The sequence below is a fragment of the Fibrobacter sp. UWR3 genome (assembly GCF_900143055.1).
Classification (GTDB): Bacteria; Fibrobacterota; Fibrobacteria; order Fibrobacterales; family Fibrobacteraceae; genus Fibrobacter.
This window is the reverse complement of the sequence record NZ_FRCW01000001.1, coordinates 229037-344379: the sequence shown is the minus strand read 5'-3', so window position 1 is coordinate 344379 and position 115343 is coordinate 229037. Positions and strand designations below refer to the sequence as shown.

The 115343-nt window shown below is 55.9% G+C and carries 94 protein-coding genes and 1 tRNA gene (2 of these 95 running past the window's edge); 17 read left to right on the top strand and 78 right to left on the bottom strand.

The genetic code is table 11. From position 1 onward, the window contains the following. From mreD to BUA44_RS01540, 20 genes are all read right to left on the bottom strand, one after another. Nucleotides 1-418 carry the 5' portion of a rod shape-determining protein MreD gene (mreD, locus tag BUA44_RS01635; protein ID WP_072807809.1) on the bottom strand. It extends 74 nt beyond the left edge of the window, so only the first 418 of its 492 coding nucleotides appear in the window; its start codon is at nt 416-418; its stop codon lies off the left edge, out of view. Beyond that, nucleotides 408-1238, bottom strand: a complete 831-nt coding sequence (gene mreC / locus BUA44_RS01630; protein ID WP_072807808.1) for a rod shape-determining protein MreC — start codon at nt 1236-1238, stop codon at nt 408-410. Before mreC ends, mreD begins: the two co-directional genes overlap by 11 nt. An 18-nt stretch (nt 1239-1256) precedes the next feature. Continuing rightward, nucleotides 1257-2279, bottom strand: a complete 1023-nt coding sequence (locus tag BUA44_RS01625) for a rod shape-determining protein (RefSeq protein WP_072807807.1) — start codon at nt 2277-2279, stop codon at nt 1257-1259. Between the two features lie 50 nt (nt 2280-2329). Next, nucleotides 2330-2710, bottom strand: a complete 381-nt coding sequence (locus tag BUA44_RS01620; protein ID WP_072808000.1) for a hypothetical protein — start codon at nt 2708-2710, stop codon at nt 2330-2332. 84 nt (nt 2711-2794) lie between these two features. Further along, complete coding sequence (locus tag BUA44_RS01615; RefSeq protein WP_072807806.1) at nt 2795-4087, bottom strand: hypothetical protein; 1293 nt, start codon at nt 4085-4087, stop codon at nt 2795-2797. A gap of 118 nt (nt 4088-4205) precedes the next feature. Beyond that, nucleotides 4206-5141 (bottom strand): AgmX/PglI C-terminal domain-containing protein, encoded by a 936-nt coding sequence (locus BUA44_RS01610; protein WP_072807805.1) that lies wholly within the window; start codon nt 5139-5141, stop codon nt 4206-4208. A gap of 3 nt (nt 5142-5144) precedes the next feature. Further along, nucleotides 5145-5693: a biopolymer transporter ExbD gene (locus BUA44_RS01605; protein ID WP_072807804.1), complete on the bottom strand. Its 549-nt coding sequence runs from the start codon at nt 5691-5693 to the stop codon at nt 5145-5147. Between the two features lie 2 nt (nt 5694-5695). Then, the gene (locus BUA44_RS01600) at nt 5696-6589 is read right to left on the bottom strand and encodes an ExbD/TolR family protein (RefSeq protein WP_072807803.1); all 894 of its coding nucleotides are present in this window, start codon (nt 6587-6589) and stop codon (nt 5696-5698) included. A gap of 39 nt (nt 6590-6628) precedes the next feature. Further along, a complete protein-coding gene (locus tag BUA44_RS01595) occupies nt 6629-7249 on the bottom strand; it encodes a MotA/TolQ/ExbB proton channel family protein (protein ID WP_072807802.1) in 621 nt (206 codons plus the stop codon). Between the two features lie 187 nt (nt 7250-7436). After that, nucleotides 7437-11282, bottom strand: a complete 3846-nt coding sequence (locus BUA44_RS01590) for a tetratricopeptide repeat protein (RefSeq protein WP_143151818.1) — start codon at nt 11280-11282, stop codon at nt 7437-7439. Nucleotides 11283-11327: 45 nt separating this feature from the next. Next, nucleotides 11328-13553, bottom strand: a complete 2226-nt coding sequence (locus BUA44_RS01585; protein WP_072807801.1) for a tetratricopeptide repeat protein — start codon at nt 13551-13553, stop codon at nt 11328-11330. Between the two features lie 11 nt (nt 13554-13564). After that, nucleotides 13565-15022 carry an OmpA family protein gene (locus BUA44_RS01580; protein WP_255370418.1) on the bottom strand — a complete coding sequence of 486 codons (1458 nt, stop codon included), beginning with the start codon at nt 15020-15022 and terminating at the stop codon, nt 13565-13567. 246 nt (nt 15023-15268) lie between these two features. Beyond that, nucleotides 15269-15469: a hypothetical protein gene (locus BUA44_RS01575; protein ID WP_072807799.1), complete on the bottom strand. Its 201-nt coding sequence runs from the start codon at nt 15467-15469 to the stop codon at nt 15269-15271. A gap of 126 nt (nt 15470-15595) precedes the next feature. Continuing rightward, nucleotides 15596-16411: a 1,4-dihydroxy-6-naphthoate synthase gene (locus BUA44_RS01570; RefSeq protein ID WP_072807798.1), complete on the bottom strand. Its 816-nt coding sequence runs from the start codon at nt 16409-16411 to the stop codon at nt 15596-15598. Nucleotides 16412-16519: 108 nt separating this feature from the next. Next, complete coding sequence (gene mqnB / locus BUA44_RS01565) at nt 16520-17167, bottom strand: futalosine hydrolase (RefSeq protein WP_072807797.1); 648 nt, start codon at nt 17165-17167, stop codon at nt 16520-16522. Nucleotides 17168-17177: 10 nt separating this feature from the next. Further along, nucleotides 17178-18134 (bottom strand): 1-phosphofructokinase family hexose kinase, encoded by a 957-nt coding sequence (locus BUA44_RS01560; RefSeq protein ID WP_072807796.1) that lies wholly within the window; start codon nt 18132-18134, stop codon nt 17178-17180. A 4-nt stretch (nt 18135-18138) separates the two neighbouring features. Next, nucleotides 18139-19356 carry a tyrosine--tRNA ligase gene (gene tyrS, locus BUA44_RS01555; protein ID WP_072807795.1) on the bottom strand — a complete coding sequence of 406 codons (1218 nt, stop codon included), beginning with the start codon at nt 19354-19356 and terminating at the stop codon, nt 18139-18141. 150 nt (nt 19357-19506) lie between these two features. Further along, the gene (locus BUA44_RS01550; protein WP_072807794.1) at nt 19507-21036 is read right to left on the bottom strand and encodes a sigma-54 interaction domain-containing protein; all 1530 of its coding nucleotides are present in this window, start codon (nt 21034-21036) and stop codon (nt 19507-19509) included. A gap of 50 nt (nt 21037-21086) precedes the next feature. After that, entirely contained in the window at nt 21087-21668 is a 582-nt protein-coding gene (locus BUA44_RS01545) for a hypothetical protein (protein WP_143151817.1), read from the bottom strand. A gap of 231 nt (nt 21669-21899) precedes the next feature. Continuing rightward, nucleotides 21900-22457 carry a phospholipase D family protein gene (locus BUA44_RS01540; protein WP_255370417.1) on the bottom strand — a complete coding sequence of 186 codons (558 nt, stop codon included), beginning with the start codon at nt 22455-22457 and terminating at the stop codon, nt 21900-21902. 293 nt (nt 22458-22750) lie between these two features. Here BUA44_RS01540 and BUA44_RS01530 point away from each other — a divergent pair, with 293 nt between their 5' ends. Then, nucleotides 22751-23935, top strand: coding sequence for a PDDEXK nuclease domain-containing protein (locus BUA44_RS01530; RefSeq protein WP_083579421.1), 1185 nt, complete (start codon nt 22751-22753; stop codon nt 23933-23935). A gap of 250 nt (nt 23936-24185) precedes the next feature. On the opposite strand, the gene BUA44_RS01525 is transcribed toward BUA44_RS01530, so the two are convergent. Together BUA44_RS01525 and rpsU are read right to left on the bottom strand one after the other, a co-directional pair. Then, nucleotides 24186-24656, bottom strand: coding sequence for a GatB/YqeY domain-containing protein (locus BUA44_RS01525; RefSeq protein ID WP_072807791.1), 471 nt, complete (start codon nt 24654-24656; stop codon nt 24186-24188). Between the two features lie 99 nt (nt 24657-24755). Continuing rightward, nucleotides 24756-24965 (bottom strand): 30S ribosomal protein S21, encoded by a 210-nt coding sequence (gene rpsU / locus BUA44_RS01520; RefSeq protein ID WP_014546541.1) that lies wholly within the window; start codon nt 24963-24965, stop codon nt 24756-24758. A 199-nt stretch (nt 24966-25164) separates the two neighbouring features. On the opposite strand from rpsU, the gene BUA44_RS15780 reads away from it, so the two are divergent. The 3 genes from BUA44_RS15780 (at nt 25165) to BUA44_RS01500 (ending at nt 27571) form a co-directional block, all read left to right on the top strand. Further along, on the top strand, nt 25165-26019 hold the full coding sequence (locus BUA44_RS15780; RefSeq protein ID WP_083579420.1) for an SPOR domain-containing protein: 855 nt from the start codon (nt 25165-25167) through the stop codon (nt 26017-26019). A gap of 77 nt (nt 26020-26096) precedes the next feature. Further along, on the top strand, nt 26097-27407 hold the full coding sequence (gene rimO / locus BUA44_RS01505; RefSeq protein ID WP_072807993.1) for a 30S ribosomal protein S12 methylthiotransferase RimO: 1311 nt from the start codon (nt 26097-26099) through the stop codon (nt 27405-27407). A gap of 92 nt (nt 27408-27499) precedes the next feature. Continuing rightward, a tRNA-Arg gene (locus BUA44_RS01500) sits at nt 27500-27571 on the top strand. Between the two features lie 57 nt (nt 27572-27628). On the opposite strand, the gene BUA44_RS01495 is transcribed toward BUA44_RS01500, so the two are convergent. From BUA44_RS01495 to BUA44_RS01485, 3 genes are all read right to left on the bottom strand, one after another. Next, the gene (locus BUA44_RS01495) at nt 27629-27946 is read right to left on the bottom strand and encodes an AzlD domain-containing protein (protein ID WP_072807790.1); all 318 of its coding nucleotides are present in this window, start codon (nt 27944-27946) and stop codon (nt 27629-27631) included. Next, nucleotides 27943-28749, bottom strand: coding sequence for an AzlC family ABC transporter permease (locus BUA44_RS01490; protein WP_083579419.1), 807 nt, complete (start codon nt 28747-28749; stop codon nt 27943-27945). The genes BUA44_RS01495 and BUA44_RS01490 overlap by 4 nt, the downstream gene beginning before the upstream one ends. Before the next feature lie 146 nt (nt 28750-28895). Continuing rightward, a complete protein-coding gene (locus BUA44_RS01485) occupies nt 28896-32006 on the bottom strand; it encodes a T9SS type A sorting domain-containing protein (RefSeq protein WP_072807789.1) in 3111 nt (1036 codons plus the stop codon). A 143-nt stretch (nt 32007-32149) separates the two neighbouring features. Between BUA44_RS01485 and BUA44_RS01480 the strand changes: the two genes are divergently transcribed. Beyond that, entirely contained in the window at nt 32150-33514 is a 1365-nt protein-coding gene (locus tag BUA44_RS01480) for a CotH kinase family protein (protein ID WP_072807788.1), read from the top strand. Nucleotides 33515-33583: 69 nt separating this feature from the next. Here the strand turns inward: BUA44_RS01480 and BUA44_RS01475 are convergent, their stop codons facing one another. After that, nucleotides 33584-34021, bottom strand: a complete 438-nt coding sequence (locus tag BUA44_RS01475) for a hypothetical protein (protein ID WP_072807991.1) — start codon at nt 34019-34021, stop codon at nt 33584-33586. Nucleotides 34022-34118: 97 nt separating this feature from the next. On the opposite strand from BUA44_RS01475, the gene mltG reads away from it, so the two are divergent. Next, complete coding sequence (gene mltG, locus BUA44_RS01470; protein ID WP_255370416.1) at nt 34119-35129, top strand: endolytic transglycosylase MltG; 1011 nt, start codon at nt 34119-34121, stop codon at nt 35127-35129. Between the two features lie 2 nt (nt 35130-35131). On the opposite strand, the gene BUA44_RS01465 is transcribed toward mltG, so the two are convergent. The 16 genes from BUA44_RS01465 to BUA44_RS01390 all read right to left on the bottom strand — a co-directional run bounded on the left by BUA44_RS01465 (nt 35132) and on the right by BUA44_RS01390 (nt 52458). Beyond that, nucleotides 35132-37504, bottom strand: a complete 2373-nt coding sequence (locus BUA44_RS01465) for a patatin-like phospholipase family protein (protein ID WP_083579418.1) — start codon at nt 37502-37504, stop codon at nt 35132-35134. Then, nucleotides 37476-38483 carry an ATPase, T2SS/T4P/T4SS family gene (locus tag BUA44_RS01460; protein ID WP_072807785.1) on the bottom strand — a complete coding sequence of 336 codons (1008 nt, stop codon included), beginning with the start codon at nt 38481-38483 and terminating at the stop codon, nt 37476-37478. The genes BUA44_RS01465 and BUA44_RS01460 overlap by 29 nt, the downstream gene beginning before the upstream one ends. Before the next feature lie 11 nt (nt 38484-38494). Then, entirely contained in the window at nt 38495-40105 is a 1611-nt protein-coding gene (locus BUA44_RS01455) for a type IV pilus twitching motility protein PilT (protein WP_178348720.1), read from the bottom strand. Then, entirely contained in the window at nt 40102-40905 is an 804-nt protein-coding gene (locus tag BUA44_RS01450; RefSeq protein WP_072807987.1) for an ABC transporter permease, read from the bottom strand. Before BUA44_RS01450 ends, BUA44_RS01455 begins: the two co-directional genes overlap by 4 nt. After that, entirely contained in the window at nt 40892-41815 is a 924-nt protein-coding gene (locus BUA44_RS01445; protein WP_255370415.1) for an ABC transporter ATP-binding protein, read from the bottom strand. The genes BUA44_RS01450 and BUA44_RS01445 overlap by 14 nt, the downstream gene beginning before the upstream one ends. A gap of 7 nt (nt 41816-41822) precedes the next feature. Continuing rightward, complete coding sequence (locus BUA44_RS01440; RefSeq protein ID WP_072807985.1) at nt 41823-42119, bottom strand: hypothetical protein; 297 nt, start codon at nt 42117-42119, stop codon at nt 41823-41825. Between the two features lie 142 nt (nt 42120-42261). Continuing rightward, nucleotides 42262-42684, bottom strand: a complete 423-nt coding sequence (gene rhuM, locus BUA44_RS01435; protein ID WP_255370424.1) for a RhuM family protein — start codon at nt 42682-42684, stop codon at nt 42262-42264. Nucleotides 42685-43263: 579 nt separating this feature from the next. Beyond that, the gene (locus tag BUA44_RS01430) at nt 43264-43992 is read right to left on the bottom strand and encodes a hypothetical protein (protein WP_072807782.1); all 729 of its coding nucleotides are present in this window, start codon (nt 43990-43992) and stop codon (nt 43264-43266) included. Between the two features lie 15 nt (nt 43993-44007). Continuing rightward, nucleotides 44008-44433, bottom strand: coding sequence for a hypothetical protein (locus BUA44_RS01425; protein WP_143151815.1), 426 nt, complete (start codon nt 44431-44433; stop codon nt 44008-44010). Between the two features lie 192 nt (nt 44434-44625). Beyond that, nucleotides 44626-45141, bottom strand: a complete 516-nt coding sequence (locus tag BUA44_RS15845; RefSeq protein WP_072807780.1) for a right-handed parallel beta-helix repeat-containing protein — start codon at nt 45139-45141, stop codon at nt 44626-44628. Between the two features lie 77 nt (nt 45142-45218). After that, nucleotides 45219-45584 carry a hypothetical protein gene (locus tag BUA44_RS01415; RefSeq protein WP_143151814.1) on the bottom strand — a complete coding sequence of 122 codons (366 nt, stop codon included), beginning with the start codon at nt 45582-45584 and terminating at the stop codon, nt 45219-45221. Nucleotides 45585-45589: 5 nt separating this feature from the next. Next, entirely contained in the window at nt 45590-46168 is a 579-nt protein-coding gene (locus tag BUA44_RS01410) for a hypothetical protein (RefSeq protein ID WP_072807778.1), read from the bottom strand. 165 nt (nt 46169-46333) lie between these two features. After that, nucleotides 46334-47089 carry a phosphoglycerol geranylgeranyltransferase gene (locus tag BUA44_RS01405; RefSeq protein WP_072807777.1) on the bottom strand — a complete coding sequence of 252 codons (756 nt, stop codon included), beginning with the start codon at nt 47087-47089 and terminating at the stop codon, nt 46334-46336. Between the two features lie 61 nt (nt 47090-47150). Beyond that, entirely contained in the window at nt 47151-49331 is a 2181-nt protein-coding gene (locus BUA44_RS01400; RefSeq protein ID WP_072807776.1) for a glycoside hydrolase family 9 protein, read from the bottom strand. Nucleotides 49332-49647: 316 nt separating this feature from the next. Beyond that, a complete protein-coding gene (locus BUA44_RS15840; protein ID WP_072807775.1) occupies nt 49648-51612 on the bottom strand; it encodes an FISUMP domain-containing protein in 1965 nt (654 codons plus the stop codon). A 9-nt stretch (nt 51613-51621) separates the two neighbouring features. Then, nucleotides 51622-52458, bottom strand: a complete 837-nt coding sequence (locus BUA44_RS01390; RefSeq protein ID WP_072807774.1) for a TIGR02147 family protein — start codon at nt 52456-52458, stop codon at nt 51622-51624. Nucleotides 52459-52667: 209 nt separating this feature from the next. Here BUA44_RS01390 and BUA44_RS01385 point away from each other — a divergent pair, with 209 nt between their 5' ends. After that, nucleotides 52668-53840: a GSCFA domain-containing protein gene (locus BUA44_RS01385; protein WP_072807773.1), complete on the top strand. Its 1173-nt coding sequence runs from the start codon at nt 52668-52670 to the stop codon at nt 53838-53840. A gap of 114 nt (nt 53841-53954) precedes the next feature. Next, complete coding sequence (locus BUA44_RS01380; RefSeq protein ID WP_072807772.1) at nt 53955-55349, top strand: endo-1,4-beta-xylanase; 1395 nt, start codon at nt 53955-53957, stop codon at nt 55347-55349. A 62-nt stretch (nt 55350-55411) separates the two neighbouring features. Here BUA44_RS01380 and rsmG read toward each other — a convergent pair whose 3' ends face one another. Further along, complete coding sequence (gene rsmG / locus BUA44_RS01375; protein ID WP_083579417.1) at nt 55412-56197, bottom strand: 16S rRNA (guanine(527)-N(7))-methyltransferase RsmG; 786 nt, start codon at nt 56195-56197, stop codon at nt 55412-55414. 86 nt (nt 56198-56283) lie between these two features. Between rsmG and BUA44_RS15515 the strand changes: the two genes are divergently transcribed. The 3 genes from BUA44_RS15515 to BUA44_RS01360 all read left to right on the top strand — a co-directional run bounded on the left by BUA44_RS15515 (nt 56284) and on the right by BUA44_RS01360 (nt 59071). Continuing rightward, the gene (locus BUA44_RS15515) at nt 56284-57786 is read left to right on the top strand and encodes a hypothetical protein (RefSeq protein WP_072807771.1); all 1503 of its coding nucleotides are present in this window, start codon (nt 56284-56286) and stop codon (nt 57784-57786) included. 228 nt (nt 57787-58014) lie between these two features. Beyond that, nucleotides 58015-58407 carry a hypothetical protein gene (locus BUA44_RS01365; protein WP_072807770.1) on the top strand — a complete coding sequence of 131 codons (393 nt, stop codon included), beginning with the start codon at nt 58015-58017 and terminating at the stop codon, nt 58405-58407. Nucleotides 58408-58411: 4 nt separating this feature from the next. After that, nucleotides 58412-59071, top strand: a complete 660-nt coding sequence (locus tag BUA44_RS01360; RefSeq protein WP_072807769.1) for an epoxyqueuosine reductase QueH — start codon at nt 58412-58414, stop codon at nt 59069-59071. A gap of 68 nt (nt 59072-59139) precedes the next feature. Here the strand turns inward: BUA44_RS01360 and BUA44_RS01355 are convergent, their stop codons facing one another. Together BUA44_RS01355 and BUA44_RS01350 are read right to left on the bottom strand one after the other, a co-directional pair. Continuing rightward, nucleotides 59140-60261, bottom strand: a complete 1122-nt coding sequence (locus BUA44_RS01355; RefSeq protein WP_143151813.1) for a hypothetical protein — start codon at nt 60259-60261, stop codon at nt 59140-59142. Further along, nucleotides 60245-61084, bottom strand: coding sequence for a TIGR02147 family protein (locus BUA44_RS01350; protein WP_072807767.1), 840 nt, complete (start codon nt 61082-61084; stop codon nt 60245-60247). Before BUA44_RS01350 ends, BUA44_RS01355 begins: the two co-directional genes overlap by 17 nt. 305 nt (nt 61085-61389) lie before the next feature. Here BUA44_RS01350 and BUA44_RS01345 point away from each other — a divergent pair, with 305 nt between their 5' ends. Both BUA44_RS01345 and BUA44_RS01340 read left to right on the top strand, forming a co-directional pair. Then, complete coding sequence (locus BUA44_RS01345) at nt 61390-62745, top strand: ATP-binding protein (protein ID WP_143151825.1); 1356 nt, start codon at nt 61390-61392, stop codon at nt 62743-62745. 93 nt (nt 62746-62838) lie between these two features. Further along, nucleotides 62839-65052 (top strand): YgiQ family radical SAM protein, encoded by a 2214-nt coding sequence (locus BUA44_RS01340; protein WP_083579416.1) that lies wholly within the window; start codon nt 62839-62841, stop codon nt 65050-65052. Nucleotide 65053: 1 nt separating this feature from the next. Here the strand turns inward: BUA44_RS01340 and BUA44_RS01335 are convergent, their stop codons facing one another. From BUA44_RS01335 to BUA44_RS01305, 7 genes are all read right to left on the bottom strand, one after another. After that, the gene (locus tag BUA44_RS01335) at nt 65054-66040 is read right to left on the bottom strand and encodes an expansin family protein (protein WP_072807765.1); all 987 of its coding nucleotides are present in this window, start codon (nt 66038-66040) and stop codon (nt 65054-65056) included. Between the two features lie 150 nt (nt 66041-66190). Continuing rightward, nucleotides 66191-66892 carry a hypothetical protein gene (locus BUA44_RS15510; protein ID WP_178348719.1) on the bottom strand — a complete coding sequence of 234 codons (702 nt, stop codon included), beginning with the start codon at nt 66890-66892 and terminating at the stop codon, nt 66191-66193. Continuing rightward, entirely contained in the window at nt 66892-67629 is a 738-nt protein-coding gene (locus BUA44_RS01325) for a tetratricopeptide repeat protein (protein ID WP_072807763.1), read from the bottom strand. Before BUA44_RS01325 ends, BUA44_RS15510 begins: the two co-directional genes overlap by 1 nt. A 109-nt stretch (nt 67630-67738) precedes the next feature. Next, nucleotides 67739-69520 carry a PA14 domain-containing protein gene (locus tag BUA44_RS01320; RefSeq protein ID WP_083579415.1) on the bottom strand — a complete coding sequence of 594 codons (1782 nt, stop codon included), beginning with the start codon at nt 69518-69520 and terminating at the stop codon, nt 67739-67741. A 15-nt stretch (nt 69521-69535) separates the two neighbouring features. Then, nucleotides 69536-71074 (bottom strand): ArnT family glycosyltransferase, encoded by a 1539-nt coding sequence (locus BUA44_RS01315; RefSeq protein WP_072807761.1) that lies wholly within the window; start codon nt 71072-71074, stop codon nt 69536-69538. 1 nt (nt 71075) lies between these two features. Beyond that, nucleotides 71076-72857: an NPCBM/NEW2 domain-containing protein gene (locus BUA44_RS01310; RefSeq protein WP_083579433.1), complete on the bottom strand. Its 1782-nt coding sequence runs from the start codon at nt 72855-72857 to the stop codon at nt 71076-71078. A 50-nt stretch (nt 72858-72907) separates the two neighbouring features. Then, the gene (locus tag BUA44_RS01305) at nt 72908-74146 is read right to left on the bottom strand and encodes a M18 family aminopeptidase (RefSeq protein WP_072807760.1); all 1239 of its coding nucleotides are present in this window, start codon (nt 74144-74146) and stop codon (nt 72908-72910) included. An 81-nt stretch (nt 74147-74227) separates the two neighbouring features. Here BUA44_RS01305 and BUA44_RS01300 point away from each other — a divergent pair, with 81 nt between their 5' ends. From BUA44_RS01300 to BUA44_RS01285, 3 genes are all read left to right on the top strand, one after another. Beyond that, complete coding sequence (locus BUA44_RS01300; protein WP_072807759.1) at nt 74228-75235, top strand: MlaD family protein; 1008 nt, start codon at nt 74228-74230, stop codon at nt 75233-75235. Then, the gene (locus tag BUA44_RS01295; protein ID WP_139258729.1) at nt 75229-75999 is read left to right on the top strand and encodes a hypothetical protein; all 771 of its coding nucleotides are present in this window, start codon (nt 75229-75231) and stop codon (nt 75997-75999) included. The genes BUA44_RS01300 and BUA44_RS01295 overlap by 7 nt, the downstream gene beginning before the upstream one ends. 371 nt (nt 76000-76370) lie before the next feature. Beyond that, nucleotides 76371-79214, top strand: a complete 2844-nt coding sequence (locus tag BUA44_RS01285) for a T9SS type A sorting domain-containing protein (RefSeq protein WP_072807756.1) — start codon at nt 76371-76373, stop codon at nt 79212-79214. A 3-nt stretch (nt 79215-79217) separates the two neighbouring features. Here BUA44_RS01285 and BUA44_RS01280 read toward each other — a convergent pair whose 3' ends face one another. The 11 genes from BUA44_RS01280 to BUA44_RS01230 all read right to left on the bottom strand — a co-directional run bounded on the left by BUA44_RS01280 (nt 79218) and on the right by BUA44_RS01230 (nt 91557). Next, nucleotides 79218-80093, bottom strand: a complete 876-nt coding sequence (locus BUA44_RS01280; protein WP_072807755.1) for a hypothetical protein — start codon at nt 80091-80093, stop codon at nt 79218-79220. Nucleotides 80094-80179: 86 nt separating this feature from the next. Further along, the gene (gene pyrF, locus BUA44_RS01275; RefSeq protein ID WP_072807754.1) at nt 80180-81076 is read right to left on the bottom strand and encodes an orotidine-5'-phosphate decarboxylase; all 897 of its coding nucleotides are present in this window, start codon (nt 81074-81076) and stop codon (nt 80180-80182) included. Beyond that, nucleotides 81076-82344, bottom strand: a complete 1269-nt coding sequence (locus tag BUA44_RS01270) for a TrmH family RNA methyltransferase (protein ID WP_072807753.1) — start codon at nt 82342-82344, stop codon at nt 81076-81078. Before BUA44_RS01270 ends, pyrF begins: the two co-directional genes overlap by 1 nt. Beyond that, nucleotides 82341-84209 carry a 1-deoxy-D-xylulose-5-phosphate synthase gene (gene dxs / locus BUA44_RS01265; RefSeq protein WP_072807752.1) on the bottom strand — a complete coding sequence of 623 codons (1869 nt, stop codon included), beginning with the start codon at nt 84207-84209 and terminating at the stop codon, nt 82341-82343. Before dxs ends, BUA44_RS01270 begins: the two co-directional genes overlap by 4 nt. Continuing rightward, the gene (locus BUA44_RS01260) at nt 84209-85096 is read right to left on the bottom strand and encodes a polyprenyl synthetase family protein (RefSeq protein WP_072807751.1); all 888 of its coding nucleotides are present in this window, start codon (nt 85094-85096) and stop codon (nt 84209-84211) included. Before BUA44_RS01260 ends, dxs begins: the two co-directional genes overlap by 1 nt. Nucleotides 85097-85176: 80 nt before the next feature. Next, nucleotides 85177-85923: a hypothetical protein gene (locus BUA44_RS01255; RefSeq protein ID WP_072807750.1), complete on the bottom strand. Its 747-nt coding sequence runs from the start codon at nt 85921-85923 to the stop codon at nt 85177-85179. A gap of 208 nt (nt 85924-86131) precedes the next feature. Beyond that, a complete protein-coding gene (locus BUA44_RS01250; protein ID WP_072807749.1) occupies nt 86132-87778 on the bottom strand; it encodes a carboxypeptidase-like regulatory domain-containing protein in 1647 nt (548 codons plus the stop codon). After that, nucleotides 87775-88611: a TIGR02147 family protein gene (locus BUA44_RS01245; protein WP_072807748.1), complete on the bottom strand. Its 837-nt coding sequence runs from the start codon at nt 88609-88611 to the stop codon at nt 87775-87777. Before BUA44_RS01245 ends, BUA44_RS01250 begins: the two co-directional genes overlap by 4 nt. A gap of 102 nt (nt 88612-88713) precedes the next feature. Next, nucleotides 88714-89091, bottom strand: a complete 378-nt coding sequence (locus BUA44_RS01240) for a hypothetical protein (protein ID WP_072807747.1) — start codon at nt 89089-89091, stop codon at nt 88714-88716. A gap of 3 nt (nt 89092-89094) precedes the next feature. Then, on the bottom strand, nt 89095-90426 hold the full coding sequence (locus BUA44_RS01235) for a GGDEF domain-containing protein (protein ID WP_072807746.1): 1332 nt from the start codon (nt 90424-90426) through the stop codon (nt 89095-89097). 66 nt (nt 90427-90492) lie between these two features. After that, entirely contained in the window at nt 90493-91557 is a 1065-nt protein-coding gene (locus BUA44_RS01230; protein ID WP_083579414.1) for an SGNH/GDSL hydrolase family protein, read from the bottom strand. A 131-nt stretch (nt 91558-91688) separates the two neighbouring features. On the opposite strand from BUA44_RS01230, the gene BUA44_RS01225 reads away from it, so the two are divergent. Then, the gene (locus BUA44_RS01225; RefSeq protein WP_072807744.1) at nt 91689-92234 is read left to right on the top strand and encodes a c-type cytochrome; all 546 of its coding nucleotides are present in this window, start codon (nt 91689-91691) and stop codon (nt 92232-92234) included. A gap of 26 nt (nt 92235-92260) precedes the next feature. On the opposite strand, the gene BUA44_RS01220 is transcribed toward BUA44_RS01225, so the two are convergent. The 15 genes from BUA44_RS01220 to BUA44_RS01145 all read right to left on the bottom strand — a co-directional run. Further along, nucleotides 92261-94144, bottom strand: a complete 1884-nt coding sequence (locus BUA44_RS01220) for a hypothetical protein (RefSeq protein ID WP_254794648.1) — start codon at nt 94142-94144, stop codon at nt 92261-92263. A gap of 70 nt (nt 94145-94214) precedes the next feature. Then, the gene (locus BUA44_RS01215; protein ID WP_255370414.1) at nt 94215-96935 is read right to left on the bottom strand and encodes a helicase C-terminal domain-containing protein; all 2721 of its coding nucleotides are present in this window, start codon (nt 96933-96935) and stop codon (nt 94215-94217) included. A gap of 15 nt (nt 96936-96950) precedes the next feature. Beyond that, complete coding sequence (locus tag BUA44_RS01210; RefSeq protein WP_072807743.1) at nt 96951-98735, bottom strand: Ig-like domain-containing domain; 1785 nt, start codon at nt 98733-98735, stop codon at nt 96951-96953. 11 nt (nt 98736-98746) lie between these two features. Then, on the bottom strand, nt 98747-100138 hold the full coding sequence (gene lepB, locus BUA44_RS01205; protein WP_072807742.1) for a signal peptidase I: 1392 nt from the start codon (nt 100136-100138) through the stop codon (nt 98747-98749). A 6-nt stretch (nt 100139-100144) separates the two neighbouring features. Then, entirely contained in the window at nt 100145-100915 is a 771-nt protein-coding gene (locus BUA44_RS01200; protein WP_072807741.1) for a LytR/AlgR family response regulator transcription factor, read from the bottom strand. Further along, nucleotides 100912-101358, bottom strand: a complete 447-nt coding sequence (locus BUA44_RS01195) for a copper resistance protein NlpE N-terminal domain-containing protein (RefSeq protein ID WP_072807740.1) — start codon at nt 101356-101358, stop codon at nt 100912-100914. The genes BUA44_RS01200 and BUA44_RS01195 overlap by 4 nt, the downstream gene beginning before the upstream one ends. A gap of 19 nt (nt 101359-101377) precedes the next feature. Next, entirely contained in the window at nt 101378-102289 is a 912-nt protein-coding gene (locus BUA44_RS01190) for a formylglycine-generating enzyme family protein (protein WP_072807739.1), read from the bottom strand. Then, nucleotides 102286-105741 carry a hypothetical protein gene (locus BUA44_RS01185; RefSeq protein ID WP_072807738.1) on the bottom strand — a complete coding sequence of 1152 codons (3456 nt, stop codon included), beginning with the start codon at nt 105739-105741 and terminating at the stop codon, nt 102286-102288. The genes BUA44_RS01190 and BUA44_RS01185 overlap by 4 nt, the downstream gene beginning before the upstream one ends. A 33-nt stretch (nt 105742-105774) precedes the next feature. Continuing rightward, nucleotides 105775-106596, bottom strand: a complete 822-nt coding sequence (locus BUA44_RS01180) for a hypothetical protein (RefSeq protein ID WP_143151811.1) — start codon at nt 106594-106596, stop codon at nt 105775-105777. A gap of 38 nt (nt 106597-106634) precedes the next feature. Continuing rightward, nucleotides 106635-108572, bottom strand: a complete 1938-nt coding sequence (locus tag BUA44_RS01175; RefSeq protein WP_072807736.1) for a tetratricopeptide repeat protein — start codon at nt 108570-108572, stop codon at nt 106635-106637. A gap of 3 nt (nt 108573-108575) precedes the next feature. Further along, the gene (locus tag BUA44_RS01170; protein ID WP_083579413.1) at nt 108576-109349 is read right to left on the bottom strand and encodes a PASTA domain-containing protein; all 774 of its coding nucleotides are present in this window, start codon (nt 109347-109349) and stop codon (nt 108576-108578) included. A 52-nt stretch (nt 109350-109401) separates the two neighbouring features. Beyond that, nucleotides 109402-110115, bottom strand: coding sequence for a Crp/Fnr family transcriptional regulator (locus BUA44_RS01165; RefSeq protein ID WP_254794645.1), 714 nt, complete (start codon nt 110113-110115; stop codon nt 109402-109404). A gap of 21 nt (nt 110116-110136) precedes the next feature. Further along, nucleotides 110137-111441 (bottom strand): adenylosuccinate synthase, encoded by a 1305-nt coding sequence (locus tag BUA44_RS01160; RefSeq protein ID WP_072807734.1) that lies wholly within the window; start codon nt 111439-111441, stop codon nt 110137-110139. A 222-nt stretch (nt 111442-111663) separates the two neighbouring features. Beyond that, the gene (locus BUA44_RS01150) at nt 111664-113442 is read right to left on the bottom strand and encodes an Ig-like domain-containing protein (RefSeq protein ID WP_072807732.1); all 1779 of its coding nucleotides are present in this window, start codon (nt 113440-113442) and stop codon (nt 111664-111666) included. A gap of 35 nt (nt 113443-113477) precedes the next feature. After that, nucleotides 113478-115343: the 3' portion of a hypothetical protein gene (locus BUA44_RS01145; RefSeq protein WP_072807731.1), read on the bottom strand. Its footprint extends 804 nt past the window's final position; the window shows 1866 of its 2670 coding nt (coding positions 805-2670); the start codon falls outside the window, past its right edge — the gene reads right to left on this strand; its stop codon occupies nt 113478-113480.

Here is a 115343-nt window from a genome sequence, read left to right as displayed (position 1 = left end):
CCGGCAATGTCTTCGAGAAGAACAGGTTCGTGACCACGTCCTTCTCAAGTCCGGTCAAGAAGAAATAGAGCATGTCGCAAAGGAGGAACCCGAAACCGAGCACGCCCACCTTCGCGGGCAGGTTCAGCGTAAGGAACCGCTCTTCAAGCTGGCCCACAAAGAACCCGAGCACCGTCATCGAAATCGTATTTGCGCCGAGCCATTCCACCGGGGCGTAAACGTCCTGCGTAAAGCCCGCAAGGAATCCCCACAGCGCACCGGCCGCAGGCCCGTGCTTTATCGCAATCGACACAATCAAAATAAGCACGAAGTCGGGCCCTGCTCCAAAAATGGAGAGCCAATCCGCAACCGTCGTCTGCAACACGAAGCAGATTACAAACAAAATAAGAACGCGAATCCATTTCCAGCTATTGTTCATCGAGCAACTCCTGGATAATCCATTCCGGTTCCTTTTCCATCACGAACACTTCCTCGAGCGCCGAGAACTCCTGGAACGGAGCCACATCCATCTGGCGCATCACATCGAGGTCAGACTTGCGAACCGCCTTCACCGTACCCACGGGAATCCCCTTCGGGAATATCCCGCCAAGCCCCGAAGTAATGAGCGTATCGCCCACTTCCACGCCCGCATGCGAAGGAATCATCGCCGTAAGCAGGTGGCCGTCAACCGATTCAAGGAACCCCACCACGCGCGATTTCTTCTCGAGTACAGACAACTTAAGGTTCGGGTCCACCAGCAACTGCACATGCGAATGCGTGCTTGTCGCCTTCGTAATCTTGCCCACGAGCCCGTTCATCGAGAACACGGGCATATCTTCCTTCACGCCCTGTATCGTACCGCGATTAATCACGAGCGTCGTAAGGAACCTGCCAGGGTTATGCCCCACCACGCGCGCTGTCACAATCGGGTAATCCCACTTGTCATCGAACCGGACCAACGTGTGCAGTCTTGTCAGTTCCTGCAAGCCCTCACTCGCATAGTACGTTTCCTGACGCAGGCGTGCATTTTCCTCTTTCAGGCGTTCGTTCTCTTCAACCACCGAATGGTATGCGCCCACCGAAGATACGACCATCTGTGCCGGATAGAACACCGTACCGAGCGCCGTAGAGATTATGTTCTCGCGCACCGTCTGCGGAGCCTGCCGCATCAAGAGACCAACAAGCAAGAAAAAGGCAAAAGCGACAACGCCATGCCTTTGAGTAAACAGTTCAACTATAAAGCGGAACGCCCTAAGCATCGAACAGTAGAATCCCCGTTAATTGGAAGATGCTACCAACACGGGGCGATACTTGTCGAGGTCCTCGAGAATGCGAGCGGCACCCTTGCAAACGCAGGTGAGCGCTTCGTCAATCACATTCACCGAGAGTCCCGTTTCCTTGCGGATACGTTCATCGAAACCGCGGAGCAGAGAGCCACCGCCAGTCATGATGATACCCTTGTCGTAAATGTCGGCAGAAAGTTCAGCGAGCGTAATGCTCAGAGCCTGCTTCACAGCCTCGATAATCGCAGTCACGGGTTCATTCAAGGCCTCGCGGATTTCCGTGCTCGAAATCGTCATCGTACGCGGCATGCCGGCAATAAAGTCGTGACCCTTGACCTCCATGGTCAGTTCTTCCTCGAGCGGGCTTGCAGAACCAATCTGGATCTTGATCTGTTCGGCAGTGCTTTCGCCCACGTGGAGGTTATACATCGTGCGGAGGTAACGAACAATGGCTTCATCCATCTCGTCGCCGCCCACGCGCACAGACGCGCTACAGACGGTGTGGTTCAAGGCAATCACCGCGATATCGGAAGTACCGCCGCCGATATCCACAATCATGTTACCCACAGGGTCTTCCACAGGGATGCCCATACCGACAGCGGCAGCCATCGGTTCGTGGACCAGGTGGACTTCCTTCGCACCAGCCTGCTTGGCGGCATCGATAACGGCGCGGGTTTCCACTTCGGTAATGCCGCTCGGCACGCCCACAACAACGCGGGGCCTGACAATCCACAGCGGGTACTTCTGCACGCGCTTAATGAAGGTCTGGAGGAGAGTTTCGACCAGTTCAAAATCCGCAATCACGCCATCGCGCATGGGGCGCACGGCACGCGTCTCGCCCGGAGTCCTGCCGAGCATCTTTTTCGCCTCGAAACCAATCGCCGACACGCGATTGTTCTTGCTGTCCACGGCAATCACCGTAGGTTCGTTAATGACAATGCCCTGGCCTGCCACGTGAACGAGAGTGTTCGCCGTACCCAGGTCGATACCGATATCACAGGAGAAGAGTCCGAACAAAATATGGTCCTTTGAAAAGGTGAATCCTTACAAGCGAAAATATAAAACTTTTATTTCTGCTTTTCCTTGCGGTCCAAGGAATCCTGCCCGAATTTGAGCGCCTTGTAATAGCGGTCCCACTGGCGCGCATGGGCGTCGTAGCGGTACTTGCGCTTCTCGTGCATGTTGATGTCCTGATAAATGAAGAAGTCCACCTCGGCATACGCCGAATAGATGGCGGCCGTATCGCCCGCAAACAGCCTGAAGTCCTTCACGCGGTAGTAGGGCGTATCAAGGATTCCGCTACGGTCACCCGATGCATGGATGGTCTGGGCCACAATAAACTTGAGGTCTTCCTGGACATACGCGTTTAATTTATTCTCAATACGTTCCGTCCTTTCAGAACAACCTAACAAGACAATCGCCGTAAGCAAAATAAGCAAGTATTTCATGGTTGAAAAAATAGTTATCATCGCAACAAAAAAAAGAAATGCCCTCCGGTTGGAGAGCATTCCTCAATAGCCAGTCCTTGCCTACTAGAAGGAGTAGGTAGCAGAGATTCTCGAGAAGATGCGGCCTTCACCCTGGAACGGGTTGCGGAACAGCAGGTCTTCGGCGACAGTCACGTCGATCTTCAGCTTTTCTTCGATGTTGATACCGAAGCCGAAGCCCACGTGGTCGTCGGCAGTGCCGTTAGCAAGCGGGTTCGTGCTGAAGAAGTTGCCGCTGTCGGTGCAGATGCCCGAACGGCCCTTGTTCTTTTCGTTCTGGTCGCAGTCGGTGTAGAGGATGGATTTCTGACCGCCGACGCGGATCACGAACCAGTCCCACCAGATGTTGCGTTCGATACCGAAGCTGATCATGCCGCCGATGTCGCGACGTTCATCCCAAGCCGGATCGTCGTTGTCGTAGGAATTGTAGACCCTCTCGCCAGTGGTGTAGTCAATGCTCCAGTCATGAGCCTCGAGCTTGTCCCAGATGAAGTCGAGACCCAACCAGAAGAAGCCGCGGTCGAGAGCGACGTTGATGCCGAGGCCGACCTGGGCACGCTTGTTGTCGATGCCCGGAGCTTCGATGAACTTAGCGGAAACCGCGGGTACCAGTTCGCCGTCGATTGCCTCGAGGGTGAAGAAGGCGCGGGACTTGGCAAGGAAGCTGAAGTCGCCATCATCGAAGAAGTTCTTGTGGTCAGGGCCGAACTGGATGCGAGCGAGAGCGAACATGAACTCGAAGTCGATGTTCGCACCGAACTGCATGTTCAAGCCTGCATCAGCCTGCACGATGGAAGCGTATGCATTGTCATCGACCTGGTAGATGCCACTCGGGGTCTCGTAGCCACCGTCCTGGTGTGCAATGTAGATGTGCAAGCCGAGAGCGTCGCCGTTAGAGAGCGTGAACCCGAGGAAGCCGTCGAAGTTAGTAACGGTTTCGGGAACGTTAGAGATGTCGCGGCCATTTTCAGCAATCACGCGGTTCGGCAGGTAGCGTGCGAGTTCCTCGTTGATGCGGCCGAAGAGACCACCGATGGAAAGACGCGGATCCGGATTGTTCTCGTCACCGAGGGAGAGCGAGAAGATACCGCCGAAGTTCGGGTGCATCGGGTCCTGGTTCGTACCCGTAGCGACATCCTGCGTGTAAGGTCCGAACTCACCAATCAAGTAGTTCGGGTAGAGATTGATGTTTGCAGGGTTGTCGAAAATACTCACATCATCCATGATGTAGGTCGTGTTCTTGCCCATGGATTCGACGCGAGCGAAGGTAGCGAAAGCAGAACCTACCCCGAGGATTCCAAAAGCAGCGCCAACGGCAATTGCTGATCTCAACTTCATTTGAGGACTCCTATTAAAAATTCTGTTATAAAGTTAGATTAAATTAAAGAAAAACGCAATAGAAAAATAAAAAAAGACCACGCTTTTTGAGCGTGGCCTTTTTTCAACAGGTTTTCCGTTATTCGGAGAAGGTGAACGGAATCGTAACGGTGGTGTTACCGGACTTAACCTTGCTGAACGTCCAGTTGGAGACGGCGCCCTTGATCTGAGCATCGAATTCGCCGTAACCAGTGGTGGAAGACACAATGGAAATGCTGATAACTTCGCCACCCGGAGCGATCGTGAACTTCAGGGTAACCTTACCCTGGAATCCCGGTTTCTTCTTCAGGAACTTGTTGTAGATGTGGCGCAGACCCGGGGTACGCTGACGGACGACCTTCATGATGTCCGCTGCGGAACGAGAGCCACCACCTGCACCCATGTCAATGTCACGGGCAGACGGGGTCTTGATGTTACCCTTGGCCTTGGTAGCAATACCGCCACCGCCACCGCCGAAGAGGCCTGCGAGGCCGTCGCCGATACCACCGGCACCGCCTTCAGCATAGCCTTCGTTGAAGCCACCGTCAGCCTTACCGCGACGGCCACCGAGAACGGTCTTACCCGTCGTCTGGAGGCCAGCCACGTCCTTAAGAACCTTATCGATGTCCTTGGTGAACTTCTGGTTCTTCATGAGGTCGTAGGCAGCAGCACTAGCAGTCTTGGTCTGAGCAGTGAGGAGCTTGAGCACGCCGCGAGTCTGCGGAGCGTTCGGCTGGCCCTTACCACGGGGCTTGCCACCACCACCCGCCTTCTTGCGGGGCTTCTTGGGCTCTTCCTTCTTCTTCTCTTCCTTCTTTTCTTCCTTCTTCTCGTCCATAGACATCTGGGCGGTCAGGTCGGGGCCTTCAGAAGAGTCGAAGATAACTTCATCGACGACCACTTCGTACATGGAGGCCCAGAAAGAAAGGGCAAGAGCGACAAGCACAGACGCACCAGCGATGGTGGCCATCTTCTTGTCGGATTCAGGCATAAGAGCCGCAACTAACGGATCTACAGGAGTATTTTTCTTAGCCATAGATTATTCCTCCCCTCCGTTCTTTTCGAGAACGGCAAAGGAAACGTTCGTATAGCCGCTCATCTTCTCGTAGCCAGTTTCGCCTTCGGAAGAGTTGCAGGACGGCACGCCAGCGATACCGCAGGTAGCCATCACCTTATACATGGCGTCGTAAGGGATGTTCTTGTCGATTTGGACAACAACGCTACCGGCTTCGTCGGCAGGCTGGCCCTGACGCAAGTGCTGGTCCACTTCGGCCTTACGTTTCCCGTAAAGGGTAGTAAGAACAGGCTGAACACAGAGATCTTCCTGAGCAAGCACGTCCGAAGTCGGCACGACTTTCTCATTGTCGACCACCACGTATTCCTTATCGATCACGACCGTCAGAGAAACTTCTGTCGGCTGGAGCTTGGACGTGGAGACCGGAAGGATCAGGTTTTCGGCCTGGGTCAAGAGCTGACCTTCAGCGTCCATGTTCTTGATCATGAACACCAGGATGATGGTCATCATGTCCATCATCGAGGTAATCGAGAACGGGACGTCGTCAGCGTATTTACGAGTTCTTCTAGCCATGATTAACCTCCCAACTTTGCAAGGTTGATCTTGCTGAAGCCCGCTTCCTTAGAACGGTCCATGAGCTGGATGATCTTGTCGAACTGCGTATCGTCGTTAGCCACGATGATGATGTTGTCGACGTCTTCCAGGTCGATGAACTGCGTATGGATTGCGATCAGATCCTTTGCGATGAGATCGTATGCGGAAAGCGGATGAATGAGGTTCTTCGCCGCAACGTCCGGTTTGAGCGTGCGAGCGGAGTTCGGGGTAAGGGTTGCGAGAGCCGTACCTGCAGCGGGCTTCTTGAGAGCCGGCGGCGGAGTCAGGCCCATAGCGCCTTCACCCGGGAGAGCGAGGAAGTTGTTGTTGCCGTCAACATAAGCACTGTCGGCAACAGGTTCTTCGGGAGTACCCCCGTTGGTGTAGAGCGCCCAGATCACGCGACCCGGATCCTCTTCAGATTCTTTCTGGATTGCCCAGAGTTCGATAGTTTCGATTTCGTAGAGATACTTCTCTTTATCCATCTCGCTACCGTCCTTGCACTTCGGACCATGTCCGGCTTCAACTGCGGCCTTGACATCTTCGACGGCATGGGTAATCAGCTTAGCATCGGACTTGCAGCGGAACGTCCACATTTCCTTGAAATAGACGTTCGGCTGGAAACCACCACGAGCACCAATCACGAGATATTCGTTGGTAATCGCGAGGCTCAAGTTCAATGCCTGCTCATCCGGCGGAGGTGTTTCATCGTTCGGGTTGATCATACTGCGCTCGGGCAGGTTCACCTGAACAATTGCCAGCTTGGAGAAAGCAGCCATGGAGAGAAGCATAGGAATCAGAATCGTGAACAAGCCCATCGCCGGCAACAGGTCCGGTTCTTCAGGCTTTGCTGGTTTCTTGACTTCTTTTGCCATTTTTTAAACTCCAGTTAAAGACTTAACTCTCAAACACAATTAGACGAGAGAGTTGATAATCTTGAGGCCCTTTTCTTCCATTTCCTGGATGAGGCGTTCGGAGTTCATGTTGAGGAAGCCCACAATGACCAGGAGAGGCACTGCGGAGAGAAGTCCTTCAAGCGTCGTACCCATAGCGATAGCGATACCGTCGGAAAGAGCCTTGGCACGTTCGGAAGCGGGTTTGTTAGCCACAGCGTCGAAGGTGTAGATCAGACCGTAAATCGTACCCATAAGTCCGAGCAACGTAGAGATGGAAGCCATCACGGAAATAAGGGAGATGTAACGAGTAAGACGCGGAGCTTCAGTCAGGAACACTGCATCGCAAGCAGCCTGCATGCCTTCGCGGCCACCGGCGCGGTTGGCAACGATAGCAGACATAATGCGAGCAACCGGGAGGTTGGTAGCGTTGGCGAGGCTAAGAGCCTGGTCATACTGCTGAGAGCTGATGAGCTTACCGAAATCAGCGAGGAACTTGGCACGGCCCTTGGAGCTCTTCACCAGGATGTAGATGATACGTTCGATGGAGATGCCGAGACCGATGATGAACACGGCCAGGATGATCCACATGAACTGCCAACCATCGGATTCAGGGCTGAAGGATTGAAGCATTTTAGACATTTTAGATTACTCCTTTCGAGTGTTGTTTTTGTGTTTGTTTTTGAAATCTTTGTTCATATTTATTTTTTTTTGGGCGTTTTTGGAGGGTCAACGGAGTAAAACTTTATTTACCGCGTCAGAAACCCGCCTAAAGCCCTAAAAATACGGGGAACCTATGAACAAGGTCCCCGTAAAATAGTTTTTACCGCTACTTCTTCTTGCCCTTCTTCTTACCAGCCTTCTTCTTGGCAGGTGCCGGAGCGGGGGCAGCCTCTTCAGCAGCAGCAGGTTCGTCCATGGACGGTTCCGGCTCGGCAGACGGGGCCGGAGCACTCATCAGCTGCTTCTTGAGTTCCTCAAGTTCGGCCTTCAACTTTTCGTTTTCAGCCTTGGCATCCTTGATGATTTCGCGGAAGGTATTGATCCTTTCTTCCGGAGTCATGACTTCGGACTTCGAAATCTGTTCGATACGGGCCTTCGTCTTGAAGTAGCTCGGGTCAGAGAACAGAGTCGACGGGTCAAACTTTTCGATCTTCGTGGCGAGAACTTCGTTCGTTTCGTCAAGAGCCTTCAACGTTTCGAACAACTTCGCAGTCCACTGGTTGTCGATACCGTAGTGGGCAGAGGCCTTGATACCGGTAGCGCACTGCGGAACGGCGAGTTCCTTTGCGGAGTTCGACTTGTTCATGAGCTCTTCACGATAGGCCTCGAGGTCTTCGTGAGCGGCTTCGATAGCGTCGGCCTTCACCATTTCTTCGTAGATGTATTCCTGAACGATGGCGGCGGAGTCCGGAAGCGGTGCGTTCGCGAATGCGTCAGCCACTTCGACGAACACGGCGCAGCCCTGGTAGAACATTTCGATGTAGCCTTCTTCAGCCTCGACCACGTCCTTGTTGTAGAAGCCCTGGTCGCGTGCAAGGTCGATGTTCTTCTGGAAGATCGGGCGAGCCTGTTCGTAGTAGCTCGGCAGCTGCTGCACGATGGTAATACGTTCGGCGAACTTCTCGTCTTCCTTCTTCGCGTTCATTTCCTGTTCGCGGATCTTGGCGGCCATGGTCACGAAGAGCATACCCATCTTGTTCGTGGCACGGAAGGTCCACTTTTCAGAAGCGTAGGCAGCAGACTTGGAGTAGTGACCCATAGCCTTCTGGAGTATTTCCACCAAGGTCTTGATGATCTTGGCCTTGTCCTTTTCCTTACCCTTCAGCACAATCGGGTCCATCTTGTGGAACTCGTGTTCACCCATGTAGAAGGCGGCTTCGGCCGGGACACCCGGGTCGGCGTTCTTGATCTGCAAACCGTACTTGTCGTAAGCTTCGAGAGTCTTGCGGTAGTCTTCGATAGCCTTGTCTTCTTCCTTCAGTTCCATGTAGGCACGGGCTGCACCGATGTAGGCGGCAATCAGCTTTTCCTTGTCTTCGGTGTACATCTTGATGAAGTTGTGGTATTCGGAGGCGGCAAGATCCCACTTCTTGGCGTTAGCGTAAGCCATCGGGATGGAGAACGCGGCGTCAAGAGCGTAGGTGCTCTTCGGGTAGTCGCGAACGAGGTCCTTGGAGCAACGGATTGCTTCGTCGGTCATCTTCGCTTCGTCGTAGCTCAAGCAGGCGCTGTACAGGAAGCTCGGGGTCTTCTCGTTCTTCGGGTAGCGCTTGTAGGCAAGTTCGTAGGTAACAGCAGCGTTCTTCTTATCCGGGATGGAGTCATACACGGCGGCAGCAAAGCCGATTGCCTGGAACGCCATGGAATCCTGCGGGAAGTTGTTCGTGATAAAGAGGAACGTGGTCGCAGCCATCTGCGGCTTGTTGTCCTTCTTGTATGCGGATGCGGCACGGAGCACGCCCTTGATAGTGAGCGGAGAGCTTGCGTACTGCTTCGGGAGAATCATGAAGGTTTCGGCAGCCTTGTTGTACTGGTTCGCGCTTTCGAACGCGGCAGCGGCTTCGAAGATAGCCTTGTCGGCAATCTCGACCTTCGGGTAACGCTTCACGAGAGAGAGGTAAGCATTGGCACCCTTCTCGTACTGGCCTTCCTTGACAGCCTTTTCAGCCATCTGGTAGAGCACGAACGCGATAGCCTTTTCGGTTTCCTTAGCCATCGAGTCGTTCTTGGTGGCCTTCACCTGCGTGTACTGCTTCAACAGCCATTCGAATTCGGCGAGAGCCTCATCGAGCTGGTTGGATTCGAGCAAGGACTTGGCAAGCATCTGGCTGATGAGCAAGATGTACTGGTGGTTCGGGTACTTCTGGCGGAGTTCGCGAAGAACCGTAACCGCAGTCTTGAACTTCTTGGCATTGTAGTGCACGAGGGCAGCGTTGTAGGCAAGTTCGGCAGCTTCCTTGTTCTGGCCAAACTTCTGCATGTACTTGTCCACCTGGGCGAAGTAAGCCTTCGTTTCGGGGAGGTCGTAAGCCTTGACCGTATCGCCGTTAGCCTTGCTCTTGAGAGCGGCTTCGCGAGCCTGGTCCATCATGAGCACGGCGTTGTAGGCAGCTTCTTCCTTCTTCAGGAGGGCAGCGGAACCGAGAGCGCGGCGGCCATAACGGGTGGTATCGGTATCGACAATCCAGTTGAACATCTTGGCGGCATTCGCATGCTGGCCCATTTCCTGGTAGGCGGCAGCGAGGTCGATATGCACGGTGTATTCATCCCAGGTCGGTTCATTCTTGTAACGGGTGAGGAACGCCTCGTAAGCCTTGATAGCTTCGGCATAGCGACGCTTACCGCCCTCGATATCACCTTCCTTGGTGATCTTCGCGGCCTGCTGGTGATGGTAGTGCGGAATTTCGAGCATAGCGCCGCGGATAGCCTTGTCAGCGTTCGCGACGGATTCCTTATACTTGGTGTTCTTCTTGCGCCAGGAGGAGTTCTTGTCGTAGCGCTTCACCACCACGTAACGGTAGTTCTGGGCTTCGTCGAACTTCTGCTGCACGAGCAAGATTTCGATCATGGCGATATCGGCGAGCGGAGCGTCGATGTAGTCCGGGTTGATCTGCATCAAGCGCTTGAAGGACTGGACAGCTTCTTCGTTACGGTCGTGGTCCTTGTTCTTCATACCGATGCGGTAGTACACGGAATCCTTGAACGGAACCTTCTTGTCCTTGAGGAAGGCTTCAGCTTCGGCGACACCACCACCTTCAAGGTCAGAGAAGGAGGCAGCCATGAAGTCCATAGCTTCGGCGCGGAGGTCGTTGGGGTATTTACCCTTGTCGGCACCGATGATATATTCGTAGTACTTGTAAGCAGCCGTTTCGTATTCGGCGATGTTGTAGTAGGATTCAGCCAAGTGGTACATGGCGAGAGCCGCTTCCTTACCGGTGAGGTTCTCAAAGCCGGTCACCTTCTTGTAGGCGGCGATAGCATCACGGAACTTGCGGTTCATGAAGTGGTATTCGGCGATACGGAGCCATGCCTTCGGCACGAGACCGTCGTTCGGGAAGTTCTTGACGAGACGATCGCGGAGCTTAAACGCCTTTTCGTCTTCGCCGCTAGCTTCCTGCACGGCAGCGGCCTGGTAGAGCACCACCGGAATCTTCGGAGCCTTCGGGTACTTGTCGATGTACTCGAGGAAGTAGCCGAGGGACTTCTGGTGGTCGGCCTTCGGGTACTGGCCGATGTTCGCACACTTGGCCGGCTTGTTATCGCGGTCGGCACACCAGGCGACATCTTCTTCGTACTGGCCCTGGATATCCAGGAACTGCTTTTCTTCGAGCATGAACTGGTAGTGACCCAGCTGCTGGAGAGCACCGGCACAGCGGTCGGACTTCTTGCCCTTACAGGTTTCGCCCTTGGCGAGCTTTTCCCACTGCTCGATGGCCTTCACCATGCCCTGTTCGTCGAGGCCGCCGGAACGGCATGCCTGTTCGGCCTGGTTCTTGATTACCTTATAGGAACTGGCGCACTGCTCATAACCAGATTTGCCCTTCCCGATGGACTTGCACTTGGCAAGCATTTTCTTTGCTTCGTTGGTCTTTTCCTTACAAGGATCCGATGCAGCGAAAGAAGTTCCGATAAAGGAGCAAACAATCGCAGCGACAAGAATGATTTTTTTCATCGTTCTCTATCCACCTATATAATCATAAAAAGGGGAGGCCCCGGATTACTCCAGGTCCTCCAATTCTTCGAGTTCCTGAGCCGCTTCGGAAGAAGTCGAGCCCTGGCCCATCTTGGTCTTCACAGTAGCGAGAGTGAAGCCCGCATCTTCGAGGATGCGCTTGCGGTTGGATTCAAAGCGGTCACTCTGGATGGCCCTCTGGGTGAACGCGGCGTAGTCTTCGATAGCCTGGTTGGCCTTGTCGAAGGTCGGGCGCAGAGCCTCACGCTTGCTTTCCACACGCGGGGTGGGCAGCTGGCGAGCGAGGTCAAGTGCCTGGACCTGCACGGAGTCGAATTCGCTCTGCATAGCGTCGTATGCCTGGCGGGCGCTATCGCGGGCAGCCACGGACACAGCCGGCTTCTCGGTCTTGGCTTCAGCCTGTTCGAGAGACTTGGCTGCATTCTGGTAGTCCTTCTTCATGAAGTAGCAGTAACCTTGGACGAGGTAGGCTTCGGACACGAGGAAGGATTCCGGAAGGTTAGAAATAATCCACTTGGCAGGCTTCATGGCTTCGTCCGGCTTGTTCACCTTGAGGAAGGACCATGCAATGCCGAGCATAGCTTCGTCGTACACCGGAGAACCGGGCTGCACCTGGCCATACATCTGGGCGGCGGCGGCAATGTCAGCCTTCTCGCCGGAGAAGTAGAGGTGGCCGAGCTTCACGCGGGCAGCGTCCTGGAGGTCCTGTTCGGACTGGTTGGAGTACTGCTGCTCGGTAATGTCGCGGAAGCAGTTTTCAGCTTCTTCGAACTTGCCGAGGCGGCTGTAGGCGATACCCATGGTGTAACGGGCATAGAAGTAGTTCGCGTTACCCGGAAGGATGGCGGCGAGCAGGTCGACAGATTCCTGGTAGAGGCCCTGTTCGAACTTGATCTGGCCGGCAACGTAGTCGGCGTCGGCCTTCACGTCGCTTTCACCGAACTTCTGGGCAATGTTCTGGTACTTGCTCATGGCTTCGGTGTACTTGCCTTCCTTATAGTCAATGTTCATCAACTGGAAGTGGTACTTGGCCTTCTGGTCGCTCTGCGGATAGCGCTTGATAGCGTCTTCGTACACGGACTTTGCAGCCTTGTGCATGCGGAGGTTTTCGAAAGACTTTGCCTTGTAGAACGCAGCCTGGTCGACAAGGTGGAATGCGGGGTACTTGGTCTGGACCTTACCGAAGGCGTAAGCAGCTTCGAGGAACTGACGGTTCAAGTACAGGCGCATAGCAGCACGGTAGTCGTTTTCAGGTTCGATCTTCAAGCGACGGTAACGTTCCTCACCGATTTTCTCTTCGCGGGTGTCACCGAAGCGAGAAGTAATCTTCACGGCCCAGATGAAACCACGGTTCTTCTTGGCGTAGAGGTCGTCATGAGACATTTCCAAATCCAACTGGAGGTAACGGAAGATGCTCACGTCCTTCACGTTCACCGTAGCACCAGCAACGAAGTAACCTTCCTTGGTGAAACGGCCACGCACGCCCAAGTGCGGGGAGAGGTAGTAGGTCAAGGTGAAGCTGGTCTCGAGGTTGAAGCCTTCGCCGCCTTCCTCGTCATCGTGCATGATGTCGATGAAGGATGCTTCGATCTTCGCTTCGAGGCTCCTGTTAAGACCGCGGTAGAACAAGGAGAAGTTCAGGTTCGCGGGAATCTTGTAGGCTTCGCTTTCGGTGAAGAGCACCACTGCCGGAGCGTCGTCGCTCGTGGCGATGGCCGGCTGCAGCACGTTCTGCAAGGCGACACCCACGAGGAGGTAGCCGAGCTTGGAAGAAGCGAGCGGGTTCCAGCTGATACCGATGTCAGAACCGAAGGTCACCTGCTTCACGTCGTCGAACTGGTTGATGTAGAGCACCGAGATGTCCACACCGAGAGAGATCAACTGGAAGAGGTTGTAGGCATAGCCGAACATGAACGCGTATTCACCGTAGGACTTGCCACCGTCGATAGAAGCGCCGTTCTCGAAGAACGAGAAGCCGAGCGTGTGCTTGTAGTCCATCGGGAAGGTCAAGCTCACGTATTCCTGGCTTGCTTCGCCGCTGATGGAGCTGAAGAACGCAGCGCTGAATTCCAACTGTTCCGTTTCAGCAATGCTTGCCGGGTTCACGTACATGGCGGTGTTGCCGCCGAATTCTGCGAACCAGTCGTTCTGCTGATACTTGTGCGGAGAGTAGGTAGCGTCAGCAAACAGGGAGCTGGCCGCCACTGTAAGTCCGAGGACCGATGTCTTGATGAAACTAGTATGCATCATCACCTACTCCTTTACTTGATATCCGTGCGAATGAACTCGATACGACGGTTCTGCGCACGCCCTTCGGGGGTTTTGTTAGAGGCAACCGGCTGAGAGTCGCCCTTACCGCTTGTAACAATGCGGGCTTCGTTAATACCGTTCTCGACAAGGAAGTTCTTCACTGCAGCGGCGCGGTCGGCGGAGAGCTGCTTGTTCTTTTCCTTGGAACCAACGTTGTCCGTATGACCCACAATTTCGAACGTCGCTTCCTGGAAGGTTTCCATGATGTCGACAACCTTCATGAGGGACACGTGAGAGTCCTGAGTGATGGTCGCCTTGCCGGATTCGAAGTTCACGCCTTCAAGCACGAACACCTTCTTCGGCGGCTGCGGGACTTCGTCCGGGCATCCGTCGTCGTCCTTGTAACCGTTCTGGGTTTCGGCCTGTTCGGGGCAGCGGTCAACACCCTGGCACACATGAGCAAAGTTCGCGAGCAAGCCCTTGGCTTCGACCCACGGGTCGCAGAGACCGTCGCGGTCGTTGTCGGCATCCGGGCAGCCATCGTCATCCTGGTAACCGTCGAAGTCTTCGGCTTCTTCGGGGCAGTTGTCGATGCCGGTGCAAACAGAAGCATACTTGTCGGAAACGCCTTCTTCGGAAACCCACGGATCGCAGAGGCCATCGGCATCGGTATCCGGGTTGCGGGTTTCTTCAGCCTGTTCTTCTTCCTTCACAACCTCGACAGTCGTAAGACCGATGTCGAGCTTGCCCTTACCGCGCTTGAGCATCGGCGAGGTGGACTGGCAGTAGAAGTTCGGCTTCGAGAGGGAGTGGTTCATGAACTTCGGATCGAGGGAAACGTTGGTGCGGTTCACCTTGATGAAGTGGTTGAACGGGTAGTAGTTCTTGTAGATGTTGTTGTACTCCACCTTCGTCTGGCCGGCGGCCGGGTCGGCGAACACACCGTAATAGTGGTTCTCCATGAAGATGTTGTTACGGGCGACCACGTTGGTCGGTCCCTTCAGGGCAAGGCCCGAGTAGCCGTTACGGAGCACGACGTTGTGCTCGATGAAGGCGTCGAGAGACTTGGCACCCCAAGCGAGGATGCCGGACCAGCGGTTGCCGTACACCACGTTGTTGCGGAGATGCGGGAGCGAGATGAACGCACCGATACCCGTAGCGTGGTTATCCATCACGTAGCAGTGGTGAATGTAGGGGGCAGCGTTTTCGCAGAGGATGCCTTCGAGACCGTTCCTCACAGTGAAGTGCGACATTTCTGCGCCCGAAGTACCCATGACGGTCGGACCATTGCGGCCGCCATCGATGATTGTTGTCAGCGGATCTTCGCCTTTCAGGATCACGCCCATCACGAGAGTGATGTTTTCGTTGTAGGTGCCGCGCGCTACCTTGATGGTATCGCCAGCATCGGCATTACCGAGAGCGTCACCGATTTTCTGGAATTCGCCAGGCACGTTGATGATTCTTGCCATGGCGGTTCCGGAAAGAAGCAAAGCCCCGGCCGTAATTAAGACCAGTTTCTTTAGGGTCATACTGCTACGTTTCTCCAATCATAGAACACATAAAATCGTTTGTTTTTTTGGTTTGCCGAATCGACAAATTCAAAACCCGAATGGGAATATACCTTCATAACGGGCTCTAGTCAAACGCTTTTTGAGAAATAACCCAAAAAAACGCTTAAAAAAAGCAAAAAGTGCCCGTTAGGCAGGCCTTGAACGTCAATTCTCAGGGGAAAGGTTGGACTTTTCCTCCTCCTTCTTCGCCCCCTGGATGGACACGCGAATCTCCTGGCAGGTCTTCTTGATATCCTGCAGAACCTTGCGCGCACGCGTTCCAGCGGACTTGTTGCCGCGTTCGAACTTTTCGTACTCACGTTTGAAGTTTTCAACTTCGAGATCGAGGTCGTTGACTAAACTCATAAGCGAACTCCCAAAAAAAGTGCTTTTTGGAAAATAAATAAAGTTTTTCGCAAAAATTCGCAGTTTTGTAAAAATAATTTTACGTTTACGGATTATTACACGATTTTTGTTGTTATCAACAGGTTATCAACAATCTGCGATACCCCAAAGGGACTCGAGAGCGCGCCGACCCGCCTCGCCCACGCTCTCGGAAAAGTCGTTCACGAACATTTTTATGTGCGATTCGATGACTTTTTCATCGGAAATTTGCGCTTTTTCACGAATAAACGGGGTCACGAGTTCCGACCTTTTCCGAGCCATCGAGAGGCTATCGCGAATCTCCTTCTCGATATTCCTGACAAGTTCGTACGAAAGCGAGCGGCGCGCGACTGCAATCCCGAGCGGAATCGGCGAGCCCGTTTCCTGTTCCCAGTAGGCGCCGAGGTCCTGCAACATGTGAAGCCCGTCACGTTTCCAGGTGAAGCGATGTTCGTGAATGGTTACACCCTGAACCGCAGACTTGATGAGCAGCGAGGAGTAGACCTCGTTGAAAAGCGCATAGCGCACCTGCGGCGCACACGCACCCGGGCGACCGGACTTTACGCCGAACTCGTGAGCAAACCAGAACCGGAAAAGGAGCGCGGCCGTCGTGTTCGCTCCAGGGAGTACAGTTTCTTTTGCAGGGTCGAAGGCGCCGGACACAGAAGAAAGCAGGAGCGGGCCGCAGCCATACCCGATGGCGCCGCCGCACCCGAGGCACACGTAGTTGTCACGAATTTTCGGGTAGACCTGCGCGCTCACTTTGGCCACGTCGAGCTTGCCCGCGATAATCATCTCGTTCAATGTCTGCACGTCGGCAAAATGCACGTCCCATTCAAAAGGGGAATTCTCGAGACCGGCGACAAGCGCCTCGTAGATGTAGGTGTCGTTAGGACAGGTGGAAATGCCGAGGGAAAGACGCATAACAAATGTGAGATGTGGGATGTGAGATGAGAGATGAGAGATGCTAAATGTGGGGTGTGTAATGTGAATTTCTTCATTTCACATTACACATTCCACATTCCACATTGTTTACAGATTGTCCAGCACCTCACTTTTGAGGGCCATGAGGGCTTCGGGAATCTTCCAGGTAGACGTATCGCGGTCGGTCGCGATGTTGCTTACCGCGCGGAACTGGTAGGCCGGAACGCCAAAGCGCCTGCACACGGCAAAGCATGCCGCGCCTTCCATACTCTCGACATCGGCCTTGAAGAGCCCGCCACGACGGAGCGCCAGGTACTTGGTACCGGTACAGCAGTTCACCGAGACGCCGGCAACAGAACGTATAGACGCAAGCGCAATCGTGAGGAATCGCGGGGATTCGCCCGCATATACGCCGTCTTCACCAGAAGCATCCTTCCAGGCGACAAAATGGCCTTCACGTGTCTGGATTCCCATATCGCCGACAACGTCGGTATCGACACGCACCACGTCGCAAATTTCTATCCCGCGGTTGGGATATGCCCCGCAGATGCCCACCTGGATTACGCGCTCGTAGCGGTTCTTCGCCAGGAGGTACGCGAGGTTCGCCGAAAAGTCGAGCATTCCCACCCCGCACACGGCGACATCGAAACGGTTGTCTATGGATTGCGGCGTAGTGGACGCCACCACAGCGGATATCTGCGGGAAAATCGTGTTGAATTCCTGCTTCGAGGCAAATACGACAAGCGTCCCGTTCATGCCGGCCTGCCTATTCCTGCTGTTCGAGGCTTTCGCGGATAGTTTCTTCCAGCTCGGCAACGCGCTCAAGCGAAAGCATCCAGGGCTTGTCGACTTCACAGCGGGCCACAGCGACGGCGGTCGACTTCACGAGGCATTCCTCGAATTCGAGGCCCATGCTATCGGCATAAAGCCAGCCGGCAAAGAACGAATCGCCCGCACCCACGCTGTTCTGCACCTCGACTGCGGGAGGCGTGACTATCGCGCTCTGAAACTTCTTTTCGACCAGACGGAACGCGCGTACCGGCGATTCCTCGTCGGTCACCACGAGGTTCTTGATGGGAAGGCGCTCGAGCACTGCGGTCGCGGTCATTTTCCAGAACTGCGGGCTCGACTTCACCTGCGGAATTCCCATGCGGTCGAGCAACTTGCTGTACTCGTGCATGTTGATCTTCAGCAGTTCCACGCCCTTCTCGAGCCAGGAGTCGATATTCTCGATGGCATCGACAAACACGCGCTTGCCCGTAAAGTCGAGGCCGTTTATGCATTCGACGTCGAAGTTACCCGGGAACGACCCGCAGAGGGCAACGCACTGCGCCGTGTTCCAGTATTCCCCAAGAGTCTGCGCGAAATCCTTGTTCTCGATATCGGTAAGTACCGGAGAAGGCTCGATAAGTTCCGTCGCTTCGCCCCCGCAGGCGATAGTCGTGCAGGTGCGTGTCGGTTCCTTAATCCATATCGGGGCCTGGCTTATGCCGCAACCGGAAATCTCGTCGAAAATGCGGGACCCGTGGTCGGACCCGAGGAAGTGCATCAGGAGGGGCTTTCCGCCCAGGTTCTGCAACACGCGGCTGCAGTTGATTCCCTTGCCCGAAGCGTATTCTTCGACGTTCGTTATGCGGTGCACCTCGCCCGGAGTGAATTTGTCCAAAAAGAACAAACGCTGCCAGGCGGGATTGAGACCGAGTATGAGGATTTCTTGCGGCATGGTACTAGAAATTCACCTTGTAGAACTTGCGTTTGCCCACCTGGACAACCAGCTGGTCACCGCCCTTGATTTCAAACGAGGCCTGCGGGTCAGCGAGCTTTTCGCCCGCAATCTTGACGCCGCCGTTCTGAATCATGCGGCGGGCTTCGCCCTTAGATGCAAAGGCCTTGATTTCCACAAGCAGATCCAGGGCACCATAGGTGCCGGCCGCCACGCTGCATTCGGCAGCATCGCTCGGGATGGCGTTTCCGCTGTGGATTTCGCGTTCCTTCGCGGCGGCGGCCTCGGCGGCTTCTGCGCCGTAGTACTGCGTCACGATATCGATGGCGAGGCGGTGCTTCGCATCGTTGGGGTTCATCTTGCCCGCAGCGATATCGGCCATCATCTGCTTGATTTCTGCAAGCGGGATGTTGGTGAGGAGTTCGAACCAGTTCTCGACGATGCTGTCGGCGAGGCTGTAAATCTTGTGGTACATCACGTCGGCGGGCTCGTTCAGGCCCACGTAGTTGCCGATGGACTTACTCATCTTGACCTTGCCGTCGGTACCGAGCAAAATCGGCATGAAGAGACCAATCTGCGGTTCCATGCCTTCGAAAATCTGCAAGTCACGACCGCGAAGCACGTTGAACTTCTGGTCGGTGCCGCCCAATTCCACGTCACTCTTGATGGCCACGGAATCGTAGCCCTGCATCATCGGGTACATGAACTCGTGCAGGCTAATCGGCGTATTGGCCGTGTAGCGGTTGTGGAAATCCTCGCGTTCGAGCATCTGGGCCACGGTGAACTGGCCCATGAGTTCGGTCACCTTGCTGAACGGGAGCTTGGAGAACCATTCGCCGTTGTAGTGGATTTCCACCTGGTCGCGGCGGACGACCTTGAAGAACTGTTCCTGGTATTCCTTCGCGTTCTCGAGCACCTGTTCGTGCGTGAGACGCGGGCGGGCCTTGTTGCGGCCGCTGGGGTCACCAATCTGGGCGGTGTAGTCACCCACAATGAGCACGACGGTATGGCCCAGGTCCTGGAACTGACGGAGCTTGCGCATCACGACCGTGTGGCCGAAGTGCACGTCCGGGGCCGTCGGGTCCACGCCCATCTTGATACGGAGCGGGACTCCGGTATCGTAGGACTTCTGGAGTTTCTTTTCGAGTTCTTCTTGCGGCACGACATCGATAACGCCGCGCATCAAAATATCAAGCTGTTCCTTAACGGGACGGAATTGCATAATTTTCTCAATAGTTAATGGTTAATGATTATTGGTTAGGGAAATTACAAGTCTAAACCACTAATCACTGAAAGCCCATGTAGAAGGAATGGATAATCATACGGGATAAATATAGAATTAGTCGGCTATCGAGAGTTGACTGCAGTCAGTTTATTTACCGAAACTGGCGAGGTCTATGCCAAGTTGGTTGATTTTATACGTTAAAATACGCGGAGTCGTGGAAAGACTGCGCGCAGCAGCGGCGACTTTTCCCTTGCTACTCTTGAGGGCATCGCAGATGATGTCCTTCTCGTAGGCCTCCACCATGAGTTTCAGGTTTCCGTTCACGGGAGTGCCGCTCGTTTCGGCGGTCTGCAGCGTGGTCGGGAAATGGTGCGGGTAGATGACGTCTTCGTCGGCAACGAGAACGGCACGCTCGATTCCATTTTCAAGTTCGCGCACGTTTCCGGGCCACGGGTAACTCATGAGCATGTTGATGGTGGTGCGGGCAAGGCGGCGCACGTTCTTGCCCACGATGCGGCAGTAATGTTCCACAAAGTGGTCCGCCAGGAGCACGATGTCTGTCTTGCGGTTCCTGAGCGGCGGCACGTAAATCGGGAAAATGTGCAGCTGGTAATAGAGGTCTTCACGGAAGGTTCCTTCTTCGACCATCTGCTGCAGGTTCTTGGTGGTGGCCGCAATCACGCGCACGTTCACCTTCTTGGGAATGCGGGCGCCAATACGTTCCACCTCGCCGTTCTGCAACAGACGCAGGAGTTTCACCTGAAGGTTCGGAGAAAGTTCGCCCACTTCGTCCAGGAACAGCGTGCCACCTTCGGCCTGTTCTACGCGGCCAGGGGTTTCCGCAAACACACCCACGAGGGCACCACGCACGCTGCCGAACAGTTCGCGGTCAAGTACTGATTCCGGCATGGAGGCGCAATGGACGCGGACGAACGGGCCCATGTTGCGGTCGGAACGGTAATGGATAGCCTCAGCCACGAGCCCCTTGCCCGTACCCACCTCGCCCACGATGAGCGCGGGTAGGGGGCTCTTTGAAACCTGGTCAATCTGCGCATACACGCGCTGCATCTCGCTCGAACGCCCGATGATGTTGTCGGGCTGGAAACGGTCCTTGAGTTCCAAGGTCAAGCGTTCGTTTTCGGCCTTCAGGAGTTCATTTTCCTCTCGAGCTTCGCGACGGAGCTTCACTGCCGCCGCAAGCATCTGCGCGATGATTTCCAGCAGGCGGAGTTTCTCGGGAAGTTCATCTTCTACCGGATTCTGCACGTCGGCACTGAAGGCGCCAATCACCTGGTGCTCCATAATCACGGGCACGCAGAGGAACGCCTTGTCCTCCGTCTTGCCGCGGCCCGTACGGTCCAGAAAGTCCGGATCCTTCGCAACCGAGGGAATGATAATCGGCTTGCCCGTTTCCACCACGCGGCCGGTAATGCCCTCGCCCACCTTGTAGCGGCCCTTGCGCGCCTGGCGGCTGCTCAAGCCTTCCGCAATTTCGATGGATATTTCGCCGGTGTGGCGGTTGTAAAGCGTAAGCGTCGCATGTTCCACGCCCATCATTGATTCCACCACTTCCAGAATCGGATGTGCAACACTCTCGAAATCGAGCGTCTGGTTCAGAATGGAACTGATCTTGTAGAGCAGTTCCAGTTCCTGGATTTTGGATTGCGAGGTGGACATATTCTAAATATACACAAAATAGCGAACAAGAAAATTTAACTCATCGACTCCTAAAACTCTTCTTCGCTACATTCAAGAATGCGATCAATGTCATCCTTAAGTCGCTCCATCAAACTATCAGCCGGCAACGGTGGTTCTAGCCCTGTTTTTTCTACCCTTCCCTGTATAACCAATCCCTTTGGTTTTCTGCAATCGGGCTTTGTAACCTCTCGCAAATTTTCCCATTCAGAACAGGCATATCCAGCATCCACAATCTTTCCATCCCTTTCCACAAAGACTGGCGTAAGAAACCGCATTGATTTCCATTTGTTATGAAGAATATTGGATCGAGAAAACAAGCTTCCGGTACCCCACAGGTTTTCGACTGTCGTTGAATCCGTCTTTCCTGAAATAGAATCCACCGCAACAATCACTTGCATATCCTCTATTCTTCTCTCTTCGAATGGATCTATATAGGATATGAGGAATTCTTGATAACCAGAATCCTGCATAAACTGAACTTTCCCAGCATAATCAATCGCATCTTTAATAGGATAAATTGTCTTTAAAGTGCCTTGACTATATTCAGGGACTTCCCGATAAACAAAATTGAATTTTCTCGGAACATTATTTTTGCTGTAGGAGATTTTCAACTCGTACAAATTTATGCAGGATTGCTTTTCCTCATGACCGCAGGAAACTAGAAAGCAACAAAAAACTATCAAAAAGCAGCTTAATTTCAAGAAAGACATTGTTGCTGATTAATATAAAAAATCCTTGGACAAAAAAAAAGAAATGCCCAGTTGTGCTACTACATTCAGCACGGGCACCGGAAAAGAAAATGTGGGTCTGAATCCTGCTCCTTCGAACCGAACATATAAAATTTACTTAATCCGGTCGCCGCAGAATTCCTGGCGACCACAATTTTTGCAGTGCGAGCCCATCCAGATCGTGTCAAACTGTTCAATGGCGGGCTGCACAAGTTCGGGGTCGTTGGTGAGGATTCCCGCCTCGAAGTTGCGGCGCAAGCTGCTCTTCATGCCGATGCCCGCACCCGTCAAGTTCGCGGAACCGATGTAGGCGGTTTCCAAGTCGAAAATCATCATCTTGAAATGCACCCGCGGGCACATGACGCGCTCAAGGTCGGTCGCCAAAATCTTGAAGCGGTCAAAGTCCTCGCGGAAGTTCGGGCCCGGCTCCTTCGCGTGAATGAGCCGCACGCCAACGCCACGCTTCAGGAGTGCGGCCAGTTGCCCGAGCAGCGGCATCGATTCGCCATCCTGCTTCACATAGACATCCTTGATGTCGGCGGTACCGATCCACAACGTCTCGCGAACCTTCGCAATCCGCGCAATGACCTCGGAGTAATGTTCCTCGTTCTGGATGTACTTGGTGAATGTGGGCACGGGAGTAAAGATAACCTTCCTCTTGTTTTTTGTCACGCGTTTTTATATATTCAATTCAGTAATAGCAGTCAATCCCGCTGACAGCGCATTCTTTCCGGGCGGGTAGTTCAACTATCTGCTTGACGCCGTCCTCCCTTTGCAGGCGCGACACGCCCCGCGATTTGAGGACAGGAACCCTATGGGGAGAACGGCCCCTGGCGATCAACGTAGAGCACCTCCACATTCCGTGGAATTTCCAATCTGTCATCAACAGGTTTGTGAACCGGTGTTCTGCGCTATACATGCATATCTCCTGTTTGCAAGCCACAAAATTTTCACAGGAGTACATCATGGCAAGCAACATCGATTTTAACGGTCTCTGCAATGCTATTGCGCAAATTGACGAGGCTTTCGAAGAAAACACCGCCAAGGCAATCAACAAGAATGTAACCGCACGCAACTGGCTTACCGGCTACTACATTGTGCATTACGAGCAGAACGGCAACGACAGGGCCAAATACGGAGAGAAGACGCTCCAGAGGCTGGCGGAGCGCCTGAACAAGAAGTCACTTTCTTACAGGAACCTGAAACTTTACCGTCAATTCTACTCGGAATTCAAGTGTTTGGCTCGCCCCGTTCTTGAATTTACAGCCACCGAATTCGGGGCAACCAGGCCATTGACGGCTGATTTAGGGGCAAAATTGGACGTTTTGCCACCGTCGGAATCAGATTTGGCAAGCAGTGATTGCCAAATTAGGCAAACACCGTTTGCCCAATCTGAAAAACTTGAAATTCCGCCTGAAAAACTCTTTAATCATCTCTCGTATTCGCACTTCTTGCTCATTATGGGCGTCGAAAATCCGTTGGGCAGGGTCTTTTACGAACTGGAATCTATGAAAGGCGTTTGGTCTTTCCGCGAACTCAAACGCCAAATTGACTCGAACTACTTCGAACGCACGGCCCTGAGCAAGGACCCTGCAAAGATGAGTGCAATCGTCCAGTCCCGCATTGCGCAATCAGGCCATCCGCTGAAACTCCAAGATGTCGTGAAGAGCCCGTACGTCTATGAATTCATCGGGCTCAAGAACAAGGACGTTGTCGAAGAATCCGACCTGGAAGACGCACTGATGAACCACCTTGAAGAATTCTTGCTGGAACTCGGCAACGGGTTTTGTTTCGAAACCCGGCAAAAGCGAATCCTTGTCGATGACGACTACTTCTTCTGCGATTTGGTCTTTTACCACAGGATTCTCAAGTGCCACGTATTGATCGACCTCAAGGCTAACAAAATCAAGTACGACGACATTGCACAGATGAACCTGTACCTTGCATACTACAGGAAAAACGTGATGGAAAAGGGCGACAATCCGCCTGTAGGCATTTTGATGTGCACCAAGGCAGGCAAGGAACTGGTGGAATATACGACTACGGGAATCGAAGAATCGCTTTTCGTGCAGAAATACAAATTGAAACTGCCTGCCGAAGACGAATTGACCAAGTGGCTCAAGAACGAAATCAGCGGGAAAAAGGGGTAAAAGAATTAACAAAAAATCCCCGCCTGCGCGGGGATGAAAAATTGCCGGTCGGGCCGGGCATGACAACGAGGGACTAGATCCTGCTCCTACGAACCTAACTCAACTAAGGCTACAAGTAGCCAAGTTTCGTATATCGACTTCGAGGCCACGCCTCTCCTCCACAAAGAGGATAACTCAACTTTAGAACTAAAGTTCTTAGTTTCGTATAGCTCAGGATGACGGTTTCTTTACCTACAATAGAGCCGAGCGGTTATTTAAGGGCTTCCTGAACCAGGGCGGATGCGCGCTTGGCGTCGAAGCGGCCCTTGACCTTCGGGGAGAGTTCCTTCATAATCTTGCCCATGTCCTTCGGGCTTGCAGCGCCGGTCGCCGCCTTGATTTCGGCGATGAGGGCCTTGACTTCGTCCTCGGTCATTTCGGCGGGCATGTACTTGCGGTAGAGCGCGATGCAGGATTCCTCGGCAGGGATCTTGTCCATGAAACCGCCCTTCTTGAGGATGTCGATGGCTTCCTGCTTCTGCTTCACGCTACGGGCGAGCACGTCGACGCACATCGCATCGGTGATTGTCTCCTCGATCTGGGCCGGAGTGGCACCAGCCTTCATGGCCTCGTTCTTGATGTCGGAATGGAGGGTGCGGAGCGTTCCGAGAGTCTCGGCGTCGTGCGCCTTCATGGCTGTCTTGATATCGTCTTTGATTTTTGCAAGAAGTTCGCTTGCCATAGTGAATCCTTTGCGGTCTCACCGCTTTTGTTATAAAACACGCAACGAGCCACCGATCATGGATCGGCGACTCACCTTTACGCAATATACTAATTGTTATTAGTAGAGACGCTTGCGGTTCTGGTCAGCAATCTCTTTGAGACGCTTGCGACGAGCCGCAGTTTCGATGCGCTTCTTTTCTTCGGAGGGCTTTTCGAAGCGCTGGCGCTTCTTGACATCGGAAATGATGCCGTTCTTTTCGCAAGACTTGGTGAAACGCTTGAGAGCGCGTTCGAAAGGTTCGTTGGACTTAACAATAACGCCGATCACGATTATCCTTTGGTTAAAAATTCAGTTTGAGAGCCCAAATATATTTAACTCTGCCGATTTCGTCAAGGGTGGGGGCACATCAGGCGTTTTTTGGACAAAAAATGGGCATTTTTTTAATTATAACTTGCGGAACATCAAAGACTTATATATATTTTTAGTGTTGCCTAACAGGCATGCCATTCATTTTCCGGAGTATTTAATGAAAAAGACATGGTCGTCTAGCTTATGCGTCGTATCCCTCGCAGGCGCCCTCCTTTGCGGATGTGGCGAAAAAGAGGAAATAGTCCCCGACATGCAGAAAAAGGAACCGGCACCCGCGGTCACCAAGACCGAAGCGGCTCCGGCACCCGCCGATGAACCGGAACTCGTGCCCATCCAGTCCCTTTCCCAGGGCAACGCCCAGAAGGACGAGAAGGCCGAACCCGCCAAGGAAGCCCCGGCAGTCACCGGCAACATCCAGCCCCAGGAAGATGGCCAGTTTGTTATCCAGGTGAGCATCCAGCCCTCTAAGAAGGGTGCCGACGCCATCGTGAAGAAACTTGCAGAACAGAAAATCGAGGCCTACGTCGCCGAGGTGGAAAACCCGGGCGAACTCGAGGGTACCTACTACCGCGTGCGTATCGGCTACTTCGCGACCTTCGCGAATGCCCAGGAATACGGCAAGCAGGTGCTTAGCGCACTGAACTTCCAGTGGTGGGTTGACAACAGCAGAAACGACGAGGTCGGCAACCCGGCCGGAGATTCCGACAACAGCGGCGAATCCAGTTCGTACTACGCTCCTCCGCAGGACAACCAGCCCGAACCGGCCCCGGCCCCTGAACCCGAACCGGCACCCGCGCCTGCTCCTGCTCCGGAACCTGAACCCGCGCCTGCACCGGAACCGGCACCTGCTCCTGCTCCCGAGCCTGAACCGGCACCCGCTCCCGCACCGGAACCTGCGCCTGCTCCGGAACCAGCACCCGCTCCGGCACAGGAACCTGCACCCGCACCCGCTCCTGCACCTGCGGCACCCCCTGCCCCGCCTGCAGAAGACTTCGTGGACGACTGGGAATAAGCGGTTCGCGCAATCTTTACGAAAAGAGCTCCTCCGGGGCTCTTTTTTTGCAGGACCTATTTTCTAAATTTGCAAACATGCCTACAAAGAAGCCCAAAGTATTTGTCGTCCATTTAGGATGTGCCAAGAACCAGGTCGACGCGGAAAACCTCGTCGGCGAGATGCTGCACGCGGGCTTTGCCACCTGCGACAGCGCTGTCAAGGCGGACTACATCCTAGTGAACACCTGCGGGTTCATCGAGGCCGCGAAGGAAGAATCCATCAACGCGATTCTCGCACAAATTAACGGCAAGAAGGCAAGGCAGAAACTGATTGTATCGGGCTGCCTCTCGGGCCGCTACGGCGAAGAGCTCGTGAAGGAACTGCCCGAGGTGGATTACTGGGTAGGCACGTACAAGCCGGGCGAACTCCTGAAGAAGATGGGAATTGTCGCCCCGCAAAGCTGCGATGCAGAGAACATGGAGCGCATGAACCTCGGCGGGTTCAAGCACCACGCCTACCTGAAAATTGCGGAAGGATGCAACCGGCGATGCGCCTACTGCGCAATCCCGCTCATCCGTGGCAAGCAGGTGTCGCGCAGCATCGAAGACATTGTCGAAGAAGCCAAGGAACTTGAAAAACAGGGCGTGCAGGAGATTACCCTCATCGCGCAAGACACGACATACTTCGGGCGCGAGAAGGGCAAGAAGGGCGGCACCTTGGCCGGCCTGCTCCGCGCGATTCTCGACAACACGAACATCCCGTGGATTCGCACGCTGTACTGGTACCCGATGTTCGTGGACGACGAACTGCTGGACCTGATGGCGAACGAACCGCGCCTCGTGAAGTACGTGGACATGCCTATCCAGCACGCCAGCGACAACGTACTCAAGAACATGAAGAGGAACTACCGCAAAAAGGAGCTCGTCGATATTTTGCATAAGATTCGCGAGCGCATTCCGGGAGTCACGCTCCGCACAACGGTGCTTGTCGGGTTCCCCGGCGAGACGCATGAAGATTTCGAGGAACTGATGGAACTGCTGGAAGACATCCAGTTCGACCACCTGGGCGGATTCGTGTTCAGCCCCGAAGAAGGCACGCCCGTGATGGAGATGAGCCTGCCCGCAGTAGACGAAAGCGAGGCCCGCGCAAGGCTCGACGCCGTGACCGACCTACAGGAAGAAATCGACGCGGAACACGCCGAATCGATGATTGGGAAAAAGGTTCGCATCATCATCGACCAGGTGGCGGAAGAAAGCGAATACCATTTTTACGGGCGCACCGAAGGCAACTCGATGGAGAACGACGACATCGTGAAGGTGCTCGAGGGCGACGCCGACGTGGGAGAATTCCACGACGCGCTGGTGGTAGACGCAGAACCGCACGAGCTGATTGTCAAATTGCTATAATGCAGAAACAAGCTGACGGCGGGTCATTTTTTACTATATTTCGCAGACCTAAATCGGATGGATTCCGCCACGCGCGGGATTACATTGGCCGGGCCCGTGTATCACAATGGATAGTGTCCCTCCCTCCGAAGGAGGTTATTCCGGTTCGATTCCGGACATGGGTATTAGAGCGCTCCGCACGGGGCGCTTTTTTTATTTGCAATTCGTTTGTCGTTTATAGTTTATAGCAAAAGCATGATGCCGTCAACACCGAGCACCGTAACGCAGGCGACAACGGCTACACCCACGAGGCCGCGCCCGAGGAGCGACGCGATGACTGCGGCAACGAGCGCGCACGCTCCCGAAAGCACGCTGTTCGTGGAATAGAAGATGGCAGGCACCGTCATCGCGGCGAGAACCGTGTAGGGAACGTACGCGAGGAAGGAACGCCAGAAGCGGCTCTTGATCTTGCCCTTCAAAAGGACGAAAGGCACCGCACGCAGCAGGTAGGTGACACCCGCCATCACGAGCAGGAAGAAGCAGTAATCCCTCAGGTTCATGTGCCCTCCTTACGTTGTCTGCATTCCCCCGCGGGTTGCGCGCCGGAAGTTTGCACACCAGCAGATTGCACGCTGGCTGGTTGCGCGCCGGCCTGGCCATCGGGCGTATCGTCTTCATTGTCCTTTACCGGGAAAAGCGCTGCACCGAGGAGCGAGGCGACCAGCGCACAGATGATAATCGCGAACCCGACAGTCACGCCACTGAGCGCAGGCACGTACCTGAACGCGCAACTGCAGGCAATTGCAATCAGGACGGCGATAAGCGTGGGTCGATGCGCCTTCATCTGCGGGACTACGATGGCGACAAACATGCCGTACAGCGCCACCCCGAGGGCGTTCGTCACTACCGCAGGGAGGATTTCACCGCAAACCGCCCCGCAGAGCGTACCCGAGGACCACCCGATGTAGGGAAGCACCATGAGACCCGCGAAATACCGTGCGGTCACTGGTTCCGCCTGGCTTACCGCAAGCGCGTAGATTTCGTCCGTAATGCCCGTTGCAAGCAGCAGGCGCTTGAACGTCCCGAAATTCGGCGCCACCTTCTGCGAGAGGGAAATCGCCATCAGGCTGTAACGCAGGTTTATAAAGAAAGTCGCAATCGCCATCTCGATAAAAGTGCCCGCGGCATCGGCCATAATCTGGAGACCCGCGAACTGACCCGCCGAGGTGAGGTTCGTCATCGAGATGAACGTGACCAGCGGCCAAGAAAGCAGCTTGGAGCCCGCGATGCCGAACGAGAACGACACCGCGAAGTACCCGAGGCCTATTGGAAGGCCGTCCTGGACGCCTTTAGAAAACTTCATGGCGACAAATATAGAAAAATTCTATAGGAAATCTATGCAAATATGCAAATTTACGCATTTTACAAGAACGAATCAAGGGAAGGCTTTGCCTTCCCTACTACGCGGATTATTCGCGCGGTCACCTATCGGTGCAAAAAATTCCTTGTTTACTTCACCACAATGCGGCGGACCAGCGTGTTGGAGCCCGCGCGGAGGCGAACCACCACGTTACCCTGGTGCAGGCTTTCGAGATTCACGGAGTCCTTCACATGAGCGATTGCCATGAGCGGGCGGCCCTGCATGTCGAACACTTCTACCGACACGTCATTTGTGCCCGAGACATGGAGCGTACGGCCCGCGACAACCATCGAAAGCGGGCTTGTTACGCGCGACATCGCGAGCGTCGGAGACTCGCTGGAAGAGGACTCCACAGCACTGCTACTGGACACACTTGTCGAGCTGGAACTCGGCGGCGGTGTGACGACGCTGGAGGAAGAAGGCGCGGAGCTTGAGCTGCTCGCCACGGAGGAACTGCTTTCAGGAGCGGTCACGACAAACGTAATCTCATACTTCTGCCCGTTAACCGTCACGGTTTCTACAGCCGTACCTACCGGGAAGCTCTCGTGCACGGAACCTTCAACGGTCACCACGTCCCCAGACTTCTTGAAATCAAAGAACCAAATATTCCATGTATCGCGATTGAATGTCTGCACGTTACTGAACGTGATGGTTTCAAACGTGCCGCCAGCGGCAACCGTCTGGTTCAAACTGCCTGTCACAACAACCTGGTTTGCATCGCTCGAGGAGGATTCGGCAGAACTAGAAGACGATTCTTCCGAACTGCTGGACGCAAGTTCCTCGCTGGAAGAACTCGGCGGCGGTGTGACGATGCTGGAGGATGAAGGCTCCAAGCTTGAACTGCTTGCTTCGGAAGAAGAGCTACTCTCTTCAGAAGAACTGCTTTCGACGCTAGACGACGACGGCGTTTCGCTCGAGGACGATTCAACAGAACTCGAGGATTCCTCGCTGCTGCTCGATTCAAGCGACGAACTAGAACTTTCCTCGCTACTACTAGATTCCTCACTAGAAGAAGATTCTTCGCTGCTAGAAGATGCGACAGAGCTGGAAGACCGCTCTACCACGGTAATCTTTCCTTCTGCATCAGCACTGCCGTCGGCACCAGTCACTGCAATCCTATAATCGTACACATAGGCGGTCAACGAATCTGCGACCGTACCCCAGATCGTGTAGGTCGTATTGCTCTTGCTGATCACGCCTGTCAACCCGGCGGGAAGGCCGGAAGCCTTCACCTCCGTCACATTTTGGATTTTAAATACAATCGGTTCGATATCGCTACCCGCAGTAACCTTCTGGTTAGCGTTCCCGCTCGTGAGCTCAAGTACAGGCAAGGCGGGCTTGTGCTTCACGGTAATCTTGCCCGTCGCAGTCGAATCGTTATCGATGCCCGTCATGGAAATCGTATACGTGTATTCATGGTCGGTCAGGGAATCGGCGACAATACCGGAAATCGTGTACGTTTTCTCATTTCCGTTCAACTCGCCTTTTAATCCTTTTGGAATCCCAGACAACTTAAAATTCCGCACATTCTTGTACGAATAAACTATAGGCTCAATTTCTTCACCCGCCGTTACGGTCCGGTCCGCATTCCCGCCAACAACCTCGTAAGCAATCATGGCAGGCTTGTGCTTTACCGTAATTTTCGCGCTTGCCGAAGCATTGTTGTCCAGGCCGGTCACATCCACCTTGACAGTCAATTCCTGGTCGCTCAAATTGTCATCAAGCAAACCGCGAACCGTTATCTCGTGAGTATTCCCGTCAACAGCATAGGTAAACCCGCTTGGCTTAGTTACACTATAGCTCTTTATATTCGCGTACTTGAACACAATCGGCTTGATGGAATCACCCGCGGTCACCGTCTGCGTAGCGTTGCTCGTAACCTCGACGGTCGTAACCACCGGCTTGTGTTTCACGTTGATTACTGGTTTTACAACGAAGTTCGTATCCGGTCCGGTCACGGTCAGCTGCATCACGAACGAACTATCCGGAGCGTTCTCCGGAATGCGTCCCGAAATCGTGTAGGTTTTCTTGTCCGAATTCTTCGTTCCACTCAGGCCCGACAAGACAGCCGCGCTGACTTTAGTCAGATTTTCATAGCGGTAGACAATCGGAGACATCTCGTCACCCGCAGTCACAGTCTGAGGCACGTTCCCGCTCGTGAGTTCAAACACCGTCCTCACCTTGGAACTGGAACTGCTCATGGAGCTCGAAGACATCGAGGAACTTGACTGCGTAGAACTGGAAGAACCCTGAACCGTTATTGAAATATTGTAGCGCTTCGCAAACTTATAGAGCGTGTCAGCCGGTTCCGGAATGGTAAGCCCAATGACCCCGTCCTGTACGCGGGCGCTCAAATTATTGATATTCAGCCATTCAATGTAATCGCCATTGCTTGCGCCACCCACACCGTAACCGTCGTCTGCAATAATCGGCTTCCCACCCATCGCGGACCAGGCGCCCGCCCAAGTGAGGTTATTGTTGTTGTCCCCGCGGATGCGTGCATTGTCGCCCTGGGTACGCCCGCCCGATGTAAACAGGTAGTCCACCTTGCTCTTGTCGAACTTGCTGTACCACACGCGTATGTAGTCGTTGAGCCACGGGGAAATATCTACCGCAATCTTCGCGTTCGGCAGCGCTGTCTTAATTGTAGAAACGATGCTGTTGAAGTAATAGCCCGCAAGGGAATCATCGGGAATACCGCCGCCCACCTGGCTAAAACGCGTATCGATGGAATCGCCCGTCCTGGAATACTGAATAAAGTCGGGTTCAATCAGCCAGATCGTCGGATTCGAAGTCCCGTAATCCTTCGCGATTCCCTCCGCGTAACTCTTGTAACGGGCGATAATATTCCCCCAACTCTTGCGAATGGTTTCTGCGCCGTTGGTGCAATGGTTCGGATTACCCATGTCGCAATCCGCATTCCCCTTGTCCTTGTCGTATTCGGCAATCACGTAGGCATATATTACCGGCGTCAGGTTCGCCTCCTTGCATACGCCCATCATGGCTCCTTCCCAATACTCGTTGTACTTTTCGTTATCGCCTAGCCAGATTGCGATATGCGAAAGCCCCTTGTTCGAAACATCACTTGCAGTGAGGTTGCCCGCCCACTGCCTTCCGTAGTTGAATTTACCGTTATCAAAGGCGGCAAAAGAGAGCGTTGAAAGCAACAGGGGGAGTATCAAGAAGAAAAACTTTTTCATATACCGTAAATCTATATTTTTCGGGACAATATTTCACGTGACAAAAACCGCGGAAAAGGCTTTGCCGGTTACATGGGTAAACGTTTCCGATTTTTTCCGAAAAAAAACGGTCCGAAAGAGCCTGAATTGTATATAATTAGTATATGCGCAAGGCGTTGCTTTCCATAATGGCCTCCCTATTCTGCTGGGCATGCTCCAACAGCGGCTCCGACAGGGAAATTTCCTCGCCGTGGGATGAGGAAACAACTGCACAGGATTCCACAGCAAGCGACACCGCCAACGCCATTGACGACACCCTCGACAAATCCATTGATTCTCTCTCGATCCTGATGGCGTACGAAAGGCTTTCCCCGACCAAGAACGACCGGACTTACTACCCCGATGCAGGAATCCCGAGGATGCTTATCGCAACACTCTCGCCGGAGAGACCCGATGACGACACAACCGACGTCCCTGCCTACGCCGTAATTACCGAGGGGGGCGCCGCCATTACAGACACCATGCCGCTCATGATCCGCATAAGGGGCAACACCTCGCTTGCCATGCCCAAGCGCAGTTTCAAGGTCACGTTCACAAACAAAGTAACACTCCTGGACATGCCCGAAAACAGGGACTGGGCACTCCTCGCGAACTACGGCGACAAGACCCTTGTCAAGAACTATACCGCATTCAAGCTTTCGGAGTGGCTGGGGATGGCCTACAGCCCGCGTTCCCGTTTCGTGGAACTTTTCTTGAACGGCAACTACCGCGGCGTGTACCAGCTATGCGAAACCATCAAGGTGGGCAAGAACCGCGTGAACATACCCGACAACCAGGATTCGTACCTGGTCGAAGTGGACCGCAAGTACCGAGACGACGAATTCGTAGTCATCAACGAGCGCGAAATGGCGTTCCGGATACACGCCCCGAAGGACCCGACCGAAGAAACGATGGACCGGCTCAGGCTCCACCTCGACAGCCTGGAAGGCTACCTCGAGTATATCCACCAGGACTACTCGCTCGCGCTCGACAGCACGCCCGACAACTGGTTCGATGTCGACGCCTTCATCAAGCACTACTGGGTACAGGAATTCACGAAGAACCCCGACGCCATCCCGCTCACAAGCGTGTTTTTCACATGGGTCGCGGGGAGCGTCATCCGCATGGGGCCGGTATGGGATTTCGACGCGGCGTTCGGCGCCACCGCCAAACTGCAAGGCACCGACGGCTGGTACATACGCGACTACTCCTGGTACAGGCGCATGCTCAAAATGCCCAACGTGAAGGAAGCATCAGAGCTCTTCTGGAAAAGGAATAGGGCCATATTCGAAGCCCTCCCCGATTCCATCGACGCCTTCGCGCAAGCCATCGCGAAGGCGGCAGAGAACAACTACCGCGGATGGCCCGACGTGCTCGGCAACGTGAACGAGTTCACCCACACCAAGGCCTACGGCTCATACGCCGAGACGGTCGAAGACCTGAAATCGTGGGTACGCGAACGCACCCGCTGGATAGACGATAATCTATAAGAGACTAGGGAGGGTAAAAAAATACCCCGCTCTAGGCGGGGCGTAAAACGGTTCGAAACGCGGCAACGATTAGTTTTCGTTGTTGTGCATTTCCATGGTTTCGCGGTCCATCGTGTGCTGCAGGTATTCCTTGAAGTCACGGTCGATGTTCACACCGTCAAAGTCCATGTCGTCGTTTTCCAACACGAACACGGCGCTCGGGTTATCGAGCCAGCCCACCACGTCCACGCCATCGAGTTTCATGGACTTGTCTCCGGCGAGAGCTGCAACGTATTCGACCTTGGACTTGGGCACCCAGCCCTGGCCGCAGCTACCCTTGACCAGAACATCGGTATCGCCGTCCTTGACGATGGTAAGTTCGTCATTGAACCCGGCAGTGCAGACTACGTTTCCACCACCCTTTTCCTTGGTGAGTTCAATATCACCGAGCTTGGATTTGACCTTATTAGGAGCAGCGAAGGCTGCAGCGACCATCAAACCAAGTGCCATTACGAAAAGCTTTTTCATATCGTTCCTCAAAAGCAAGGTAAAATATTCAACAATGCATAAGGAATATACCTTTTATTTTTGCAATTGGTCACAATTTCTTTTAAATTTTTACATCATGAAGAAGATTTTTGCCATTTTTTGCGTTTTTTTAGCCCTCGCCTGTGCCTTTTTCGCCTTCCAGATGAAAAATCGGCTGGCCGAGACCTCCAAAAACGGCGAAACCGTGCTCATAAACATACCCAAGGGGAGTTCCGCCGGGCACATTTTCGGCATCCTCCGCGAGAAGGGAATCTGGGACGACGAACTGGCCTACAAGGTCTGGTGCAAGCTTAACCCGCCCTCCCCGAAGGCCGGCTGGTTCGAGATACCCCCGCACCAGACCCTCGACGAAATTGCAGGCATCATCGGGAGCGGCAAGACCGCGGTACGCCGGGTGACCATACCCGAAGGTCGAGCCTCGTGGGAGATGCCCGCCTACATAAAGAAGGTATTCCCCGAACTTGACGAGAAGCGCTGGAACGACCTGGTCCAGGACCCGAAGTTCGCCCGCAGCCTCGGGGTCGACGCCAACTCGCTGGAAGGCTACCTGCTGCCCGACACCTACCCCTTCCCCATCGACGCGGACGAGGAGACGATACTCAAGCAGATGGTGGCAGCGAACCTGAAGGTGCGCGACCAGTTTATGCCCGACTCGGCAAGTTCCATGTGGAAGACGCTCGGCAGCTGGCACAAGGTGCTTACACTGGCAAGCGTAGTCGAGGAGGAAACGGGCATTCCCGATGAGCGCCCGCTTATCGCCGGAGTATTCCACAACCGACTGAGGATTGGCATGCCGCTCGGGGCAGACCCGACGGTGCGGTTCATCTTCAGGAACCTGACCGGGCCCATCTACAAGAGCCAGCTCAACAGCGACAGCCCGTACAACACCCGCAAGTTCAAGGGGCTCATGCCCGGGCCCATCTCGAACCCCGGGCGCAAGGCGATACAGGCGACACTACACCCCGACAAGACCGAGGCCCTTTACTTTGTTGCAAAGGATGACGGGAGCATGACCCACTTTTTCAGCAAGACGCTCTCCGAGCACAACAAGTACAAGGATGTGGCAGCAAGGAACCGCGGGGAATAAAGCTAGAACAGGTTGTAGTTGCCAATACGGAAGAACAGGTCGTAGTCGCCGAACTTCTTCAGGTCGCCGAAGGTATCGCTATCCACGATGCGCGACATACCCGCATAGATATTGATTGACTTGTACGAGAACCGCAACGCAGGTTCCAGTACAAAGCGGTCCTTGCCGAGGCTTGCCGTCGGGTTTTCCTCGAAGTCACGCACGTAGGCCGCATACACCCAGGCACCGAGACCCTTGTAATGGAACCCGGCATTCAGGCGCACAAGCCCGTAGTGGTGCGAAGCCAAGTCCGGGTTCAGCCATTCCGTGCTCCACGGGCTCGCAGCGATACGCGGGCGGATGCAGTTATCGAGTGCAGAAATCTCGAACGATTCCGGATACACGTAGCCATAGCCATCCTTGTGGTACTTGTTCATCGCGAACGCGGCGAAGGCACCGAGGGTCACAAACGGGCGGGGCGACGCAGAGTAGGCCGCATCGGCATAGAAGGTATAGAACGAGGGCACGTGCTCGTCGAACCCGAAATCATACCCAACAGAAGTGAGCCCGAGTTCGGCATGCGCGGCAAGACCACCTAGCGGGAACCAGGTCGCAGTATCGCCCATCTCGAACGAATAGCGAATTTTCTGCGATGCCGGGTAGTAGTTGTACGGTTCATCGCCGTATATCCTGCTTTCGAGTTCCACCTCCCTATCGGCAAACAGGAAGTTCGCAGAAACGGACTGGTGCGTGTCGAACCTGTAGTAGAGCGATGCGGATATGTCGCTTTTGTCTTCGGCATAGACGCGCCTGTATGCCAGCTGATTTTCGACAAACGACTCGAATGGGCGCATGCGGTTCCAGTCGTAGCGGACACTCAGCCCCCAGTCCTTGCTCCAGAGGCGCTCAATCCTGAGGCTCGGCGAAAAGCCGTAGGAACGCCCGCCGTAAAAGCCCGAAAGCGAAAGTTCTATCTGCATCTGGTCCACATAGTAGAACGAAAGTTCCGCGTATGCATTCGGGCCAACCGCATTCGACCCGAAGCCACCCACCGCCACGTCGAACGTGGGCAGAACCTTCGAGGCAACAAGCACGTCGCCATCGGAAAGCATATCGAACGAGACTGAATCGAACGAGGGGAAACGCGAAACTCCATAGGCAAAATTGCGGGGAGCGACAAGGCCCGTATCGGAAGCATTCCAGTACGACTTTACCGGGCCGTGCGTTTCGGGAGGAAGGCTATCGTAGACCGGCTTGAACTTGAACCACGGAACCGATGCGATACGGTTCGCCGCATAGTCCGCCTTGCGGCTCCCGAGGGCAGACATCTGCGTGAGCCTTGATTCCAGCGCAGAAAAACCTGCCTGAATCCAGCCGTTGTGCGAAGAATCCTGCAGGGAATGCGCGCGCACGATTACACCCGGCTGGGAACCGAGATTCCTGAGGGCCGCATCCCGGATAACGCGATGCCACGCAGGGCCACCCGATGTACCGCGAATCGGGTCGGCGACAGCGATAATCGCGACCTCGTTCGGGGAATCTTCCAGAGGGAGCGCCAGGTACGGGCAATATTCCCCGGACTTGTCGTTGCCCCTTACGGGAAGGCTCGCAAATATGCTTTCATAGGAATCGCCCGTAACGCCGTCGCACCCGAGGGTAGCGAAAGGTATGCGGAAGCCTTCCCGGTGACGGAGTACGGATTCCTGCAGGCGGAGGCGGGCCAGCGCGGATTCGATTGCGGAGGAATCCGGCGAGAGCGGCTTCAACTGCCGGTGAAGGCGGCCCGAAGAATCCAGCTGGATGGAGAAACGCTCGCGAAGGCTCGGCACGCCCGTCTCGGAAACAGGAATGCTCGGGCGCGACGCATTCTGGCGCGAGCCCTCCTGATACAGGCCGTTCTCAGGCGCATCGAAAATCGTGGCCATGTCGGGGTCGAGAAGTATCCGCTGGATGTTATCGGGAGATACACCCTTCGCCCAGAGCGCGCCCACCAACGCGCCCCACGATGTACCCACGACGGAATCGACCGGCACGGAGTACGCCTCTATCGCATAGAGCACGCCCAGGTGGAACCACGGGGAATTCTCGCCACCGCCCAGGTACAAAACCGACTTCGCATTTGCCGGGAGCGCAACCGAGGCAACCGCGGAATCGAGCGCGGAAGGAGTGAGCGGGAGTTCGGCGGGAACGGAATTTGCAGCCGTCGCGGAATCAGGAGATGCGACTGCCGCAGAATCGGAAGATACTGCGGGTGCGGCAGGTGCGGGCGTCGCGACGGGAACTTCCGCCGCAAGCGCGTCAATCTGCTGCGCGGGCAACAGCGAAAACGCCGCCAGGGTGGCAGCGCAGGCAAACGCAAGAGCGTGCCTAGCCGAGCATTGCCGGGTTAGAAACATACCTCTCCGCGTCTTCACGTGCTACATAGCCAGACTTCACAAGTTCCGCAAGGCAGTCGTCCATAAGGAGCATTCCCTCTGCAGGCGATGCCGCGATGATGGAAGGCAACTTGAAGAATTCGCCACTGCGGATAAGCGTCGCCACGTTCTGCGTATTGAGCATGACTTCCCACGAGGGGACGGCACCACTACCTTCGGCAGCACCCGGCAACAAGCGCTGCACCACCACGGCCTTCAGCTGGTCAGCAAGCATGGCACGGCACAGGTCACGTTCGGCATTCGGTACCGACGCAAGCAACGTATCGAGCACACCCGCAGAATTACCCGCAGTCACGCAGCACACCACAAGGGCCCCGGCCTCTGCGGCACGAAGCATCGCAATCACATTCTCGCCCGCAAAATCGCCCAGCCAGAACAGGTCACAACCGCTACGGAGAGCCTGCAAAATACGTTCGTTCACGGAACCCACGGAATCCTTGAGCACGAGGCTCTCGCCCGTCTTCACCGGGATTTCTTCGGATTCGTTCAGCAGGCTTACGCGAAGAACTTTAGAACAACATAACGTACTGATAAACGAGGTCGCAGTGGTCGTCTTGCCGGAGCACGCGGGGCCAGCAAAGACAATCAGGCCGGAACTGCGGCCAGCCAGCCCGAGTACGGATTCCGGCGCCCCGAGCGAAGCAAAGTCCGGACATTCATCCATAAGCGGGCGGAAAACGGCGGCATTCCCGAGAGCCTCGCGGAAAAAGCGCACGCGCCACTTGACACCGGCCCACGGGCCGCATATCATGGAGCCTTCGTCACCTTCCATGGAACCAAGGAATTCACGCAGGGTTCCAAACTCGATTGCGGGTGCATCGGGAACGGCACAAACACGACCGGCGAGGCGCACCGCGGAAGGAGCGCCCTCGGTAACGATGAGTTCGCTACCGCCGACATTCACCACATATTCCAAGAGGGATTCAATTTCTGTAGCCATACGAAACCTCCTTATGCCGGCCTGTACGCCGCAAAGCGGCGGCTATCGTAAGCGCGCTTCCAGGCTTCCGCACCGTCGATATAACCGGATTCCACGCACTTCTGCAGGGAATCGTCCAAAGTAATGCCCTGGTCCTTCTGGCTGCTGATTGCGGCAACCAACTGCGACAGGTCGCAGCGGCGAATCATGTTCGCGACCGTAGAGGTAACGCGCATCGCCTCGCAGGCAAGCACCAGGCCCTGGTTCTGCACCACCGGGATAAGGTGCTGCACAATCACGCCCTTCAACTGGTCGGCAAGCGTGCACGCAAACGCGGCGCGGCTCGATTCCGGAACCTCGACCAGCAACTTCGAGAGCAGGGCGTGAATGTTGTTACCACCGGTAACGGCAAACACAAGCGCGCCCGCGTTCGAAGCCTGCAGCAGCAGGTTCAACTCTTCCATAGACTGCAGATGGTCAAAGCATATCACGTCGGCGCCGTCACGCATGGCAAGCTCGATGCCCGCGATGCCGCTCTTCACATGGAGCCCGACTTCCTTCTGGGCAAGAGCCCCGTTCGGGTTCTTGAGCAGGCGTTCGATGGGCCGTTCTATCGTGTGGATATAGCACGGGCGATTTGCGGCTACGGTTTCGATAAACGTGGTCATCGTGGTAGAGCGCCCGCTCGCCGAAGGGCCCGCAATCAGCACGAGCCCGCTCTGCAGTTCGGCAAACGACTGGCAGAACGGCGGCAAGAAGAGGTTCTCGAAAGAGATGGACTCGCTCTGGATGACGCGAATGGAAATACTCGGGTTCACGTCGTTCCAGATGACGGAAATGCGTGCACGCCCGACACCCGGGAGCCCGAATGTCTTGCTGAAGTTCTTGCCCGCGACAACCTTGTAGCCGTCAGCGAAACCTTCGGACGCCTCGGCCAGCAGGTCCGCCACGCGGGTGCGGTCGAGCGTCTGCTCGGTCACCGGGAATATTGACCCGGACTGGCGCATCATCACCTCGCGGCCGGCAAACAGGTAGATATCCGTCGCGCCGAACTTGCGGGCATACGCAATCATCTTCTTCAGGCTCATCGTCACCAGCAGGTTCTCGGGAGCCATGACCTCGGACCCTTCGCCCGAAACCACCGCGAATCGCGAAGGCAGTTCGTCATTCGCAGATTCATCTTCAGACACGTCTTCGGTAGAGATGCCGATGCTCGAGATGCTCGTGGATTCCAGGCCCGAAACCTTCTCCACCACCATGTTGGAAGAAGACGCCTCGCCATAGATGCTGTTGCCCTCAATCTGCAACGCAGGTTCTTCCGGAGCCACAGGCGCCGATGCCTGGGGCTTTACTGCAGGGGCGGGCTTCGGGGCCGGAGCGGGGGCCGCGCTTTCTGCCCGAGCAGCCGGAGCTGCCGCCGGAGCGGGGGCAGGCTTTGCGGGAGCGGCCGCAGCATTCTTCGCTTCCAGGTTCTTCACGAAGGCAAGCACCTTCTCGTAAACCGCCTGCTGCAAGAGCCCGGCCTTCACCAAAACCTGGCCGATATCGACCTGGTCGTTCGCCTCAGCCCAATGGGCATCCACCTGGTCCTGCGTCACCATCTTGTTGTGGACGAGGACCTTCGCCATATACTGGTTTCTCATAGGAAATCCCTCCGGCTAAACCACCAGCTTGCAATCGCGAGGAATACTCCTACGTAACCGAGTGCATAGATGGTGTTCCAGAACAAATACATATCCGGGAGCGCAAGCCCGTGCACAACGTAACTCGTCACGTTGTAGCGGTAGAGCCCCGGGAAAATCGCGTGAATCACTACCGCGGCCTTCTCGAACAGTGCCGTAGAGGTATCGCCCATCTCGCCCATGCGGCTTGCAAACCTCACCTGTTCCAACAGTTCGTTGCTCAGGTGGCCCGCAAAGTAAACGCCCAGCGTAAAGAGCGCCGAAAGAATCGTGCTGCTGAAACTGCTGAACAGGAGCGCCACCGCAATCACCACCGCCATCTCGCAGAAGATGAGGTATATGGCAAGGAGCAGGCTCGCCGTCGGTTCCGCGTTCATCACGAAAAGCATCAGGTAGTAGATGACCGTCAAGAGCGTGAGGTGTACCGCCACCACGGCAAGCAGGCCAAAGTACTTGCCCACGATAAACGTCACTCGGCTAATCGGCTTAGAAAGCAGCGTGAGCACCGTGCGCCGCTGGATTTCCTTTTGCACCAGGCTGATACCCACGAAGATGGAAATCAGGAGGCCAGAAAGGCTCATCACCGAAAGCGTAGTGGACTTGATCACGTAGGCACGGTCGAACACCGACCATTCGCCAAGCACGATGCTGAACAGGGTGAGCGCAATCGCGAGGAACACGATGTTGTAGAGAATCTTGTCGCGTATGGATTCGCGGAATGTGTTGTGAGCGATAATCGCAATATACTTAAGCGTCTGCACGTGCAATCTCCTCCGTCAAAATGTCCTCGAGACTCGGGCGCTTGTGGTCCATCTTCTCGACCGCAATCCCGTTCGCAAGGCTGTAGCCCAGCAGGCGGTCGCGGGCAGCATCATCCTCGCACACGAATTCTTCCGGGTGGCCCGTAAGCGCAACTCCCTGCGGCAGATCGCTCTCGAGAATCGCCTTGCGCGTACGCACGTGGTATTCCACCCCGCACGACTCGGTAATCTCGTCGACCGTACCTTCTCGCACAATCTTGCCATCCACGATCATCGCGACCTTGTGGCTAATGCTTTCCACGTCGCTCAGCAGGTGGCTCGAATAGAAGATAGTCACGCCATCGCGGTTCAGCTGCTGTATAGCCTCGCGCACGTCGCGGCGGCCCATCGGGTCGAGCCCGCTCATCGGCTCGTCGAGAATCAAGAGCTTCGGCTTGCCGAGAATCGCCTGCGCAATGCCCACGCGCTGCATCATGCCCTTGGAGTACGAACGCAGGCGGCGGTCAATCCAGTCCTTGTTCGCGTGCAAGAGTTCGAGCGCCCAGGTGATGCGCTTGTCCAGTTCCGCACCGTCGAGCCCCACCAGCTTGCCGTAGAAGCGCAGGAGCTCGCGCCCTGTGAGGTAATCGTAGAAGTACGGCTGCTCCGGGGAGTAACCGATGTAGCGGCGGCTCTTCACGTCGCGCGGGCTGATGCCGTTCACCAGCACCTTGCCCGAATCAAAATTCAACAAGCCCGTCAGCACCTTGATGGTCGTGGACTTGCCCGCACCGTTCGGGCCGATAAACCCGTACACCTGGCCCGGCTCCACACTGAAACTCACGTCCTTGAGCGCAAGCTTCGGCTTCATCAAGAACCCACTGTGGTAGGTCTTGTGCAAATGCTCAATCTGTATCATCAAATCACCCATAATTCACCTATGCATCCTGGCTGCCGTCCGAGCCCTGTTCCTTGGCGGAACTCTGGAAGGCACGCTGTTCGGCTTCCGCAATCTCTTCGCGGCGGCGGTCGGCCTTCTCCTTCTTCTTGATGAAGAAATAGATTACCGCACCGGCAAAATACACGCCGATACCCGAATAGAAAATCGGGTTGATGGACATCCCCTCGAGTCCGGGGAACACGTTCAAGATTATGTCGTGCCCGAAAAGGCTCAACAGCACGAGCACAAAGCCCAGTGCACGGAGCACGAAAGTCACTATAACTAGCTTCTGCATATATACCTCAAAAACCACACCTCGCGGTGTGACCGATTTTCTATGAAAAATACACAATTATGGGCAAGAAAAACGCCCGCTCCACTGGAAACAGGCGAAAAAGGAGGGGGAATTCTGCACCAACTGGTGCAGTTTTCCATTTTCACCGCCCTTTCATGCTTTCCTGGATTTTCTCGATGACTTCTGCGGGGGTCACAAAGTCCAAGACACTGAATGCTGTCATCTCGTTGCCCATGTCCTTGAATGACGCCCCGAAGTGATACACCTTGTCATCGACGAGCAAAAAGCGGTCGTGAATTGTGCGCATCATCGCGATTTCTGCACCCTGGCTCTCGATAAGTTGCCGCTGTTCATGCAGGCGGTCCGCAATCTGCAAATCCGTCGCGATCTTCCGCTGATTCACGGCATAGCCCTTAAGTATATAGCCTTTAAGAACTTGGTTTGCCCATTGGCGAAATTGAGTACCTCTAAAGGATTTTACTCGATAACCAACCGAAATAATGACGTCTAAAGAATAAATAGTAGTAGGTTTGAATTTTGATAGAGTATTATGCAAAATTTGCATATTACTCTCTTGCGGTAGTTCGCCCCAATTGTCACCTCCGACGCCTGAGCTGATCGCAGTCGAAGCAAGGCCAGGGGCCGTCATTTCCGTCTTTTTCCTCATTTTCACCTCATTATAAACAAAAACGGACCATCCCGCCCGCGCGGGAATGATCCGTAATACCACCTTTTCTGGTGCGTATGCACAATATACAAAAAATTTGACATTTGCAACGCGAGGAACGATATATAAGTAGAAAGTTTCCATAAGCCTCCGTTGTAGCAGTTCTTCAAGGACGCTTTCTACAAGGCCTTTTTGGTAATCAAGGGGCGGAAGGAGATGGAAGAATCTGCTGAATTCAAGGCGTTGCCCAAGAAGGAACGGGAAAAACGCCGCTACCAGTTGCCGGAAACCATTTCCGTCTAGATTTGTGACTTTGACTTGCCCTGTGCGAAAAGTTCAAGTGTGCAAAAGTAAACAGGGCCTTCGCTTTAATCGTCTGTCCCACTGGCACATGATGTTCTCGAATTTCGAGCATTTCTCGCTAATCTCGGCATCGAAATCGTAACCATCGGTTATTTCCGCGGTTTTACAAACAAATTATCTCCACACGATATTCCGGTCGTACGTTCCGCTGCGTAGCTGCACATGCAGGTGCTCGTTTGCCTTGCCAACATCTTCGTGCAGAACAGTGTACCGGGAGCCCAGTTCATCGCGAATCTTCTGAGCAACAACCTTACGGGTTCCCAAATTTTCGACATCCTTGATGCGGATATCCACGGCGGCACAGGCGTAATGGGCAGACCGTTCGCCATGCTTGTCGGAATCGTTCCCGCTGGTGATTACCGGGCGATAATTGTCGTCCTTGAACACCTCGTGATAGACCGAGGCCACGATATTTATGGCGGTGTCCAGTTCGGGCCGCAGACAGTCGATGATTACGGAAGCCGTTTTTAAGGTGGTGAGGCTCAGAACCTCCTCGTGGTAGTTCTGCTGTTCAGGGGTTCGCCTGACAAGAGTCATGGGCGTTGTCTGTTTTGGTTTTGACTTTTGGGCAGACTTCTTTTTGCAATTGCTTCCGTCATTCGAATCTTCGAATAGCCCGTCTACGAATCGGGTAATTTCGTCGTATATGCCTTGTGCCCCGCCATGTTCCTCGATTTTTGTTGAAATTTCATCAGTCAACCTTGCCGTCATCGTTTTGGTCGAATCCCAGGCTTCTCCTGCCGCCTTACCGATGGCTTTTTCAAGTTGATCGCGTGTGTCGTCGCTGAGCCCGCAGCCCGAAAGCAGCGAGACAGCAAGGATGAATGGCAGGAAAAGTCTCATACAAATCACAAGCGCTCACGAAGGTTTTTGATTATGGAAGTCGGGAGCATCTGGGAAAAGTCCAGGAACTGCGTTTGCAAGGTCGTCACCAAACGTATCCATTTTCAACGGAAATGTTGTGAAGGGCTCCTTCGTACCGGGGTGGTATAGGTCAACTTTAGAGTCAATCGTATGCCATCGGTATAACGTTATCATGACCTCTGTATCAAGGGAACCATCCCTCTCGTCTTCCCATCCGAACGGGTCCTGAACAAACCCCATTGTAAGAAAAAAAGTATTTCCCTCGTCATCGTTCATCACATCCGTGTCGTCAAGAAGAAGCGTTACTGTCCCATTTGACCGCATGCGGACCGATGTTTCGAAGGCATATAGCAGCCGAGAGATGCTTGCTCGTAAAGCAGGCACCCATGGTTGAGAGCCTTCGAGAATCCGTATCGCCATAAATACTCCTTGGATGTGCTTTTTGTTGCCAGGATTGTTCCTTTTTATATATCGCTTATTTCGGTGCAAAAGTAAAGAGATTTTTTGCGTTTTTCCAGGAAATTTTATGTTTGCGGTAATCTAATGACGCTTTTTCAAGATACAAATGGAATAAGCGAATAAGAGATTCGCAAGTTGTAGCAAACAAAACCGCTAGAACATCACACGATAGCGGATCAGCTTTTCGTAGTGGCGGCCCTTGAGGTCGCGGTAACCCTTGCGGGCGGGCGTTTCGCCGTCAGGCGTCCTTTGCGGCATGATTCGTGCCGTTCCAGAAGATGATTCGGCAACAGAACCAGATGACGCCACAGAATTGCTCGACATCCCGTATTCGAATGCGCCGAGGTCGGGCGCATCGCCCACAAACGAGAAACCGAGATTTTCGCCCTTGTCAATGGCGCGGCTCCCCTTCTTGAGTTTCAAGAAACTAGGCGGTTTGCTTGTCCCGTAATGGATATAGCCGTTCCCCATGGCGTAACTGTTTTCAACGACTACGGGGAATTCCTGGGCCAGCACGTCGAAGCCGTCGTCGCTGTTCCACCAGGCGCGACATCCGTAGAACTTGGTGGTGTCGCCATCGAACTGATAATGCACGCCAAAACCGTCGGCATTCTCGCCATCGCCCTGGCGTCCTGTAGGGTCATAGTTGTCGTGGGAGTCGCAGTTCAAAAAGAGATGCCGCCGCCAAGGCAAGCGCTAAAGCAAGCAAGAACTCTCTTCCCATAAACACCTCGAGTATATGCTTCCTAAAACAAGCCGACTATAAATTCAAAAAATTGATTTATATAATAAAAAGCAAAAATTACGAACAAAATTAACCCAAACAAGGCAAGAGGCAAAATCGGAGCGGTTCCAATCGCCGCAAACACCATCCAAACCTTTCTTTGGACAACCTTGAATTTCTGCGAGAACAAATCAAGCAACAACAAAATAGCCGACGCAAGCATCACTAAAGAAAGTAACAGCGCAATTAAGACAAGCGGTCTGTCGGCAATAAAATCAAGACGATTACCTACAAAAATTATGGACGTTGGTGCATAATGAACCGCCAAACATGCTGCGGAAATAAACGCAGTCAAAGTAAAGAATTTTTCTATCAATTTCTTAATCAATTGGACTACTCCATAGCACAATGAGCTGAAATAATGTCTTTCCTCGAAGCTCCTTTCTGAAGTACAATTTTATCGCTGAACGGGCCTGGCTCTATTGTGAAACCATCAAATGGTTCTGCATCATAAATAATGACGATAGAATCTTGTCGTTCATCAATTCCAATATCTGGTCCTAGACTACCACCGCCCGCAACACCTCTATCGATTACAAACCTATATGTCAAAATATTTTTTCTAGAACCATCATCATCCTGATATTGAAGATGCCAAACACAAGGAGCATTGGTATCAACAAAAAAGTCATACCAAAAAGATTCGTTCTGATTCTCCCGTTCTAGGAAAATTTTCTTGCCATCCAACTCGCATTGCTTTGCGCCTTTATTTTTCGCCCGAAAGCTATACAAATCCCCCGGATAATTATTCTCATAAATAGGAAAGTCTTCCCCCGCAATTGGATTAAAAAAACATGCTCGACAAAAAGACAAATACGAAAGGAAGAGTACAGTAAGGGCTATTTTGGCCCACAAATCCTTCTTTTTAAAAAACTGAACCGTTTGGGATACTGTTATCTTAGTTATTTGCATACAACAGATAGAATATACAAAATCTGGGTAGAGTTTGCACAGCCCGCACTAGGGAGAAAAAGTGAGGGTATAAAATGTATGGACCCTATCGCCTATCGTGCTTCGCACTCCAGGCTCCAGGGTGACAAGCCGTAAGATCGGGGGCAACGAAGTATTGCGACGCTTTTAGCCTTTCACGTGGATTGCGGCGGCAAATTCTTTGAGCAGCGCCGGGTCTTCCACCTTTTCCCACAGCGTTCCGGTCACGATGATGTTCGCGCCTGCGGCCACGCGGATGGCGGCCGTCTGCGGGTCCTTGATTCCACCGCCGGTAATAATCGTCATCTCGGTCGCCTTGCGGGTGTAGGCGATGTGTTCCACGGGTACGGGCTCTTCGGCGCCGCTGCCCGCTTCCAGGTACACGTAACGCATGCCCATGAGTTCTGCCGCGATGGAGTTCACCATGCTGAGCTTGGGCTTGTTCGCGGGTACAGGCATGGTACCGCTGATGTATTCCACAGTAGTGCGCTTGCCGCTGTTGATGAGCTGGTATGCCGTCGGGATTGCTTCCATGTTGAGCGCACGCACGAGCGCGCCACCGCGCACCTGCTCGTCAATCAAGTAGTTCGGGTTGCGGCCGCTCACGAGCGTCATGAAGAGCATCGCGTCGAAACCGGGAACCACCTGCGAGGCTCCACCCGGGAAAAGAACCACGGGCAGGTCCACGTTGGCCTTGAGGGCCGCCACCTGCTTAGGGAGCGTGAAGTTGCCCAGGTAAGAACCGCCCACCAGGAGCAGGTCGGCACCGTTCTCGGCGGCCATCGCACCCGCCTTCACGAACGCGGCCTCATCGGATGTATCGGGGTCGAGCAGCACGGCAAAAAGCGCACCGCGTTTCTCGATTTCAGCGTTCAGGCGAAGTTCGATCTTACCAGGTTTCATAATCAATTCCTTCGTTCACAAGCGGAACATGTCATATAAAAATACAATATATTCGGCCCGTTTACCTCTTCACCACCAGCGTTGTCAACGTTTTTTGGCCCGAAACGGCACGAATTACGTATACTCCCGGCTTCAAGGCAGAAATATCCAGCGAAACGCGGCGGGCATCGCCGTTCCAGCGCAGGGTTTCGCGATTGTTCACGTCGAACAGGCGGATTTCGCGGATGTCGCCCGAGCTCACGACCTCAAGGCTATTGCCCGCGAGCGCTACATTCAGGTTCGGCACCGGCGCGGCGACAGGCTTCACGGCATCCGTCGAGTCGCTCCCGAACTTTTCCCCGATATCCACGCCCTTCTGCTTCACAAATCGCGAGATAAGCCGGATATACGCCGTCTGGTACCCGAGAGAGGGTTCCGTGAGTTCCCAGGAATCGATGGGCCAGCCCTCGTTGATGTTCGCGTACATCTTCGCGTGCGGTTCCCCGACCGGGAGCGATACCGCATAGCAGAGCGCGTTGTTCGCGGCACTCCCGCAACCCTTCGCAGAGTTGTCGGCATCGTACTGCTTGCAGCAGGCCGCCCACGCATAGCGGGAGTTCGCGCCACCCGTCACGTATCCCGGAGCGGGATTGTCGCCCGTAAACCATCCGTGATAGAACTTGGTGACGCTCTTGCCTGCACCATAGCCACCCATGTTCGAAAGATACACCATGCCGAACGGGTTCACGCCGTGCAGGTAGTGCAGGTAATCTTCCGCGGCTTCGTGCCACGCGCCCGCCTCCGCAGAGGTCGCTCCGCCGCTACCCGCCATCAGGTCGAACAGGAGCCCGCTCGAAGCCTTGTGCGAATTGGAACCCCAGTTGTAGTCGCGGATGTAGGAGCGGTAGCCGTCGTGCCCTAGGCCCGCCGCAATATACTTACTTTGTCCAAAAATCGAGACGAAGCGTTCCTGCACGATTCCCTTCACGTCGGCATCCGCATCCTTGTAGCCCAGGTACTGCAGGTAGAGCAGGTCGTGCGCAACGCGGTACTGGTCGAGCGCCCAGCTGCCGTACTGCCGCATCAGGGGCAGGCTATCGGGAGTCGCCTCGAAACGCCCGAGGTATTTCGCATCGCCGGTGAGTTCGTACATCGCGAAGTCCGATGCCACCTTCACCGCGAAGCGCGCACCCGTCGTGTAGTTTGTATCGATTTCCTGCTGGCCTGCCGCAAGGTCCTTGGTGCCGTATTCCGCCTTGTTGTTGTAGAACATGGAATCGGGGTGCGCCTCGGCCCACTTGTAGGCACGCTGGGCGGCATCCTTGAGCGTCGCCGCGTATTCGGTGTTCCCGCGCTTGCCCGCCACAATGGAACCGAGCGCGAACGCCTTCGCCGCAGAGTAGGCGGACATCGCGTTGGGGGCACCGTAGTAACTGCGGCCCGTCGCTGCCGATGGGGGCGATACGTGGTCCTCGTCGACCACTGAGAGCACCGAGCCGTCCGCGTTCTGCATGCGGAGCAGGTGATCCATCCCCCACTTCACCTCGTCGAGAATATCGGGAATCCCGTTGCCCGATTCGGGAATATTGTAATCGTCGGTAAATGCACGGGGCACGTCTATGTAGGCGCGCAGGAGCGTCTCGATGTAGTTGCCGTTCCAGATGGTGTACTTGTTGAAGTCGCCCGCATCGAACCACCCGCCGCTCACGTCTCGTTCCGTCGCGGCATTCGTGCTGTCGGTGAACAGGCGGGCCGCCTTGTCCTGCGCGTGGTTCACATCATCGGCCCAGTCCTTGCCCGCATACTTTTCCTCTTTCGCCATGCCTACGCGCTGGTAGAACATCATGCGCATCGCCGCCTTCAAGATGTCGTTGTACACGTCGTCCCGGATGCGGAAGTAGAAAGACTGCTTCAAGTTATCCGCCTTGTCACGGATAAAGTAAGTACCCGGCGTATTGAGCTGCGAGAAGTCGAACCACCAGATTTTATCGCCCGAGGCGGTATCGATTGCACCCTCCTGGAAAGCGACCGGAGCGCCAGAGAACACGACCTTCGCGGTCGCGCTGTCCACGACTTCCATCACATCGCTCGGAGTGTACGAGAGCGCGGCGTCGTAACCCACCTCGGGGCTACGCAATACGGCGACCTTCTTTGCGTCGGGGCGGTACCCGAACTGGTCGACGGTAATGAACACGTCCTGCGCGAAGGCGGCAGGCACGAGGAATGCGACAAGCGAAAACGCGGTAAACTTGATTCTGTTCATAGGCAGGTCCTAACCTATTCAATATAGTATAGGGCAGGCCCGATTGCGACCCCGTTTTTATTCCAACTTGGAATGCGATTCGCCCCAAAACGACACCCGCGCGTGACGCGCTTCACAAACACGCAAATAAGCAGTCGCCGTGACCCGGAGGCGACTCGTATCAACGAGCCGTCGTAGGGGAGAGCTCGTGAGAAACCGGAGATTTTATACCCTATATGTCGAACGAGCGGTCTCAAAAAGGCGGGCATAAGCCCGCCTTCCTGTTCTCCACCTTTTTCTTCCTTCCCCTTTCTCCTCCTAACAGATTCTTTGCATATCAGTTCTTGACACAGCGAACAGGCATATTTACAGTCGCCCACTCATTATCATTCCCAGACTGAACAAGCAAGGTTCCGTATCTTTCGTAACCAAACATTACGCCCCATAAGTCCCCCTCCACATGCCACACATTCTGGTATCCCAATGGCAAACCACGCCAAGGCTCGTACGCCTCGGAAAATTCCTCAGCAGGTTCATCTCCATACCTGTAAATTGGAGTCGCATAAATCGGAGTGAACACATAGAACAGGCGCCGCTTACCGGTTGTTTCCCATTCTTGTTGACGGTATGTGCGCCTGCCTTCCGATGTCGGCAACAACTGGAGGCCAAATCCAACAGGCCCTTCCGTATATTCGGACTGCAAAAGGTACCACACGACATCCCTTTCCTCCACATTGTATGCATCCTCTATGTACTTGTACAGGCCTTCCCAATCGTCCGCCGTTGCAACGTGCCAATCATCGGGACAAACACCCTGGTGATTCACCGAGTCAATCAGATCCTTCGCTATGTAGTATTTATAATTTTCGAGACCCCCTTCCTTCGTTGCCAATTCACACACCACGTCCCAGGGAAAACCACATTGCTCTTCGATATCCGATTTTTCACGATCCTTATATTTCGCTACACACGCCTCATATTCTTCAATATATTCTTGTGCATAATCCTGACTAAAGTTTTCAACGCATTCCTCCTTGGTCCAGACGATTGACGAATCAAGGGCAAGCGCATCAGCCCACGTATAGAGCCGACCGAACAATCCGCACTCACGCTCGCTATCATCGAGACAACGGGATTTTCCGTACTCGTACTTGAGATTTTCCGCCATCCAGGTCTGCGACTTTCCACCGATATTGTAGGTCACCGTCCGGTATGTCTTACCATCGCGAGCATCGGTCACTGTCCCGCTTTCCGGGAACACCTTACCGGCATTACCAATCTCGACCCTCCAGCCACCCGATCGGCAGACTATAGACAAGTCGACACCTGCAAGTTTCAATTCATCCCCTTCACGGGCCTCCGTGCAGCGGTTTTCGCCCGCAATCTTCACATACACATCCGCCAGAACTTTAGCAAAGGTTCGCCTAAAGTCATAGAGGGTCTTGACTTCATCATCTATGGTCGAAGAATCCAGAATATCTTCTTTCCCGCGGGTAATCCATTTCATGTCCGCAAGGTCATTAGCAAGGTTCTTCATAAACTCAAGCCGCACCAGGGAATCCAGGTTATCCAGATTGCCATACAATTCAAGGGTGTTCATGGTAGAATCAAGGGTTGTCCAGCGGATAAGAGTCCATTCATAAATAAGCATCGACGAAACAGCGGCTTCCGCCATGACATATTTGGGGTTTTCCAGAATCTCCTTGCTTTCGAATCCACTGAACTTCTCGACAATGCCAAGCGCATCCAGGGTGGCCCTTTCCGCACGAGCGTCAAGACTATCGCTAGCAACGCCTTCCTTTGCTAGATAACGCCAGAGCGCTGTCTTAAGAGTCGTCAACAAATTCAGGTTAACGTCCTTCGTTTTCCGGACATCAGCAATCGCCTGCACAGTCCCCCCGTAGCCATGGATGCTCTTACCGAATATGCGGACCAGGACGTACGGGCTCTTAAGGGTAACATTCTCGAAGTTAAACTTGTCGCCATCGTGCTGGAGCGTATCCGAATACGAAACACCAGTCTCGACAAAGTCGGTCGAATCCAGTTCGTAAAGCCACGCAACAGAACGGGACTCGTACCCTTCCATGGCAAATGCACCACTCTGCAGGGAATCACCTTCCTGCGTTTCCAGCACAACGCGGTGCGCAGCGGCCGTGACGGTTATATTCTCGAAGGCAACAATCCCCGTCTCTTCGGCAGAACCGCCCGCAACAGACTTGTCGTCAGAACACGCCGCGAACATCAAGGCGAGCGGCATCGCCAGTGTGCAGAAAATTTTACTGCTCATTTTAACGTTATTCATGGTATCCTCCTAACCCTTTTTATTTAAGCCCTGTTTGTTCGTCATCGGGAAAAACTGGAGATTCAAGCGATATACTTCGTCCGTCTCGTCTTCCGCGGTGGCAATTTCGATAATCTTCCTGCGGCACGCATCCAGTTCCACGACAATCTTGTCGTAGACGTTGCGCGTGATACCCAGCGTCACGCCCGAAAAGTGGCGTTCGTTTTGCGGCACGCCCTCGATTGTATCGAGCGCGATTTCACCCATCTGGCGGTGAAGCCCGCGAATGGCGACGGGTGCAGCCTCCATCGGGCCGGTCGTCACGAACTTGTCGGTCTGCACGTAGTTGCCATTAGCATCTTTCAAGAGCAGATTCGCCTTGACAAGAAAGTTCAACGATTCACTGACTTCAGCGGCAGTGACCTTCGGGCGGCACGCTTTTGCCAGCGCCAAGGGCTTTGCGCCCGGCATGGCGGGAGCAAGTTCGCGAAGCACCGGATTTTTCCAGCTGTCGAAATAGCGGAAAGCGTCACCCTCGATAACCTTGGCATTGCTCTGCTTTGCAATGGAGAGCATCCTCTCGAAAATTTCCTTCTTTATGTTGTCCGTAACGGCATGGTCAAACTCCACCATCGCGCGGAAATATTCCAGCCGGTTCCCGCTTAGCCCCATGGCCTTTGCCACACGCTCGACGGCATCTTCGCCCAGGTTGAAGCGCCCCTCGCTCACGTACTTCAAGTGGACCGACGAGGAGAACCCCGCCATCCTTGCGAACTCCCGCCAGGTAAATGCAGACTTCACCTTCCTTTCGGCGTAAAAGTCCGCGATGTACTGACGGTAGCCCGTATATTCAAAGACATCTTTCATTTTTCCTCCTGACAAAGCCCCGCTTCCGAGGGCTTGACGTTACCAAATATACCTCTTATTCCGCAAAAGTCAACTTATTTTGCAATACAAAAATTGCGTTTTTACTCAAATTTCGGCAACAATTTAAAAAATCATAAAAAATTTGCATTTTTCTATAATGCAAGGCCGCGCTTATTTTCAAGGCATCCGCCTTTACCTATATTTACGGCATGGAACTTTTCACCAAAATCGACATTCCCGCATCGAGCATCCGCATCAATTACACGAGCCGCATCGCGTTTTTCGGGTCGTGCTTTGCAGACAACATATCAGCACAGTTTGCTGCACGCAAGTTTGGCGTGCTCGCGAACCCGTTCGGGACGGTGTACAACCCGGTATCTATCGCCGGGCAGATTAGGGCGATTGCCGACAGGAAAGTTTTAGGGGAAAAAGATGTTTTTCAAGATGCCCGCGGGCTTCAGGATGATAGCGGGAAACAGGACGCCAGAGAGAATCAAGATGCCCGCGGGCCCTGGTACAGCTGGGATGCGCACGGTTCGCTCTCGGGTGCGACGCGCGAGGAATGCATCAAAAAACTGAACGAGGCCGCAACCCGCACGCGGGAATTCCTAAAGCAGGCCGATGTCGTGTTCATCACGCTCGGGACTGCGTTCGTGTACTACTTGAAAGACGCTTCCGCCACGACGGGCAACGGGGATGCGCACGGCCGCGCGGTCGCGAACTGCCACCGGCAAGACCCCGCACTTTTTGAACGCAGGTTGATTACCGTAGAAGATGCGGCAAGGGCACTCGAAAACATCGTGCAGGATTTGACAAGAATAAAGCGGGACTGGATCGCCACGCCTACGGCTCGCGATGACGAAGCAAACATCACTGTTCGCGATGACGACAGGAAGTTCCATATCGTATTCACCGTATCGCCGCTGCGGCACATGGGCGACGGCGCGCACAACAACACGCTTTCGAAGGCGACGCTGCAACTCGCTATAAACAACGTAATAAACAAAGTCACCACAGTCCCTTCGGCTAGCTCAGGGACCTTGCCGGTCAGCTACTTCCCGAGTTACGAAATCGTGATGGACGAACTGCGCGACTACCGCTTCTATGCCGACGACATGGTTCATTTGTCCAAAACCGCCGAGGAATACATCTTCGAGCGCATGGCAGAAAGCTACTGCAGCGAAAAGACCCGCGCGGATATCGCGCAGGTAGAAAAGTTCATGAAGATGGCGAACCACAGAATTGCCGACCCGGAATCGCCCGCCACGCACGCCTTCGCCGGGAAAATTCTTGCCCAGGCAAAGTCTCTGGAAAAATCCATCTCGGGCCTTGATCTAAGCGAAGAAATCGCAAAATTCAGTAAAATTTCAGGAAATCCGTAAAAATTCTCCTAAAAAACCAGAACTTCTTGTTTCGGTTAATTTACACCTACCTACCCGTTTTTTGTTTATTTTATATACGGGTGCATAGGTATTAGGGAAAAACAAGGAGTAACAATGAGAAACCTTTTTCCCGTGTCTGGGCTTGTGCTCAGCGTAGCCCTGATTGGCGCAGGATTCGCAACCACCTTCGCCGCAGATGAAACCCTCAGATCGTACGCAGAAAAGAACGGCATCTACATCGGTGCCATTTTAAACTCGCAGTGGTTTGGCGGCGGACTTCCCGCACAGTACGAACAAGTTCACAAGACGCAGTTCAACATCGTCGTTGCCGAAAATGAGATGAAGTTCGACGCGACCGAACCTAGCGAAAACAGGTTCAACTACAACAACGGCGACAAGATGGTCAGGTACGCAAAGCAGAACGGCATGCGCGTCCGTGGCCACGCACTCGCCTGGCACAGCCAGGTCCCGAACTGGGTGAACAACTACAAGAACGACAAAAAGAAACTGCTCTCCGTTCTCAAGAACCACATCGACAACGTGGTCGGGCACTGGAAAGGCCAGGTGGACGAATGGGACGTGGTGAACGAGGCCATCAGCAACAACGAACCCCAATGGCGTACCTATTCCGTGTGGTACCAGGGAATCGGCCCCGAATTCATAGACTCCGCCTTCGTGTGGGCGCACGCCGCCGACCCCAACGCGGAACTCTGCTACAACGACTACAACCTCGAACAGGGGGTCAACCCGAAAGCCAAGGCAGGGTTCTTGCTGGAACAGGTGAAGCGCTGGGTCGCAAACGGCATTCCTATCCATTGCGTGGGTTCACAGACGCACGTCGAGGACACCACCACCGACAAGCACTTTATCGGTTCGCCGGACAGCCTCCGTTCGCTTGCCAGGGAACTTGCAAAGCTCAACATCAAGCTGAAAATCACCGAGCTCGATATCGGATTCAAGAGCGGCATCAACGTGAGCAAGAGCGATCTCGAACGCCAGGGAAAGACCTTCCGTGAATACCTGGACATTATCCTCGAAGAACCGAATGCGGACACGTACCTGATCTGGGGCGTATCCGATAAATGGAGCTGGCTTGGCGGGCTCAACAGGCAGAAAGGACTTATATACGACGATAACCTGAAACCGAAACCGGCATTCGATAGCATTCTGGTGAGGCTCCAAAACTTCGAGCCGCCGCAGGACACGGCCACCACGGATACGACGACCACCGACACGACAGTCACCGACTCGATTGGTCTGGACAGCACCATAGTGATTCGGCAAACTGCAGGCCCGGGCAGCGTCACCATGCACGTTGCAGGCCGCACGCTGTTTATCGCAGGTACGCAGTCGGCGAAGGTCGATGTATTCGATATGCAGGGACGCCCGGTGTTCAGCACCAAGTGCGAGAAGGGCTCCGTTGAACTGAACGGGATTTCGGACGGGCTCTACATGGTGCGTGTGCGCAGCGGGTCAGCGAATCTCGTGCAGAGAATTTCGATAAAATAAAGTATTAAGACAAAAAATTTGGGTCGAGAAATATCTCGCGACCTTTTTACTTTGATGCCACCCTATTCTACACGTTCGAGGATAACGAGCGCGCGGTCCTGCGTGCTGTTCGGGATGGTGTAGAAATGCTTCGCGATTAGTTTGTACCCAAAATCTTCGGGGTGGAAGACCTTCAGTTCGTCGGCAACACCCGGACCTTTCATGAAGTACACGCGGCCACCCACCTTGAGGGAATTCGCGAGGCGCGGGAGGGTCTTTTCCATCCATTCGAATGCGCGGCTGATGACTCCGTCGACCGGAAGGGTCATGCTCCGGCTCGTCACCTTGTGGCCGAACACGTCGATACCCTTCAGGCCCATCTTCTCGATGACCATGTTCAAGAAGTTGATGCGGTTCGGACGCGGCTCGCAGAGCGTGAGACGGATATGCGGGTTCACGAGCTTGAGCGGAATTCCAGGGAATCCGGCGCCGCTCCCGACATCAATCATGCGGGCGGGCCATTCGGGAACGTACGCGTTGATGAGGGTGCAGTCGGCGTAATGGCGTTCCACCATCGTCTCGAACGCATTGAGGCGCGTCAGGTCCTGGTCTTCGTTGTTCGCGCGCAGCAGCTGGTGGAACTCCCAGAACTGCGCGAGCGTCGCGGGTTCAAGTTCCACGCCGTAGTAATGCAATAGCTTGTCGAGTCCCTCAAGCGAGGGCTTTACGCGCTTCCCGTTAAACAGCGGGAATTCGGTGCGCGGAGCCTTGAGGTGCGGCACGAAATCGCGTCCGGCGGTACTGCCCGCGCGGGCGGGGGTACGGCCGGACCATTTCTTGGGACTCTTATGCCAGGAATCGCTTGCCATAGCCCAAATTTAAAAACCTCCTAGAAAAAAAAGGGCGTTTTGGCTCATTTTTCGTGCGAAACCGTTTATATAGGTAGAGGAATCCTATGGATACGGAAAAAAAGCGGGCAAAATCCGCGATAAGCATACTTTTCACGCTTGCCGCAGCGCTAGTCGGAATGCTGTTCTCCCCGCTCGCGACACAGGCTGCGGAAATCACGGAGGCGCAGGCGGCGGACATCACGGAAGCGCAGGTATTCGAGTGGTGGGACGACGGCACCATCGGGGCAGAGGAGGCAAACGAGATGCTCACGCTTATCGACGAAGGCAAGACGCAGGAAGTGTGCGCGCTTGCAGAAATCTACGCGAACGAACCCTGCGGAACGGGAGAGCAGGCAGTTTTCGCAGACGACGAGTTCGCAGGCAACAGGACCGCAGGCGATACGCCCGCAGGCAAGAAGCGCGCGGGCAATAAAACCGCGGGCAAGTCGCGGATCAAAAAGCCTTCCCGTCACTACGGCGGGCACCTCGCAGCAAAAGTGCGGTACGATTCCGCGGGCCACGTTACGGCGCATCGCGAGGAACTGCTGTTCAATTTCCACCGGGCAACGCTCCGGCTCGGCACGCAGGAACTGCTCACGTACAAGGGCAAGCGGGGCGAGGCGCACTTCGGGCAAATTTCCACCCGCGAACTCAAGAGCGCCATTCCCGTCGACACGCTCTGGGGAACCGCACTCGCATATTCCTTCGGTGCACTCGGGCTCGCCGGACTCGTCGACACCTCCGGGACATTGCGGGCGCATGCCAGCTACACCCGCGGCAAGGCTTTCACGGCAGGCGTATCGCTGTGGAAAACCGCCGACACGCATTCCGTCATGGCGCAGGCCGCCTTCCCCTTCGGGCAAGTCGCATACTGGCAACAATTCGGGGAACGTACCCCGCTCATACACTTCCGCCTGCACGGCAGGGATTCCTCCGCCTTCTCGTGGCAAACGACCGGCTACATACACGGCGATTCCCTCCCCCCGCCGGCAAGGCTCAGCCCGAGCATCGCGAAGCGCAGGCTCTGGACCACACAGAACATCACGTACCGCGCAAAGAAATTTTTTGACACGCGGGTATCGGCAAGCGCCCGCATACTCTCGCCGCTCCACTCCGATAGCGTATCGGGAAGGCTCGCACTCGATATTTCCGGCGGGCCGCCCGCACTCCGCATGGGCGCGAAATTCACATGCGTCGAGGCCTCCGAGAATTGCAGACAAACTATTTTCCAGGGAACCGCGGGCACAACCCGCGAATTCAGCACGCTCTCGGCAATGCTTACGGGCAGCGCACGCACGCAGCACGACCGCACAGAAAAATCCTGGAGCAGGCCCCGAATCGAAATCGGCGCATCCGTTTCCGAAAAAAAGTCCGGCGGCCGCGAGGACATGTTCAAGGTCACCCTCGTCGCACCCGACGCAAGCCCCCGCGAAAACCTCCAAATCCGGAGCGAGACGCGCCTCACCTGCGACTTCCTGGAGTTCTCGCTCATCGCCACCTTCAAGAAAAGCGACGGGGCCAAAATCCGGCCCGCCCACGCCCAGATTTCCTCAAAAATTCTTTTCTAGGCACGCCGTAACCAGCCCGCAACCACCGTGTACACACCTAAAAATGGCAATTTTCGCTCAAAAAAGGCATTTTTCACCATTTCCCATGTTCACGTGTGTAAACAAGAATTCTCCGATTTTTTGGCAAATCCCCCCTGCAATTAGGTATCTTATAGATACCCAAACACTCCCTGACCCCTTTAGGTTACCTCCTTTACCTGAAGGGGTCCTTTTTTTTATCTTTACGGCATGATTATCGCGACCGTCATCGGGGCAATCCTGTTCCTGCCATCCATCGCACTGAATATCGCTCTCGCGTTCGGTGCACCTCTCGGTATGTACGCCATGAACGGCCGCAACAGGGTGGTTCCCAAGGAAGTACGCAAGGCGTTCATCATCCCCATCTGCATGCAGCTAATCGCGATGTACACGCTGCTCAGCGCGGGCAAGGTTCTCCCGATGCTTTTCCCGTTCGAGATTACGCGCATCCTCGCGTTCTTCTTCGCAGTCTACCTCACGTTCTATACCACCACGGTGCTCTTCAGCACGAGCCACAAAGAAAAGACCGTCATGGGGTTCTTTGCCATCGGGGCAACCATCTGCTTCTGGATAACCGCGTTCGGCACACTCAACTGGGACTAGCGAGATGCCTGAAGCGTATCACAACTACCAGCGAGACCTGAGCTACATCATCCGGTGGAACCAGCGCAAGGGTAACGTGCCCACGCTCCTGATGCACGCCTGCTGCGGGCCCTGCAGCACCTACTGCATTGAGTACCTCTCGCAGTTTTTCAAGATAACGATTTTCTACTACAACCCGAATATCGCCCCCGCCGAAGAATACGCCCACCGCGTCGCCGAAATCAAGCGGTTCGTCTCCACGTTCAAGACAAAGTATCCGGTGGAATTTATCGAGGGGGAGTACGACCCCAAGAAATTCTACGAGATTGCCCGCGGGCTCGAAGACGAGAAGGAAGGCGGCAAGCGCTGCCGCAAGTGCTTTGAACTGCGACTCGGCGAAACGGCAAGGCTCGCGAAGGAAATGGGATTCGACTATTTTACCACCACGCTCACCATCAGCCCCAAGAAGGACGAGCAGGTACTGAACGTGGTCGCCAAGGAACAGGGGGCAATCTACGGCGTCAAGGCGCTCCCCAGCGACTTCAAGCGCAAGGGCGGCAACAAGCGTTCCATAGAACTCTCTGCCGAATACAACCTCTACCGTCAAAACTACTGCGGGTGTGCGTATTCAAAACGCGAAGCCGAAGAGCGCGAAGCCAAGAAAAGCGAAGGCGCTACACCCTAGAACCAGTAGCCAATACCAATCTGGTATTTCAGCAGCTTGTAGTAGCTACCGCCCAAATCACATGCGAATCAATCGTTCTGATTGCGCCCGAGAATACCATCGATGCAGGCCTCGAACTCGCGAGAGTTCATCCGTTCGTACGTATATGCGCCCGAGCTCGATTTCCACAAGTAATCTGCATTGTCATCAGAGCACACCTCGGTCACGACATCTTCCATTTCGCGTACTGTTCCCTCACAGCTCACGTCGCCCGACTTGAGCGTCACGTGCAGGCTGTCTTTATAGCGGGCGTAATCCACACTCAGGTCGAACGTCTTGTCGGCATGGGTAAACTTCATCGTGGTATTTGTCTTTGAGAGAATACTGATACCGGCACTTTCCTGCCCGTATTTCGTATCCGAATAATAATAAGGCGTTTCCAGCTGGATGGAGCCTCCGTCCCCGATGAAATCGAACAACTGGTCCACGAATACCGTCTGCATGTAGTCGTAATCTACGCGGTCCGTAATGCGGTATTCCACCTTATCGCCATCGAACTTGAAATACTGATCGTAACCGTCATTCATGCAGTACATCTTGTCTTCGCGATAGCGGCACTGCGAATGTTTCCAGATTCCATCAAGCTTGCCCGACGTACCGCCCACGAAGATAAACGATTCCTCGTATTTCTGCTGGTCCGCTTCATACGGGTCGGGTTCAGAGATTTTCGAGAGCAATAGCGTATCGCCACGGAAGCTATAGGCAAACGTCTTCGAATCCGCGAAGAAGAAGTTCTGGTCGTACGCGAAAGATTCGCCTTCCTTGACGCAACCGCCGTTTATTTCGAGGACAATGGTTATCGAGTCGCCGGCGGCACTCCGCAAGAGCTTGCCCGTGCTCCGAATTTTCGCCGACTCGAACCTTGCAGCGACACTTTTGTCAACCTCATGATCGACAGTCTCAGTCGGGATATCCGAATGGCCAATATTTTGACCCGGAATCGGCACGACAGGGTCAGATGCATCCTGCGGTGCACTTATATCCGGCAAGCCTTCACCGTCCTTCGTTCCAGTATCGGGAGTGACGTCTTCCGAATCCGCCATCGCATTCCCGGCCACGTTCTCGGTAAAGCCGGCACAGCCCGAAAGCAAAGCGAGCAAGGCCACACACGGCGTAACGATACTTTGTACAAAACTAGCCCTGGTTTTCATCTTTGCCTTCCTTTGCCTTGCTCAGCGGGAATAAATGCAAATTTAATCTATATACGCGGTCATAGTTTTCGACTTTTGAAAGAATATCCTTGACTTTCTGGCGAAAAAGGTCCAGTTCCTCGGAAAGGTGCCACAAGGTCTTCTCGTCCACACCGAAAGTAAGGCCCGAAATGTTGCGGTCTTCACGGGCGACACCATCGAGGGCATCGGCGGCAAGCAGCGTCAACTGTTTCTGCATGGCGTGCATCGCTCCCGCGACAAGCGCGGGGTCGCCCGAAAGCCCCTTGTTAGTCTGTACGTAAGAGCCGTCCGGTCTCAAATGCAAAAGGCCCGCCTGCACCATGAGCGTAAGCGCATTGCGCACATCGCCCGCGGTCACCTCGGGCACGCACATCTTTGCAATTTCGGAAGGCTTCGCGCCCGGCATGATAGGCGCCAGCTCACGCACCACCGGGTTTATCCACGACTTGAAATAGTCGAACGCCTCGGCTCCCAGGATGCGAACCCCGTTCTCCTCCATCAGGGCGCGCATCCGGGAGAAAATCTCGAGACGAACGTTTGCGTCCGGAGCATCGCAGTATTCCACCAGCAGGCAGAAATACTGCGCACCGAACCCGGTAAGGCCCATGGCACCGGCAACCTTCGCCGCCCCTCCGCGGCTCAGACGAGTCTTGCCGTCGCACACCAGCTTGAGGTACCCCGACGACGTGAACCCCGCAAGTTTGGCGAACTCACGCCACGAGAAATAGGAACCCTTCTTGCGTTCCTCGTAATAATCCCGCATATACTTACGGTAGTCTGAATACTCTGTTATCGGTCTCATGGCTTACCCTGTTACAAATCTACCCTATTGATGAAACAAAATCAATGAATTTTTCGAGAAATTAGCATATTTTTTGTTCGTTTTTCCGTTATTTCGGCATTTTATGAAACGCAGTGTTTCATATGGAGGGGTAAGTTTTGAGAAAAGGGCTTTTTTGAAGGGGAAAGCCTCACTTTTTTGAACTTTGCGCTTTTGGCAATTTTTTGACATTTAATATCTTGCGCTTTTGGCAAGATTCAAGCATTACGCACCTTGCGCTTTTGGCAACTTTTATGTATATTCTCATTAGTGGAGGTCCATAAATGATTACGTTTGAGCGAAAAATCTACCAGAAGCTGTTGCAATGGAAAGCCGAATCCCAGGGCAGCGAAGCCCTCCTTATCGAGGGGGCCCACCGAATTGGCAAAAGCACCATCGTAGAAACATTCGCCCAGCGTGAATACAAGTCATACATTCTAATCGACTTCAACGATTGCGAAACTTCCGTCAAGAAGGCGTTCGACAAGATGAGCGACCTCAACAGTTTCTTTACTACGCTCTCTTACACCTACGGGGTCACACTCTACCCACGGAACTCCGTAATCATTTTTGACGAGGTGCAAAGATTCCCAAAGGCCCGGCAAAGCATCAAGAAGTTGGTCAAGGATGGGCGATTCGACTACATCGAGACCGGTTCACTCATTTCCATCTACGAAAATGTCAAGGACATCACCATTCCATCGGAAGAAACTTCAATCCAAATGTATCCGATGGACTTCGAGGAGTTTTGCCAGGCGCTCGGCAAGCCCACCATCTGCAACTACATCCGGGAATGTTTCAACAAAGGAACAGCACTTGAACGCAGCTTGCACAACGACGCCATGCAACTGTTCAAGCAATACATGCTTATCGGCGGAATGCCGCAGTCCATCGCCGAATTTCTAGAGCATTCATTTAGTTTTGAATACAGCGACAAACGCAAACGCAGCATTATTTCCCTCTATAAGAAAGACATCCAAAAAATCAAGGGAGCGTACAAGTCAAAAGTCCTTTCCACATTCCTGCAAATTCCCGCATTCCTTTCCAAGCACGAAAAGCGTGTGTCGCTTTCCAAAATTGAGTCTGGCATCAACACCGCAGACACCTACGAAAACACATTTATGTGGCTTTCGAACTCCATGATAACCAACAATTGCCTAAAATGTTCCGACCCCAATGTGGGAATGGGCCTCTCCAGCGACGATTCCGCAATCAAGTGTTACATGGGCGACACCGGCCTCCTGTTCTCGCATGCTTTCAACGAAAACGCGATCGCAAGAGATTCGCTGTACAAGCAGATTATGAACGACAAACTTTCAATAAACAAGGGCATGCTCTACGAAAATACGATTGCACAGATGCTTACCGCAAACGGGCACAGGCTTTATTTTTTCACCCGATATAACAAAGAACTGCACAGAAACGATATAGAAATCGATTTTTTACTGAGCGATTCTACAAGCGGAAAGGTCATCCCCCTCGAGGTAAAGTCGTCAAAAAATTATACAACCACATCCCTAGCTGATTTCAATAAAATCTACAAGAAACGTATTAGCAAATCGTACATCATCCACCCCAAGAACTACTCCATAAAAGAAAACGGGACCATCTGTATCCCGCCCTATATGACGATTTGCCTGTAAATCTCGATATTTTCCCGCTTTTGGCAAAGGAAAACAGTAACACGTTTTTCAAGTTCTTTAACGAGGTCCGCCTACTTTTCTAAATTATCTTTTATGTACGATCCGCGATTCCTCCCCATCTGCAAGGAAGACCTAGACGAACTCGGCTGGGATTACGTGGACGTGATTATCATCAGCGCAGATGCCTACGTGGACCACCCGTGCTTCGGGCACGCCGTGGTGGCAAGGCTCTTCGAGCACGAGGGCTTGCGGGTCGCGATTCTGCCGCAGCCCAACTGGCGCGACGACCTGCGCGATTTCAAGAAACTCGGACGCCCGCGAATGTTCTTCGCGATCAGTAGCGGCATGGACAGCATGGTGAACCACTACACCGCCGCAAAACGCCTGAGAAGCGACGACGCTTTCACGCCGGGCAACAAGGCGGGTTTCCGCCCGGATTACGCGACGTACACCTACGCAAAGATTTTAAAGCAGCTCTACCCTGACGTGCCGCTGATGATTGGCGGGCTGGAATCGAGCCTGCGCCGCGTGACGCATTACGACTACTGGAGCGACAGGCTCAAACCGAGCATCCTGTTCGATACGCAGGCGGACCTTCTCGTTTACGGCATGGGCGAAAAGCCCCTGAAGGAGATGGTGCGACTCTTGAAAAAAGGCGTGCCGTTCTCAAGCCTGCATTCCATACCGCAAACCGCATACTTGGCGCCCAAGGGGAACGTCCCGAAGAGCAACCAGTGGGAAGACCTGCGGCTCGCCAGCTACGAGGAATGCCTCGAGAGCAAGCGGAACCAGATAGAGAACTGCCGCAAGGTGGATATCGAATGCAACAAGTGGTTCCAGCGCCGCATATTGCAGGATGTCGCGGAACAGACCGTCGTGATTAACCCCGCGTACCCGCCGCTCGAATACGGCGAGTTAGACGAGAGCTTTGAATACCCGTATGCGCGCGAGCCGCACCCGCGTTACAAGAAGCGCGGAAACGTGCCCGCGTTCGACATGATAAAGTTCAGCATCAACACGCACCGCGGATGCTTTGGCGGTTGCAGTTTTTGCGCCATCAACGCACACCAGGGCAAATTTATCGCAAGCCGCAGCCGCGAAAGCATATTGCGCGAAGTGGATTTGATTACGAAGATGGACGGATTCGCCGGAACCATCACTGATTTGGGCGGCCCGAGTGCGAACATGTACAACATGCGCGGACGCGACCAGAGCCGATGCCAGAAATGCGCACGACCGAGCTGCCTCACGCCCAAGATTTGCGACAACATGGACACGCACCATGCCGAGATTCTGAGCCTTTACCGCGAAGTGCGCAACCACCCGAAGGTAAAGCACCTGTTTATCGGGAGCGGCGTGCGTTACGACATGCTGTTGCAGGAAACGAATGACGAAGAACTGCGCAAGGACCACGAGGAATACGCCCGCGAGCTCATCGACTATCACGTGAGCGGACGCCTGAAGGTGGCACCGGAACACACGAGCGACGAAGTGCTCAAGCTCATGCGCAAGCCAAGCTTTACGCTGTTCCACAAGTTCAAGGAATTCTTCGACGACGAATGCAAGCGCATCGGCAAGCGTCAGCAGATTATACCTTACTTTATCAGCAGTCACCCCGGATGTACCGAGGCCGATATGGCGGAACTTGCCCTCGAGACAAAGCAGCTCGGGTTCCAGCTGGAACAGGTGCAGGACTTTACCCCCACGCCGATGACAATCGCGACCGAGATGTTCTATTCCGAGATGACGCCCGACGGAAAGCCGCTTTACGTGGCAAAGACACCCGAGCAGAAGAAGAGCCAGAGACAGTTCTTCTTCTGGTACATTCCGGAGAACCGCCCGCAAATCCGCGCGACGCTTGAACGTTTAAAACTCGGGAAAATCGGGCGACTGCTATTGAGCCGCAGCGCGAAGGCAGAAGGCAAGGAGTTCTTCCCTAGCCTGGAACGCGAAAGCAATGCGGAATACCGCGAACGCGAACTGCAAAAGCGGGAAGCGCGCTCCACCACAATCGTACCCAAGAAAGTCGGCGAGAAAGGTCGCTGGGAGAATTCCGCCCGCAGGGAAAGGCGCGCCGCGCAGTTCGGGAACGCGAGCAGCGGAAACGCGGGCAAGGGTTTTTCGGGCAACGAGATGCGCCGCGAAGACCGTCGCGAAAATCGAAACGAGCATCGCGAAGAAGGCCGCCGCGAATTCCACAGCAACCGCGACAACCGAGACAATCGCGACTTTGGCAGGAACCGCGGCAACAATCCGCGCGGAAACGACTCCCCCGTGCAATTCAGTTCTCGCCGTCGCGGGCGATAAACTATTCCCTATGTTCGTATAGGTACAGGTTGGCCTCGGGAACAGCGAGGTCGGAGCCCTCTATTTTCCATTCGTCGTCGGTACCGGTGCGGTACTTCACCACCACACGGTAGCGGCTGTCGGTCTGCAGAACATTCTTCGGTACCGTCCAGAAGTTCTCGGTACCCACGACCATCTCGAGCTCGTAGAAGTCGCGGGTATCTATACCGTAAATGGCGATACCCTTGACCATGTCCTTCGGGTTGCGCACCTGGATAATGCTCCAGAATTCGCTCGCACCTTCCTTGACCCAGATGGACGTTGAATCGCCCCACACGCCGTCGACGCCTTCGCAGCTCACGAATTCCCATTCACCGTAGTAGCGGCCCACGCGATTGCCCATGATATCGGCCGCAGGGGCACCACCCAAGTCTACACCACAGTTTGCGTCGGGACAGCGGTCCGTAATGCGCACGGTCACCTCTTTCCAGCCTTCGGGCGTCCGCGCCTTCACATGCACACAGCCGCCGCAGGCCGCACCGCCATCCCACGGGCCCATGTCATCGCCCGGAGAAACATTCACATGAATCGCCGCGTAATACTGTATGTTTGTTTGTCCATAGTTGCAGGCGCCACCGAGACTCGTTTCTTTTGCAGTAATGCTCCCGTAAGTGGTAACGGAGCCCTTGCCGCCGTTTTCAGTGAGTTCCGGGTCGGCTGCCGTATAGCTATCGCAATCGGTGCACTTACCGTCGTCGGAAAAAGCCGGCGTCTCCGAACTCGACGACTCGACCTCAGCAGAACTCGAACTCAGTTTTTCTTCGGCTGAACTCGATACCGGCGCGACACTCGAAGACGAACTTTCAGGCGACTGCGCGGAACTCGACAGAGCCTGCTCCGAAGAACTTTCCGTAACTGAGGCATCCGTACCGGAACTGGAATCGTCACCGCAGGAGGCGAGGAACGCAGTCAAAAGCGCACACAAAAAAACAAGTGAACGGAATCTCATACAGAACAATATAAAAAAGATCCCCGACCAAGTCGGGGATGACATACTGAGGTTGATTTCGGTTGACCTTACCAGTCTTTGCGCTCTTCGAGCGCAAGACTCGGCGGCTCGGCCATAGAAAAATGCAAGCATTTTTCTGCGGCGCTCGCCTTACCAGTCCTTAGCAGGTCTAGCCTGCCCGCGGACGGGTTTCCAGGGTTTGCGTTCGCCGTTCTGCTCGTCGAAATCCTTCAGGAGCTGTGCCGCCTCTTCGGGGCTCATCTCGCCCATCTGCATGGGCTGTTCCTGCTCGTCTTCGCCACCCTGGCTGTCGCTAGAATTCTCTTCGGGCTGTTGCGGCTCGGGCTGCTGCCCGCCATTGCTGTCGGAACTTTCACCGCCCTGGCTGCTGCTGGACTGGCCACCGCCATTCTGATCCTGGTTTTGGTCATCGCCCTGGCTCGAAGAAGTCTCAGACCCGCTGGACTGACCGTTGTCTCCGTTCTGGTCCTGGTTCTGCTGGTCCTTATTCTGGTCCTGATTCTGATCTTGATTTTGATCCTGATTCTGGTCCTGATTGTTGTCCTGGTTCTTGTCGTTCTTCTTGTTTTCGTTCTTCTGCTCGTCCTTGGCTTCCTTGATGCGGTCAAGGAGCATTTGCAACTTCTGGTCGTTCGGGTAGTATTGCAGGCCCTCGTTGCAGGTGATTTCGGCAGAAGGCAGGCGGTTTTCGATGTACTGGAAGGCCGCATCGCTGTAGTAGGCGCTCGCCGACTTCGGGGCGGCAAAGGCTGCTGCGGACAACAGCAAAATCAACACAATGGACCCTATCGCTGCGCTCCAGGGTGACATAAGTCTAAATTCTTCGCGCATCAGATCACCTCCAGGTCGTTGTCGGTGTTGCTGGCGTCAATCTTCGCCTTGGGCTTGCGGCCGGCCTTGATTTCGATGACGTCGTCAATGCGCTGCACGTGGCCGCTCAACTGGCCCGCAGTCTCGTCCTCAGCAATCAGGTTCTCGAGCATCTCCTTCGCCTCGGCGTACTTGCCGTCCTTGCAAAGTTGCAATGCGCGCGCCAGGACTTCCTTCGCCTTGTCGGAAAGCGGTGGCTGTTTCTGGTCGTTGTTCTGGTCCTGATTCTGGTCCTTGTTCTCTTTCTGCTTGTCGAGTTCTTCCTTCAGCTTGCGCTGGACAATTTCCACGTTCTTCTTCGCATTCTCGAAATTGTTGTCGAGGTCGATGGCTTTCTTCAAATACGCTACGGATTCGCGCCAGGCCGCAATGCGTTCGCTACCTTCGGCGGCCTTCTCGCCCATGCGGAAGTGCGTGTTCGCGAGGTTGTAGGCAGCCTTCGCGGCCATCTTTTTATCCGGCATGCGCACGGCACTCTCGAGTTCCTTCTTGGCCTCTTCGTAATTGCCGAGCCTGTACTGGCATGTTCCGATATTGTAGAACAAAAGCGGGTTCGCCGGTTCGGCCTCGCGGGCCTTCATATATTTTTCAAGGGCGCCGGCATAGTCGCCGTTCTTGAAAAGTTTATTGCCGTCGTTTATTGGTCGCGCAAAAAGCGCTACCGACAGCAAGCATACAAACAACACAAATAAACGCATATACTAATCTCTTCTATAGATTCTATCGCTCCCTGCGGTCGCTCCGGAATCGGCTATAATATACAAAACTGGGCATGCAAAAAACCACCCCGGAGGGTGGTTCGCATCGTTAGCGGAAGAACCGCACCTTGTATTCGGGGAACCGGCCCTGAATAAGCCTTCCCGAGGCGTCGTAGGAACGGTGTTTCTCGAGCGGAGCACGCCATGCCTTCTTGCGGGGGAGCGCATCCGTCGCATGCGTTCCAAAGACCTGCATCGGGTCGCCAATCATCGATTCGCCGTAGAACCAGTCATATATGTTTTCACGCGGCCAGTACCTGTTGCGCTTGATGCGTTCGTTGAGCCAGCGACGGAACGCCTCGCCAATCCAAACCCCTTCGGCTGCGTATTCGTACATCAGGTCGTCCAGCTGGTTATCGCCGCTCGTCTTGGTGGAGCCGACACTCACAAGGCCACCGCCACTTGTGCCAAACAGGTGTGCAGACGCGACAGAAATACTGTAGGTATTTCCATAGACGTCATCATAGGCAAGCAGGGGGCCGCACGACGCGAAGTGGAAAATCCGCGGCCCAACTTCCATCGGGTAACGCACATCGCGCGCATTGAACCCGAGGCCCAGCCCCAGATGGTTGCTATGGCCCACATAGATAGACCAGTCGTAATCCTTCGCGATGCTCTGCACATACTTGAGCGAATCAGACTCGATGATATCCACCGCGCTTTCGCCATAGAGGGCGGAGAGGCCGCGGACAAACTTGTAGTTGGATTCCACCGTCAGGTCCGTCCCCGGCACCATGAAATACGCCGCCTTGTTCGAAAATGTTTTCTTCCCGTAACTGGCGTGCACCTTATCGAACCACTTCAGCAGCAGATCCTTCGGGCTTCCGAGCAGGCCTGCCGTATTGGGGTCTATGCGCGAAACCCAGATTTCAAGGGAATCCGAAACAGAATCGCGCCTTGTAGAATAATGCGCATCGTAGACACCGTTGCCGGCACCGCTCTTCCAGCCCGTAGGTTCACCCGGATGCTCGACAGAATCCTTCAGGCCAATGTTTCCATAGAAAGTCGCCAGTAGCCCGGATTCTACGGGATTACCGTGGAACCAAACGTCCTTGGGAACTTCTTCCCATGAGCCGCTTTCCCATTTCCAGTACAGGGACAAGTTGGCACTGCCATATTCTTCCTCGTACTCCAACCTAAATGCGTACAAACTATCCTTGACCAGGTTTACAGCACCATAGTAGGATCTACTCCAATCGGGAAGCCAGGCATCCACCACCAGCGTATCGCCAATGAACACCCTGCGCCCGTTATCGCTAATCACCTCAAGCGAGCAAAGCCCTGTCTGGGGCGGCTTGATAAAGCCCTCATACCGGATAGAGAAACTATCCACAGGGACGGTTCCCGGAAGAGGCGAAGCCGAACCAATACTGAATGCCGGCTTAAGGACAACCTCTTCCGTAATCTTGCCATCGGTCATGCCGAACCAGCCCGATGCCGTATCGAGCCACACGCCGTCCATATCCATGAAATAGAAATCCGAGGCCCAGCGCTGGTACCTAAAACCGTCGTTGTTCCACTGCGGGAACTCAAACAGGGCACGCGGCAGGTCGCCCACGAATATCGCGCCCTGCAAGCCCTCGCGGTTTTTCACCAGGAGTTCCTTGAGCGCCTCCGCAGTCCCGCCGTTCTTCGACGAAGCGAAGGTCTTTATCGCAACTTTCACGCCTCGCGCGTCCCCGATATCCTTCGCGTAGAGCGCGACAGCATCCTTCACCTGCGAATCCTCGTAGAGTTTTTCCTCGACGACAATCATGACACCCGCATTGCAGCATACCGACAGGAGAAACCCTACCAGCAGGCATATCAAGCGAATCCGTAACCCATTCATTTTATCCTCCTTTTTTTAGTAACCCACGACATACTTCCCGAAGCATTCCACGTTGTAGCCCAAATCCTGCAGGGTCTTCATGCGCGCCCCGCTGTTTTCGAGCAGGTAAACAAAATCCTGCCTATGCTCGGGAATTATCCTGTCGGTAAAGATATACTTGTCAAACGAGCGCACGTACAGGAACGCACTCGGGAAATTCGTATACTTGACCGTCGAGAGGTACGAATCAAGCGGAACCTTTCCGTAGAAAAGCACGCGCGGGTAACTCACGTCCGGGTCCACGACAACGCTCTTGCCGGCCGATTTCGAGAGTGCAAGGTTCATCGCATCTTCGATACCCTCGCAGAAGTAGTTTCCGATACGGTCGCGGTAGGTGGTAAAGTATTCCTTCTCGAAGGTGGCGAAGCAAATGAGGTAGGCGAACAGCGGAACCACAAGCGCACGCACGTGGATACGCTCAAACGCAAAAACAATCCCGAACGCCGATACGATAAGGAGCGGCAAAAAGAGGAGATTCACGCGGTTCACGTTCACCTGGATGAGCGCCCCGATGGCAAGGCCCGCAAAAAGCCACACCAGCACGAACGCGGATAGTCCGAGCCTGCGCCTGCGAATGTCCTGGATAGCATTCCAGACAAACACGCAAAAGCCCACGAGGAAGAACGCGAGCGTCGCCGGGTAGTAGAGCCCGTGACGCCCGAAGGAATTCCACGGGAGGTAATCATTCTGCTTTACGAGAATGTTCGCCAGGTTAGCAAGATTGCGCGGAATATGGGCAAAGGAAATCTCGCTGTCGCGGAAGTACACGAGTTTCGGGATGCTGAGGAAGGGCAGTTTAATTTCAGGAATCACGCCCTTGTTCACGAGCAGGAAAAGCACCAGCGGGCAGGCAAGCGCCACCAGCACGCCGAGCGAAATCCACACGTAGCGCGTATGCCGGAGCGAGCGAGCCCAGAGCGCGTAGGCCACACACGCAACAACGATAAACGGCACCACCGACCATACCGTCGCGTACGCATAGAGCGAAAGCCCGAAGCTCAGCGCCGATGCCACCAGCAACTTGGGCTTCTCGAGGCCCTTCACGAAGAAGAGAATCCCGAACAGTACAAACCCGGGGGCGAGATTCGATTCCAGCGCCCAGCGCGAAAGCATGATGTGCCAGGGCGAAATCGCCACAAGGAACATGGCGGCCAGCGCGAGCCTGCCCGAAGAAAAGCGCCTTACCAGGTGATAGACGGCGACAAGCGAGAGTATGCCCACGATGAGCATCGGGAGGCGAACCACCCACACCTTGAGCCCGAAGATAGCGACAAAGGGAATCATCAGGTACGATTCGAGTGCGTTCATGCCGGAGCCCCACGCCGTGAGGTACACAGGCAGGCGGTACCCGTAGGAATCCGCCGCGCTGTGCATGAGCGTGAAGGCGTTGTAGCCCGCAAAGGCCTCATCCTGGTTAATATCGCCCGGAACGTCGCCGAACAGGAATACCCGCGCGAAGATGCCAAGGGCAAGGATTAGCCAGAAACCGATGCGAATCTTGTCGACGCGAACCATGCTACTTCTTCAATGTCAAAATCAGGCTGAGCCAATCCGCGTGATCGTAGGCGTTGTCGCCATCCGCATCGATAACGAGCACGATGTGGTCGAGGCCCGCAACCTTCGCACGGCCCGGCACCGGGGCGTTGTTCCCGCGAACAAGCCCGCTGGACCAGAGTTCGCCCTCGTCCGACTTCACGATAAACTTTACCGAGCCGCCGCCGGACACTTCATCGTCCACGCCCACATAGAAATCCAGATATTCCGCATTTGCGGGCAACGTGAAGTGCAAGCTGGACGATGCGTGCGAGCCGATACCGTGTTCAAACTGGCGGTTCTTCACCATCAGGGTCTTGCCTTCCACGCTCCGGTTGATGCGGGGCGAGCCGTATTCCTGCGTGTAGTGGTCTATCTTCAGGTCGGTGAGATACATCTGGTTCGGCAGGAGTTCCACCTCGATGGGCCGGGATTCGCGCACCTCGCAGGAAAGTTCCACGACAAGGATGAGCCCGAGAACCACGTAGGGCGTAAACCGCGGGAGCGACAGCCGGCTTACCGCATACGCGAGCAGCGGGAAGAACTTCGGGAACAGCGCGTGCACCGAGGCGGCGGCAAAGACAATCACGCCGAACGCAGAAATCCAGGGCCAGAGATCGCCACCCTTGAGCCCGTTGACCATCTCGATGTTCATCGCGCAAAGGAGCGTAATGCAGGCAACCCAGAACCAGGACTTGCGCAGGTCGAGCACGAGCCACATGCACGCAAACGGAATCGCGTATATCAGGTAGCGTTCGTGCATGCCGGGCAGCAGCAAGAAGAAAGCGAACGAGCTGAAGGTCGCAAGCTTGAAAGTCGTGCGCAAGTTCCGCGCGAACAGCGAGCACTTGAGAATATAAAGCGAGACAATCACGAACAGAATCTTGCCAATCCACGCCGGCGAAAGCAGGGACCAGATTCCCTCCTTGGGCAGGTTGAAGAACGGCGTCGCATCGGCACTCAGGTTCCCTACCGTAAGCATCCAGAGGTTCGCCGCATTGTATGTCGCATACGGGTACTGGCTCGTGGTGTTCACGTATGCGCGCGAGAGCATGCCCGAAAGGTTGCCCGCAATGAAGAACGGCAACAGCACGAGCACGATTGCAACCGCCATCGCCGGGAGCCCGCGCCAAGAAATCTTGTACTTGCGGATGAATATGCCACCGAAGATAGGCAGCAGGAGAATCATCTGGAACTTCGCGAGGAGCGCAAGCGCAAAGAACAGCGCCGCATACTTCATCTTGCTCCTGAAATTGACGCAGTAGAGCGCGGCAATGCCGAATATGCACGGGAACATGTCGACCTGCCCCCAGATGGGGCCGTCGAGCAACAGCGCCGGGTTGAGCGCCACGAACGCCAGCACGAGATTCGCCTTCGCGGGTTCAAGCTTTATTTTCGAGACAAGCCTGCTTGCTATATCCACAAGGGCAAGGTGCGCAAAGTATACCGGCCACAGGCACAGGAACTTGAGCATGAACGTCTTGTCGATAGGGATATCGAAAAGCACGTAGACCTTCGACACGACCCACAGCCAAAAAACGTAGAGCGGCGGATAGTTGCCGTTGAACTTCTCGAAACCGCCTTCGGCAAGTTTCTTGACCCAGTCCGCCCAGTAGCCCTGATCGCCGCCAAAGGCATTCGCGTTCGTGCAGAACAGGTTTGCCAAAAGGCAAAGGCCTCCCCATATCAAGAAGGCCAGCGTAGCCCGGTTCCACCTCGCCTGCGGAACCTCGATAGACCTTAAAAATTTAATGAAACCCTTCATAAATACGTACATCAACTCCTTGGAGTAAATGTAATATAATCAGGAAGGCTTCAAGCTTTTTCGCGGTAGAACTCCTTCAGAAGACTGATCATATCGGCATGGTCCTTCGCCGCAGTCATCTCGCGGATGCTGTGCATGCTGAGCATGGGCTCGCCGATATCGACCGTCGGAATTCCGAGAGCCGCAGATACCGTAGGCCCGACCGTTGAGCCGCAGGGCATGTCGTTACGCATCACGAAGGTCTGGCAATTGATGTTCGCTTGTTCGCAAAGCAACTTGAAGCGGGCACTGGAATACACGTCGCTCGCGTAGCGCTTTTGCGAATTTGTCTTCAATACGATTCCGCCACCCAGAATCGGGGCATGGTTCTGCTCGTGCTTCTGTGGGAAGTTCGGGTGCACCGCATGCGCCATGTCGATGGAAAGCGCAAGCGAATTGGACGCCAGGAGCGCATCGACATTCGGGACGATAGAATCCAGCACGCTCTTCAGGAAGTTCCCGCCCGCACCTTCGCGGGTCGTGGAACCGACTTCCTCGTTATTGAAGAAGCAGGCAACGGCAAAGTCGTTTTCGAGCGGTTCCGAAGCGACAAACGCCTCGGCAATCGCGTGGCAGCTCGAGAGGTTGTCGAGCCTTCCCGAATAAATCCACTCGTCATGGAACCCGCCACGGGCCGCCTTCTGCGCATCGAACAGCTGCACGTCAAAGTCGAGCAACTTCGCGCCTTCCGGGATTTCCGCCCGCAGGGTGTCCTCGAACTTTTCGCCCGTAACCACGCTCCACAGGGCATCAAGGTCCGTCTGGGGATTGACCTTCAGGCCGTCCTGGTTCACGCCACGGTTCAGGTGGACTGCCAACTGCGGTATGCGGAACAGCTTGTCGCCACGGAAAGTCTTGAGTCGCACCTCGCCGCCTTCCGCATAGGCGAGAACGCCCGCGTATCCCAGGTCGCGGTCCAGCCAGCTCGTGAAAATCGGGCTGCCGTATATTTCGGGGTGGAGCGTCTGCACGCCACAGGAAACCCGGTCGGGATGTGGCGTAATCTTCAGGGTCGGGAAATCCGTATGGGCAAGCGCAATGCGGAACCCGGGGAACTGGCTCACGCTCTTGGGGACACGGACGGCAATCAGGGACGAATCCCACACAATGCAGTAGCCCTCGCCGGGTTCAATCCTTGCCGGCATCATGGGTTCGTAGAGGCGGAACCCGGCCGCCCGAAAGGCGGAAACCAGACCCGCGACCGTATGCGAAGGGGTGACCGAATTGTCCAGGAATTCAAAAAAATCCATAAAATCCTCTTTTTTTCCTCAAAATACAAAACAAAAATTTTACCGTATACACAATAAACGAATATTTATATATTTATCGACATGAAATTCAAACCCGTAAAGCAAATCAACTGGATGGAGGTTTCCGGCCTCCTGGTAGGCGTATTCTTTACGGTCGCTATCATGGTTTTTGCACTAGTCCTCTACACCACGCTGTTCACGAGCGGCATGATCGGCGTGGAGGAATACCACCTGCACAGTACTTTTGAAAAGGCGCTCGGCCTCAGGCCCGGTACCCGCGTCCAGATTAGCGGTGTCGACGTTGGCCAGATTTCAGACATGGAAATCAAGGACAACGGCGTGTACATGGAGTTCACCCTCCGCAAGCAGTTCCAGAGCTGGATTACCGACAGCGCGACAGTTTACGCCATCCGCGACCAGAACCTGATTTCGGCCCGCGTGGTGACCATCGAAGCCCGCAAGGGCGTGGGCCGCATCCTCGAGGACGGCGACTTCCTGCCTCCGGGAAGGGCACAAGATATCGAGACCGTGCTTGAAACGGCCAACGAGCTGCTCGGGCGCGTGAACCTGCTTATCGACGCAGCCGATACGCTTGTCGCCATGGCGATGGATACGGGAACGACAGTAGGCGCCCTGTTCGGATCGCGCGCACTGTACGACAACCTGAACACGCAGTTGCGCCGACTCAACGACATTACACTCGCAGGCAAGAGCGCCCTGTTCAAGACATCCAACCTCCTCGACACGCTCCACAGCAGCGTGCCCGGCCTGTTGCACAAGGTCGACGGCATCACGGACGATGTTTCCGGCATGATGACCGAACTCAAGCCGCTGCCCGGCAAGGTCGACAACCTGATGGGCAACGTAGAAGGCATGATGGGCAAGATCGACGGGACAATGGGCAAGGTCGACGGACTCCTGAAGGAAGTGGGCCAGGTGACCTCCGGACTTTCGGACTTCATGGAATCGACCGAACAGACTTTGCAGAACGCCGACGACCTGATGACCGGCATCTCGAACATGTGGATTATCCGCAGGTCCATGCCTAGCAAGGATTCCGTGCCCTTCATGGTGGAGACGCTATGGTAATGCGCAAGTTCGGCATGGCGGTACTTCTCTCGCTCGCAACCATCGCAAGCGCATCGGAATCGGGTGTGCTTTCGTACCGCGCCCAGCGTTCGCTCGACGCGGGCAAGATTGCGAAGAGTTACGGCCAGCTGGAACGCGCGCTGCTTGCAAGCCGCAAGGAATCGGACCTGCGTTCCGAGGCACGCGTGCTCATGGCGATGGCCCAGATACGCACCATGAGTCTGGATTTCGCGTTCGCCGACTCGCTGCTCGCACAGGTCCGCGAGGAAATTCTCGACAAGAACACCAACCTGATGCTCCTCCAGGGCAAGGCCGCGCTTGCAAACGCGCAGGAAAAGTTCGACGAGACCGCCAAGATGTGCGCCTCGGCGGATGCCGATTCCATTAAGAAGGCAGACAAGCCGTTGCAGGCGGCATTCTTCTCGGAATGCGCGATCGCCCAGGCGGCAAAACGCAGGACCGACGACGCCGACGAATCGCTGAAGATGGTCGGGAAGCGCTCGGACAAGAAGGGCGGTTTTTATGCCTATACCGCAGCCCGCATGGCAGACGTCTCGGGCAGGGGCGAAGCGGATTCGCTTTACCGTGAAGCCGAGAAGAAGTCCATACAAGGTAACGTGCCGTACATGACGGCGACAATCCTCTATCTCCGTTCGCAGCTCAAGAGCACTCCGGCAGACGAAGCGGCCGACCTGAAACTCCGCTGCAAGAACGCATTCGAACTGATGGGGCTCCCGAACAACGCGAAGCGCTGCGGGGAATGATTAGTCATTGGTCATTGGTCATTAGTTATTGGTCATTGGTCATTGGTCATTGGTTATTGGTCATTGGTCATTGGTTATTGGTCATTGGTCATTGGTTATTGGTCATTGGTCATTGGTCATTAGTTACTAGTTATTCGGGTTTCAAGACGTTTATCGCGGGACGCGGGATGTTTATCACGGGGCGCAGGACGTTTATCGCAAGGCGCGGGATGTTTATCGCGGGTTGCAAGATGTTTATTTCGGGGTGTTTCGTATCGTAGAAAACTGCACAACGGCTTTTTCGTGCAGGGGCGCGCGGGCGATACGGTTCCAGGAGACATAATATATATTCCTCGCTACGGGGCTCTCCGTCCCGTTTATGTGAGGTGATTATGGGTAACTTTTTCAGGCCCGCAGGCGCAATTCTCGCCATCGCGGGTGCATCTCTCGCCGTCCACGCAGCGACCGGCGAGGGCGATTTCAGCTGGAGCAACGTGAGCATGGGCGGCGGCGGGTTCGTTAGCGCCGTTATCGCCTCGCCCGTCGAAAAGAACGTATTCTACGCGCGCACCGACGTGGGCGGCGCATACCGCTGGAACGAAGAAACCAAGCGCTGGGAATCCATGATGGACTGGGTCGACGTGAGCGAACTCGGCCTGCTCGGGATCGAGGCCATCGCGGTTGACCCGAAGGACGAAGGCAAGGTGTACATGATGGCGGGCACGAGCTACTTCAGCAACGCCCGCAGCGCCCTCCTGCGTTCTACGGACTACGGCAAGAGCTGGGAAGTGCACTACACCTGGGATTCCACGGGCGCGAAGGGCGGCGTGGTGATGGATTTCGGCGTTCACGGCAACGGCATGGGCCGCGGGAACGGCGAAGCGCTCGCCATCGACCCGAACAATACCGACATCATGTTCTACGGCTCGAGAAGGTCCGGGCTCTGGAAATCAAACGACAACGGTTCCACCTGGAGCCACGTAGATTCCTGGACCGCGGCCGCCGGGAGCGACACCACCTGGAACGGCTCCGGGTTCAGCTTCGTGCAGTTCGCGCCGGGCAGTTCCAGCACGCTCTACGCCGGGTTCCTGCGCGAAGGGAGCACGGCAAAATCCACGTTCGAAAACGTGTTCACCTCGACCGACGCGGGCAAGACCTGGAAACCGCTCCCGGTTCCCGACGCGCTCCGCACTACCGCGGGTGGCGCGAAGGTCCGCCTGATGCCGCAGCGCGCGGTAGTCTCGAAGGACGGCGGCACGCTCACCGTCACGTTCGCAGACGGCGCGGGCCCGCATTCCATGGGCTGGGACGAAGGCTGGGGCATGATATACGACGGGTTCGGCCGCGGTGCGGTACTGCAGTGCGATATCGCGACGCTCACCTGGACCGACGTATCGCCGGAAGACTACATCGACGACGGCAACACGGGCGCGTCGGAATACGACAACGCCGACTACGCCGACATGGAAAACTACACCTACATTGCACCCTACGGCGGCATATCCATCAATCCGGAAGACCCGAACGAGATGGTCGTCACCACAGAAGGCTACCGCGGCCCGCAGTTCTGGTACATCGCCACCGACGGCGAAGACGGCAAGTGGAGCGACCAGTGGGGTTCCAACATCTTCCGCACCACGGACGGCGGCAAGACATGGGTCGCAAGCTTCAAGTACTACTGGATGGAAGGCGGCTACTACCCCACCGTCAAGCAGATGGACGAGAACGGAATCGGCTGGATGCAGGGAGGTTCCATCCACTGGTCGGGCAGCGCGGCAATCGACCCGTTCAACCCCAAGCGCGTATTCGTGAGTTCCGGCAACGGCATTTTCCGCTGCGACAACATGGACGACTACGAGGTGATACCTGCGGGAACGTTCGATTCCACGACAAACTACTACTATTCGAGCGACGAGGCGGTCCAGGGCCAGGTATGGCACTTCAACGCACACGGCATCGAGGAGACCGTCCCCTACGAGGTGGTAAGCATTCCCGGAGGCCCGCTAGTTTCCGTCATCGCCGACTATGACGGATTCAGGCACGAGGACATCTCGAAGTTCCCCGCCCACAGGCACCTCACCTCCGTCTCGGGCACCAACACCTCCCTCGGTTCCACGTGGGCACTCGCCTACGCCCCGAAATCGGGAACGCTCGTGAAGGTGAGCGCCACCCGCGCCTACGAAGGGCAGTACAACGACGTGCCCATCGACCCAGTGCAGGTCTCGAAGGATTCCGGTCGCACCTGGAGCGTAGCCACCTACGGGAGCCTCGACAAGAACTACAAGGAAGGCACGGTCGCAATTTCTACCGACGGAAGCACCATCGTCTGGGTACCGGGTAGCGGGACAACCACCGTTTACCGCCAGGTAAATTCCGGATGGGAAACCGTATCGGGAATCGACAACGCGTCATTCGTCGTGGGCGACCCCGAAAACGCAAGCGTGTTCTATGCATACAACCGAACAACGGGAGAATTTTTCAGGAGCGAAGACAAGGGCGGCACTTTCACGAAGGTGAGCGAACCCGGCAAGAGCAACGACAAGAAGTTCCGCGCCATCCCGGGATACGAAGGCGACCTCTGGCTCCCTATCGCCGAAAGGAACGAGACCGGCGACCCCGTGACAGGCAAGCTGCTCCACTCCACCGACGGCGGCAAGAGCTGGACACCCGCAGAGGGCATCGGCTACTGCGAGGCCGTAGGCTACGGGAAGCCTAAGGCTGCAGGCGGCTACCCCGCAATCTACGCGTTCGGCAAGGTGGGTGAAACCGTAGGCGTGTTCGGGAGCGACGATGCAGGCAAGACATGGACCCGCGTGAACGACGACGGGCACGAATACGGCGGGCTCGCGAACGGCGAGTTCGTGATGGGCGACATGAATACCTACGGAGTCGTCTACATGAGCACGGCGGGCAGGGGAATCGCGGCACGCGTCCCGAGCGACTGGAACATGGGCTCGAGCGAATCCGGCGGAACGACAGCGATTGCCCGGAAGGCAAAGCCCGAAGGATTCGGGAGCGTAAACTACAGGAACGGCAACCTGGAATTCGTGCTGAGCAACGCAAGCATGCGCCTGACCGTATTCGACATGCGCGGGAAAAACGTGTACGACAACACCTTCGCAAAGTCGGGCAGCGTACCCGTAAGGAGCCTCGCGAAATCGAAGGGCACGTACTACGTGAGGGCGACAAGCAACGGCAAGATGCTGCTCAGCACCCGCATTGCAATAACACGATAAGGATTAATTGGCGGGAGTTTCCGCTGCATTACCCGGGGCACCGTCCACGGGTTTTTCTTTTGCATTTTCTTCGGCGGGTTCTACTGCGGCAGTTTCCTCTTCCTTCTTCTCGACCTTCTTCAGCGAGAGCAGGTGCGCGAATGCATAGCGCGGGTGAACCTTGCCATCGGCAAAAGCATCGATGGTGTTCTTCACGTCGTTGTACACCGTAGAATCGGAACCCGCCTTGGAACCAATGCCCCTGTAGCCCAGCACGCGGAACGTCTTGTTGTAGAAGCTTTCGCGGAACTTTTTGAAGCGGGGCTGCATCACGTCGTTCATGATCATCTCGAGCGCAGTCTCCGTCTGTTCGGCGTCAAGCTCGAACGTGCGGTACATCAGGCGAATGTGCTGCGGGATCGTCGTATCGGGACTGTCGAAGTACGGGCGCATCACGTCGGCAGCGGCATGCGGGTCGGGGTACGGCCCCTTCGACAGGCGGAGCGCAAACCCAACAGCAAGGCGCCAGTGGTCCGGGAAATTCCTGAGGGCACGGCGCATCACGATAAAGTCCGTAGTGTCCTGCGTATCTATCGGGGTAATGCTACCGACAAAGTAATAAGGCGTGTAGAACAGGCTATCGAGTTCGGTGCAGAGGTTCGCTACATGGCTCAGGTGGTTGTACTCCTTGCCCGAAAGGAAGCTCTCGCCCAGCGAGGTGAGTCCCTTGATCCACAGGAGCCCCGCAAAGGAGGCATCATTCCCGGCCGCGAGATACTTCACCGAAGACGCCTTCGGCAAGAAGGAATCCTCAGTAAACTTATCGGGGAGCGGCTTCGCAAAATTGAAGGCCACCGCGATAAGCGCAACCGCAAGAACTATGGGAACAAGGAACCGCATAAATACTCAGAGATAAAACAATGTGAAATGTGAAGTGTGAAATGGAAAATCAATCATTACACATCCCTCATTCCACATTACACATTCTAAAAATTGCAGGCCTCGGCGAGTTTTTCGAGCGCATCGATGCAGTCGACCGCGAAGTTTTCGGGCTTGCCGCTACGCTGCCATGCAAAGTTGAGACCGCTACTGCTGTTGAGCACGTGGAACTTGCGCTTGCCGCCACCGTTCGCGATTGCGGTAAGTACCGTCTTCGCATCGCCGCCCTGCCCACCGGGGACACCGGGGATAGACACGCCCGGAATCAGGAACGGGATTTCGTGCTTCTTCGCGACCGTGTAGGCGGTAATCTGCTCGAGTTCCTCGGGGTGAGTCGCGCCCACGACCGCACCCAGGTAACCGAGACTGCCGTCCCATTCCATAATCTTGTCGGCAACGGAGTAGAACGCCTGCGCATTGTCGCGCGGGTCATCGCTACGGACAACGGTCATGTCCTGGAAATCGTGCGCACCCTTGTTGCTCGTACGGAGCAGCACGTACGCGCCGTTCTCGGAATTCTCGCGGATGAACGGGCCAACGGAATCGGACCCCATCCAGGGCGAAACCGTAACCGCGTCTGCACCATACACATCGTAGGCCGCGTTCGCGTATGCCGCACTCGACTTGCCGATATCGCCGCGCTTCGCGTCGAGAACCACGGGAATGCCCGCACTCCTGTAGTCGGCAATCAACTGCTGCAGCACAAGCATCGCCTGCACGCTCACGCATTCGTAGTAAGCGCTGTTCGGCTTCACCACCGCGGGCGTAACGCCACGCCGGAGCGCCTCTTCCAGAATTTCGGAATAGAAGCGCTTGATTTTCTCTTCGGCACTCCCCTGCGGGCAGCACGGGTCGATAAGCTTGAGCACCGGGTCCATGCCGAGGCACACCGGGTTGCCGCACTGGGCAATACGCTGCTCGAGACGTGTATGGAAATTCGCCATTACTTGAGTTCCTCCTGGATCTGGGCTGCCTCGTAACTGAGGATGCCGTGAGCCACGGAAACGTTGAGGGATTCGAGCTCGCTGCTCATCGGGATCTTCACCGTCTCGTCGGCAATCTCGATGAAGTACGGGTTTGTGCCCGCGCCCTCGTTACCCACGAGGAAAGCCATCTTGCGAAGCTTGCGTGCGGGAATGTCGCGAAGCGTCTGCTTTGCATGCAGGTCGGTCGCGATAATCGTGTAGCCCTTGCTGCGCAGGAAGTTGATATGGTCGATGAGGTCGATATCGAACTCGAAGGGCACGCGCAGGAACGTTCCCGAGGAACCGCGCACCACCTTCGGGTTGAACGGGCTCACCGTACCGCGGCCAAGCACCATGCCGTCGGAACCGAACCCGAGGCTCGTGCGGAAGAGCGTACCGAGGTTACCCGGATCCTGCACTGCATCCACGAGCGTAATCACGCTGCGGCTCGCCTCGTAAACGGGCTTCGTGTTCGCGATGCGGCAATGCGCAATGATTCCCTGCGTCGTGACCGTGGAGGAAATCTGCTTCATCTTGTCGGCTTCCAGCACGTGGATGGTAATGTCGGCATCGTTAATCTTCTCGATGAGGGCTTCGTTCTCGAAGTCCTCGGCCACGTAGATGGCAATGACGATTTCCCTGTGCTTGGTGACAAGTTCGTCTACAACGTGCACGCCTTCGCCCAGGAATCGGCCTTCGCGTTCACGGCCCTTCTCGGTCGTGATGGCGAGGAGCTTGCGGAACCAAGGCGGGTTGCCGGCGCTTTCCGGAGCTGTTTCTGCCTGGGCGGCGCGGGCTTCGAGTGCGGCCTCGTCAATGTTCTCGTCAATAACGGCCTCCTTCTGCTCGGGGCGCTGGCGGTAAACCGGAGCGTTCTCCGCACCGTCAAAACTGCGGAACGGGCGGTCGCCACGCTTGCCAAAACGGTCCCCGAAACGTCCACCTTCGCGACGGCCGAAGGGGCGGTCGCCAAAGCGGCGCGGGCGGCGTTCACGGTCGAAACGTCCATCGCCTTCGCCACGCCTGCCAAATTCCTCGCGCTTGCTGCCGTCTTCACGCAGGCCACGCGGGCGGTCCGAACGGAACCCGGCGCGTTCACCATCGCTACGGCCACCAAAGGTAGGACGGTCACCGAACTTCTTGCCTTCACCGTCGTCCTTGCGCGGGCGGCGTTCGTCCTTCTTCTCGCTCACCCCGAACTTGCGGGTAAGAGTCGATCTCACTGTGCGCTTGTTTTCTTCGCTCATAGTCTTTCCATCAATTGCTTGGCGACGGATTCACCGTCAATTTTCAAGAGTTTGTACAGGTTCTGGATTTCGCCCTGTTCCACAAAACGGTCCGGCAGCCCGAAGCGGAACAACTTCTTGTCCGTAATTCCGAGATCGGCCATGAGTTCCATCACGGCGGAACCATATCCGCCGATAAGGGTATTGTCTTCCAGAGTGACAATGACCTTGTGGGTTTCGAACAGGCTGCGGTAGGTTTCCGTATCGAGCGGCTTTATGATTCGTGCATCCACAAGCGTGGGATTGTAGCCGTTTTCTTTAAGGACCTTCGCAGTCTTCTTGAGTTCGTTTGTCATGAAGCCTGCCCCGAGGAGCAGGATATCCTTGCCCTGTTCGAGCACCTTCGGGAGTTTCGCGTCGAAGGGGCCTGCAGGGGGATTGAGCGTTTCGGCAAGAGCCGTCCCGCGGGGATAGCGGATAGCGACAGGGCCTTCCATGTCGATGGAGGCAGTTATCATATCCCTAAGTTCGTTCTCGTTACTGGGCGCCATGAGCGTAAGCCCGGGCACGGTGCGCAGGAACGAAAGGTCGTATGCACCATGGTGCGTAGGGCCGTCGGCACCCACAAGGCCAGCGCGGTCGAGCACCAGCACCACATGCAGGTTCTGGAGCGCGATATCGTGCATAATCTGGTCGTAGGCGCGCTGCATGAAGCTCGAGTAGATTGCGACCACGGGCACGACGCCATCGCAGGCAAGGCCCGCGGCAAACGTCACCGCATGCTCTTCCGCAATGCCCACGTCTATCACGCGGTCGGGCAGTTCCTTCGCGACAATGTCCATGCCGCAGCCCGTAGGCATCGCGGCAGTAATGCCCATGATGCGGTTGTCCTTCTTCGCAAGTTCCAGGAGCGTCTTGCCGAACACGCTCGTGAGCGAGGGGTTCGGGCTGCCCGGAGAAAGCGGAAGCCCGCTCTCGGGGTCGAACGGCCCCGTACCGTGGAACTTGGTCGGGTTCTTCTCGGCGGCATCGAGACCGCGGCCCTTCTCGGTAAGCACGTGCACAATGCACGGGCCGGGCTGCGACTTCACTCGCTCGAGAATCATGATAAGCTCGTTGATGTCGTGACCGTCGATGGGGCCGAAGTAGCGGATGCCCAGGTCCTCGAAGAAGGCGCCCGGCTTCACCGCGTTCTTCGCGGCGGACTCCACCTGCAAGAACAGGTCACGGAACCGGCTACCGAGCACGCCCGGCAGGCGCTTCATCAGGCGGTCCAGGTCCGAACGCATCTTGTTGTAGACCGGGTCCGAAATTACGCGGTTCAGGTACTTGCTGAACCCGCCCACGTTCGGGGCGATGCTCATCCTGTTGTCGTTCAGGATGATAGTCATGTTCTGCTTCGAGATGCCCGCGTTGTTCAGGGCCTCGTAGGCCATGCCACCCGTCATGGAACCGTCACCGATGACAGCCACCACGTTGTTCTTGCGGTTAAAGTGGTTACGCGCTACTGCAAAGCCGAGAGCCGCAGAGATGGACGTAGTCGCATGACCCGCGCCAAAGCAGTCGTACTCGCTCTCGTTACGCTTCAAAAAGCCCGAGATGCCGCCCTGCTGGCGGAGCGTCTCGAACCGGTCGTAACGGCCCGTCAATAGCTTGTGCACGTACGCCTGGTGACCCACGTCCCAGACAATCTTGTCTTCGGGAGCGTTGAACACGTAGTGCAGCGCAAGCGTGAGTTCCACCACCCCCAGGCTCGAAGCCAGGTGACCGCCGTGCTTGGAAACCTGCCCGATAATCGTATCGCGCACCTGCTTCGCAAGGCAGTTCAGTTCCTCGACGGAACAGTGCTTAATGTCCTGGGGAGACTTTACGTCCTTAAGTTCCATTACTTGACCCGGGTAATGATGAATGCCGCAATAGAGCGGAGTATGGAGGTATCGCCCTCGAGGCCTTCAAGCGCCTTGAGCGATTCCTCGTAGAGTTCGTGGGCGCGTTCGCGGGATTTCTCGAGCCCGACGATGGAGGGGTAAGTCGCCTTGCCCTTCTCGATATCGGAACCGGCGTCCTTGCCCAGTTCCTCCGTCGTGGAGACAATATCCAGGATGTCATCCACAATCTGGAACGCAAGCCCGATGGAACGCCCGTAGTTGCGGATGGCGGCAATGGACTTGTCGTCGGCACCGGCGAGCATCGCGCCCACCTGGAGAGCCGCCTCGATGAGGGCCGCCGTCTTGTGGTAGTGGATGTAGTCGACCGTCTCGAGGTCAACCGTCTTGCCCTCGCACTCGATATCGGTCATCTCGCCACCGATCATGCCGTAGGTACCCAGCAGGTGGGCAAGCACCTCGATTGCACGGGCATCGCCCGCACGGCCCATCAGTTCAAACGCGAGTACGCAGAGGGCATCGCCCGCCATCACGGCAGTCGATTCGCCAAACTTCTTGTGGTTCGTAAGCTTGCCACGGCGGTAATCGTCGTTATCAATGCAAGGGAGGTCATCGTGGATAAGACTGAACGTGTGGAGCATCTCAAGTGCAGATGTCGCGAGCCACACCTTGTCGCCCTTGCCACCGAACATGTCAAAGGTCGCCTTGACCAGGGCGGGGCGCAGGCGCTTGCCGCCAGCAAACATCGAATAGCGCATAGCCTCGTGCAAACGGCACGGAGTCTCATTTTCGGGCGGAAGATGCTCATCAAACTTCGCTTCCGCTTCTTTCGCAACGCGTGCGAGATATTCCTGCGCGACGGCAGATTCCTTTTCAAGATTTTCCATAGCCCAAAGATACTTAAAAAAGGCCCGCCTAACAACAGGGCGAGCCTTTGAATAATGGGAAAAAGATGATTATTTTCAATTTACGGTGACGCCGAACTAGCACTTTCGGCAGACTCATCCCCATCAAACCTTGACTTGACCGGAGTGGACCAATTTTCAAGCACAAAAGAATCCAAATCAGCGGCAATAGAATCAAGAACGTCCTTATCGCCTAGTTCAGAATTCGTGGGCATCACACACGACAGCGACAGGGTTTTTGCGGCACAATCATCCTTGATATAATCTGCAAATTCGCCCACGTTTTGCGAACATTTTTCCTGGAAGAACATCAAATCCTTTACGCACGCTTCTTCCGCCTGGTACATCGTATTGCTCCAAAGCCACACCACATACCTTTGCGCATCCTTTTCTAACAAGCGATAATAAACGCCGTAGGCGCCCGTACCGTCACGCCCTGAATACTGGATTCCGTTTTCTTCATAGAAGGCACTAATATAGCCAAGAACCTTCTCGCCCACCGAGGGCGTGTACAGAGGCGTAGCTTCTGTCCTAAAAATATATTCCGTCTTTGACAACGGCTCAATACAATTGTAATCGTCCGTCAATTCTGTCGATGCAGGAGGGTTGCATTTTTTCGCCGTATCGACAGGAACTATTCCATAAGACACCGCAGAATCAAGGGAATCATTTGCCCCTCTTTTGGTAGACAAGGCGGAAGCCTTGTCACTATTTTCCATCTCCGCAGTCGCACCATTCGACGAATCGTCAGAGCAGGCACAGCACAGCAGTAGAGGGAATGATGCAAGAATGAGTGTTATCTTTTTCATAGGGCCTCCTTTAATTAAATATACTCCTTTTTGGCTCTTCTGAGCTAAGTGTGGAACATTTTTCCTAAAAGACAGCCTAAAAATGGCATAAAAACAATGGTAAAGGGCTTGAAATGGTTATAAAAAAAGAGATCCCCGCCTGCGCGGGGATGACAATACAGGTTCGCGGTTGCCGCGCCTCTACGAGGCCCGCAATGACAATTGAGTATTAGAACAGTGCGCCGTAGAGAATCACGTCATCGACGTAAAACTCGGAACCGTCCTGCACGAAGATGTGGAACTGCTTGACCCAGCTCTTGACTCCGCTCCACGAGGTGAAGCAAGATTCCGTCGTCGCGGCACCCACGCAGAGTTCCGCCGGGTTCACGCTGATGCGCTGCCAGTCCTTGGAAAGCGGGATCCATTCGGTGGCGGCCTTCAGGTTCTTGCTCTGGTCGATGTAGTTCTCGAGCGAAAGCCTTATGTTGCCGTTGCCCTTCGCATAGAACACCACGGAATCGATTTCGGAGAACTTCATGTTGTGCTCAAACGCGGTACCCACAAGCGCCCAGGCGTAATCGTCGTTGGCGAGCTTGTATGTGCCGTGGAACACCTTCGACTTGCGGGTCGAATCGTACACGATTCCTTCCTTCACGCTGTTCGCAGGCTTGATTTCGGTACCCTTCTTAAGGCTATCCGTATTCAGGTACCAGCCTTCGCCACCATTCTCGAAATCCTGCAACACCTTCACCGGGTTCAGGAACTGCGTGCTGTTGGATTCCGCCACGGTGTTCCATTCCGCATAGAGGCTGTTCAGGCTGTCGGCAGTCACGAAGTATATCGGGAGCGAATCGCCCGCAGGCACGCTCGGGAGCACGTAGGCGCCCACGTCGTTCGTCTTCACAAGCACATCGAGCCCGTAGACACCCACCCAGAGGAACTCATCCACCGTGCGGAGCGTTACTTTACTCGAAACAGACGCGGTCGCCGAAATCCATATGGTATCGAGATCCGGCAGGTCTTCCGCATCGAACACCTTCGAGAACGCAAACCCGTCAGAAACGACCGTCAGGCGGTATTCCCCCTTCTCGGGCCATTCCATGGTAAACCTGCCGTTCGCATCGGTGCGGACATCGGAATCCACCATCGCATTCTGGACTGCAAACTTCTCGGCCTTCGCGTCGGCTGCACGGAGAGCGACCGTCGCGTATGCGGCAGGGGAACCATTCTTCTGGAGCACCACGATTTTCCCCTCGTCAGGGTTCGGGGCGCGGTAGTCCTTCAGCACGGATTCGCGGGGTTTCAGGTACAGGGATTCTTCACCCAGGGATTCCTTGTAGTCGCCGTCCACGAAATACAGGCGCAGAGAATCGTTCGCCGGGAGCGACGGGAGTGCGAACCAGCCATTGGAATCGCTCTTCACGAGCACGTCGGTACCGTGCACGCCAACCCACACGTTGGAACTGCCCTCGGGCACATCCACGACACCCGCCATCAGGGCTGTCGCCACCAGGTTCACGGTATCGTTCACGGCGCCATTTTCGCCGAAGTCGCTACGGGAAACAATCTTCGAGAACGCGACACCATCGTGAACCACGGTCAGGCGGTACTTGCCATCGGCCGGAACCTTCACGTCAAACAGGCCATTCTCGTCGGCATACGCATCGGCCACGACAAGCGCATTTTCTTCCACGGCCTGGGCCGCCTTGAAGTCCACCTTACGCAATGCGACAGACGCGTAGGATGCGGGCTTGCCGTCAACGAGCGCAAGTCCGTTAGTGGTCTCGCTGCCAGGGCCCTTCGCAATATCGTCAGTTGCAGAAGAGCAGAACCAGGTAGCAAGCGCAACCGGTACTAGAAGAAGCAACTTTTTCATTTTTCCTTCTCCTGCAATTTCTTCGCAAACCCTATCGGGAACAACTGCACATTCAGCTGGAACACCGTATCGTCGCCATCGCCTTCCTGCGACAGGCGCAACAGTTCGCTACGGAATTCCTTGATCTTTTCGCGGATGAGCGCAATATCGTCCATGTTGAACGTCATGGTCACCGTGCTGATGTCGCGCAGCGGCGGCGCGTGGCGCTCGAGCGATTCGCCCGCGAGGCGGATAGTTTCCTTCTGGAACGTACGCACGGCCTCGGAGCGCCAGTTTCCACCGGTGCTCACGAAGGTGTCGTTCACCTTCCAGTAGCCGTCCCTATCCTTCGAAATCATGTTTAAATCATACAAAAGTTTTACGGCGCTCTTGGCCTCTTCCACCGTAATCGGGGGCGTACAGCACTCCGCAAGCCCCTCGTAGTCGTCCTTGAACCGGCAAATGCCGATAATCGAGCGGATAGAATTGCAGTACCAGTGACGGTAGAACTCGAGCTCCTTCTTCGCGAGCCTCTTCAGGGGGATTCCCTTCAGAATCTGCATCTTCTCGTAATGGTTCAAGGCCTCCGCATCGGTCTTCGCGCGCCCAAAACACACGAGTTCCGTCCAGTAGGCAGTCTCCTTCTCGTCGAGCTCGAAGAACTCGGCCATCGGCTTCACGAGCGAGAGTGTCAGGTGGATCTTCCCCTGCGATACGCGGAGGAGGTTGCCCGGGTCGGCCCCGAGCTTCATTGCCATGTAGCGCCAGGATATAACGGTCTTGCGCTGTTTGAAGTCATCAAACGCGTCGCGGATCCATTCACGGTAGTCTGTATATTCGAAAATCGGTTTCACAGAATTATCCTTGTCGTTACATCCCACAATACAATAGGTAAGGCAATGTCTGCCAATACCTTAAAAATAAAACTATCGCGGCCCGAAAGGTAGTAGCCGCGACTAGTCTCCGTTGTGAAAATTTACAACGACTTTTTCGGCACCGGAGCAAACGGCAGTAAACCTGCACTCGGTGGCAACTTCCGCCCCGGAATTCGCGCAAATTCCCTTAAATTCGAGGTTTTCGCCCTTGATATCGAACACGACATCGTAGTCGAGGGACTCGAACTTCGACTCCCGGACGGCCTTCTCGCGCATCAGGAGCGATGTGACGGATATCACGCAGGCATCCTTCTCGGGGTGGGCCTCCGCGGCCTCCGAAAGGGCATGCCAGTTGAGCTGGATGGGCTTGAAATCCACCTCCGGCTCCTTGTGCGCGCACGAAGCGAGCAACAGGGCGGCAAGCGCAAGGACTAACGGGAATGTCGCTATGCGGGGCATAGGCTAGCGGGCCTGGCGCCGGTAGGTCGCACTCGTCACGCGGTTGCGGCCGCCTTCCTTCGAGGCGTACAGGGCCTTGTCCGCACGCTCGAACAGGCGCTTCGGGTCTTCGCCCGCAATCATCTCGGAAATGCCGAACGAGCAGGTGATGCGCTGCTGGCTAATGAGCTGCGTGTTCTCGATAGCCACGCGGAGCTTCTCGGCCAGGAACTGCGCATTCTGGATGGGCGTCTCGCCACACAGGATGACGAATTCTTCGCCACCCCAGCGCACCAGGCTGTCGCTGTTGCGGATCTTGCCCTGGATAAGCTTGGTGAGGTTCACGAGCACCTCGTCGCCCACGTTGTGGCCGTAAGTGTCGTTCACTTCCTTGAAATGGTCGATGTCCAGGAGCACGAACGAGACCGGACTGCCATTCTTGGTCAGGTTTTCCTGTTCGCGCAAGAGCACGCTACCGAAGCCGGCGCGGTTGAGGCAACCCGTGAGCGGGTCGGTACGGCTGGACTTCTCGTACTCGCTCTTCTCGATCTCGAGGGCGGCCAGGTACTTCTCGAGTTCTTCCTGCTTCTTGCGGTTGGCCGCGCGTTCGCGGTTGTAGTCGAAGAAGCGGATGACGAGGATGATGAGGAAGGTCACGAACCAGAGCGCCACGAGGATGGTCACGAGGTCCACCTTCGAAATCTTCTTGCCCTTGAAGCAGAACCCGCGGATTTCGAGCGTGCCGTAACCGAGCGGAGCATTCGTGCCCGTTTGGATCTCAATGAGCGGGATGTTCGAGAGGTCTACGCGCGCCTTGTGCACGTTAATCTCGTTCTGGGCCACCCACCAGGAGGCCACGCGGAATTCCTGCGGCACGAACACAGCCGGGTAAGTCTCTTCGAGCGGGAAGAACTCGACTTCGTTGAACTTGAGCGAGCCCTCGTCGCCTTCTCGGTAAAAATCCGCATCGTAGCCGCGGAAGTAGATACGCACCGTACCTTCGCCGCGGGGCTTGACCCACACGAAGATGCTATCGAACTTGGAGAAGTCGCGGCCCTTGGTCTTGCCGTCGCCAAGCAGAATCTTCACGCCCGCATACGGGTAGGCATAGCCTTCCTTCAGTTCGTAGTCCACGATGATGGAGGAATCCGTGCGCGAAATCGCCACCGCCGAGGAGCCACCGTCGGCACTGTCCGTCTCGGCTATCACGTAGGGATAGTCGGAAAGGTTCAGGAACACGATATCGTCGAGACCGTTCTGGTAGGCAAAAAGGGCTATAACCGTTGCCGCCAGCAACACGAAGATCAGGATATTCATCCTGAAGAGAGCGTATATCTTTTCCATAATCCTGGACATAAAGTTCTTCCTTCCTATAACCCTTAGGAATAAAGATAAAATATTATGTGAAAAAAAGCACAGACTTTAGCGAGAAAGCCACCCTCCCAGGCGTGCAACGAGGGGGCGCAGCGTGTTCGCGAGTTCCTTCTGCGAGTTTTCGCTCGGATGCCCGTGCAGTGCGGTGTTCTCAGTGTAAACAAACTTATACAGAATGTCGGTCTTCCCCGCCGCAACCTGGTCATTGTAGATGCCCTCGACCACGCCGCCCAGGTCATCGTTCGGCCACGTCTTCGTCGCGACGAGCAGGAACTTCACGCCGGGGTGGAGCGCACGGAGCCTATCCAGGAGTTTCACGTACGCCTGCTTGAACTTGCCCACGTCCGCATACGGGGGCTCGCCCTGGAAGTCGTTTATACCCACGAACACGACCACGACCTGCGGATGGAACCTCTCGAAATCCCAGCGCTCGGTATTCGCGTCCTGCTCGGGCACGCCCATCATCGTGTAGTCATACAAAGTTTCAAGCGTCCATTCCGGGACGATGTTCGCGTAGTTGCGCACGAGCCCGCGACCGCTCACGGCATTCACGTGGTAATCCGCCCTGAGGCTTTCGGACAGGATGAAGGCATAGCTCTTCGAAGCGTTCGTCTTCTCGAACGGAGTGCCGTCTTCCGGACCCTTGCCTTCCACGCCGTACCCGACCGTGAAGGAATCCCCGATAAACTCGATGCGGCGGCTTGACGCCTTCGGCTTCTCGGCAAAGGAACCCTTCTTCCCGAGGTCGATACCGTGAATGCAGAACTTGCCCGGGTTGGACTCGCTCACCTTGACAAGGCGGTAGGTATGCGGCTTGCCATCCTTCGGGGTGGAAAACTTCTGCTTCTTGCGGTCGGTAACCGTGACATACTTCTGCGGCTTGCCATCTATCTCGAAAAGGAAACGCGCCTCGCCCTCTATGTCGAACGTGACCTCGCCCGTGACAGCCTTGAAGGCAACCGACACGGCGGGGGCGCTTGCACACAGGCAAGTATCCTGCACGGACCAGCGGCCGTTCAGGGCGAAGGACTCTTTATCGATGGGCATGGAAGCACCTCCATATACGGTGGCGGCGAGCACGAAGGCGACCGACAAGAACATATTTGTATTCATACGGGATAAAGTAGAAAGTTCTTTTACGGGCAAGCAGGCTCGCGGGTTTACGAGCCGCACTTTGCAAGGATACGAACCGCACCTTGCAAGGATACAAACTGCGCGGACCGCGTGTTTTTTATATTCTCAGCATGCAGATGCGCAAGGTGACGTTTATCGCGGGGACCCTCGCCGCCCTCTACGGGGCGGCTGCGGTTACTGCCGGGGATACCCCGGGAGTCGCGCCGGTCGCACGCCCTACGCAAGACGCTGCTAAAGATGCTGCGCCGGTGGTAAATGCGCCGGCTAAAGACGCTACTAAAGATGCCACGCAGGCAGTAAACGCGCCGGAGCCAGGGTCGCCAGGAGACACGCTCACCCGCGAGGACAAGCGCATGGCCTACCTCGTGTACAAGCTGCTCGACAAGAACGGCAAGATAAAGGGAGCGAACCTCAAGCGCGGCGCAAAACTCTTTTACCAGAACTGCAGGCCCTGCCACGGCGAAGACGGCATGCGCGTAAACGTGAACCCTTCCGGCAGGCCTATCTACATAGGGCAGCGCGCACGCGAGGACATGCCCACGTTCTGGTACCAGATGAACTTCGGCGACGAAGACCGCAACATGGAAGCCTACTACGACGAGATTACGCTCGACGAGATGAAGGACATCGCGGGCTACGCGCAGACACTCCCCTGACGCAGTCTTGAACCGCGCCGAGAACATTACGCGATTTTCTGCATCACCTTGATTTCTTGGATAAACGAAAGCTGCAGCGGCATGCCCGCCTCGGCGCCCTTCTCCTGGATTTCCACGTTGAGGGGGGCCTTCGCGAGGTGCAGCGCATGCACGGTGAACACCAGCTCGCGCACCTTGTCGGCACGCTTCGCGGGGTCCTTGACCTTCGCCGCGAGGTAGGTGCCCGTGAGTTTCGCATAACGTAACACCTTCACCAGGTCGAACGAATCGAGCTTCTGGTAAACGGAGCCGTACTTCGTGGAATCAAGGGCCGACTGCACCGTCGCCTCGTCCACGTCGTCCTTGAGCTCGTAGTCCACGTTGCCCTCGGCGGGCCACGCAATCGCAAATTCCTTGCGCCACTCGTCGGTCGGGGCGTGGTCGCGCTTCTTCGCGGAGCGGTCGGCAAACGGGCAGTACCCGAAACTTTCCAGGATATTGAGCGCGGCGGGTTCCTTCTTCTGGTCGAGCACGAACCCGTAACCCGGGATATACTCCTCGACGCATTCCATGAACTGCGGGAAGCGCGTGAGCTCGCCCAATATCTTGAGGTCATCTATCTTGAGGAGGCGCACCGTGCGCACCTTCGCCCCGTAGAAGGAGGCGTTCCACTCGCGGAAGGTAGAGAGCACGTTCTCGGGCGGCTTGATCCAGGCGATAAGCTGTTCCATGTCCGATTCGGGAATGTCGCTCTTGAGGCCCGCGATGTAGGTTTCCTTCTCGAAGTTGAAGCAGAGGAAGGCCTCGTCGTTCTTGACCTTCGCGAGGCATGCCACCGTAAACAGCAACTGCGGCGACATGGAGGCGCTGACCACCAGGTCGAAGTTCGGGAGCATCGACACCTGCCCTTCGTTCTGCGGAAGTACCGAGCTTGCCATCCATTCCCTTCCGACTTCGCTCACGGCAATCGCGGACACCTTGCCCGACTCGAACTGGAACTTCAGGAGACCGATGAGCCAGAGTTCGCGCATGGGACGCGGGAGGTATTCCCAGGCGAGGTGCCTGTTCGACTCGAGAATGCGGCAGGAAGGATCCATGACCCAGAACAGGTACGCCGCATCGCACACGCAGCGCGGTTCGGCAACGCAGCGCAGCAGGCGCTTCAGGTGGAGTGCATCGTTACGGAAACGCACCTCGAGCCACCACGTAAGCACGTACTGGTGCAGGCGGAAACCGCTCGTGCGCAGGAACTCGTATGCGGCCTCCGACGGGTACAGGAACGAATTTTCCTGTTCGAGCCATTCCCTCTGCGTGAGGAAACTGAAAATGAGGGTGAGCTCGTTCTCGCTCGCCTTCGCGGAAACCTTCCCCGAGGCGGTAAAAGCGTCGATGCACATCTGGTAGCTGCGGCGGTTCAGCGTGCCGTTCGTGTTCACGCGCAGTTCGCCGCGCTTGGCAAGCGAAAGTACGAGGCAGATATGCCATGCCAGCAGGCTACCGTATTCCTGGTAGGGCTTCGAAGATTCGGGAGCGCCCTGCAGTTCAATCTCGAAACTGTGCGCAAAATCGGTAAAGCCGTGGTACACGGCAACGCCCGAGGCCTGCGACCTCCACAGCAGGAACTCGCGGCACATCTGCAAGAGGAACGTGCGGAGTTCCTTGTTCTTCGCCACGGGTACGGTAAGGCGGAGCTCGTTGTAGGTGAGCCCGCGCGAGGCGCTATGATACACAAGGTTCAGGCAGCGTTTCTGCCACGGTTCCATGTGCGCAAAAAGTTTGGCAACACGGTCCCTATCCGAAAAATAGGTCAAGACTTCAGACTGGATAAGTGCATTATTCAACAGGCCCTTCTTGCCGTAGGCCCTAGCGTGGACATCGCGAAGCAGCGGCTTCGACATGCCGTCAAAAAAACTCTTCAAATCAAACATCATGCATCCTTCAATGGGGACGCAAATTTAGAAAAATTTTATCCGGGATGTCTAAACGAACGCGGGAGAAGTGTCAAGAAACAAACTTCTTCACGTCGTCGACACTGTTCGCGGTAACATGCTTCATGTTCCAGATGCGCGCGAACGTCTTGCCGTACGCCTCGGTCACCACGCGGTTGTCGAGAATGAGCACCTTGCCACTATCGTTTTCCGTGCGCAGGAGCCTGCCCAGTCCCTGACGCAGTTCCATGTACGCCTCGGGTATGTAGTAGCTCTTGAACACGTTCTCGCCCTTCGCCTTCAGGTCGGCGGAAATGCCCGCCACCAGCGGGTCGGAGGGGTTCGGGAACGGGAGTTTCGTCACGACGAGCAACTTGAGCGCATCGCCCGGGAAGTCGACACCTTCCCACAGGCTCTGGCACCCGAGAAGGCACGCGCCGCGCGACTTGCGGAACATCGCAATGAGGCCGTCGAGCGCGCCGTCCACATGCTGGCACAGCAAGAGCTTGCCCTTCGCGGCAAACACGGGAGCGAGAGCCGCCTGCGCCTTCATCATCGCAGAGATGCTCGTGAACAGCACCATCGTGTTCTCTTCCACATCGGGGAGCACCTGCACGAGCGTCTCGTTCAGCGCGTCGCCGAATTCGGGAGTCGAGGGCTTCGGCAGGTAGCGCGCCACCTGCACGGTGCGGCGTTCGTCGCTTGCGAACACCTCGCCGAACGCCTTGAGGAACGGGCGCTTCGTCTCGAGTTCCGACATGCCCATGCGCCCGGCGTAGTACGAGAGGTCACCCTGCACGGCAAGCGTCGCCGAGGTGAACGTCGCGGACTTTACCCACGGGTAGAATTTCTCTTTCCAGATATCGCCGGAACGGAGCGGTACGGCGTGAATCTTGATGGTGTGCGGGTTGAAGGGTTCTTCCATGTAGAACACCCAGCCATCGCGACCCGCCTTCACGAGGAACTCGAAATCGGAAGCGAAACGCGAGAGTTCTTCCATGCGGCCCGAGAAATCCCTCAGGAGGCCATCCAGGCCGGCGACACCCGCAAGCATTTCCGCGAGGGAATTCGCGCGGGACTTCGCGAGTTCGAACTGGTCGAGCACGTTCTTCGGGTCGGCCTCGAAATCCGCCGCAATTCCGTTCCTGTAGATAAGTTCGCCCTTCCCCACCTTCTGCTTCGAAAGCTTCTTGCCTATCTTCATGAAGAAGCGGTGGAGCGCCTTTTCGGCTTCGCCGATATCGGCGGCGAGTTGCGTGCATTCGGCATGCGCCGCATCGTTCTCGGCAGGGATGCGCTTCTCGATTTCGGCAAGGAGCCCGCCGGGCACGCCCTTCGGGGGCACGAGCGTCTTCGCCACGTTCCTGAACCGGAAAAACGACACGTGACGGCCAAAGCTCTGGTTGCTGAGTTCGGGCAGGCGGTGCGCCTCGTCGAATACCACGTGTTCGTACGCGGGGAGCAGCGCAAAATCGAGAGCGAGGTCGGCAAGGAACAGCGAGTGGTTCACCAGCAGCAGGTTCGAGGCCACCGCCTCGCGCTTCGCCCTGAGGGCGGGGCATACCGCATGGTACTTGCACTTTTCGCCCAGGCACGACGCGGCCGTGCTCGCAAGCTTGGACCACAGCACGCGATTGCGCGCACAGCTGAACGAGTTGCATTCCCCGATATCGCCCTTCCCGGTAGTTACCGCCCACGGGAGGAGCGCCATGAAGGAATCGCGCTCTTCCGCCGAAAGGAGCGTCGAGGGGGCGTTCAAAATTTCCATCAGCTTGCGCACGCACAGGTAGTTGTCGCGGCCCTTGAGCACGCACGCCTTCAGCTTGCCATCGTACAGCGGGGCAATCTGCGGGATATCGTGCCCGATGAGCTGTTCCTGCAGGGCATGCGTCGCGGTGCTCAGCACCACGCGTTCACCCGCGACAGCCTTGTTCGCCGCCGCCACAAGGTACGCAAGCGACTTGCCCGAACCCGTCGGCGCCTCGAGCACGCAGATGCCGCCCTTGTACAGGTTACGTTCCACGCACGAGGCGAATTCCTGCTGGTTGGGGCGGGCCTTGAAGTTTTCCACCGTCTTCGAGAGGAGCCCGCCCTCCTTGAAGAAGGCGTCCACGCGCGGAGCCTTCGAGGCGACGACAGCACCCGCGGGGGCATCGCCTGCGCGCAATGCAAGTGCGGGTTCGGCAAGTTCACCCTCGGGAGCCGTACCGAAAAGTTTTTCCCAGTCGGTATGCGCCGCAATGCGGGTAAGGGCGCCCACGAGCCACGGGTCGAGAGCGCGAATTTTCTCGTACGCCATCACGAACAGCTTGCCGCACGCATCCGCATCGGGGAGTGCGCGGTGGGCGCGGCTGCGCTCGATGTTCAGCACCTGCGTGAGCGTATCGAGCCTGTGGTTGGGAACATCCTGGTAGGCAATTCTAGACAAGGTAAGCGAATCCCACACGGGATTATCCAGCGGGATACCCACCTTTTCCATCGCACTCTTCAAAAAACGGGAATCGAACGCCGCGTTGTGCGCCACGAGCGGCATGTCGCCAATGAAGGCGGAAACCTTTCCGGCAATGCCCGCAAATTCCTCGGCACCCGCGATATCCTCGTTCGAAATTCCCGTGAGGCTCTCGATGAACGGGCGCAGTTTTGCAGACGAAGGGCGCACCAGGTAATCCACGTTCTCGACAGGAGCGCCGTTCTCGAAGCGGACAAGCGCCACCTCGATAATTTCGTCCTTCTCGAATTCAAGACCGGTGGTTTCCAGGTCAACCGCAACAAACGCAGGAATCTTTTCCATCATCTAAGCCTCACAAAATCAGGGAAGCGCCGGCATGTCCGGCAAAAGTTTTGCAATATCGTTCTCGCCGTTCGCCACATGCACCGTATCGGTAGGCGCACGCCAGGGCTTTCCGTAACGGAACGGAGAAAGGGAGCCGCCATCGGGCGTAAGCCTGCCCTCTTCCGCATAGTAGTAGTCAATAAAATACTTGCCTTCCATCAGGTTGTCGAACGCGAATTTTCCGCCGTGGTCGCACTTCGTGTAGAAGTACTTCTTGGTATCGACAGAGGCGAGTCGCACCGTCACGCCCGGGTTCGCATTCTTGAGCGTGCCCTTGAGCGACGCAAGCTTGATCTTCGGAACGGTTTCAAAGCGCACCAACTTCTTGTACTTGAGTTCTATAACCGTATCGCGCACGCCGTTGCTATCCGCCTTCGCGAGCGTCGTGTCCATGTAACCCATCAAGAAATCCACCGCGGCATCGGTCGGCCAGGGCTCGGCAGGCACCGCCATGAACCGGATGGCATCGAGGCGCTTCATGTTGACCTTCACCGTATCCTTGTTTATCGCCACATGGAACGTTTCCTTGAGCGAATCGAGCGGCTTGTTGTAGGCCACCACGAGCGTATCGCCCGGGAAGGCGGACTTTGTCATCGAACGGAGCGAAGTCTTCGCAACCACCGGGTCAAGCGTATCGCTCGCCTTCTCCACCCAGTTCCATTCCACCTCGTCACGCAGGGTATCGAGCTTACGGGAAAGAGAATCCTTCGCGTACTTACAGGCAAACTTGTACGTAAGCTCGGGAGCGGGGATAGAATCGAAGTAGAACTGAGGCTTGTTGCTCGAGGCCCCCATATACACGTACCTCGGGTGCACCGTACTGCCGTCGGGGTAAGTCAGCGTACAGTTCGCGGTATCAGCGAACGCGGAATCAAAGAACACCGGCCTCGAGAAGTTCGCCTCGAGCACATGCGCAAAAGGCTGGCTCACCGATTCCAGTTCCAGGAGGGACGTATCCTGGTCGGCAAGCGCCACCCAGAGCGTATCCTTCGTTTCCTCGGTCAGTTCGAGGTCCTTCACCCACACGCCCGCGAGTTCCTGCGCAGGCTCGATTTTCTGGTTACCGTTCACGTCCACGAACGCCACCACGCGGTAACGGCCCGGCTTGAGCCCCGTAAGCGTAAAGCTGCCCACGCTATCCGCGCGCGTCATGAACAGCGGGGGCTCCTTCGTGAGCAGCGGGAGCGTATCGAGCACCTTCGTCGCCGTATCGCGGTACTTTTCCAGGTACCTGCGGCCCTCGCGTTCCGCGCCCATCAGGAACAGCCCTATGCTCGGGTAAGTCTTCTTGCGCGTCATGGAATCGTTCACCAGCACGCGGCCCGAAAGAGTGAGCGAGTCGATATGGTCGCCCGTAGAAAACACCACGTTGAACGGCTTTGCAAGCGCGTTGCCGTGCAGGTCCTTGATGCCGCTCGCGAACGTAACCGTGTACGTCGTTCCCGTATCGAGCGTGGCACGCGAAGTGAGCACCACCGTCTTCCCGCTCACCTCGAACTTCATCTTTCCCTCGATAGGCGGAGAAATCGATACGGCGCTGCGCGGGATAGACGCGTTCACCCACTCGTCAAATTCCAGCTTCACGTAGAGTTCTTCGGGATGGTTCGTCGTATTCGGGGCCGGGTAAACCGCCGCAATGCGGGGAGGCAACTTGTCTTCGGGCCCGCCGCCCGGCGCCACCTGCGTCGCGCACGCCCAAAAGCCGATGCATGCAAGCACCAATGCAAGGGCGTAGACGTATGCGGGGCGGCTCTTCTTCATCAGGCTATTCCTTAACGCTCGATAAGCGGGATTACCTTGCCAATGCGGGACCAGCGGATACGGAAGGGAATGCGCCACCAGGTGAACGGATTCCCCAGGCTGAACGCCTGGTCGTCGTTCTCGAAGGAGAAGTAGATGACGGAAGCCTTCGCGCGGATATTCCTCAGGTTCACAAAGCCCCAGTAACGGCTATCGGCGGAATTGTCGCGGTTGTCGCCCATCATAAAGAACAGCGGAGTCTTCACCGTATAGCGGTCAATCTCCTTCCCGTCAATCGTGAGCTTGCGGCGAATCTCGAGACGCGGGAGCGTATTCGGTTCCGCAAACACGCTGCCAGAAGCAAGCGTATCCCTGCCGGCGCTGTCCTGTGCCACAGCGGAATCCGCAACAACAACCGCAGGGGAACTGTACATCGCGACATTGCCCTCGAGGTCACGCAGTATCGAGCCTTCCAGCCCCACATAGCTCACCTGGCGCGTAAACCCGCCTTTCGCGTGCGGGTCGAACAGCGGCAAAAAGCCGATGCGTGCAAGTTCGCGGAAGTACGAGAAACTCATCGCGCCGCTCACCGTATCGCCCTGCGTAAGCCTGTGCTGGATTACGGTCCTGTTGCGCGTGAACATCGCATTCAAGAGCATGCCGCGATCATTTTCCACCGGCACCTTGAAGTCGGTAAACTCGAAGTTGTTGTCCTCCACACCGTCCTTCAACAGCGTAAGTTCCAGTTCCACGTGGCTATCCGGATTTTCCTGCAGGATTATGGAACGCATCCACCAGAGTTTCTCGAGCGGGAGCGAATCCAGCACGAACTCGTCACCCACACTCGGAATCACGAAGGTCTCGCGCTCGTCACGCGGGGACTTGCTGCGGTACGTCTCGGTCCACTTGCCACGTCCGGGAATCGTATCCTGCCTGACTCCATTGATGTAGAGCCTTCCCTCGTGTACGGCAACGGTATCGCCATGCACGGCGACGCAACGCTTGATGTAGTCCTTCGGGCCGTCCGCGAAGTGCACCAGGTGCGGCTGCCCCGCCTCGGGTTCGTGGTCCCAGTAGAAGTTCCCGAACATCAGCGCGTTGAACAGGTGCGTGTAGCGTGCGGGATTGTTGTCGGGGTATTCCGGCTCCCCCGGGTAACGGAAAATCACCACGTCGCCGGGCTTGGGTTCGGCATACCCAGGGAAGTGCTTGTTGGTAAACGGAATCGGGGAACCGTAGGTGAACTTGAGCCCCAGCAGAAAGTCGCCGGTATGCAAGGTGTCTTCCATGGACCCGCTCGGGATCTGGAACGCCTGAATCACGTACTGGATTACCACGAGCGCAAGCACAATAGGCACGATTATCTCGCGCGCGAGCGACTTCAGGAATTTCTTTATCGAGAACTTATTCGGATTCTGTTCCATAATTCACTAGAGATTGCGTACGGACTTCACGAAGTTGCGGCTCACCAGAATCTGCGTGCGGTCCTTGTCGCGCAGCACCACATTCAGGCGGCTCATGTCCGACTTGCGGATTTCGGCGATGTAGTCGATGGCCACGAGATGTGCACGGTGCACACGCACGAACTGGCGCGGGTCGAGCTTCTTCTCGAGATCCACGAGCGGAGTGTCTATGATGTACTGGTTCGTCGGCGTATAGACGGTCGTGTACTTCTCCTCGCTGTGGAAGCGAATAATCTCGTCCACGTTCACAAGCAAGATACGGTCACCGATCTTCACCTGGATGCGCTGCAGGTACTGGTCGCCCATCGCCATGAGGGAGCGGAACTTTTCCCACGAGAAATCCGCGGGCATCTGGTTCGTCGCCTCGATATCGGGCAGGCGCTTGCGCAACTTTTCCATCGTCGCCTCGAGGCGTTCGGGGTCTACCGGCTTCAGCAAGTAATCCACCGTATTCTCCTCGTAGGCGCGGAGTGCAAAGTTCTCGTACGCGGTAGTGAACACGATGAGCGGCATCACGTCCTCGTCCACGTTCTTCAGCACCTCGAAGGCATCCATGTCGGGCATCTGGATATCGAGAAACACCACGTCCGGAGTGAGCTCGTTTATCTTCGAAATCGCCTGGGCGCCCGAGCCTGCCTCGTCGATAATCTCGAGGTCCTCGGAATACTTTTCCAGGAGCGAACGCATGCGCACGCGGGCGAGCGGTTCGTCGTCAACAATCAGCGTCCTTGCCTTCATTTTACTTCTCCTTCCTTTTTCTTGGGTGCAGTAATAATCTTTATAAGGTCGGCCTTCATGCCGTTCTCGTCGAGGTAGACTGTACCGGCACCGGTAAGCATCGAGAGCGCACCATACTTGTCGACCGCAAAGTTCAGGCGAAGCCCGTCATCGAGCACCACGGAAACCTTCCCGTCGCCAAACGAGTACTTGCCTCTGAGCGAATCGACCTTCACCGTATCGGTCATGAGAGTCTGCACAAAGAGCAGCGTGCTGTCTTCGGCAAGTTCCATGCGAACGCCGCGGGCCTTGCAGTTTTCACAGGGGAGTCTGCCCGAATAGAGGCCCACGAGAGTCTCTGGGATTTCCACCTTCGGCAATTCGGGGAGCGGAGCCGGTTCTTCCTTGGAGCAACCAGCCAAAAATAGACCCATACAAAGGGTCGCAAGCACAATCCTTTTCATGGGCTATAATCTAACAAAATTAGAGCAGTCCGCGGGAATAAACCACGCGGAACCCAAGCGTCGGAGCCGTATAGAGCGGGTCCTTCTTTTCGCGGACATCCGGAGCGCAGTCCTTGATGGGGTCGCTCCAGCCGCCACCGCGCACCACGCGAGCCGTACCCGAAGTGGCACCCGTGTAATTGTCCATGGCCTTCGTCGGGAATGCGCCGTACCAGTCGTTTACCCATTCGGCGACGTTACCCGCCATGTCGTACAGGCCGTAAGGATTCGGCGGATAGCTCCCTACCCTCGTGGGGCCAGAAGTTTGTCCGTAATACACGTAGTCCGAGGCCTTGTCCGTACCCCAGTAGAACATCGTATTCGTACCGCCATGCGCAGCGATTTCCCACTCGATTTCTGTGGCAAGACGGAATGCTTCCACCCCGTAATCGATTTCGAGAGCCTGCAGGTAATTCTTGTCGCCCACGGAAGAATAGACGTAGGCCGTATCGAGCCCCATGCTCTTGGAAAGTTCATTGCAAAAGAGTACCGCATCGAACCAGGAAACATTCACCACGGGGTTCTCGGGGGCATCCTTTGGCTGGTCAGGCATGCCGCCCATCGCCTCTGCATATGCCGCCTGCGTCACTTCCGTCGCCGAAACGGAATACGCACTGAAAGAGAACTCGGCAGAATTGACCTTCGCCTTCCCGCCCTGGAATTCAACCCAACGCAGAAGATTGTAGATAGAAGAATCGCGTTCCCCGCCATTCCCGGATTCACTACTGGAAGATTCAGTGCCAGAAGAAGAACTCGCCGTTCCCGAATCGGACTTCGGGGCCGTCGGGGCAATCTCTTCGGGTTCGCCGCTTGCCGTGCAGGCAGAGAACATGAGCAGGAACGAGATAGCCACGCTTGCAAGCGTTAGTTTGTATAAATTTCCGCGGGTCATTTGATTACACCCACGCGGTAGAGTTTCTGCTTCGTCTTCCCGCTCTTGAACTTCACCTTGAGTTTCACCGTATAGACGGCGGAACCGAGCTTCTTCAGGTCGAGATTTTCGAACTGGTTGCGGCCCTGCGCAGGTTCTTCCATCTTCTGCTTGAACACGCAAAGGCCCGTAATATCGTAGAACTCGAGGGTCGCTTCCTTCGCCTGCGCGCCAATCTCGAAACGCGCCTTCGCGACACCTCCGCGTACCGGGTTCGGGAACACGAAGAACTCGCTTATCTCGTCCTTCTCTTCCATCTTCTCCACGTCGCCGAGCCTGCTGGCATCAAAGTAACCCGTGCGCTCGTTGCCACCCGCGGGGAGAGCCCATGCCGCATGCGATTCCGCAGCCGACCCGTTCGCCTTGCGCAGGCGGAAAGCGGAGAGGCTGTTGCGGTGCAATGCGTAAAGTTCAGGCCCCGCGGACTTCTTTCCCGGAACCGCATCCGCGACAAATATGCTCATCGGGTAGATTGTCCCAAGCGTATCCTGGTATTCAAAGCTTCCTGCGGCCAGCGGGAACTGGTCCTTCACTTCCGTGCCCTTGCCTGTGTACGCATACACGAGGCCGTCGCTGCTCGGGACAAGAATCTCGGGAATGTCGTCGCCGGTAACGTCCACAAGGAGCGGGTCGCTCATGAATCCCGTAACCGGCGTACCGCGGGAAATCTTCACCGGGAAACCAGCAATCGGGAGACCCGAGCGGTCGAGCGCATACACGAGGTTGTCGCCCAGGAACACGATTTCGGGGTAGCCGTCGCCGTTGATATCACCCAGCGCAATGCCGGAAGTTTCATCCTTCAGGCCACTTGTGCCACCGGCGCCGCGCTTGTAGCTTTTTGTCCATACAGTCTTGATTCTGTCTTCCATCTTGAAGGCGGCTACGGTCCCGCGGCTGCCCACAATTACAGGTTCATTCTCACCATCCCTATCAATGTCCGCACAAGCAACACGGAAGGTTTCACCCTTCTGCTTCGAGACGATTTCGGACCTGCTCATTGCCATGCCCGTGGGTACAGCAACACGGAGGATTTCTCCACCCGAGCCGGCAACCACAAGGAAATCCACGCCATCCTTGTGCGGGCAATACGCCATGTCTTCCGAAACAAATCCAGGTTCCTTCCAAGCAGGGGCAGCGTCTTGCCATTTGAGTTCTCCATCTGACAGCACCGCATGATCGACAGCGTCCTCACGAAGTACCCAAATGCGGTCATCCACAATAACCGGGCCGGCAACCGCACCCGTCATCCTTTGTGCATCGACGGTCGGGAGCCCACCCTTGAAAGATGTTCTCACGAAGTGCTCCTTATGCAGGCTGTAAACGTCCTTGCCGTCGCTGGCCATGCCCACCAGCGGGCCGTAGCTTGCGCCCACGCGGTACAGCGGCACTTCGCGCTCGGCGCCGTCGCGGGTCAGCGGCTTCTGCACAATCGCGGTATCGGCAACGAACAGCGTATCGCCCAAAGCATTAAAGACCTGCAGCGTTCCGTCTTCCGCACCCACCACGAGAATCTTCTCGCCCTCATTTTCAGGATCATTCACGAACACCGCGCCGCGCACCGCCGAATTCAGGCCAATCTCGCGCGGGAACTTACCGCCCTCGATGCTCCCGTCGTCAATGCTTATCGTCACACTGATTGTCTGTGCCGCAAAGTTCACCACGCTGTCGCCCATGAATGCGTTCGCGGTCTTTTCCTCGCGGGCATCCTTCGGCACGTTCACCGTAATCTTCACGCCGGTATAGCCACCCATGGTGGTCATCGTGTTCGCGTAGCCCGAGGGCCCGATCGCCTTCACCGTATCGAATTTCTTCTTTTCGGAGTAGCGCAAGTGCGGCAACAGGTCCGTACCGCTTCCGTAGTCGTATGTATCCTCGCCTAGCGCGTTCTTGAACGTCTTCCCGATAGAGAGAACGCCGTCGGATTCCACCATCGCGATTCCGAACTGGTGGTCGCGCAGGGTGTCGCCGCCCCAGAAGTTCGCGATGCCGTACTGCAAGGTCTCGCGCAGGTACCAGTCGTTCACGCGCCACACCACGATGCCGCTCGCCGGCAGCCCCGCATCGTAGCTGCTCAGGCCAACGATAAGGCCCTTCGCCTTCTTCTTGTTTACGGTGAACTTGCCATCCACGCAGGCGCCGTCCTTGTTCTTCACGCACACGCTGTCCTCGAACACGAGGCTCAGGCTATCCACCGGCACCGTGCGCCAGGTGGTATCCACGTCATCGTCCGTCGTCCCGAGAATCACGTTCACCGTACCGTCATCGCTCCAGCTGCGCTGGCGATTTTCGATAAGCAAGTACTCGCTCGCGCTGAGCGGCACCTTCACGATTTCGGTGCCCTTGCCCGTACCTGCCGCGGCAATATCCACCGTCACGGGTTTCCCTGCCACCGGGCGCACTTCCTTCACCTGCGACCAGCCCATGTAGGCGCGTTCCCACGCGGCAGGCATCGAGGGCATGAATCCGTTGCCCGCGTTGTAACCCGCAAAGTCCATCACGTCGTAATAGCCGAGGCGGCTTATTCCCTTCACCACGTCGTAGGTGTTCGGGAGCCCGATCTCGCGTGCAAGCTGGTTCACCAGAATCCCGTTCACGCCCCAGTTGAGGCCATCCTGCGAGGCGGTCTCGCTCAGCACCATCACCGAACGGAGCGTATCGACCTTCCCGCCCGGAATGCGGATACCCATCGTCGCGGTATCACCGACGCTCGTAAGCCCGATAATCGGTTCTGCGGCCTTGCTCTTCGCGGAATCGGCCAGCAGGTATTGCCAGTCGTCGCCGGCAATGTAGATGTCCATAAAGTCGCCCGGAGTGTCCGCACCCTTCGTGCCCATGCTCCCGCCATCCACCAGGCGGCTCGCGCCCGCATGTATAATCATGTAGGCGCGCTTCACGTTCGGGTTCTCCGAAACCGGAATGCGGAACGGCCCCGCCTCCGAGGAATCTGCGGCGGCAGCGGCAATGGCGTCGTAAATGAACGTGAGGTAGTCGCGACTGCGGGCCTCGTCGTACTCGGCAGTCTTTTCGCCCTTCTTCTTGCTCGTGCGGTTGTAGTCGATAATCGGCTTGGCCAGCGTATAGACGGTAGAACCCGTGGAGGGGTCAGGGAACACGCGGGCCTTTACCACCAGGTTCCCGCCGCTCACTGCATTGAAGTAGTTGTTCGCGAATTCAAAATGCTTGAGCCAGTACGATGCCGTACCCCTGCGGCCCGGAGGGTCGAGGCTGTAGGCGTCCTTCTCCTTCTTGTCGGAATCGAAAACGCCCGTGCCCGTCGTAAGCGAGTTGTCGTTCTTCTCTTCCTGGAACTGGATACGCAGCGCAAACACTTCAAGAGTATCTACGGCGAACGAGTTCGGCGCAAAAGCGAGTACACCCAAAAACAATGCAAATAGGGTCGCATTAAACTTCATGGTTACAATTTACAAAAAATAGGGCCTGAAAAGTTATTCCCCGACGGCCTTGTAACTTCTGGGAACGGTAAGGCGCCAGGTCCCGGGGCTAAACGATTTCCCGCGGGCCACCTTCTTCACGCGGATTTCGAGATACTTCGCGCCGCCGCGCTCGAACACGATTCTTTCGGGCATCTCCACGCCCTCGAACTCCCTGAAGTCAAAATAGCGGATGGTTTCAGGCTTGCCGTCACCGCCCATACGCGAGAGCCACGCCACGTGCTGGCCTTCCTTCGCGAACGTAAACGAGCGTCCCGTCTTCTCGCGGGCATAGGTAACGCCCTCCACCCGCGTGGAGTCGCCAGGCGGTTCAACCTCCTCGTAGCCCTCGGGCAGGAGCGTTCCCTTGAATAGCGAGGCCACCTGGTGAATGTTCACCGTCGGGATGGAAGGTTCACCGAAAAGCCCCACCATGTAGCCCGCGCCCTTCATGTAGAGTTTCTCCGTCGGGAAGGTCATGGTCCAGCCTTCCTCCTGCCACAGGAGCGAGGCGACGCCTATCCCCATCGGGCCCGTGAGTTCCATGCGGTAGCGCTTCCCGGGTACCGAGAACAGTACCGCGTCCAGGTTCTGTTCCTTGCCGTTCTGGTCCACGAGGGTAATCGCCATCTTCGCGCGGAGGCTATCAGGCTTCGGCGCTTCGGGCGCACACGCCACACCTGCATTTGCCGCACTTGCCGCGCCATCTACTGCGCCGGCATCTGTTGCACCGGCCACGCACTTCGCCGCAGTCGGTTCCACTGCGGGTTTCGACGACGCACACCCCGCAATCCACACGGTCACGGCACAAAGCACAGCGAGCGCAATGCGGTTCACAAAAGCAGTGCGATTTAAGACAAACGAACACATGAATACTACTTCTTGCCCTTCAGGAATTCGAGCGCCGCCGGGTGTCTGGGCTTGAGTTTCAGGAGCCTGCGGTATGTTTCCGCCGCCTCGGTCTTCTTGCCTGCGGCATCCTGTATCGCGGCCAAATGTTCCAAGTACTCGTCATCGTCCTTGAACTTTTCGGGATTGACCTGCAAAATCACCTCGAGCGCTTCCTGGAAGCGGCCCAAGCGGTAGAGCCCCCAGGCCTTGGAATCTATAATCGCATCGGGCTTGTCGCCCTTTATCGCGTCGAGCGCCTTGAGTACGAGCGAATAGCCGTATTCCACCTCGGCCTTGTTGCGGTTCAAGTTAATGAGCGTATAGCCGTAGTAGTTTGCCACCTCGGGGTAGTCGAGCTTTTGCAGCTGAGGCGACTTGAGGATAGCCTCGAACATCGCAAACATCTCGTCTATGCGGCCGAGACGTTCGAGGTTGCGGGCCATCGTAAAGCGGAGCGCGGCATCGTCGGGTTCTTCGGCCAGAATACTTTCCCAGAAGAGATGCGCCTTCGTGCGCGCCTCGCGTGCAGCGGCACGGTTCAGGGAATCCTTCAGGGATTCCTTCGGCTTGCCCGCAGTGAGATTTTTGAAGAAATCCGTAAACACGGTCTTGCCTTCGAGATCGCGCGCCTGTAACATAAGCACGTCGGCATAGGCACGCTGGAACCTGCGGTACTTTACCTTCGCGGCGGCCATCAGCTTGTTCAGTTGCGCGGAATCCACGACCGCCTCGAGCGGGGTCCACTTGCTCCACACGCCGAGCATCGAATCCAGCAGCGCATACGCCTTGTCAAATTCCTTCGCCGTACCGAGCGCAAGCGCAAGGAACACCTTCCCTTCGCCCTGCAGCAGGGAATCCGCCTGTTCCGCATAACGCACGCCTTCCTTGTTCTGCCCGCGACTAAAAGCGATTGCCGAAAGGGTCCTGCAAGCCTGTGCCCCGTAAGAAGGATCGCGCACCAGCTTCAGGTGGACACTGTCCAAATGGACCTTCGCGCTGTCAGTCTCGCCCAGCATGTACTCGTTGAGCCCCAGGTGGTAAATGAGTTCCGGCACGCGAACGCCATCGTCGTAATACTTCTTCTTGAGGAACTTGAGTACAGGTTCACGCGGGCCATCGACAAAAGTGAGGAGAGCAAGCTCGATCATCATCGCATCGGATTCGGTCGAACCCGTAATGGTATCGGCAATCGCGCGCGCCTCGACAAAACGCTTCTGCAGCACCAGCGCATGCATGCCCTTCGCCAGGTATTCCCTGTCGCCCGTAGCGTCGTACGCGTTCATGAAGAGTTCCACGACAGCGGAATCCCGCCCCAGTTCGGCGAGCAGCTTTACCTGCCTGTTGAAAAGCGACTGGATGTAGTTCGCCTGCGGGAGCAGCCGGTCGTACACGCGAACCAGTTCTTCCTTGTCCTGCACTGCTTCCAAAAAGAGGCTGTAGTCGTACAGCAGCTTCATGTCCTGGTTCTTCGAGGAATCGAGGGCGGCCACAAAGTACTTGCGGGCGGAATCGGCAATGCCTGCCACCAGATACACGCGCGCCATCGTCTCGAGCTGCGATGCAGTCACCTTCCCCTTCAGGGAATTCGCCTTTACCGCAATGCCGACCGCAAGCGAGTCCGCGCCGTGGGCAAGCAGTTTCTGCGCCACCTTGAAGGCAAGGTAGCGGTTCTGGGGGTCGTACTGCCACGCAAGAATCCACAGCGAGTCGGACTCGCGGTCAAGCCCGCGGAGTTCCATGTCCATCGCGGCGATAAACGCGGCATGCGCCGTATCGAGATTGCCCTTGTATTCCTGCGGGGCAGCCGCAGCAGGCGCCGCCGGAGCATCACTATCCGTTTTTTTCACGGGAGCCGAGCTGCACGCCACAAGGGCGAACGCAGTACAAGCAAGTACGGCAAGCAGCTTGGCAAAAAAATTCATAGTTTAGTCCACAATGACGAAATCGATTTTCGTGTCGGGCTTCAGGTAGTCGCCTTCCTTCGGAGCGGTCTCGAGGACCGTGCCCGACATCTCGCCGTTTTCGCCCTTCACGCGCTTGATCTTACCCACGCGGAACCCGAGCTTTTCGAGTTTCGGGTAAACGTTATCCATTATTTCGCCTTCGAACGAAGGAAGCATCACCTTGCCGGTGGTTACACCCGCAGAAATAACGACCTTCACCGTATCGCCCATACGGACCTTGTTACCCGCCATCGGTTCCGTGCGGATAACTACCCCGCGGGGGATACTCGCATGGGCGCCCTTCACGATTTCGCCCTGCACGAGGCCGGCACGGGTAAGCGAGATTTCGGCCTGCTTCTGGCTCTTGCCGCGCAGGTCGGGAATTTCCACCTCGCGCACGCCGAGGCTCCTGGTGAGCTTTACCGTGCGGCCGAGCTTTGCGGTACGGCCCGCGGCAGGCATCTGCACGAGCACCATGCCCGCAGGCACCTGTGCGCTGTAGCGGCCCTCCTCGAGCCATTCGTACTTGAATCCGGCGGAGTCGAGCGCCTTTTCCACTGCAGAGGCCTCAAGCCCTTCCAGGTTCGGCACTATGCCCGTCTTTGCGAAATGCCCGGAGAATATAGGCAACGCAATCTTGTCGACAACAAAGGCGAGCACGGCCAGGCCCACAATCCAGACTATTACCGCCTTCACGATAGGCGACGTCTTGAACCAGGTCAACAACTTGTTTATAATGGATTTTAGTTTATTCATACAGCGGTCATTAGTCACAGGTCAATAGGCGGCTGCAACGCGCCGCCAACCACTAGCCCTTCGTAGCCTTTTCCTGCAAGGCGCTTTCGTCGAAGATGACGATGTCCTTGCCGGTCATGGCAATCGCGTTCGTCTTCACCAACAGGGAGCAGATGCGGCTCACGGTCTCGCGGGTAGTACCCGACATGTCAGCCAGCTGCTGCTGGGTCGGGCGGTTGTGGATGACCGTCACCATGTTGCCGTTGTCGGTATGGATACGCACGCCGCGTTCTTCCATGAGGTTCAGGAGAGTGCCGGCCACGCGCCCGCTAACAGACATCGTGGAGAGCGACCCGATCTGGCGGTTCGCCTTGCGGAGGCGCTTGCTGAGTTCACTCAGGAGGCCCATCGCAATCTCGGGGGACTGGCGGATAAGCTGCAGGAAGGATTCACGGTGGATGATGAGCAACTGCGCGTCGGTCACGGTGCGCACCGAGGCAGACCTCGGTTCGCCGTCGATGAGCGACATTTCGCCGAAGAAGTCACCGCGTTCAAGGAAGCTGAGGATCGTTTCGCGACCATCGACGCCGGTCATGTAGACCTGCACCGAGCCCGACGCAATGAGGTACAGGGCCTGCACCGAATCGTCGCCCTCAAGCACAACCGTCTCGTCGCGGTTGAAATTCTGGGACACCACCAGATTGGCAAGCATCCCGATCTGTTCTTCGCTCAACTCCGAGAAGAGTTCAACGCCCTTCAGCAGTCCAAGAATTGTAGAGTCCACCATGTGCGATTCTCCTGTTTCTAGTTACAGACCCAACCCCTTCGCGAGGCCCTTATCGATTACGATACTCTGGTCGCGCTTAGCGCCAATAGACATCATACCAATTTTTACGTCAACAAGCTCAGCCATTTTCTGCAAATATTTTTTTGCGTTTTCCGGGAGCTCGTCGTAACTGCGGCACTTGGTCGTGTCGCACTTCCAGCCGGGCATTTCCTCGTACACCGGAGTGCAGCGGCCCACCTTCGAGAGCTGGTTCGGGATAAAGTCGAGCTTTTCGCCGTCGCATTCGTAGTGGGTGCAGATTTTCACCGTGTCGAAGGTGTCGAGCACGTCGAGCTTGGTGATGGCGAGGTGCGTGAGGCCGTTCACGACGGCCGCCTTGCGGACGACCGGGGCGTCGAACCAGCCGCAACGGCGGTTGCGGCCCGTGGTGGCGCCATATTCGTTACCGATCTTGCGGAGCGTGTCGCCCGTCTCGTCCAGAAGTTCCGTCGGGAAGGGGCCGTTACCCACGCGGGTCGTGTACGCCTTCACCACGCCCCAGACTTCGTCCAGGGCCGTAGGTCCGACGCCCGCACCGCAGCTCGCGTAGCCCGCGACCGTATTGCTGGAGGTCACGAACGGGTAGGTACCCTGGTCCACGTCGAGGATGGTGCCCTGGGCACCTTCGAACACAAGGCGCTTGCCGGCCTTCACGGCCTTGTAGAGCATCTCGCTCACGTCGGTCACGAACGGCTTGATCTTCTGGCCGAGTTCGAGGTAGTCCTTGATGACCACTTCGGGGTCAATCGCCGGGACATCGTACATCACGGTAAATTCTTCGTTGTGGACCTTCGCCATCGCCTCGACGCGGGGGCGCAGTTCGCGTTCGTCCATGAGGTCACCCACGCGGACGCCGATGCGGTTCACCTTGTCGCTGTAGCAGGGGCCAATGCCGCGGCCCGTCGTGCCGATGGCAGCCTTGCCCGCCTTCTTTTCCTTCGCCTTGTCGAGCGTGGAGTGGTACGGGAGCACCACGTGGGCATTGTTCGCAATGAACAGGCGGCCTTCCGGGTTGATTCCCTTCGTGTGGAGGTCGGCAATCTCGGCAAGCGTCTGGATGGGGTCGAGCACGACACCGTTACCGATGACGCAAATCTTGTCCTGGTGCATGATGCCCGAGGGAATCAGGTGGAACACGAACTTCTGGTCGCCCACCTCGACGGTGTGGCCCGCATTCGCGCCGCCCTGGAAGCGCACGATGATATCCGCATCGAGCGTCAAGAAATCAACAACCTTCGCCTTACCTTCATCGCCCCACTGGGAGCCGATTACAACACGATTTGCCATATATCCTTCGTTTTTGTGACCCGGAGCAAAGCCTTGGCGGGCAGCCCGCGGGTCGATTGCTTGTTTAAAACGCGAAATTGCAACGCGGGGGATTTCCCTGCGCCCTTTTTCGCCCAAAAGATAAAAAAGTGGCCGTTATCGCGGACCGGGCAATCCGCCAGCAACGCAAAAAAGCGTGATTTTTTCCCAGCGTGCGCCAAATCTGGCAGAAAAAGCGAATTTCTAGAACATTACCCTGTAAGGGATCTGCCTGTCGAAGCGACGTCCCTTCAGGTCGCGGTAATTTTTATGCACAGTCCCGCGCATTTCGGCAGGGCGAGTCCGGCGAATATCGCGAATAAGGGTTGTCGAATCCGTCGCCGTAGAATCACCCGCGACAATAGACGTCGTGTCGGTCGCGGAGGTATCGCGCGCAGTCGTGTCCTGCGGCTGCACAGTCGAAGTATCCGTGCCCGCGCCGGCAGATTTTTCCACAAGCACCTCGACGCGGCCCGTATATTCCGTATTGTCGTTGCCCTTCACGGTATACTTGAACGAAGCAAGCCCGCTGAAATTCGCCTTGGGCGCAAACCTTGCCGTATAGCCGTCACCCGCAAGTTCTACGGTTCCGTTTTCTGCAGCAGAGACGCTGTAGGTCGGCGATACATCCTTGAACCCGCGCGTAATCGTGCGCAGGTCAAAATCGAGGGACTTCCCGCCCGCAGCCGTCGCGTGCATGGCACCCAGCCAGTTGATATACTTCTCGATACGCACGTAGCCATCGCTTTCCTTGGTCATCGCGTCATCTTTCGACTTGTCATAACCCATCGCTTCTTCGAAGTAATCCGGCATGCCGTCCTTGTCGGAATCGGTCGCGGTCTTCCCCGCAATCACCTCTCCCCAGCCGTTATTGGTCTTGAGCCCCATCGCGCCCACGCTCTTCACGAGCGCACCGGCCGTTCCAAGCGTATTCACCTGGTACCACACCAGCGAATCGATGTCGTCGTACGGAAGCACGCCGCTCTGCGACGTCACGTAGCGCCACGCACTTGCGGCACTGAGCATCGGGCCCGATGTCGTAAGTTCGCTCCAGGGTTTTGCAAGTTCCTCGCCCACGCCCTGATAGTAGTAAATACTCGAAGGCCCGCCGTTCAGTTTTCCGTCGCGGTCCGTATCGATCATGTTGCCGCTCGCGTAGATACTCTGGTTCTTGTCCACCTGGAACCACGGGTTACTCCCCTTCGGACCATAGACAAAGTAATTGTTCACGATGTCGTGATTGAAGTGCGTGCTCGTATGCGTCGTGTAGCCCGCCTCGAAGTTGTAGAGGATGTTGTTCACGAACACGTCGTTAATCTTGTCAAGCGGGTTTCGGTTGTGCGTGTTCACGAAGGCGTTGTAGTACCAAGCCCAAGTGCCATCCACCGATTCGATGTGCGCCCCAAACTGCTGCCCGATGGGGTTTGCAATCAGCGAGTTCTGCACCGTAATGCCCGTAACGCGGTAGCTTGCGTTGTCCGAGGAACCGCCGAAGTTGTTCCACGGAGCCAGTTCCACCGAGCAGTGGTCCACGATTACGTTCTTGGAATCGTAAAGGTTGAGCGCATCGTCCTTTTCGGAGGCGGTATTTTCGCCCGGACGGATTCGCAAATAGCGGATGATGATGTTGCTCTGCTTGCCGGTACTGAGCTTGCCGCCGTGAATGGCGATTCCCTCGCCCGGAGCCGTCTGCCCCGCGATGGTAATGTTGCTCTTGATGGAAACCGCCGTCTTGATGTTGATAATGCCACCCACGTCAAAGACCACAATGCGGTTGCCCTGGCTCACCGCGTCGCGGAAAGAACCCGCACCGTCATCGTTCAGGTTCGTCACGTGATACACGGTACCGCCGCGGCCACCCGTGACCTGCGCGCCAAAACCGAGCGCCTCCGGGAAAGCCAACGGCTCGGCACCTGCCCCGATAAAACCAAACACTGTTAGGCAAAGCGCCGAAACTGCCGTTTTTGTACCAAACATTCCCATAATCGACCATCCTTTCATCTTATTATACTAAAAATTTATCGCGTCAGGTAAAAACCCCTATGTTTTCGCTGCTTCAAGAGGCGTCCCTGCATGTCGTAAATGCGTCCAAGGCCATTTACATGCTTTCTCTGCGCACGCGGCCTTAACGATGTTGTCGTAGAATCTCCTGTCGCAGTCGTATCGCCCGCGACAATAGATGTCGTATCGTTTTCATCCTGTTCGCCCTGCGAGGCGTTCAAGGCTAGGCCCTGCGTCACGCCGATGTAGCGGCTAAAGGTATCGCCCGCGTTGTCCTTGAGCGTAAACTGCACGTAGCCCGCACCTGCAAAGTTTTCGGCGAGTTTCAACGTCAACCTGGAACCGTTCACGGTCGCCGTCACGCCGCTCGGGGCCGACACGGTATAGGTTCCGCCGTCGTAACCGCGGGTAAACTGCGAAAGGTCTATCACCTGGGTTTCGCCCTTCGCGAAGGTGTAGTGCGCGCGAGCCATCCATTCCAGGTAGCGTTCCAGTTCCGTCCAGCCATCGCCCAGGCGGTCCCTGTTCGCTTCGCTAAAATCGCCGCTCTTGGATTTCGGATTGTACCCGTACATATTTTCCCACCAGTCAGGGAGCCCGTCCAAATCGCTGTCGTAGTCGTCGGCCCGGATTTCGCTCGGGTAAGGCTCCCAGCCCTTGATGTTCGCCGTATCCTTCACGTCGGTTTCGCGATCGGGAATGCCCGCCATGCCACCCACGGAACCCTTCATGCTGTAGGTTCCGTTCTTGGTCTCGTTTATCACGCGGGTGTCGTGATTGTCAAGTACCGGCATGCGCTGGCCCACATCGCTCAGCACATCCTTGTAGGCGGCCTTCGCGCTCTGGACAGTCGCGTACGAGACAAAGAAGGGCTTGCTGTTCCAGGGTTCCCAATCCAGCACCTGCCCGCCGGAAAGCGAATACTCGCGACCGCAATTGTCGTTGGTGCCGTCGCAGGTGAACTTGCCGCCCGCAGCCTCGAGAATATTGTTGTGGTAGTAATACGCCTGCGAGCCCTTGCCCGTACCTTCGAACTGCGCACGCAATGTATAGCCGTGCAAGGTAGTGGCGGCGCCCTCCTTGTAGTAATTGCCCACGAAGTTCACCTCGTGCGCACCGCCATCGGTCACGCGGCTCACCCAGTTATAGACAACGTTGTTGAATATGTCGAGGCGACCCGCATAGTAGCCGTTCCCGTCGAGGCCACCGCCCAGGCTCCAGTTGCGGCCCGCATTGTGCGCAAGCAGGTTGTGGTGGAAGCTGCCGATATCGCCGCCGATGGTCGCCGCGTACCCATGTCCCGTCCCGACAGGGTAATTCTGGTGGTCCGCAATGTTCAGCGCTTCCGAAATCAGCGTGCGCTGCAGCGTAAGGTTCTTGCCGCCTCGGCTACTGAAGGCTTCGTCAATCGTCCAGCTGATGCTTGCATGGTCCAGTATGCTGTGGTCGCCGCCGGTGAGCCCCATGCCGTCGTAAGTGGCACCGTAACCCAGGCGCACGCGCATGAAGCGGATGACCATGTCCTTGCCCGTGAACCCGATGGGGGCGCTCTTGATGGTAATACCCTTGCCGGGAGCCGTCTGCCCCGCAATCGTCACGTAATCCTGATTGCAGACCAGGCGCGATTTCAGCTGGATCATTCCCGACACCTTGAACACGATGGTACGCGGGCCAATTTCTGCCGTGCACGCCTCGCGCAAGGAGCCTGCACCGTCATCGTTCAGGTTCGTCACGTACACTACCTTGCCGCCGCGCCCGCCGACCGCATTGCGGCCATAACCTTCGGCACCCTCGAACGCGACGCGGCCCGGCTTGAACGACCAGACATTCCCTGCCGTGACCGTTCCGTTCGCATCGACCTCATCTACGCGCCAGTAGTATGT

Coding starts and splice junctions, on each gene's coding strand:
- mreC (WP_072807808.1), bottom strand. CDS start 1,238: ATGCTTAGGGCGTTCCGCTTTATAGTTGAACTGTTTACTCAAAGGCAT.
- BUA44_RS01620 (WP_072808000.1), bottom strand. CDS start 2,710: ATGAAATACTTGCTTATTTTGCTTACGGCGATTGTCTTGTTAGGTTGT.
- BUA44_RS01615 (WP_072807806.1), bottom strand. CDS start 4,087: ATGAAGTTGAGATCAGCAATTGCCGTTGGCGCTGCTTTTGGAATCCTC.
- BUA44_RS01610 (WP_072807805.1), bottom strand. CDS start 5,141: ATGGCTAAGAAAAATACTCCTGTAGATCCGTTAGTTGCGGCTCTTATG.
- BUA44_RS01605 (WP_072807804.1), bottom strand. CDS start 5,693: ATGGCTAGAAGAACTCGTAAATACGCTGACGACGTCCCGTTCTCGATT.
- BUA44_RS01600 (WP_072807803.1), bottom strand. CDS start 6,589: ATGGCAAAAGAAGTCAAGAAACCAGCAAAGCCTGAAGAACCGGACCTG.
- BUA44_RS01595 (WP_072807802.1), bottom strand. CDS start 7,249: ATGTCTAAAATGCTTCAATCCTTCAGCCCTGAATCCGATGGTTGGCAG.
- BUA44_RS01590 (WP_143151818.1), bottom strand. CDS start 11,282: ATGAAAAAAATCATTCTTGTCGCTGCGATTGTTTGCTCCTTTATCGGA.
- BUA44_RS01585 (WP_072807801.1), bottom strand. CDS start 13,553: ATGATGCATACTAGTTTCATCAAGACATCGGTCCTCGGACTTACAGTG.
- BUA44_RS01580 (WP_255370418.1), bottom strand. CDS start 15,022: ATGGCAAGAATCATCAACGTGCCTGGCGAATTCCAGAAAATCGGTGAC.
- BUA44_RS01575 (WP_072807799.1), bottom strand. CDS start 15,469: ATGAGTTTAGTCAACGACCTCGATCTCGAAGTTGAAAACTTCAAACGT.
- BUA44_RS01570 (WP_072807798.1), bottom strand. CDS start 16,411: ATGCGTCTTTCCCTCGGCATTTCCACCTGTCCTAACGACACCTACATC.
- mqnB (WP_072807797.1), bottom strand. CDS start 17,167: ATGAACGGGACGCTTGTCGTATTTGCCTCGAAGCAGGAATTCAACACG.
- BUA44_RS01560 (WP_072807796.1), bottom strand. CDS start 18,134: ATGCCGCAAGAAATCCTCATACTCGGTCTCAATCCCGCCTGGCAGCGT.
- tyrS (WP_072807795.1), bottom strand. CDS start 19,356: ATGCAATTCCGTCCCGTTAAGGAACAGCTTGATATTTTGATGCGCGGC.
- BUA44_RS01550 (WP_072807794.1), bottom strand. CDS start 21,036: ATGTCCACCTCGCAATCCAAAATCCAGGAACTGGAACTGCTCTACAAG.
- BUA44_RS01530 (WP_083579421.1), top strand. CDS start 22,751: ATGGCAAGCAACATCGATTTTAACGGTCTCTGCAATGCTATTGCGCAA.
- BUA44_RS01525 (WP_072807791.1), bottom strand. CDS start 24,656: ATGGCAAGCGAACTTCTTGCAAAAATCAAAGACGATATCAAGACAGCC.
- BUA44_RS15780 (WP_083579420.1), top strand. CDS start 25,165: ATGAAAAAGACATGGTCGTCTAGCTTATGCGTCGTATCCCTCGCAGGC.
- rimO (WP_072807993.1), top strand. CDS start 26,097: ATGCCTACAAAGAAGCCCAAAGTATTTGTCGTCCATTTAGGATGTGCC.
- BUA44_RS01495 (WP_072807790.1), bottom strand. CDS start 27,946: ATGAACCTGAGGGATTACTGCTTCTTCCTGCTCGTGATGGCGGGTGTC.
- BUA44_RS01490 (WP_083579419.1), bottom strand. CDS start 28,749: ATGAAGTTTTCTAAAGGCGTCCAGGACGGCCTTCCAATAGGCCTCGGG.
- BUA44_RS01485 (WP_072807789.1), bottom strand. CDS start 32,006: ATGAAAAAGTTTTTCTTCTTGATACTCCCCCTGTTGCTTTCAACGCTC.
- BUA44_RS01480 (WP_072807788.1), top strand. CDS start 32,150: ATGCGCAAGGCGTTGCTTTCCATAATGGCCTCCCTATTCTGCTGGGCA.
- BUA44_RS01475 (WP_072807991.1), bottom strand. CDS start 34,021: ATGAAAAAGCTTTTCGTAATGGCACTTGGTTTGATGGTCGCTGCAGCC.
- mltG (WP_255370416.1), top strand. CDS start 34,119: ATGAAGAAGATTTTTGCCATTTTTTGCGTTTTTTTAGCCCTCGCCTGT.
- BUA44_RS01465 (WP_083579418.1), bottom strand. CDS start 37,504: ATGTTTCTAACCCGGCAATGCTCGGCTAGGCACGCTCTTGCGTTTGCC.
- BUA44_RS01460 (WP_072807785.1), bottom strand. CDS start 38,483: ATGGCTACAGAAATTGAATCCCTCTTGGAATATGTGGTGAATGTCGGC.
- BUA44_RS01455 (WP_178348720.1), bottom strand. CDS start 40,105: ATGAGAAACCAGTATATGGCGAAGGTCCTCGTCCACAACAAGATGGTG.
- BUA44_RS01445 (WP_255370415.1), bottom strand. CDS start 41,815: ATGGGTGATTTGATGATACAGATTGAGCATTTGCACAAGACCTACCAC.
- BUA44_RS01440 (WP_072807985.1), bottom strand. CDS start 42,119: ATGCAGAAGCTAGTTATAGTGACTTTCGTGCTCCGTGCACTGGGCTTT.
- rhuM (WP_255370424.1), bottom strand. CDS start 42,684: ATGCAAATTTTGCATAATACTCTATCAAAATTCAAACCTACTACTATT.
- BUA44_RS01430 (WP_072807782.1), bottom strand. CDS start 43,992: ATGAGACTTTTCCTGCCATTCATCCTTGCTGTCTCGCTGCTTTCGGGC.
- BUA44_RS01425 (WP_143151815.1), bottom strand. CDS start 44,433: ATGGCGATACGGATTCTCGAAGGCTCTCAACCATGGGTGCCTGCTTTA.
- BUA44_RS01410 (WP_072807778.1), bottom strand. CDS start 46,168: ATGCAAATAACTAAGATAACAGTATCCCAAACGGTTCAGTTTTTTAAA.
- BUA44_RS01405 (WP_072807777.1), bottom strand. CDS start 47,089: ATGAAACCTGGTAAGATCGAACTTCGCCTGAACGCTGAAATCGAGAAA.
- BUA44_RS01400 (WP_072807776.1), bottom strand. CDS start 49,331: ATGAACAGAATCAAGTTTACCGCGTTTTCGCTTGTCGCATTCCTCGTG.
- BUA44_RS15840 (WP_072807775.1), bottom strand. CDS start 51,612: ATGAATAACGTTAAAATGAGCAGTAAAATTTTCTGCACACTGGCGATG.
- BUA44_RS01390 (WP_072807774.1), bottom strand. CDS start 52,458: ATGAAAGATGTCTTTGAATATACGGGCTACCGTCAGTACATCGCGGAC.
- BUA44_RS01385 (WP_072807773.1), top strand. CDS start 52,668: ATGGAACTTTTCACCAAAATCGACATTCCCGCATCGAGCATCCGCATC.
- BUA44_RS01380 (WP_072807772.1), top strand. CDS start 53,955: ATGAGAAACCTTTTTCCCGTGTCTGGGCTTGTGCTCAGCGTAGCCCTG.
- rsmG (WP_083579417.1), bottom strand. CDS start 56,197: ATGGCAAGCGATTCCTGGCATAAGAGTCCCAAGAAATGGTCCGGCCGT.
- BUA44_RS15515 (WP_072807771.1), top strand. CDS start 56,284: ATGGATACGGAAAAAAAGCGGGCAAAATCCGCGATAAGCATACTTTTC.
- BUA44_RS01365 (WP_072807770.1), top strand. CDS start 58,015: ATGATTATCGCGACCGTCATCGGGGCAATCCTGTTCCTGCCATCCATC.
- BUA44_RS01360 (WP_072807769.1), top strand. CDS start 58,412: ATGCCTGAAGCGTATCACAACTACCAGCGAGACCTGAGCTACATCATC.
- BUA44_RS01355 (WP_143151813.1), bottom strand. CDS start 60,261: ATGAAAACCAGGGCTAGTTTTGTACAAAGTATCGTTACGCCGTGTGTG.
- BUA44_RS01350 (WP_072807767.1), bottom strand. CDS start 61,084: ATGAGACCGATAACAGAGTATTCAGACTACCGTAAGTATATGCGGGAT.
- BUA44_RS01340 (WP_083579416.1), top strand. CDS start 62,839: ATGTACGATCCGCGATTCCTCCCCATCTGCAAGGAAGACCTAGACGAA.
- BUA44_RS01335 (WP_072807765.1), bottom strand. CDS start 66,040: ATGAGATTCCGTTCACTTGTTTTTTTGTGTGCGCTTTTGACTGCGTTC.
- BUA44_RS15510 (WP_178348719.1), bottom strand. CDS start 66,892: ATGCGCGAAGAATTTAGACTTATGTCACCCTGGAGCGCAGCGATAGGG.
- BUA44_RS01325 (WP_072807763.1), bottom strand. CDS start 67,629: ATGCGTTTATTTGTGTTGTTTGTATGCTTGCTGTCGGTAGCGCTTTTT.
- BUA44_RS01320 (WP_083579415.1), bottom strand. CDS start 69,520: ATGAATGGGTTACGGATTCGCTTGATATGCCTGCTGGTAGGGTTTCTC.
- BUA44_RS01315 (WP_072807761.1), bottom strand. CDS start 71,074: ATGGTTCGCGTCGACAAGATTCGCATCGGTTTCTGGCTAATCCTTGCC.
- BUA44_RS01310 (WP_083579433.1), bottom strand. CDS start 72,857: ATGAAGGGTTTCATTAAATTTTTAAGGTCTATCGAGGTTCCGCAGGCG.
- BUA44_RS01305 (WP_072807760.1), bottom strand. CDS start 74,146: ATGGATTTTTTTGAATTCCTGGACAATTCGGTCACCCCTTCGCATACG.
- BUA44_RS01300 (WP_072807759.1), top strand. CDS start 74,228: ATGAAATTCAAACCCGTAAAGCAAATCAACTGGATGGAGGTTTCCGGC.
- BUA44_RS01295 (WP_139258729.1), top strand. CDS start 75,229: ATGGTAATGCGCAAGTTCGGCATGGCGGTACTTCTCTCGCTCGCAACC.
- BUA44_RS01285 (WP_072807756.1), top strand. CDS start 76,371: ATGGGTAACTTTTTCAGGCCCGCAGGCGCAATTCTCGCCATCGCGGGT.
- BUA44_RS01280 (WP_072807755.1), bottom strand. CDS start 80,093: ATGCGGTTCCTTGTTCCCATAGTTCTTGCGGTTGCGCTTATCGCGGTG.
- pyrF (WP_072807754.1), bottom strand. CDS start 81,076: ATGGCGAATTTCCATACACGTCTCGAGCAGCGTATTGCCCAGTGCGGC.
- BUA44_RS01270 (WP_072807753.1), bottom strand. CDS start 82,344: ATGAGCGAAGAAAACAAGCGCACAGTGAGATCGACTCTTACCCGCAAG.
- dxs (WP_072807752.1), bottom strand. CDS start 84,209: ATGGAACTTAAGGACGTAAAGTCTCCCCAGGACATTAAGCACTGTTCC.
- BUA44_RS01260 (WP_072807751.1), bottom strand. CDS start 85,096: ATGGAAAATCTTGAAAAGGAATCTGCCGTCGCGCAGGAATATCTCGCA.
- BUA44_RS01255 (WP_072807750.1), bottom strand. CDS start 85,923: ATGAAAAAGATAACACTCATTCTTGCATCATTCCCTCTACTGCTGTGC.
- BUA44_RS01250 (WP_072807749.1), bottom strand. CDS start 87,778: ATGAAAAAGTTGCTTCTTCTAGTACCGGTTGCGCTTGCTACCTGGTTC.
- BUA44_RS01240 (WP_072807747.1), bottom strand. CDS start 89,091: ATGCCCCGCATAGCGACATTCCCGTTAGTCCTTGCGCTTGCCGCCCTG.
- BUA44_RS01235 (WP_072807746.1), bottom strand. CDS start 90,426: ATGTCCAGGATTATGGAAAAGATATACGCTCTCTTCAGGATGAATATC.
- BUA44_RS01230 (WP_083579414.1), bottom strand. CDS start 91,557: ATGAATACAAATATGTTCTTGTCGGTCGCCTTCGTGCTCGCCGCCACC.
- BUA44_RS01225 (WP_072807744.1), top strand. CDS start 91,689: ATGCAGATGCGCAAGGTGACGTTTATCGCGGGGACCCTCGCCGCCCTC.
- BUA44_RS01220 (WP_254794648.1), bottom strand. CDS start 94,144: ATGATGTTTGATTTGAAGAGTTTTTTTGACGGCATGTCGAAGCCGCTG.
- BUA44_RS01215 (WP_255370414.1), bottom strand. CDS start 96,935: ATGATGGAAAAGATTCCTGCGTTTGTTGCGGTTGACCTGGAAACCACC.
- BUA44_RS01210 (WP_072807743.1), bottom strand. CDS start 98,735: ATGAAGAAGAGCCGCCCCGCATACGTCTACGCCCTTGCATTGGTGCTT.
- lepB (WP_072807742.1), bottom strand. CDS start 100,138: ATGGAACAGAATCCGAATAAGTTCTCGATAAAGAAATTCCTGAAGTCG.
- BUA44_RS01200 (WP_072807741.1), bottom strand. CDS start 100,915: ATGAAGGCAAGGACGCTGATTGTTGACGACGAACCGCTCGCCCGCGTG.
- BUA44_RS01195 (WP_072807740.1), bottom strand. CDS start 101,358: ATGAAAAGGATTGTGCTTGCGACCCTTTGTATGGGTCTATTTTTGGCT.
- BUA44_RS01190 (WP_072807739.1), bottom strand. CDS start 102,289: ATGACCCGCGGAAATTTATACAAACTAACGCTTGCAAGCGTGGCTATC.
- BUA44_RS01185 (WP_072807738.1), bottom strand. CDS start 105,741: ATGAAGTTTAATGCGACCCTATTTGCATTGTTTTTGGGTGTACTCGCT.
- BUA44_RS01175 (WP_072807736.1), bottom strand. CDS start 108,572: ATGAATTTTTTTGCCAAGCTGCTTGCCGTACTTGCTTGTACTGCGTTC.
- BUA44_RS01170 (WP_083579413.1), bottom strand. CDS start 109,349: ATGAATAAACTAAAATCCATTATAAACAAGTTGTTGACCTGGTTCAAG.
- BUA44_RS01165 (WP_254794645.1), bottom strand. CDS start 110,115: ATGGTGGACTCTACAATTCTTGGACTGCTGAAGGGCGTTGAACTCTTC.
- BUA44_RS01160 (WP_072807734.1), bottom strand. CDS start 111,441: ATGGCAAATCGTGTTGTAATCGGCTCCCAGTGGGGCGATGAAGGTAAG.
- BUA44_RS01150 (WP_072807732.1), bottom strand. CDS start 113,442: ATGGGAATGTTTGGTACAAAAACGGCAGTTTCGGCGCTTTGCCTAACA.